The organism is Spirosoma aerophilum (genome assembly GCF_054782495.1).
Genome location: NZ_BAAGSJ010000017.1, coordinates 519044 through 634386, shown reverse-complemented (window position 1 = coordinate 634386; position 115343 = coordinate 519044). Strand labels below are relative to the sequence as shown.

The following is a 115343-nucleotide window of genomic DNA, read 5'->3' as shown; positions in this document are numbered from 1 at the left end:
TTTTTTTAAATGAAAGCAAAAATTCTACTTGTCGATGATGAGGTCGATTTGGAAGACCTCTTCAAACAGCTGTTTCGGCGGCAGATTCAGAGCGGACAGTACGAATTCAGTTATGCCCGGAGTGGCCAGCAGGCCCTCGACCTGCTGACGAAACAACCTGACTTCGATCTGGTGCTCAGCGACATTCAGATGCCGGGTATGGACGGGCTGACGCTGCTGACTAAGCTGTCGGAGATGAATCCGATCATTCGTACGGTGATCATTACCGCCTACGGGGATATGAATAATATCCGGACGGCCATGAACCGGGGCGCTTTCGACTTTCTGACCAAACCCATCCGTTTTCAGGATTTGCAGGCAACCATCGAAAAAACGCTTCGGTTCGTATACCAGTTGCGCGAAACGGCCGAACTCAAAGCCCTCGATGAGATGAAAACGCGTTTTTTTGCCAACATCACCCATGAACTCCGCACCCCACTCACGTTGATCGTGTCGCCGGTCGATAAGCTGCTGGAAACCCCTGACCTGCCCATGGTCTACCAGCAGCAACTGTCAACCGTTCGGCGCAATGCCCTTCAACTGCTCCGGCTCATTAACCAGCTGCTGGATATTAACAAACTGGAAGCCCGACAAATGGATCTGGTTCAGGAGATGGGTGATTTACCCCGCTTCATCGGGCAGATTGTGGAGTTGTTTCGTCCCTCTACCGATATCAAGCAACTGACGCTGACCTATCAATCGGCTATGCTTCCCGGCAATCACCTGTTCGATGCGGGCAAATGGGAAACGATTCTGTTCAACCTCCTCTCGAATGCCATCAAGTTCACCCACACCGGCCAGATCACCGTCGATTTAGCGCAGGTGGACAGTACGGCCCACATAACCATACGTGATACCGGTATTGGGATTTCGGCCGACAAGCTTCCCTATATTTTCAACCGCTTTTACCAGGCCGGGATGCCAGTACAGGGAAGGGCCCCTTCGGTGGATAACGCCCGGACACGCGCCTATGAGGGAACGGGCATTGGTCTGGCGCTGGTTTATGAATTAACGAACCGACTGGGCGGTACCATCCAGGTAGAAAGCCGGGAAGTCGGACTAACCGAGCCCTCAGGCACCTGTTTCCGGGTAGCCATACCGATTCAGTCTATGGACACCCAGCGGGTGGGCATCCCATCGGTGGCCGCGCCAACCAGCCAGATTGACCTGCCTTACCTGACCAACGAATCAGCACAGGGGAGCAACGCAGCCCTGACCGGTCAACCGCCGTTGATTCTGATCGTAGAAGACAATGCCGAACTGCGGGAGTTTATGGTCGCTGAACTGGCCACCACCTACCGGATGCTGTCGGCGGCTAATGGACACGACGGCTGGCTGCTGGCCAAAGAAGAATTGCCTGAGCTGATTATCTCCGACCTGATGATGCCCCGAATGGATGGTTACGAACTGATCGACCACCTGCACCAGGATCCGGCTACCGATCACATCGCCATTCTGCTGCTCACGGCGAGCAGCGAAGCCGACAGCCGCCGGAAAGGACTGGAACACGGAGCCGACGATTACCTGACCAAGCCTTTCAACATGCAGGAGTTACGTTTGCGGCTACGCAACTTACTGGGCCGTCAGCAGAAATTACGGGAGCAATACCGCCAGCAGTTTGCACAGCCCGACTCAGCGGGAACATTGGTCAGCGTGCCCGATCAATTTTTGCAGCGCGTGTATCGGTTGCTGGAGCAACACCTGGACGACTCTAACCTGAGTGTGGAGTGGCTGGCCGATCAACTGGCCATGAGCCGGAAAACGTTCTACCTGAAAATACAGTCGCTGGTACAGCTGTCCCCGGTTGAACTGATCCGGCAGTACCGGCTCCGCAAATCCATCGACCTGTTGAAAGCGGGGCATAATGCCTCCGAAACAGCGTACATGGTGGGCTTTGAGTCGCCCTCTTATTTTACTCGGGTCTTCCGCGAGTTTTACCATCAAACCCCCACCGAATACATGAACCGGTCACCCTCGAAACCAGCCTGATTATCCGGTCTGCCTCGCTTCCGCTTAATTTGCCGCTTTTGCAGGTTGAGCCGGAACCAGCCACAGGACACCGTTTTCGTGTTGTCAGGTACCGACCGCTTTTGTTCGCTCATTAACCTGAAAAGCAGTGGCAATTGCCTCATTGTACGCAGCCAAAGAAACATATTGGCGATTCGGAATAAATTAACCGGGCGTGCTTATGCGGTGGTCCATGAGCATCCGGACAATGGCAAAACGCCCACGCGCTCACTTGCCCAAACCCTGTCAATGGCGACTATTTCGCCCCGTACAGCTGCAAATCGGGTCTTAAGAATTTTATCGGTTGGCATGATTGATTTTCGTTCATGTTTTCTTTGCACATTTGTAAAATCACTATTAACATCAATACCCCTTATGACCAGTATCAAAAACTCCATATACGCTTTCAACGTGATTTTTTGGGGACTTGCAGGAATATTTATTACCGGTATTTCGCTAGGGCAAACGACAGGTACACCCATTACGCTGGGCGGTAAAGTAATTCATACCGTTGGTAAACTCCCAGCTCTGGGAACGCCGGTCAAAAATTTCACGCTGACCAGTGTGGATCTGACGGACAAGACGTTAGCCGATTACAAGGGCAAATATGTGATCATGAATATCTTCCCAAGTGTAAACACAGGTGTTTGTTCTAAATCGGTGCGAAAATTCAATGAGGATGCGGCTGGCCTATCCAACACAACCGTGCTTTGTATTTCCAAAGATCTGCCTTTTGCCCAAAAAGCGTTCTGTGGTGCGGAAGGCATTAAGAATGTAGTGATGCTTTCTGATTTCAGAACTGATTTTGGCTATACTTACGGCTTGCAAATTGCCGATGGTCCCATGAAAGGCCTGTTGAGTCGTGTGGTAATCGTGGTGGATCCCGAAGGAAAAATCGTCTACGAAGAGCAGGTGCCGGAAATTGGGAAAGAGCCGAATTACGCGGCCGCTATAGCTGCTATCAAATAGAGAGCAGGCTGAAGGAGCGGATCAGGAAAAAAGCGGATGGCTCCATACTGTCGACAGCCCGAGAGAACGGGCTGATGATTGCCTGCTCACTGCGCCATGAACTGCCGTTCGCTTTAGGAAACCCCAGGTGGGTGCTGAACCAGACTTGAAAGGGCAGAAAAGTATTACGAAGGTTGTGGGTCTACTGATACAGAGCTGTCAGTAGACCCACTTTGCTTTGTATCATTAACCATACAATCACCAACTCAAGCTTCTATGACCTTAGCGGCAACGAAACGCTGCGCCGGTTTCAGCGGTTGCGGTGGTCATTGTTACCTACTTATACGTAACCCCGTTGATAATCACGTTCAACGCCTGCTCTGACGCTCGATATGGTTTATTCATGCTTACTGGCCACCAGCCTTTTTCTTTACTCTCCCACCCTGCCGGAACAGGGTAGTTTGGCCGCCGACTCGTCCCGTCAGGCCATTGCCGAAACAACGGTCTTCCGGAATGGCGAAGGGGGGTACCTCTGCTACCGGATCCCGGCCATTGTTAAAACGCCCAACGGTACCCTGCTGGCGTTTGCCGAAGGGCGTCGAACCAATTGCGGTGACTTTGGCGATGTCGATATTGTGTTGCGTGCCAGTAAAGACAACGGGCAGTCGTGGGGACCTCTCCAGCTAGTTGTCGACCAGGGTTCCATGCAGGCGGGTAACCCCGCGCCGGTCTTCGACCTGAGCGATGCCCGTTTTCCCAATGGGAAGCTGTTTTTGCTTTACAATACAGGCACAGCCTCGGAGGACGACGTTCGAAAAGGGCTGGCGGTGCGCGAAGTCTGGTATAAAACCAGTACGGATGGCGGTCAAACCTGGTCAGAACCAGTCAATATCACCACGCAGGTATCGCGGCCCAACAAGCCTGGGATAAACCCGAATTATGCATTCCCGGAAGACTGGCGGTCGTATGCCAATACCCCCGGCCACGCGCTGCAACTTCGGAAAGGGCGTTACAAAGGGCGGATTTTTGTCGCAGCCAATCACTCCGAAGGCCAGCCTCAGCCGCAATTTCGGGATTACCGGGCGCATGGCTTTTACTCAGACGATCACGGGCAGCACTGGAAACTAACACCAACCATACCGTATCCCGGTGGCAATGAAAGCACAGCCGCCGAAACGGCAGATGGCGGGCTGCTGCTGAACGCCCGTAACCAGTCGGGCGATGTCAGGAACCGGCTTCTGGTCTTCTCGGCCAGTGCGGGCGAAAGCTGGGACCCCGTCGTTGTGGCCACCGATTTACCTGATCCGGTTTGCCAGGGAAGCATGATCACCTACCAGCCCCGTCGTGGTCAAAGCGTTCTTCTGTTCGCCAATGCCAACAGCCAGACCAGCCGTTCCAACTTAACGGTTCGTGTCAGCCGGGACAATGGCAAAAGCTGGTCGGCAGGCAAATCCATTTATGCCGGTTCATCGGCCTATTCAGACCTTGTTATCCAGCAGGACGGTACGATTGGCGTGCTCTATGAAAAAGACCAGTATACCAACATCACCTACGCCCGCTTCCGCTACGATTGGCTGGTCAGGTAAGCTTCGATCTATGCCCGCTTTCTGAGAAGGCTGCTCGCTGTGGGGTTTTATTCGGGATACGCCAGGAAAACGAATACTATACGGTTGACTCCCGCATGGATTGCGATCCACCCGCCGGCAGATGGCTCGAAAACTGGCGTTCAGAGGTTACCAGGGGTATGCTGACCTTGAAGGTGGTGCCCTGCCGCTCCTGACTCCACACCGTCAGCTGGCCCCCGTGGCACTCCACAAACTGACGGGCGATCACCAGACCCAGACCCGTCCCCTGAATGCCGTCTGTGTTGCTGGCCCGGAAGAAAGCCTCGAACAGAGACCCCTGCTCGCGGGCCGGAATGCCGATCCCCTTGTCGCTCACCTCCAGCACCAGGCAGGCGGCCTCAAAGCGAATCCGCAGCTGGGGCGGGGCCTGGACCGAAAACTTGAAGGCGTTCGACAGCAGGTTGAGCAGCACATGCCCCATCAGCTTGGCATCCAGATCGACCCGCCGGGGCGTGCCTTCGACCACCACCTGGACGGTGCGCTGGTCGGCCCGGCCGCTGAAGTGGGTCTCGATGAGGCTCTCGCAGAGGGCCAGCACATCCTCCGACTTGGGGGCGTAGGTGATCTTGCCCGCTTCGATCTGACCAATCGTCAGCACGTCTGTCAGCAAGGTTTTGAACTGGTCGACCTGTTTTTCGATAACGCCCAGGTGCTTCTGGATCGAGTGTCGCCCCCCTTCGGCGGGCACATCCATATACAGACGAATAAGCTCTACACTGGACTGGATAGTCGTTAGTGGCGTACGGAACTCATGAGAAGCCGTAGAAACAAACTGCGACTTGAGCTGGTTGAGCTCCTGCTCCCGCAGCAGCGACTGCTGGAGAACAGTCTCTTTTTCTTTCTGGCCCGTCACGTCGCTGGCAATGCCGATGTGGCGCAGCAGCTGGCCAGCCTCATCGCGAATGATGAAGGTGCGCACCAGCAGCCAGCGCACAGGACCGGCTTTGTCCTGCAGCCGGAAGTACAGCTCGCCCTCTACCCCCGCCTTGTACTGCTCGATAAAGGCCAGTACCATCGATCGATCTTCCGGCAGGACAGTCTTTATAAATGAGATAGGTTCTTTGAGTATCTGTTGAATGGACGTATTCCACATGCGTTCAAAGGCGGCATTGACATAGAGCAACTGAAAGGGCTGGGCCGAGTGGATCCAGAAGATCTCATCGACATTGTCGGCAATTTCCTGAAAGCGCTGTTCACTCTCCTGGAGCTGCTGCTGGGCGGCCTGCTGGTCCACTTTGGCCTGTAAGAGCTGCATATGCAGGGCCTGGTCCTGGAGTTCGAGCCGTTGCTGGAGCACCTCGCTGGTGCGGGCGCGTACCTGGTTCTGGAGGTATACCTGCCGGGCCTTGATACGCCTGATTCTCAACTGATAAACAACGTAAAGACTTCCTATCAACACCAGAGCCGCCAGACTTTTGAACCACCAGGTTAACCAGAAAGGGGGCGTAATGACGATCGTGAGCGACGTGCCCCGATTGTTCCAGACACCGTCATTGTTGGAGCCTTTCACGTTGAACACATACGTTCCGGGGTCCAGGTTGGTGTAGGTTACCGTTCGTTTCGTATCAATGTCATTCCACCCTTTGTCGAAACCGTCCAGCTTATAGGCATATTGATTTTTTTCCGGAACCGTGTAATTAAGTGCCGCGAATTCGATGGTGAATACCGATTGGTCATACGAGAGCGTGATGACGTTTGTTTCACTAATGTGCTTTTGCAGAATCTTGCTCTGATCGCCAACAGATACGGGCTTGTTGAAAACAAGGAAATCGGTGATATAAACCGGCGGAACGAAGGTGTTATCGATCAGGCTATCCGGATGAAACGTAGTAAACCCATTCACCCCGCCAAAAAACAGCCGTCCGTTTGCCGTCTGGAAACTGGAATTGTCCCGAAACTCATTACCCTGCAGCCCGTCGGAGAGGCCAAAATTACGGAAGGTTTCGGTTGTGGGATCGAAGCGGGTCAGGCCATTGTTTGTGCTGAGCCATAGCTTGTCGTTACAATCTTTCTGCATGGCAAACACAACGTTGCTGGCCAGACCGTCTTTTTCCGTATACACCTTGAAGGTCTGCTTACGAACGTCGAAATAATTCAGACCACCGCCAACTGTCCCGATCCACAGATTACCGTGATCCGCACCCCGAATGGTCTGTACGTTATTGTTCGACAGACTGTGCTTGTTCTGGTTATCGTGCTGGTACCGCGTAAACCGTTTTCGGGTACTATCGAGCCGGTTTAGTCCTTTGTAGGTCCCTACCCAGATCGTCCCTTTTTCGTCCTGAAAAACATTGGTGACAATATCGTCGCTCAGGCTGGTCTTGTCGGCCGGGTTGTTTCGATAGCGCGTATACCTGCCGCTGCGAACATCGTAAACATTAAGGCCACCTTTCCAGGTGCCAATCCAGAGGTTACCGTCCCGGTCTCTGAACATATTGTTGACATCGGAAATGGATAGACTCTGGCTGTCGTTTGGGTTGGATAAATGGTGGACAGCGGTTCCGGTTTTTACGTTGAACAAGTCGAATCCACCATTATGAAAACCAAGTCCCAGCACATCGGGTGCCACCCGAATCACCGACATCACATAATCATTGCTGATGGAGGTGGGCTGCCTGTCGGAATGGCGGTAGTGCGTAAAATTCTTTGTTTTCCAGTTAAACAGATTCAGCCCCCCGCCGTCGGTACCCAGCCACACCTCGCTTCCGGTAGGCTCGCCAAAAATAGACAGAACGAGGTTGTTGCTCAGGCTGTTGGGATTGTTGGCGATCTGCCGGTAAGAAACAAATTTCTCGCCAAACCTCGGCACAAAATTTATGCCTCCCGCATAGGTACCAACCCAGATATTATCGGCATTGTCCCGGTAGATACAATAAACCGAGTTATTGTTCAGCGTAGAATTATCGTCCGCGCTACGCTGGTAGGTAGTAAAGGTATCGGCAGCTTTGTTATAGAGGCTTATGCCGCCGTTTTCAGTGCCAATCCAGACAGTACCGTTTCGATCTTCCAGAATCGACAGAATGTCATTGTGGGCAATACTTTGGCTGTTCTTCGGATCATGCAGATAAGCCCGAAACCTTTTGCTTTTCCAGTCGTAGACCGACAGCCCACCCCCATGCGTACCGATCCATATGTTGCCCGCCCGGTCTTTGTACAGCTCTTTTATCCAGTCAGAATGAAGACTGTTTGGGGGGAGTGTCTGTTTAGAATAACCAACGACCTGTCTGGTGTTGCTATCGTACTGGTAAAGCCCATCTTCCGTTCCGACCCACAAGCGCCCTTCTGCATCTTCTGTAATCCGGGTAATGACGTTTGCCTGCTTACTTTTTCGTTTTTCGGTGATTTGTGGACAAGGCGTATAGGCCCGGTTTCGCGGATTGAACAGAAACAGACCGTGATCGGTACCGAGCCACAGTCTGTTTTTACTGTCCTGAAAAATATCGTTTATAGCGTAGGTTGCGTGGCCATCAGGATAGTGGACAAAACTGTCCGTTGCCCGGTCGAACCGGTCCAGACCATCCGAAGTAGCGATCCATAAATTTCCGGCTTTGTCTTCCAGTATGTCTAATACATAACTATCGCAGATACTGGTTTCATTCGCCTGCTCCTGCTTGTAATGCGTGAATTTATAGCCATCGTATTTGTTCAGACCATCTTCGGTACCAAACCACATAAACCCTTTACTGTCTTTAAGAATGGCGCCGATATGGCTTTGCGATAGTCCTTCGTTGGTTGTTATGTGGTTAAACTTAATACGCTGCGCCAGAACGATACAACTATTTATGCTGATGGCATACAACCAGAAGAGAATAGTAAGTGATCGTTTCATTTTATATGGAGGGATAAAAATAAGTTAGTCCGAAAATGGGGGACAAGTGTACCCAATAGACGGATAACTACACCAATAAACGGGACTGACGCCCACAGATAATGTATTATTTCTATATAATATAAACAAGATAGATATTCTTTTACCATTTAGTACATACTATTGGAAATATTTTTTACAAGTGTATTATTTACACTTCTTGATTCAGCCGTTTGATCAGCCTACCTGAGTATCAGGCAGAAAGTTGGGTAATACCGACTCAGAGGTTATCAGCGGCAGGCTTACCCGGAAGGTAGTGCCCTGTCGCTCCTGACTCCATACCGTCAGCTGACCCCCGTGGCACTCCACAAACTGACGGGCGATCACCAGACCCAGACCCGTCCCCTGAATGCCGTCTGTGTTGCTGGCCCGGAAGAAAGCCTCGAACAAAGACCCCTGCTCGCGGGCCGGAATGCCGATCCCCTTGTCGCTCACCTCCAGCACCAGGCAGGCGGCCTCAAAGCGAATCCGCAGCTGGGGCGGGGCCTGGACCGAAAACTTGAAGGCGTTCGACAGCAGGTTGAGCAGCACATGCCCCATCAGCTTGGCATCCAGGTCGACCCGCCGGGGCGTGCCTTCGACCACCACCTGGACGGTGCGCTGGTCGGCCCGGCCGCTGAAGTGGGTCTCGATGAGGCTCTCGCAGAGGGCCAGCACATCCTCCGACTTGGGAGCGTAGGTGATCTTGCCCGCTTCGATCTGACCAATCGTCAGCACGTCTGTCAGCAACGTGCTGAACTGCTCAATCTGCTTCTCAATGACGCCCAGGTGCTTCTGAACCGCTTTGCGGGCACTCGCCGTCGACATGTCGATGTAGAGCTTGATGAGTTCCACGCTGGACTGGATCGTGGCCAGTGGCGTACGGAACTCATGAGAAGCCGTGGAAACAAACTGCGACTTGAGCTGGTTGAGCTCCTGCTCCCGCAGCAGCGACTGCTGGAGAACGAACTCTTTTTCTTTCTGGCCTGTCACGTCGCTGGCAATGCCGATGTGGCGCAGCAGCTGGCCGGCCTCATCGCGAATGATGAAGGTGCGCACCAGCAGCCAGCGCACAGGACCGGCTTTGTCTTGGAGCCGGAAGTACAGCTCGCCCTCTACCCCCGTCTTGTACTGCTCGATAAAGGACAGTATGGTAGGTCGATCTTCGGGCAGTACCGTTTGAAAGAAGGAAAAAACATCCTTGTGAAAATCCTGAAAGGTGGTATTCAGGACCCGTTCAAAGGCGGCATTCACGTACATCAGGCGAAAGGGATGAGCTGAGTGGATCCAGAAGATCTCATCGACATTGTCGGCAATTTCCTGAAAGCGCTGTTCACTCTCCTGGAGCTGCTGCTGGGCGGCCTGCTGGTCGACTTTGGCTTGCAAGAGCTGCACGTGCAGGGCCTGGTCCTGGAGTTCTAGCCGTTGCTGGAGCACCTCGCTGGTACGGGCCCGTACCTGGTTCTGGAGGTATACCTGCTGGGCCCGAATTCGGTTGATCCGCAGAATATACGTGGCGTAGAACCCACCTAACAACAGCAGAACGACCAGCGTCTTGAACCACCAGGTTAGCCAGAAGGGGGGCATGATATGCAGGTTGATAAACGTCCCCTTTTCATTCCAGACACCATCGTTATTCGACGCTTTGACCCGAAACACATAGTCGCCCGGGTCCAGATTGGTGTAAGTTGCCGTCCGCTTGGTACCCGCCTGAATCCAGTCCTGATCGAACCCCTCCAGCTTGTAGGCATACTGATTATTGTCGGAGACCGTATAATTCAGCGCGGCAAAGGCGAGGGAAATAACCGATTGCCGGTAAGAAAGCGTAATGTCGCGGGTTTCACTGATGCTCTTTTTGAGGACGGACTGCTCATCCTGTACGTGTATTGACTGGTTGAACAGTTGAAAGTCGGTAATATAAACGGGGGGAATGAACGGATTGTCTCGCAGGCTGTCCGGATTAAAACTGTTTAGTCCGCTTAGTCCGCCAAAAAACAACTGGCCGCCCTGCCCTTTGTAGCAGGCCATCCGGTTAAAGGAGCTTTCCTGCAATCCATCGCTGACATCAAAATTTCGGATGGTGCGCGTAACGGGGTCAAAAGCGCTGAGGCCTTTATTGGTACTCAACCAGAGAATTCCCTGCTTATCCTCCAGTATGCCCTTGATCACTTCGTTGGCCAGCCCGTCTTCCTGTCGATAGGCCGTGAAGGTTTTCGTTCGGGCATCAAATTTATTTAATCCGGCGTTGGTTCCTACCCAAAGCTGACCCTTACGGCTTCGAAACAGGATATTGACCTGGTTGTTGCTGAGGCTTTTCGGATTCTGGTCCTGCTCGGTATACTGGATAAACTGGTTTTTAACGGGATCATACACGTTTACCCCGCCCCCATCCGTACCCACCCAGATGTTACCGGCCTCATCTTCCTGCAGGCTGGTAATGGTATGGTAGTTGAGTTGCCCGGGCTGATTTGGTTTGGCCGGGTAGCGAACAACCGATCCGGTACGTTTATCGTAGCGAATCAAGCCATCTTCGAATGTTCCCAGCCACATGATCCCATTCCGTGCCTCCAGAATAGCGCTGACACTTAGCGGTTTGAGGTTTGCTTTCGATTCAAACGTACCCGTTGCCCGATCAAATACGGTTAGGCCCCCTTTGTAGTTTCCCGTCCAGATACGCTTGTCCCGGTCTTCATAAATGGTCAGTACAAAATTACTGCTCACGGACGTGGCATACCGGCTTGTGTCCTGATAGGTTGTAAAAACAGACCGGCCTTTGGGCAGTACATTGATACCTCCGCCATCGGTACCCAGCCACAGATCGCCCCGCTGATCTTCCTGAATAGCCAGTATATTGTTATTGCTCAGCTTGCTGGTGTTACTCCGGGTGCGCTGGTAGAGCTTGAATTTGAGAGGGGTCGCATCGAGTTTATTAACGCCCCCCGAATAGGTACCAATCCACATGGACCCGATCGGGTCGCGATACATGGAGTAGATGGAGCCATTGTTGAGCCCCCGGCTGTTGTCAACCTGATAGGTATAATAAGAAAATGTACCATCCGGGTGCAGCAGGTTGATGCCCCCATTCTGCGTACCGATCCACAAATTATGGTTATTGTCCTCGGCCAGAGCCATCACATCATTATGAGTCAACTGGTTAGATCCGCCCTTGACCTGTTTGTAATGACTGAACGTTCCCGTCGATCGGTCCAGTTGGTTCAGCCCACCTCCTTCCGTACCCACCCAGAACCGACCCTTGGAATCTTCAAAACAGGTGGTGACCCGGTCATGGCTCAGGGATTGCTCTTTCTCAGGCTGATGCCGGTAATGAACGAATGCCTTCGTTGCCTGATCCAGCCGATTTAGTCCGCCCCCATCCGTACCCACCCAGATCATGCCGGCCCGGTCTATAAAAACGGAACTCACCCGATCGGAACTCAGGCTACCAGGATTTCCGGCCTGATGCATAAAGTGAGTGAAGGTTTTTTTCTGCGGATCAAAACGATCCAGTCCGCCCCCTTCCGTACCCACCCATAGATAGCCCTGAGCATCCTGCGCGATGGCCATGACTTTGTTGTGCGAGAGACTGTTTTTCTGTCCGGGCAGATGCTTGTAGTTGGTGAATGTTTCGGTGTTGGCATCAAACAAACTGAGGCCACCATGATCGGTGCCAACCCATAGTTGGCCGAGCTTGTCTTCAAAAAGCGCATGCACGTAACTATGGCCGAGACTGCCCGGTTTACGGGGATTATTTCGGTAGAGGGTGTAATTATAACCGTCGTATTTATTGAGACCGTCCTGCGTCCCGAACCACATAAAGCCTTTTCTATCCTGCAGGATAGCCGTTATATTGTTCTGAGAGAGTCCCTGATTTGTGGTAAGGTAGGTGAATCGGACGTTTTGCGGCTGGGCCTGAGTCGACAGCATTATCCAAAACCCGGCCAGGAAAAAGCAAAAGAAACGGACTAACATTGTCAATAAATCAGGGTAGCCTACGGTGGTATGTAATTGAACTTATAAAATTAACAACATATTATGTACATTTATATGATATGATATATAAAAAGAGAAATTATAGTCAATAAATTATAAAATAATGTCTATTTGTTACTTAAATAGTTATAATTGACACATATAAGCGCGTTAACTGGCTATCACACAAGTGGTTAATCCACTCATTGCGTCAGTTAACCGGTGGGCCTGTTGACCATGCGGGAAGAGATGTGAACGTTCGTCGTTAAGTCCCGGGCGGGTTTGTGGCGTATTAACCCGCATCATCCATGCCTTTCGGCAGATATATGCTAAAGGTAGCGCCCTGACCGGGTTTACTGCTGGCCCGGATGGCCCCCCCATGATTTGCCACTACTTTTTCGCAGATGGCCAGCCCAATACCCGTTCCGTCAAACTCATTTCGGCTATGAAGCCGCTGGAACACCTGAAAAATGCGATCCAGGTACTTCTCATCGAAACCGACGCCATTATCCGTTATGTCAATGCAGTAGTATTCGGCGGCCAGTCGGGTGGGCTTCACCCCGGTACCCAGCGCCTGGGCGGACAACACATCTGTCCGGATGTCAATTCGGGGTACTGCCGGAGCACCGGACCGATCGACCCGGCTAAACTTGAGGGCGTTGCTGATCAGGTTCTGAAAGAGTTGCTCCAGTTGGGAGGCATCCCCCAAAACACTCGGTAGCGGCTCGATCCGAATCTGCGCACCGGCCTCGGCAATGGTCAGGTCCAGCGTAGAGAGCACGTCAGCAACCACGTCATTCAGCGAGACAGCATCGCTCGTATCCCGCTGGGTGGAAATACGGGAATAATTAAGGAGGTCTTTTATGAGCGTCGACATTCGGCTGGCGGCCGACTGGATTCGGTCCAGATACAGCCCTTCTTCTTCCGATGTGGCCGCTCTGCGCATCCTTAGCAGATCGCCAAACTGCTGAATCTTGCGCAGGGGTTCCTGCAGGTCATGTGACGCTATATAAGCAAACGTTTGCAGATTATCGTTCGAGCGCATAAGCAGCCCGTTGGCCTCCGAGAGTTCTTCATTCAGTGCTGCGTATTCTCCGATATTTGCTTCCAGCTCCTCATTGGTGGCCTTTATTTCTTCATTGATGGCCGCTATTTCTTCCGTACGTTCCTGCACCTGCTCTTCCAGCGAGATGGAAAGGAATCGATAACGTTCTTCGCTGAGCTGAAGCTGCTGATGCGCCTGTATCTGATCAGTCACGTCATTAACTACCTGAAGCACGCCGGTAATACGCTGATCTTCGAAAAACGGGGTGTACGAAACGTTGAAGTAATGGGTTTGAAGCTGACCATTGTGCATCAGCAAAACAGGCTGCTGCCAGCCAAAATAAGGCTCCCCGCTTTGGTACACCTGCCGACAAGTCGCCAGTAAGGCCTGACCGCTCAGTTCAGGCAGGATCGTTTCCAGGGGTTTTCCAATACAGTCGATATTCCGCTCCATCAGGGTCAGCATAGCTGGATTGACCGTTTCCATCACCAGATCCTCTCCTTTCACCAGCAGGATGGCAACTGGAGCCTGCTCAACAGCCTGCCGAAATCGAGTTTCACTGGCTTTCAGCAACTGATCGGCCAGCTTTCGGTCGTGAATATCGAGTCCCGTCCCAACGATGCCCGTAAACCGCCCGTCGGCCTCATAGTAAGGCCCTCCCACAAATCGAAAATAGCGGTACTGGCCGTTGCCTCCTTTTACACGGGCTTCGAGGGAATAGGTGCTCCGGTTTGTTATGGCCGTGAGGTAACCCTGCAATAACCCGTCAAAATCATCCGGGTGAATAACGCCATCCCAGGCCCGGCCTAACGCCTGCTCGCGGGTCTGATTCGTATAGGCAAGCCAGCACTGGTTCCAGAACATGACATTAGCTTCCGTATCGGCCATAAAAATAATGGCCGGTATCTGATCGGCCAGGGCCTTAAATCGCTCGTCACGGGCTGGCGTCCGGTTATCTGGCGTGACGTCCTGAGCAATACCGGCCAGAGAAACGGGGTCGCCCTGGTGAGTAAACGTACACTGACCGGCCAATCGAACCCGACGCCACCCATGGTTATTTACGCCCGAAACCCGGCAGGTAACATCAAACTGACCACCCGACGCAGGATTCATCGCTCCCTGGATGGCCTGATCGACTCGCTGACGGTCTCCGGCCTGTATACACAGAAGGAGCTCACTGTAAGGGAGTTGATCCTGATCCGAAACCCCAAAAAATTGCTGACACGGGTCGTCCCAGTCAACGGAACGGGTGAGGGGGTCTAACACCCAGATACCGAGTTTAGCCGCCTGAAAAGCAAAGTCAACATCAAGTCGCTCGATGAGTTTCCTGCTGGTTTTGGAAGGCCGTTGGTCGCCGGTCATACACGTTGAGTTACTGGCTTGTCACACAGGTAAGGAGCGGAAGCCAATCCATCAGGTTAATCAATGGCCCGACTCCGGCGACAATTCATATAGTAATCCCAAACCAGAACACATTGTTTATCGCTCATATGTATTAGATCAACTAAACCCATACCCCGGCTCGTCTAAATCAGGCAACAGCCCGACGTTTCGGCGAGCCGATCAACGCACCGCAAGCGGGTTGGTTAGGGTCAGGTTGAGTAGCGCATGCCGACGCGATTAGCGGGAAGCCGTTAAAAACAGGACGTCCTTTCGTACCTGGGTTCGCCATGCTTTTCCATATTTCTTATCCAAATAGGCAAAGACGACCTCGCTATAGGCCCGTAAGCAACGATCCTCGGCAGGCCTTACACAGCCAAAATCGGCGTACGCGATGGAAAATTGCTTCTCAATGGCGGCATCGCCAGCCCGTATGACCGACACGATACCGCCCTGTAGCAGCAGTTTGGGTTTGCCATCGGCAATATCCCGCTCGGCAGCCTGCGCATTATAGCCTGAACACTGCTTTGCTTCCTGCCCAAATGCGCCCCAGCCGGTTGTTAGCAGGAGAACCAGACTTACGAATGTGGATTTAGTGACCATGATCGGACTGATTGAAGTGGATATGTAATCTGATCACATAACCTGCCTGCCTGTCAAAACATTGCGCCCGGCCACCGCTGCCTCATCAATTTAACATTTTGTAACAGTTAGCCGAAAAACAGGCGACCGATGCGGCACGCTGCGCCGGGTGCCGCCGGGCTTAGTTGAACGAATTCCGGAATTCCAGGGGCGATAGATGGGTCTTGTTCCGGAAGAGTTTACTAAACGACTGCGCATGTTCGAACCCCAGGTCATAGGCAATCTCATTCACGGTCAAATCGGTTGTCGACAGCTTCTCTTTGGCGGTTGCGATCAATTTGTCGTGGATGTGCTGCTGGGTACTCTGGCCTGTCAGCACCTTCAGAAGGGCACTCAGGTAATTGGGCGACACATTCAGGACATCGGCCACGTCCTGAACCGTCGGTAAGCCATTGGCGGCTAACGCTCCGCTGGTAAAGTAATCGGCCAGAACAGCTTCCAGCCGGTTGAGGAGTTTATGGTTGGTGATTTTTCGGGTGATGAACTGGCGATGGTAAAATCGGTCCGCATAGGTCAGCAGCAGATCCAGCTGGGCAATCAGCACATCCTGGCTGAAGGTGTCTATATTGGAGCGATACTCCTGATTCAGGTTCTCGATAATGCCCGTCACGATCGTTTCTTCTTTCTCCGACAGGTGCAGGGCTTCGTGTACCGCATAGCTGAAGTACTCATACTGCCTGATCTTGTTGGCCAGGGGCGTATTCCACAAAAAATCGGGGTGAATAAGAAGCAGCCAGCCCGTATGGGTCAGTTCAGTATTGGCCTCGATGGTAAACACCTGGCCGGGCGAAATGAAGATCATCAACCCTTCGTCGAAATCGTACTCCTGCTGACCATATTTCATCTTGCCGTTGAAATTTCGCTTCAGCGCGATGGTATAAAAGTCCTGGATGATACTGGTCGACTGGTCGCAGTCTAGTCGCTTGACATCATTGAAATTAACGACGCTGATCAACGGATGCTCCGGCTTTGGCAGATTGCGGAGCTGGTGGTAGTCCGTGATGGTTTTAATGCGGAGCGGCTGCAGGTTTTTCATGGCTAAGGAATAAACGGTGTAGGGGTGCGGAACCGTTCGCTGGTGTATCAAAAAGTGATCTTACGAAAACCCATAGAGTATTTTTAACCCGTCGTGGAGCAACGTCGGCTTTCGGCCGAGCAGGTTTTCCATATCGGGGCTTACCTCGTCTTCCTGCCCGTTTTTGATATCGGTCAGAAAGCCGATAACGCGCTGAACGATCAGATCGGGCACACCGCGCCCTTTCAGCTGCGATTCAAAAGTCGATGGCTCCGCCGGTGTATACGAAACGGTTTTGCCGGACAGATCACTCAATGCAGCGGCCACATCGGCGAAGGACCAGGCCTCGCTGCCGGTAAGCTGGTAAACTTTGCTACCCCTGCCGTTAGCGGCCAGTGCATTTGCCATCGCTTCGCCCAGTTCGACCCGTAAGGCAAAGGGTACTTTCCCCTGACCAGCGGGGAGGTGAATGCCCGTATCGAAAACGGCGGGGCCTGCGAACTGCGGAATGGCGTCCATATACAGCACATTCCGAAAGATGATGTAGGTCAACCCGCTGGCCATAATGTAGTCTTCCGTCTGGAAATGTCCTTCCATCAACGAGTTGGCCATCGTGCTTCGGTCTTTCAGCGTTCGGCTGGTGTAGGCAATCGCAGAGACGCCCGCCCTTTCGGCGGCATCCACTACGTTTTGGTGTTGCCGAAGCCGGTTGTCCTCATCCGTCCCGGCAATCAGCAGCACCTTGTCGACGCCCTGCATAGCCGCATCGAGGGAGGCTGTATCGTCGTAGGTACCTACCCGGATGCTGACCCCTCTTTCCTTCAGGGCAGCGGCTTTGTTCTCATCGCGCACAAAGGCGGCAACTTCAGAAGGAGGTCGCTGTTTCAGAAGCGACTGTATTGTGGCCGTACCGAGCTGGCCGGTGGCACCGGTTACAAGAATCATAGTTGGTTGGTTTGAGAAGGAACGCGCTCGTCGATAACGGGGCGGTTTCGTTGTGTGTAAAGTCAGTTATCCCTTATAGCAGGGCTCTCTTGTCAATAGAATTGAAATGCGGATTGAACGGATTTTAACGAATAAAACTGTCGGTCGTCTGATTTATCCGTTAAAATCCGTTCGATCAGCGTTCCGATTATTTTCATTAGTGGGTGAATCTATATTTTACCGGAAAGCCCTACCCTTTATAAACAGCCGCAAACTCCTGAACGAAATCTTCGAGCTTCACGGCACCCATCGTCTTGGGCGGATGCCGGTAATAGTCCGATGGCATGGCCCCGGTGCGGACGCTGGCAAACATCTCCACAAAACTGGTGGCCAGCTGTGGCGGTAAGCCGTTGGCTTCCATACCGGCTTGCATCTGCCCGTCCGAAATAACAGTCCAGGTCAGGTCGGGTTTACCGATGGCTTCGCCCAGCAGACGGGCAATTTCCGTTCCCGTTCGCTCATCACTGGCGATGTACCGCACGCCCGAGACCGGTTCGGGTGCCGTCAGCGCTTCAGCAGCGACAACGGCAATGTCGGCGGGGGCAACCATAACGAGTTTGTCATCGCCACCGTAGTTGGCCGCTATCATGCCCGCTCCTTTTATCATACCCACAAAGGCGTACAGATTGTAATAAAAGTAGGTCGGGCGCAGGTACGTAACGGCAACGTCCGGTAGCTGACCCAGCATACCCTCTACATCATGTGCCCCCAGAATAAGCCCGGTCCCTTCGTCCAGATCGGCGCCGTAGCTGCTCAGATATACCACGCGCTGAACGCCCGACTGCCCGATGGCCTGTACGTAGTTGCGCCCGATCCGCCCGTAATACGCCCGCACATCGGCGTCGGGGAAGTTGGGCGGCACCATCGCATACACGGCATCGGCCCCGGCAAAGGCCGTCGTCAGAAAATCAACGTCGGCCAGCGAGCCAATGGCGGCTGTTGCGCCCAGGGCTTCGATGGCGGGGCGTTTCCCGGGCTGGCTGCTGATAACCGTAACGCTATGCCCCTTTTGTACTAACTCCGTTGCCAGTGGCTGGCTGATGTGTCCTAACGAACCGGTGACGACAATTTTCATGTGTTTATTTTTTTGACAAAGGTCCGCAGTGCACAGCAACCCGATGGAATCAAATCTATTGTTGTTGTAGCCGAAACACCGATTGTGTTCTCCGTTTTTGAGTCACCGGGATACAGTAAGACTTTACAAATCTTCTCTTCTGGATAGAACACAGCCAACGGGTTGGTTGTGGGTTGATGTTGACTAAAAACGCATGAGAAAGATGACCGTATCGGCCATGCCCGGATACAGTTTGTTCGTGTTTCTGTTCCTCGCCTTCGGACTGGTCGTTGCCCAGAACAAGTCCCCAATGGCGACCGAATCCATAACTGCCCCGCTTGAACTCAGGAATGGCGACCGGGTGGTTTTCCTCGGCAATTCGCTGTTCGAAAACGATTTTCAGTACGGCTATCTGGAACTGGCCCTGACCACCCGCTGGCCCGACCGCGATGTTACGTACCGCAATCTTGGCTGGACCGGCGACAATGTATACGGTGTGGCCCGGAGCACGATCACCAACCCGCCCACGGGCTACGAGCTGCTGATGGAACACCTCACCAAAGCCCAGCCCACCCTCGTTTTTGTCGGCTATGGCGGCATCGAAGCGCAGGATGGCGAAGCGGGCCTGCCTGCCTTTAAAGAAGGATTAGCCAAACTCCTCGATAAAATTGATCAGCTGGGAGCCCGGGCGATATTGCTATCGCCCATCCCGATCCTGTCGGCCGATTCGGCGCAAAGCCTGGCCAAACGAAATGCCATGCTGGAGGTCTATGCCTCGGCCATTGCCAACATAGCTTCGGAACGCGGCAAGCGGTATATCGACCTGTTCAAACCCATTCAGGCCGTTGGGTCGCAAACACCCATCACGGACAACGGCATCCACCTGAATGAAACGGGCTATTACTACCTGACCACCATCCTCGAAAAAGCCCTCGGCATGGGACCCCGAACGACGCCCATCGCCATTTCCGCAACGAAACAGCCGGACATTTCGGGGCCTGCCAAACGGATATCGCCGGGCAATGCGACCGACAACCTGACCTTCACCATCGACGAGCGTTACCTGCCGCTCCCCCCGCCAGCCGACGGAAAGGCACTGCCCGATCAGGAACAGAGGCTGAAAATAACGGGCCTGAAAAAGGGGTTTTATACCCTCACCGCCGACAATGAGCATTTGATCACCGCATCAGCCAAACAATGGGCAGAAGGCGTCAGCCTAAAACAGGGCAGTTTATTTGAGCAAGCCCGCGAGCTGCGGCAGATGATCCTCAAAAAGAACGATCTGTTTTTCTTCCAGTACCGGCCCCTGAACACAACCTATATTCTCGGCTTCCGCTCCTATGAGCAGGGTCGGCATGCGAAGGGGCTGGAAGAGCAAAGTATTCTCATCAAGTGGCTGGAAGGACAGATTGCGGTGTATCGCAAACCCAAATCCAGCGTGTATCAACTTTCCCTTTTGAAGTAATATGAACGTAGTGAAACGTACCCGGCCCCTGAGGTTCTTCTACCGAGCGATGCTGTTTTCCGGCGTTCTGCTGATTACCTCAGCCACTTATCAGGACGATCGAAAAGACAATCCCGACCCCGACCCGCAACGGGAACTGGAGTCGTTTAAAGTCGCCGATGGCTTTGAGGTGACCCTGTTTGCCGCCGAGCCGCTGGTGGCCAAACCCATTCAGATGAACTGGGATGCCGACGGCCGCTTGTGGGTGGTGAGCAGCACGGCTTATCCGCACCTGAAAACGGGCGAACAGGCCAACGACAAGATTTTTGTGCTCGAAGATACCGACGGCGACGGCAAAGCGGATAAATCGACCATTTTCGCCGAAGGGCTGCTGACCCCCACGGGCATACTCCCCGGCGATGGCGGGGTATACGTGGCCAACTCCACCGAAATCCTGCATTTCATGGATACCGATGGGGATGGCAAAGCCGATAAAAAGCGCCGTATCCTGAACGGCTTCGGCACCGCCGACACCCACCACCTGATTCACACCTTTCGCTGGGGACCCGAGGGAATTCTGTATTTCAACCAGTCGATCTATATCTACAGCCACGTCGAAACGCCCTCCGGTATCAAACGGCTCGAAGGCGGTGGCGTCTGGCAGCTGAAACCCAAACACCTCGAACTGGACATTTATGCCAAAGGGCTGGTCAATCCGTGGGGGTTGCAGTTCGACCGGTGGGGGCAGTCGTTCCTGACCGACGGGGCCGGTTTCGAAGGGATCAACTATGCGTTTCCGGGGGCTACGTTCCTGACCTCGCCGGGTGCCGCCCGTATTCTGCGGGGCCTGAATCCGGGGCAGCCCAAACACAGCGGGCTCGAAGTTATTTCGGGACGGCACCTGCCGGAGTCCTGGCAGGGCAGTGTGATTACCAACGACTTCCGCGCCAACCGTATCAACCGGTTCAGGCTGGAAGAGCAGGGCAGCGGCTATGCCTCCAAGCAGGTCGAGGATCTGATGTGGACGGATAATGTCGCCTTTCGCCCGGTCGATATATCGGTAGGGCCGGATGGGGCCATTTACGTGGCCGACTGGTACAACCCCATTATTCAGCATGGCGAGGTCGATTTTCACGATCCGCGACGCGATCAGCAGCACGGCCGCATCTGGCGCATCGTTGCTAAAAACCGGCCGCTGGTCAAGAAACCCGCCCTCACGAAAGCCTCGGTCAATGAACTGCTGGACGCCCTCAAACTACCCGAAGACTGGACCCGCTCGCAGGCGAAGCAGCAGCTAAAGGCGCACGGAGCCAACGAAGTGATTCCGGCACTTCAGAAATGGGTGCAGGAGCTGGACAAAACGAACCCCGATTACGAACACCACCTGCTCGAAGCCCTGTGGGTTTATCAGACACTGGAGGTCGTCAATGAGCCACTGCTGCTGCGGCTGCTGAACGCCGACAATCACAAAGCCCGGGCGGCCGCCTTACGGGCACTGGAGCTGTGGTATCCCAACCTGACCAACGTTCCGGCGCTGCTGGCTAAAGCCGTAAGCGACAAACACCCGCAGGTGCGGATGGAAGCCGTTATTGCCCTGCGGAAAGTGAAAACGCCCGAAGCGGTGCGGACAGCGTTGTCGGTGCTGGACAATCCGATGGATGAATTTCTGGATTACGCCCTCTGGCAAACCGTTCGAGACGGAGAATCCCTGTGGGCGGGCCGACTAAAAGAAGACCCCGGCTTTCTGGGCGATGCGCGAAAAACCGTTTTTTCCCTGAAGGCCGTGAGCAGCCCGGAGGCCATTTTGCGGTTAAGACAACTGTATCAGCAGGGTAAAGTGCCGGAAGATTACCGAAAAGAAGCGCTCGCGTCGATTGCGAAGTTCGGCAGTGCGGCTGATCTGGGCGGTCTGTTTGGAAAAGAGATACAGGTTAAAGGCAGTTCGGCGAATGAGGTGGCTATGGTACTCGGTACGCTGGAAGAAGCCGCCCGCCGGGGTGTTAAACCAGCCGGACAACTGGACCGGATCACGGACTTTATCGACAGCGACGACGAAGCGGTGGCCACTACTGCCATTCGCCTGATCGGACTATGGCACCTGACCGACCTGAACAATACGCTGGTGAGTCTGGCTCAAAAAGGCGACAAATCCATCCAGAAAGCCGCACTGGGCGCATTGGCAACCCTCAACAACGACAACGCCCGAACCGCCCTCGTTGGCCTGACGACCGGAAAAAATCCGACCGATCTGCGGCTGGCAGCGGCTTCGCAGCTGGTAGCGGTCAACACTACCGATGCCGCCCGGATCAGTGCCGACCTATTGCGGACGTTACCGGACCAAACCGACATTACGGACCTTTTCAAGGCGTTTCTGGCCAGCAAGCCGGGGGCTCAGGCGCTCGCCGACGAGTTGACTGCCCGCCGGATACCCGAAAAAATGGCCCTCGCCAGTCGGCAGGCGTTACAGCGCAACGTGCCCTACAACCGGCGCAACAGCGACGACATCAAGCAACTGGCGAAGGCACTGGAAGCCTCGGGCGGGGTGCTGCCTGCCGAAAAAATGCCGCAGGAGCTTTCGGCGCAGGACATTACCAGTCTGGCCAAGGTGGTAAAAGAGACCGCCGACCCGGTGAAGGGCGAGATGGTGTTCCGAAAAAGCTCGCTGACCTGCCTGACCTGCCATGCCATTGGTGGAGCCGGGGGGCGCATTGGCCCCGACCTGAGCAGCCTCGGCACCAGCTCCCCGGTCGAGACCATTACACGCTCCATCCTCTACCCGAACCTGTCCATCAAGGAAGGCTACGAGCTGCAGCGCATCGCGAAGAAAGACGGCAGTGAACAGCTGGGCTATCTGGTAAGCAACGGCACCTCCGAACTGGTGATACGTGATGTGACAGGGCAGGAGATTTCCATTCCGAAAAGTCAGGTCAACGTCATTGAAAAAGTACCGGGGTCGCTGATGCCCGCCGGGTTAACGGCCAATCTCGACAAAGAGGAATTCATTAACCTGCTGGGTTTCCTGTCGAAAATGGGCGAATCGGGTAAGTTCCGGGTGCCTACCGCCCGCTTTGTGCGTCGCTGGAACACCCTGTCGACGACGAAGGAACTGGCCCGCAAGATCCGGGACGAAGGCGTTGGAACAGTGGTAAAGGACAACACAAAACTGGCCCTGCAGCCCGCCTACAGCAAAGTATCCGGCGAGTTGCCGATCGACGAGCTTCCCGTCATTGTGGCGAGCAAGCCTTACAGCATTGTTCGGTTCGACATTGAAGTGGTCAGCAAAGGCAACGTGAGCCTGGGTCTGAACAAAACGGATGGTCTGACCGCCTGGGTCGATCAAAAGCCAGTCAAACTAACGGGCAGCGCCCTCCTGGCCGACCTCCCGCAGGGCATTCACACCTTTACGCTAGCCATTGACCGAACCCTGTACAAGGACGGGCCACTCAGCATTCAGCTGCTGGATACCGACAATTCACCCGCGCAGACGAGACTGGTAATGGGTCGGTAAGCCGCCTGAGTAGTTGTCAGCATACCTCACAAATAAAACGTGACCGGAAAACCCGGTCACATTTTGTATTACCCCTCATCCAAAAAATCACTAATCCATCAGCCAACCTCACTGGCGACCAGCCGTCGGGTTTCGCGGGTTGTTTTCTGGTTATAGAACAGGCGGTAGATGATGGGGAAAACGAGCAGGGTCAATACCGTTGCCGTTATCAATCCACCAATCACGACAATGGCCAGCGGCTTTTGTGTTTCGGAGCCAATGCCCGTTGAGACGGCAGCCGGGAACAACCCGATGGCGGCCATCAGCGCCGTCATGACCACCGGCCGGATGCGCGACTGTACCCCCTCCCGAATGGCTACGTCGAGGGGCATACGTTCCTTTCGGTTGTTGTTAAAGACCGACACCAGAATAACGCCGTTCTGTATACAGATGCCGAATAGGGCAATGAAACCCACCCCGGCCGAGATGCCGAAATTCATGCCGGTAGCGTGCAGGGCCAGAATACCCCCAATCAGCGCAAACGGGACGTTCAGCAGCACCAGCCCGGCATCTTTGGCATTGCCGAACGTGATGAACAGGATCACGAAAATAGCTGCCAGACTAATGGGCACCACTTCCCCGAGCCGCCCGGTAGCCCGCACCTGATTTTCGAACTCACCCACCCAATCCACCGAGTAGCTTTTTTCAGGATGGAGTTTTTCGCGTACCCGCTGCTGGGCTTCGGCAATGGTGCTGCCCAGATCGCGGCCCCGGACGGAAAACTTCACGCCGATGAAGCGTTTGTTGAGATCCCGGTAGATGAAGGCCGGACCGGTGATCTGTTTGATGGTCGCGATTTCTTTCAGCGGAATTTTACCGCCCCCCATTGTGGGCACCATCAGTCGCATGATGTCGTCTTCACTCTGGCGGTACTCCGGCTGAAACCGAACCCGAATCTCGAATTTGCGTTCGCCTTCATAAAGAATAGACGCGGTTTTGCCCCCAATTGCCATCTCGATCACGGCTTGTGCATCGGCCGTCGAAACGCCGTAAAGCGCCATCTTGTGGTCGTGAAACAGCACACTCATTTCGGGCTGACCTACGTTTCGGATGATACCCAGATCCTTTATACCCTCCACATTCTTGATGGCGTCCATAGCCTGGTTGGCGTATTTCTCCAGCTCATAGACGTCCGGCCCGAAGATCTTGATGCCGTTGCTGGCTTTATACCCCGCTACAGCCTCCGCCACGTTGTCGATAATGGGTTGCGAATAATTGTACAGCACCCCGGCATAGTTTTTCAGCTTCGCGTCCATCTCATCGGTGAGCTGCTCGTTTGTTAGTGCGTGACCCTGCCGCCGGTCGGGCCACTCCCCTTTCGGCTTGAGGTCGACCTGAAACTGGCAGAAGTAGAAGCCGTTGGGGTCGGTGCCGTCGTTGGAGCGGCCCACCTGCGAGAGCACCTGTTTTACCTCGGGAAAGGTGTTCAGGTCCTGCCGGATGGTTTTGGCCATGTCCACGCTCTCGGGCAGCGACATGCTCATGGGCAGTTCGGCGGTAACCCACAAGGCCCCTTCGTTCAGCTGCGGCAGAAATTCGGTGCCCAGCATGGTGGAGGAGAAGAAGGTGGCGATCATGAAGCTGATGGCCCCGATCAGGCTCAGTCGGCGGTGGCGGAAACACCAGCCAAAGCCAGCCATAACGATTCGGTCGAAGAAGTTGACTAGCGGATTTTTCTTTTCCCGAACGTTCTTCTTCAGCAGAATGGAGCATAGCACCGGCACCAGCGTCAGGGTGAATAACAGAGCCCCCAGCAGCGCAAACCCCAGGGTCCAGGCCAGGGGCGAAAACATCTTTCCTTCAACTTTTTCGAAGGAGAAAATGGGCAGCAGCGCCGTGATGATGATCAGCTTCGAGAAGAAAACGGCTTTGCCCAGTTCACCCCCCGTTTTTCGGATCAGGCCGAGCTTGGCCATGCGGTTGTAGCGGGGCATCCCTACCCGGTGCGCCAGGTGATCGAGGGTCACGAAGATACCCTCGACCATGACCACGGCCCCGTCGATGATGATGCCGAAATCGACCGCGCCCATCGACAGCAAATTGGCCGACATACCCCGGAGCCGGAGGCACATGAACGCAAACAGCAGCGCCAGCGGAATGATGATCGACACGATGAAGGTTGTGCGCCAGTCGGCCATGAACAAAAACACAATCACCGTGACCAGAACAATGCCTTCGGTGAGGTTGTGCAGCACCGTCTGGGTACAAAACTCGATGAGGTTATCCCGGTCGTAGAAGGTCACCATCTTCACGTCGGAGGGCAGCACGCGGGTGTTCAGCTCCTCGATCTTATCCTTCACGCGGGTCAGTACCTCGCTGGGATTTTCGCCCTTGCGCATGACGATGATCCCTTCCACTACGTCGTCATTATTGTCCAGGCCGACCTGCCCTACTCGGGGCAGATTCGACTCAGCCACCTCTGCTACGTGTTTCACCAGCACCGGATTGCCGCCCGCTTCCTCGATCAGGATGTTTTCGATATCCGCAATGGACGTGAGCAGCCCGATGCCCCGCACCACATACGCCTGCCCGTTCCGCTCAATGACGTCGCCCCCGACGTTGATGTTGCTGCGGGTAACGGCCTGGTACACATCCAGGGGCGTTATGTCGTACTTGGCCAGTTGGGTTGGATTGACCCGTAGTTCATACATTTTGTCCCGACCGCCAAAGGCGACAATGTCGGCCACACCCGGTACACTCCGCAGCTGCCGGTCAACGACCCAGTTTTGCAGGGTGAGCAGCTCCTGGCTGTCGCGGTCCTTGCTTTCGAGGGTGTAGCGAAATATCTCGCCCGTAGGGCCGTAAGGCGGCTGAACGTCGGGCTCGACACCATCCGGCAGCGACACGTTGCGCAACAGGTTGTTGACCTGCTGCCGCGCGAAAAAATCCTCGACGCCATCGTCGAAGATGATCTTCATGACCGACAGCCCGAACATGGTGGTTGAGCGGACATTGCTTTTCCGCTGAACGGAGTTCATGGCTACCTCGATGGGCACGGTAACGAACCGCTCCACCTCTTCGGCCGAGCGGCCGTTCCACTCCGTAACGACAATGATTTGGGTGTTTGTGACGTCCGGGAAAGCCTCCAGGGGTGTTTTCAGGTAACTGAACACGCCCGCAATGACCAGCACCGCCGTCATGAAGAAGATAAAGAACCGGTTCTTCAGCGAAAAACCGACTACGCTGCTGATGAATTTGTTCATGAATTAATTGTTCAGCGCGTTGTAGACCAGCAGCTGATTTTTGGAGATGACTTTTTCGCCCGGCTTGATGCCCTGGCTGATGTAGGCGACATCGCCCAGCGATTTGAGGACACTTACCTCACGCGTTTCAATGTCGGTACGGCCCCGGAACACCATGACATACTGTTTCGAGCGGTCGAAAATCACAGCTTTCGAAGGCACCGTAGCCAGTTGACCGTCCTCCTCATAGCGCAGGGTAACGGTGGCATGCATTTCGGGCCGGAGTTTCATGCCCTGATTGTGCAGCCGGATACGCACGGTCATGGCTTTGGTCTGCGGGTCCAGCACCGTGTAGATCTTATCGACATGGCCGGTAAACCGGTCGTCGGGATAGCTCAGCGTCTGAACGGAGGCTTGCATACCCGTACGCACGCGCCGAATATCGCTTTCGTTGACGCTGGCCAGCACCCATACCTCGCTGATCTGCCCAATGGTGAACAGGTTATCGGCATTGTCGGAGCGGAGCTGCATGTCGCGGTTCACGTTCTTCTCGATCACGTAGCCGTCGATGGGCGCTTTCACGGTATACATCGGCCCGTTGGCGATTCCGTATATCTGCGACACTTCACTTACCCGGTTGGCTTCGGCCTGGGCTTTCTCCACCTCTTTCTGAGCCGCCACCACCTCGCGCTGGGAGGTGAGTTTGGTTTCCAGCAGGTCCTGGGCCACCCGCAAGTTCTTCTCGGCCACCAGCAGATCGGACTGAGCCTGTATGCGCTGCCGTTTCAGATCGGCCACCTCACCCGACCGGATGGCGGCCAACGTCTGCCCTTTCCGAACGTAATCGCCCAGTTCGACCTTCACATCTTCGACGTTGCCGCCCACGAGCGGAAACACCTTGACGACCCGATTTTCGTCGGCGACAATCTTGCCCACGAGGGTCAATTCACTACGCACGGGCTGGGTAAACGCGCTGTCGAGCCGGATGCGGTGCATCATCGTGTCGGACAGCATGAAGGCCTGCGCTTCTTCGGGCGCTGATTTGGGGGCACACGAGCTGACGAACGCCAGACAGCCGAGTGCAAACAAAACCGGAATTTTCATAAGAGTGAGCATCAGCCAGGCGGCTGCTTTTAGTTGAACAGGTCTTCTCCAAGGAGGTAATTCAATTCTTCGTAGGCACTGACGCGGTCGACTTTCAGGCGGTTGAGCTGGCTGACGCTGTCATTATAGGCTTCGACCAGATCGACAAATTCCAGCAGGGTGATGTTGCCTTTCTGAAAGCTGATGACAACCCCCTGATTGAGCTGGTCGAACTGGCTGGCGAACGACTGTTCGACGGTCTGCACGCGCTGTTCCACCTCCCGCACCTTTTGCAGGGCCGTAGCCACCTCGTTCAACACCTGATTGGCTTTTTGCCGCTGCAGCTGCGCCTGATAACCGATCTGGCTGCGGGCCGCCCGAATGGCTCCCTGATTGCGGTTGAACAGCGGAATATCCGTCGAGACCGACAGCCCGACATAGTTCTGAATGTAGCTGCCCGCCTGGTCGTAGGCCGCGCCCAGGCGCATGTCGGGCACGGCCAAAGCGCGTTGCAGATTGTGGTTTAGTTCGGCCTGCCGCGTAAGCGACGCGGCAGCTTTCAGGTCGGGTCGATTGCGCAGGGCCACTTGCTGGAGGGTATCGTCGGGCTGGTTAGGTAAGCGATACAGGGCCAGCGTTTCGTCGGCAACGACGGGCCGGATGGGCTGCTCCACGGCCAGCATCGTCCGAAGTGCCCGCTGGTCGTCGGCGAGCTGAAACACAATGGCCGTCCGGTCGTTGCTCAGTTGAAACAGCAGGGCTTTTAACCGAAGCAGCTCCCGCAGCGACACGTTCTGGCGGGTGTACTGCACGTCATAAGCCGCCACCGTCGTTTGCAGTGTAGCCAGTTGCTGATCGAACCGAGCCAGCGTTTTCTGCTGAAAATAGATGGAATAGAACCGGCTGCGCAGGTCGAATCGAAGGCCGCGCAGGAGATCTAGTAATTCGAACTGGGTCAGCCGGGCGGTTTCCGTGGCCAGTGCAATGCGTTTGTTGCGTTTGCCGGCCGTGTAGAGGAGTTGCTCGATGGCCAGCGTTTTCTGTCCCTGTCGCCCTACATCCAGCACCCGCCGAGCCTCGTTATTGTAGGCACTTAGCTCCAGCGTAACCGTCGGGTTATCGTATAAACTGGCCTGTAGGACCTGCGCCTGGCTGGCGTCGATGCGGAACCGCTCGGCCAGCAATAAAAGGTTATTTTTAACGAACAGGCTGTCGGCCTGGCGAAGCGTTACGGTCAGCGAATCCTGGCCGACCAACGTCTGCGCCCATCCGAAACCGGTACTCAGAAAAACAAAAGTCAGTGAAAGAAGCAGCCGCATGCGTGAGTTGATGTACGGCTACAAAGGTCAGGCGGCCCTATTACAACAGGCTTACAGCCCGATTAGAAGTCTTATAGAAAATGATTAGAAAAAACTTAGAACCCGAAATGGGTAAATGCGAGCCTGCCACTGGTATTCGTCCACAGTAGAAACTTGAACAAAAGCTGGCAATTATGTCTGGGTCAAGCTCCGGCTTGGCCGTCGAACTATAAAATGAAAGGCCAAGCCGGAGCTTGGCCCAGACATTGCGTGATGTCAGATGCTTACATCTGACGAGCGAGGTTTCTTAAAACCTCGTTTTTGTTCGATTTTAAGGAACCGACGTCACAGCAAGCGGGTCGCTCCCGCATCATCTGCACGATAAAAACTGATTAGTAGCCAGTTGGTGAATTTTAAAACGGCGTTAGGGCTAATCATCTTTCAGCACATACCCCATTCCGGATCTTGTATGAATCAGCTTGGGTTCGAAGTCGCGGTCGATCTTTTTACGCAGGTAGTTGATATACACCTCTACGACATTGGTACTGGGATCGAAATTCAGGTTCCAGACGCGTTCGGCAATGTCTATTTTCGACAGCACCCGCCCCCGATTCCGAATCAGGTATTCCAGAAGGGAAAACTCACGAGCTGTCAGGTCAATCAGGGTATCGTCCCGCCGAACTTCGCGGGTGTCAGCGTTTACGGTTAAGTTGGCTATTTGCCAGATCGACTCCGGCGTTGTGGCCGTTTGCAGGAGCAGCGCTGACCGGCGCAGGCAGGTTTCGACACGGGCCACCAACTCCCGAAAATCGAACGGTTTCACCACGTAATCATCTGCCCCCAGCCCCAGCCCTTCTATTTTATCTTCTATTTCACCCAGTGCGGTGAGCATAATAATCGGCAGATGCGGCTTCACGGCCCGAACGCTGCGGCACACCTCAAAGCCATTGATGCCCGGCAGGTTAATATCCAGGATCACCAGATCGACGTCGGACTGTATCACCATCTGCCGCCCATTATCGCCTTCATACACCACTTCGGTGGCATATCCTTCCTCCCGAAGCCCCCGGCTTATGTTCTGGGCAATTCGGCGGTCGTCTTCAATAATTACTACTTTATTCATTTCCTAACGTTGTCAAAACAGCCTGCATTGGCAGCGAGTCCGTAGCGCACTCGCTGCCAATGCAGGCTTTCCAATGCTTTAAATTGGCTGCTAGTTAGTGAATGATTTGGTGTTGAGTAAGTTGATTAGTGATTTCTAATGTAATTCTAAGTACTTTCTAAGCCGGCGGGAAGCGGAAAAAGATCGACGTTGGATTCGTGAAGTACTTTCCATTCGCTTTTGGAAAACTCAGGCAGGAACCTCATCAAGAGAGACAAAATAGCAAGAGGCCGAAGAATAAGTATACCCGTCCCCAATGCTTTGACGAGCGCTGTTAGGCATTGCATAAATAGTAGAAAAGTGCAAAATTAGGCTATATCCAGTGTGTAGTTGGTTTTGAATTATTTTTAGAGATGTTTTATACATTACGTGGCTGTTGCAAAAGTTGATAGCCTTGCGAATGGGTTCCTTCTAAAAGAATTTTAGCCATTGCTTTTAGGCTATTCAGGGACAATTACTGACGGCCAACCGATTCCCTGTTGACCCGTGCCAGTTGGGTTACTTTGTTTAAGTTTCTGGATGAGGGAATAATAAACTACTCATGAACAACTTCCTCAAGCTGGCTCAGCCTTCAAAAGGGTCAACTATAAATTTATAAGCAGACAATGTGAAGCAGTATTTTACCTTTAAATAAAGCACTATTGCTTTTAGAATCAATACCTTGTACAATGACTAAATTGGCAGGCAGTTTAGTCATTGCAGGCCTAAGCGCCTATTCCCCATCATAGTTTAAAATAGTCTACACCATGAAAATAATTTCCCTAAAAAAAGCGCTGTTCGGTCTTTTGTACCTTGCTTTGGCCGCGCTGCCCTGGTCTTGCGCTGATCATCGAATTGAGCCTTCTGTACTTGTAACCTGTAGTTGCCGCTATCTTTTTAATGATCCGGGAGATCATGGCTCGGAAACAAGAACGATGGAGTGCCCTGGCGGACGTTACACCTGTATATGTGGCGATCTAGCCTACAGAGGTGGAATTCGTGAATTTAAATGCAACTAAGGGAGCTTGTCTTACCTCAAAGGTTGCTCCTGATTGGCCATTATATCGGGCGTATGCCCAGGGCTTAGGGTAGCCAATGGCTAAGAATTTGTGCGTAGCTATAGTACAACTGCACTCCAACTAGGCTGTACTCACTACCTGATTGATTTTATTACATACTCATCTACTTTTGCAGCGGCCACGCCACTTATACAACAGGTTAAATGAGCAATGACCGGCATTCTTGTCAAGCTCCTTTCTGCTAACCCGTCACGGCCCAACGGACTGTATGTGTACAGAGTTGTTGAAAGCTAAAATTGGTGGCATTCTTTCAAAAGTTCATGGTCGTTTTAGGGTAACTAACGCTCAGTCATATAGCCAGTATTATTATGTATTCGCTTTATTTAATTGTATTATTTTGTGTTGATTAGCATAGCATTGATTATACAACAGCTTTAGACTATGAAATGACAGTTAGTTTGGAAACGGTTCTACAAACGTATGAGTCTCTATTGGGCAAGCGACTTACTTTTGACCAAGCTGATCGATGGGCTTGGAACATGATGCAATTACAAGACGCTGGAGAACTCATCTATGAACCATCAGCTAATGAGGAGTTAATTTGGGAGCTAATCATCTACTTATACGCCATTGATATGCCCAGTATCAGTGATAGAACTCATTTTGGCAGAGCAGATGTAGATGTAATTAACTTCCTTAAAGAGAAAGGGGTTTATAGGCTATAGACTAATACAATGCCACTTATACAACAGTTCCAGCTTTTCAATGAAGGCCTTTATTAAAGAATATTTCTCGCACTTCGAGAATGATTCAGCAACTGTAGAATCAGCAATTGTAGAAGAAGTTGGCAAACTGGAAAAAAGATTACAAATAGATCTGCCTTCTGACTACAAAGATTTTCTGATACACTTAAACGGATTTGAAGGCGAAGTGGGTAGCAGCTATACTGTATTCGAACCTGTCAGCAAAATTTATGAATTGACCCAAAATTTTTGTGCAGAATTCTTTCCTTGGGCTATCTATATTGGTTCAAATGGCAACTTAGAGATGTTTGTAATTGATAAGCGTACCTACCCACGCAAATTTGGACTTTTATCTTTCGTCGCTGATGATGAAGATTTCATTATCTTGGGTGAGACTTTTGAACAATTTCTATATAGACTGAGAAAAGGTATATCTTTTGAAAATTAGAAAATTCGTATAACATAAAGTAAGTGGCTGGTGCAAAAGCGGGATCCGTATCCGCATGGAACAGCTTTAACAAACGGTATTTTTGGCTGGATAAAGGTCTGGACCTGATCGACCCACCAAGCTTTGCTAACCGATTCCACCCCTCTACAAGATAAAATTACTTAGCTGGCAGCGGACTTCGTCGCTCTGTTTACTGATGCAACAACTACGAGCATTTTGTGAGACGGCTAATCAATAAGTAGTCAGCCTCAAATTTCATACTTCGGTAAACTTATAAGAGATTTTAAAACAAAAAGGGGATTGATATACTTCATTTGATTCTGTTACTAAATAGCTAAAGACAACGAGTGGTCTTTAGTGTGAAATTGTGGGAGAAGTATCTATCCAGCCATCCCGTTTTGATTCCTCCATATAAGTACTAGTCATGCCTATCGTCAGGAAAGCTATTGTAACACTAAAATATCCGCTGGCTCTGCTAACTGGTACGATTCTATCTGCTTGTTTTCCTAAACTACCGGGTCCTTGTTATGACTGCCAGATTATAGAGACCATTCAACTTACCAACCAGTCGTTAAGCAAAAGAAGTACTGCCTACACAGAAGTATGCGATTCATTGGAAGCTGTGAAGTTTATCAACCGGAATACACTTGCCAAAACGACTCCAATCGGCATAATCGATCAGCAAGAGGTTTATAGTATTCGTATTCGTTCGGCAACCTGTGCTAAAAAGTAAAGCGTAAATCTGATTATCCTGGCTTTACATAAGTGCCGTGGCGGTTGCAAAAGGCTGAAAAGGAGCTTGGATGCTAAGGCTTACTACCGAAGTTGAACAGCTACGAACTGACTACCCCATTTGATAGCACAGTTGTTGCTGAACAGCATCCCTCACCCAGGTATAGGGCAGGTCGGCACAGGGATGGCCATAATCATTTAGAATAGTGATGCCTTCACCACGCTTGTAACGCCCGGAGTAGGGCATATAGTCAACAAAATCGTAAAGCTGACCCAGCAAAATTATCCCGTTTGTGCCAACAGCATTAGCCATATGAGCCGGGCCACTGTCGATACCAATGAACAAAACGGCATTTCGGATTACTTCGGCCGTTTCCAGTAAGCTGAGCTGTCCACACAAACTACGGAATTTCGGATTTCTTTCTGTTATCACAGACGCAAGACCAACCTCAACAACTGAGTAGGGATACGTTTCCAGAAGCCACTTCACTAACTGATTCCACTTATCGGCTGGCCAGTCACGGGCAACATGACTGGATTGACAGTGAATAACAATAGGCGGTCCGGAAAAGGCAAGCGAAGCAACTCGTTGTCGAATCGGGTCAGGGATATACATGTGAGGATCGGCTGTCATCGCTGGCAAGCCGGCCGCCTGCGAGAATATATACAACAGATCGCCCCTGTGGTAATAATTATCAAACGTAAGATCTATGCTATCGGCCGTTGGATTTATTGGATCGTCTGGACAGTACTTACATTTCCGGTGCGAAATATGCATGTTGTAGACTTCGTCGAAAATGCCCGAACGTAACAGGTATATACGTTCGCCGGGACACTTCTCGGTCAGGAAGTTGTCCAGAGAAGGGTGATGAGCAACCAGATCAAGATACTGTTTACGGACAACCCAAATAATGTACCCATTCGGATGGAGTCGGCGCACCTCACGAGCCATCGGCTCACAGGCGATAATATCCCCCATTTGTTCCGATAAAACGATAGCAACCAAAGGGCGATCTCTTATCCGTAATTTTATCCAGCGCAGATAAACGTATTTATAAGAAAAAGACCACAATTTGCCCAGGATGTGCATGTACTTGAAATAATGATGCGTCCAAATCGCTCTTCTGACCGACCACGAAACCATAATGTTAAATGTCAAATGCCGCAGTTATTTCATTATAAGGATACTCGGGTTTGCATGGCTATGTCTGCCAGCGAATAAGATCAGCCTGTGTTTTGCAGCTCACAAAACGATATAAGCCATGATCTTCTTTTTGTTATACAATCTCAGTTATGCCGGGCAACAACACGTAACCCAGTTAAATATCAACTTGTATCCAATAAACTTAATATACAATTTTACATTTATTGTCGCTAAAAATAATACGAATTTTCTAAATATTGATACTAATTTCTCTTTTCGGCAACCCTGAACGCACGGCTATGTTCGGGCATTCCGGGTTAGCAGAAAGAAGCGCGATGAAAGGCGGGAAAGGCTAAAACTACCGCCAAGCTTAAATTTGGTAGTAGTTGAGTAGCAAACAGTAGCCGGTCGATTGATTTTCCATAAGCAAATAATTGATTATCACCTTTTTTGGCACATCAACCATTGACCTATTTACGACTGCACAACTACTTAATGCCTGGATTACGCACCAGGCCAGCCGTATCATGGGCATTTCCCTTATTTTTGTAAACAGACCTCTCGCTCAGCGCATCGTTCCCAGGGCTTCAGGCAGAAAACAGACGTGGTCGCCAGGATCGACTACACGGTTTGTTTATGTCCGGTCAGGCAGCGCCGTGAAAGGAGAGCAGAGACGCAAGAACTAACAGCCTGTTAAATCGCAACACATGACGACAGAATTACCGGTACCAACAGCCACCAGCAGCGCATTTATGGAGCTGGAATCACAATATGGTGCGCATAATTACCACCCTATTCCGGTCGTACTGTCGCGCGGGCAGGGCGTTTATGTCTGGGATGTCGACGACAAACGCTACCTCGATTTTCTGTCGGCCTACAGCGCCGTTAGCCAGGGGCACTGCCATCCGCGCATCATCGACGCGCTTATGCAGCAGGCGCAGCGCCTGACACTCACCTCCCGGGCGTTTTACAACGACCAGCTGGGCGTTTGCGAAAAGCACCTGTGCGACTATTTCGGCTACGATAAAGCATTAATGATGAACTCGGGGGTGGAAGCCGGTGAAACGGCCCTCAAGCTCACCCGAAAGTGGGCCTACACCGTCAAAGGGATTGCGCCCAACCAGGCCAAAGTGGTCTTTGCAACCGGTAACTTCTGGGGGCGCACGCTGGCGGCTATCTCATCGTCCACCGATCCCAGCAGCACCAATGATTTCGGTCCGCTGCTGCCGGGTTATCAGCTTATTCCCTACAATGACCTGGCCGCGCTGGAGCAATGTCTGCAAAGCGACCCGACCATTGCCGGTTTTATGGTCGAGCCGATTCAGGGTGAAGCGGGCGTTGTGGTGCCCGATGCGGGCTACCTGCGCGGGGTTCGCGATCTGTGTACACAATACAACGTGCTCTTCATTGCCGACGAAGTCCAGACGGGCATTGGCCGGACGGGCAAACGGCTGGCCTGCGATCACGAGAACGTAAAACCCGACCTGCTGGTGTTGGGCAAGGCGCTGTCGGGCGGGGTGCTGCCGGTTTCGGCGGTGTTGACGAGCGATGCCGTGATGCTGACCATTAAACCGGGCGAACACGGGTCCACCTACGGCGGCAATCCGCTGGCCTGTGCCGTCACGATGGCAGCGCTCCAAGTGGTTCAGGATGAACAACTGGCGGAGAATGCCACGAAAATGGGGGAGCTGTTTCGGGCCCGGATGCTAGCCCTCAGCGAGAAGACCGACCTGATCAAAACCGTGCGCGGCAAGGGACTGCTCAACGCAATCGTCATTGCCGAACGCCCGGAACTGGGGGCAGAAACCGCCTGGGAGCTATGCATCCGCTTCAAAGATAACGGTCTGCTGGCCAAGCCCACACACGGCGACATCATCCGGTTTGCTCCTCCCCTGGTCATCACCGAAGCACAAATCGACGAAGCCTGCACCATCATCGAGCAGACCATTCTTCGTTTTTAGCAAGCTGGCTTAGGCTGGCGCGAGCATGGGCTCGTGCCTGTTTATATTGCAAGCATTCGCTTGCGTCAGTAAATACTGACTCTATAAACAGGCACGAGCCCATGCTCGCACCAGCCTAATTCGATACAGCGGGCGTAGCTGCCAGCACCCGAACGGGGCCCATCAGACCCGACGGCAACAGGGGCGAGTTGGCGCGGTAGAACGGGATGGTCGTAAACGTAATTTTGTTCGTTACGCCCGGCTGCGCGTCGCCCACCAGCCGATTCACCCAAAGGTTCGTCACCTTGATCTGCACGGTATTAGCACCGGCTTTCAGCGCATCGGTGATGGACAGGCGGAAGGGCTTTTTCCAGACGATACCCATGTTTTTTCCATTTACAACCACTTCGGCCAGGTTCTTCACATCGCCCAGATCGAGGATGAACGAAGCGTCTTTAGTAACCGTCGGCAGCGTAAACGAATTTTCATACGTGGCCGTCCCCGAGAAGTATTTGATCCCGGCATCGGCGTTGTCGGTCCACGATGCCAGCTTGTCGAAGGTAACACCCTGCGGAGCGCCCCGGCCTTCCTGAAAGCTTACTTTCCAGGCCCCATCCACCCGCGCCACCGCCGACTCTGTAACGGCGGGTTTGGTGTAAGCCGCAACGGGCGTTTTTTCGCCAAACACGATAAAGTAGGCATCCCACGACTCGAACCGCAGCGGGATAATCGTGCGGCCGTCCTTGATTTGATACGAAACCGATTCCGTTTTGCCCGTCTGCGGATTCCACAACTGAGGCACCTTGCCCGCTACCCGGAAGCTGATTCGGGCTTCGTTAGGGCTGTCGCTGCGGTTATCGAGCCAGTAGATGTCCTGACCGGCCGTTTGGCGGTGTACGTAGAGAATCTCGGCAGCGGCACCGGAGATGTCCACATCTTTGGCAACGCCCATCTCGCTCAACACCGCATCGATCGGTTTGGTCGATACCGTTGGCTGGCTCCAGATTTGGTTCACCAGGGCCGCGAACTCGGCGGGATTATCGCTCAGGCTCGGCGACTGCTCGGGTTTGGTGCCCGTTACGTGCATACCGGCCTTCACCAGTTCGCCCAGTTTTTTCAGTGTCGGCAACGTCATGTACCGGGCCGACGGGTCGAGCACCAGCAGGCGATAGGGCTGTCCGCTCTTTGCCACAATTTTCCCACCCTCAACGCGCAGGGCCGTTTTGAGGGCCGTTGCATTCACAAAATCATATTCGTAGCCCGCCGGAAAATCCGGCAATTTGGTAGCACAAAGCTGGGTGATGTTGTTATTTTCGCCATAGTAATACAACACGTCAATAACGGGTTTACCCTGCTGAAGCAGGTAACAGCTCCGGCCCAGGTAGCCGGTCCAGGCTTTGGCGGGCTCGGCCCAGGTTTCGTGGCGGGTAAAATACTGACCGAAGGGCCCCAGCGAAAAACCGGGCATTTTATCGTCCAGCGGCTGGTGAACCGACGTGTGTACGACAAAGCGGTTCAGGCCGGACGCCATTTCCAGATCGGCGGTGCGCTTTAACTTTTCGGGGTGATAACTGAACGCGTTGCCCACCGACGTCATCGACTCAGCCGCCACCAGATTCTGCCCGTAAATATGCGCCACCGACGCTGACTCGCGAATATCGGCCTGACTACGGGGCTCTTCGTTGCTGCCTTGCCCCAGGCTACCGGGCGTCCACATGGCCGACATTGGAATATCGGCGTTGCGCTTCACGTCCATCCCATCGGCCAAATAAATTCGCTTGTTCTCGTGCGATTCGGTATAACGTTTCATGCCCCGCTGGTGAAGGGCATCGCCAATCACGTCGTAGTGGTTATCGGAGATCAGTTCGCCAATGGTTTTGCGGTAATCCCACAGGAATTTTTCACTGGCGTCAACGCTTTTCACGACCCGCCCCGTCAGCACCGGAAGCCAGGGAATGAGGCTGTAGCCACGCCGTTTGGCAAATTCCTCGGGCATGGCTTTGGTCCAGGTCATGTGGCCCGCTTCGTAGCTGTCCAGCACCATGTATTCGAGTCCCTGCTTGCCCATCTGGCCACCCGTAGCGTCTTTATACATGTCGAGGTAGGTGTCGATGTACTTGCGGACGGCCACGTTATCGAGCTTGTCGACTTCAAGCCCCGTTGCTTCGGGCGATGCGGGGTGATTTTGCCGACCGGTGAGCGAATAACCCATCCGCACCACCACCCAGTCCCCAGTGGGAGCGGTCCAGTTTAAACTCCCGTCGGCGTTCATCTTCGCCGTCAAATCCACCACATCTTCGGTCGGGATGGTGTCGGCGGATACCGATGCAGCCGGTAGCTTATCCTCCCACCAGGGGCTGAAACCCGCTTTTTCTTCAAATTTGTCGATACGTCCGGTGGTGTGCAGAACCAGCTCGGCCACACTGACACCCTCCGGCTTACCCGGCTTATCCTCTCCGCCCATCAGAGCCGCAAACCGGTTTCTGGGCGGGGGCAGTGTTTTGAACGTTACCCGAAAATACGTAGCCGTTGTAGGCGGAATGCTGAGCGTACTCTGGGCTACCGTGCTGCCCGGAATGGCGCGGACCTCCCGGAAGTTTACCCCGTCGTCGCTCACTTTCAGCGTCCGGTTACTGGGGGCGCCCTCAAACTCAGCCAGTGGCCCTCCGCTACTGGCGCCCACAATAGTCAAGGCCCTGAACGTTTGCGGCTGGTCGAACTCGTACTGAATCCACATGTCCTGCCCTACTTCCATGGGCGCTATGGGACGGGCATTGGTCAGGTCACCGTCGGTCAGGTCGCTCAGGGAAAACGTGCCACCGCTGGATGTCACTTTGGGGTTAAGCGCCGACATGAGTTTATCGCTTTTCGGCAGACGATAGGCAACAACAAGCGCATCCTGATAAAAAGTGGGCAGTGTGCCGACTGCTCCGCCGAAGCCTCCTCCGCCTAGGGGAAGGGGTACCTGCTGAAAATTGCCCGTTGTGGCGACTGGCTGGGGCAGTTTGCCGGTATAAGCGGTCCCACCCGTTATCCGGGTTTCGGTCCAGACGTACTTTTTCATGGCATCGCTGGGGGGTACCCACGGCCCACCCGTCACGCTCCAGCCCGGCGAACCGGCAATGGCCATTTCGAGCTGTAGTGTCCGGGCCAGATCGGTGGTAAACTTAAAGGCGTCTTTCCATTCGGGAGTCATGAACGCCAGTTTTTTGGGCACGACGGAGGGCGTCATCAGGCTGGCGTCGAAGTTCTGGAAGCCGCCAATGCCTACGCGCTTCATCCATTCGAGGTCTTTCTGAATGCCTGCTTTGGTGATGTTGCCGTTCATCCAGTGCCACCATACACGCGGTTTGGCGGCATCGGGGGGTGTCACGAACTGCTGCCGGAGCGCAGCCTCCCCACCCGTTGCCGGTGAATTTTGTTTTTTGGTCTGACCAAAACTGGTCTGAATAATGAGCGGTACGGTTAGGCAAAGAGCGGCCAGGTGCTTCATGGTCATTACAGGTAGGTGATTGTTGCCGGATAATAGTACAATTCTATGTAAAACTAGGGCGATAATAATAGTAAACTGTCCTGTACCTACCCAGTTCATGAAGAGATGGCAAGTCCTCAAGTCGCTCTTTTTTATCGGCCAGCTAGCCAGCCGGTTGCTGACGCCATTTGCGGGCGGCATGGAGGTAGGCGCTGGAGGCTGAGTAGCCCAGCAGATAGGCAATGTCCTGGGTACCCAGCGTTCGGCCCCGCTCCAAATGGGTTGCCAGTTGCCGTTTGATATCGTCGGCCAGCGACCGGAAGGACGTACCTTCTTCGGTTAGCTTGCGCTGAAAGGTTCGGTGGCTCACGGCAAACTGGCTCACGACCTCATCCAGACATGGCAACTCGGGCGAACAGAGGTTGAGGATCATGGTGCGGACCTGATCCGCAAACGGGGCATGTTGAACCGGCGACTGATTCAGCAGCTGCAGAAAAGCAGGCAGCAGTACGTCCAAGTTCTTCAACCGCCGGCGATTGATAGGCTCCGCAACCAAACGCAGATCGACCACCAGCCGGTGTGCCTCGGCAGAAGTGATGGGACTGGAACAGAGCCGCCGGTACGCGTCCAACTGGCCATAAGGCAGTTGAACCCCGGCTATGTCGCCTTCGATCATCAACCCAATTTCCCGATGCATGAGAAACAGCACCGAGTCGAGCACCTGATTTTTTACCGGATGGTGAAGCAGGGGACTTTGCAGTTCGATGACCAGGTGGTCCTGCGTCTGGGTCGTTTGCAGATTTACCACTGGAAAGGTGCTCGCCAGATAATCGGCCAGCAAGCCAAGGGCCTGCTCCATGCTGGAGGCCGCCAGCGAGATTTGATAGACCAACCCCAGCGCCCGTAAATTTAGATAATAGCCGTAGTGCAGACCCAACTGCGGGTCCTGGCTAAGATCGAGCATTTTCTCCCAGACCTTCGAGTAGTCGGACAGACTCACCCAGCCCTGTTCATCCGTCACCTCTGCTTCGGGCGTGTCCAGCTGACTTAGCAAGTGTTGCCTGGCCATTCCTTTGCAGTCGGCATAGTCCAGCAGGTTAATCAGGTGCTGATTGGAGAGGGTCGTTTGCATGAGGGCGGGTTAGTTGAGCTGACGCAAAATAACCAAAAATTGGCGCAAATTATCAATCCACCCTCAGGCGGGCGGGTGACTTTTGTAGCGTCCGGTGCGGACAATCTAGTTTCACCAAAAATCAGTTTAGTCATGAAAACGTTACAAACTGTTTTGACCATCAATGCCCTTAGTTCGGGCGCAACAGGGCTTTTACTGCTCGTATTGGCCAATCCGATCGCCCAACTTTTCGGGCAATCCTCAACGGGTGCTTTCACCGAGGTGGGCCTTTTTCTGGTCGCCTTTGCCGGGTTTGTGCTCTACCAGAGCCGACGGACTCCCGTTTCTGCCGGGGCTATTCGCGTCATCATTGCGCTGGATTGCCTTTGGGTGATCGGCAGCGTCATTCTGCTGGCATGGCCCTCGGTGCAGCTGACGGGCATAGGGCAGGTCGCCATTGCCGCCGTAGCCCTCTGGGTAGCCCTCATGGCGTATCTCCAAGCCAGCGGACTACGGAAAGTAACAGCCTAAAGAACTTGTATTCCCGAGCGTCGGGCCGACGCTCGGGAATACCTCAACAAACCTATCCTATTTACGATGAAGACTTACACGCATCTTCTCTTCTTATTCTTACTGTTTCTCCTGGCGTTGGGCACAACCCGGGCCGACATTCCCCATACGAAGCACATCACCAATCCGGGCGATACGGCTGCGGCTCAACTGATCCGCCAGTTTCTAACGGCCGTGCAGCAGGGCGACCATACCGTTCCCAGGCAGTTGCTGCACCCGCAGGTAACCTGGCATCAGCCGGGCAACCACCGGTTTGCCGGTCTCAAACAATCGAGTAAGGCCGTTTTTCAGATGGTGCACGACATGAACGAAGCCGCATCCAGAACCCTGCGGCTGGCCGAGGTCAAGGTTATTGCCGTCAACGGGAATCAGGTGGCCTGTCTGGTCAACTGGAAAGCCGTCATGGAAGGGGGTGGTGTGCTTGATGTCGACAACATCGACCTGTACACCCTGCAGGATGGAAAAATTGTGAACGTTGTTGTCTATTCGGCCAATCTGGCTCAGGAAGATTGGTTCTGGGGAAAATAAGCCTCTGGCGGGTGTTGGTATCCTCAAAGAAAGCGGGTGTTGGAACTGAACGAAACCGGCTGGAATTAAGGGTACAGGGGTGGCGATGCGCACGATGGCAAATCACCGCCCCTGTACTAACGAACGAACACTATGGAAGTTGGCATTGATAGTTTTGCGTCGCACCTGCTGCAACGCAATGAGGGAACGACACTAACCGGAGCCGAGGCCATGGGCCAGCTGCTGGACCGTATTCAATACGCCGATCAGGTTGGGCTGGATGTGTTCGGTATCGGGGAGCATCACCGCATCGAATACCTCGACTCGGCTCCGGCGGTGATTCTGGCGGCTGCGGCTGCCCGTACGAAGCGCATTCGGCTGACCAGCGCCGTTACCGTACTCAGCGCGGCCGATCCGGTACGCGTTTTTCAGGAATACGCCACCCTCGATCTGATTTCGCAGGGACGGGCGGAGATGGTCGTAGGGCGGGGCTCGTCGGTGGAAGCGTTTCCGCTGTTCGGGTTCGACCTCAACGATTACGATGAGCTGTTTACCGAGAAACTCGACTTACTGCTCACCATCCGGGAGCAGGAAAAAGTACACTGGTCGGGTCAGTTCCGACCGGCGCTGACTGGTCAGGGTATTTACCCCCGGCCCCTGCAAAATCCGTTGCCGATCTGGCTGGGTGTGGGCGGCACACCCCAGTCGTTTGCGCGGGCAGGGGCGCTGGGTCTGCCGCTGATGGTGGCGATCATTGGCGGAGAAACGCGCCGGTTCCGGCCCCTGATCGACTTATACCGCGAATCGGGTCGCCGGGCCGGTTACTCCCCCGACCAGCTAAAAGTGGGTCTGCACTCGCTGGGCTACGTGGCCCCAACCACTGAGGAAGCGATGGAAGAGTTTTTCCCCGGATACGCTGACACCTTCAGCAAGCGTGCCCTTGAGCGGGGCGGCCTGCCCGTGACGCGGGCGCAGTTCGATGCGCAGGCGGGTCCACTGGGGGCGCTGCTGGTGGGTAGTCCCGAAGATGTAGCGGCCAAGATCATCCGTCATGGGGATGCCCTGGGCGGCATCTCGCGGGTAACGTTCCAGATGGACGTAGCCACCCAAACGCACGAGAAAATCCTGCGGGCTATCGAACTGATCGGCAGTCAGGTAGCTCCGCATTTGCGTGGTTGATTAGTGGAGTGGTGGAGTAGTGGAGTGGTGGAGTAGTTAATTGGTGTAGTTTTTTGTCATCCCGAGGCACGAGGGATCTTCGGTCGAGACTGAGCTTCCCATTTTACCGAAGATCCCTCCCGCGTCGGGATGACAAAAAACACTCCACCACTCCACTACTCCACTGCTCCACAACCTTACTTGGTAAGAATAACGCCCTCGCGGGGTTCGCGCAGGAGAATACTTTTCTCGTTGATCAGCGCTTTCAGCGATTCGTTGGCCAGGGTGTCCAGCAAGCGGTATTTCAATTGAAAGGTCTTGATCTGGTTATTCGGCCGTGTCCATTTCATGATCTTGCAGTGACAGTTGGCGTTCTCCGGTGTATTGGTGATCTCTTCCAGCGAACCGCCTTTGCCCTGTTTGATAAACACATTCCGGATACCGATCATGTCGTTACCATCGCCCAGGTCGAAGCTCCAGGTGGTGGCAATGCTGGTGAGGTAGCCTTTGCCTTTATCCATTCGCAACAGGGCATGAATGGGCGATTCTACAGCACCACTCTTGTTCTTCACCCGCGAATAGATGGACACCAGCGCCGGGGCTTCAAACTGCATATAGCCGATATGATCGATGTTGGCCCCGTGCCGGTTAAAGATGAAATACCCGTCTTTATACGTGATTTCCACAAGGTTATTGGCCACCTGATGGAACCGATTGGGGTCGTTGGCGCGGGCCTGGGGCGCTCCCGTATAATATAGCCAGATGCCCGACAAACTGTCGATTTCGGCCGGCGTGGGCTGATAGGGCAGAATATTCAGGTCTTTGCGAAGGGTAGCCCACTCGTTTCGGTCGGCGACCCAGCGAGTGGTAACCAGCCCGAGTAAGGCCAGGCAAACGACCAGAGTAACCAGCCAGCCCCTATTCTTTCGCCGGAGTGCCGCCTTTAGTTGGGCCGTCGCCACGTCTTTTTCCTGCTGGCAGGTGGCCAACTGCTGCCGAAGGGCTTCCTCTTCATCCAACCGCAACGCCACAGCGGCATCGACCCCTTCGATCAGGTGGGCATCCTGTGGCTGCTCGGCAAACCCCTTTCGGCCAACGCCGTACAGGTAAATGTAGCTGGCATCGACCAGGAACGACCGGGGATTAGCTACCAGTTTATGGTAAGCATCTTTCACCTGAACACCCGTTATATCGTATTTTCGGTGGGGGTAGCCGACCTGCTTCGGATTAGGGTCGGGCGAATACGGGTCGTGGTTGAGTTGTTGAGCCGTGGTTGGCAATTCGTTACTGATCGAACTGAGCAGCCGGGCGATATCCTCGTAATTTTTCGGGTTGGTATTTCGTACAATGCGCTGGCCCGTTGTGCGCTCGTACGTGTCAATGACTTTCTCAAGTAAGTACCCGATCTCCTCCTTACCTGTCTTTATTTTCATTATCCTCTTCGTTTTCAGCCGTTTATGAAAATTCCGTAGCCTTACTAAAATTTCCTAAAGATACACTTTCATTTAGTAAGCCTGATACGGTCATATCTATATCCTCAAGAAGCTGATTCTATCGAACACTCATCTATATTTGGCAGACTCTTCTTTTTATACAAAATAATAGCAAATAAAGCTTACTAAGGTTGATGCCAGTTCGTAACTGGTATCAACGTCAACCCACTATGCTTAAATCCAAAACCTCCCTCCGCCCATTACTATTCCTGTTCGGTTTTCTGCTCACCCTTCCGCTCCATGCCGCTAAAGTCGATTCGCTGGATGTGCCCAGCGCGGTGATGAACAGGAACCTGCGGGCGGTGGTTGTTTTGCCCGACGCCTATGCCGCTTCGGGGAAAAACAAAACGACCTACCCGGTGCTCTATCTGCTCCACGGTGGGTTTGGTCACTTCAACGACTGGATCACTAAAACGCCCGACAAAACTCTCATCCAACGGCTCGCCGACCAGTATAATCTCATTATTGTGATGCCCGAAGGCGAAGTCTTCAGCTACTACCTGGATAGCCCGGTCATCAAAGACAGCCAGTTCGAGACGTATCTAACGAAAGAGGTTATCGACAAAATTGACAAGACCTACCGCACCATTCGCACCCCTAAAGGCCGGGTCATTACGGGTCTGTCGATGGGTGGCTACGGTGCCCTATTCCTGGCGACGCGCCACCCCGACCTCTACTGCGCGGCTGGCAGTATGAGCGGAGCCCTGAATCTGGACATGAACGCCTGGAAACTCCCGCCCGATGCCACCGCCAGTATTAAAGCAGCGTTCGAAAAGATTCTGGGGCCGTTCAGCCAGTCGCCCGATGGCTGGGCCTCTTATTCCGTAGTGGGCATGGCCGATAAAATGAAAACCAACGGACTCAAACTCGTGATCGACTGCGGGGTGGATGATTTCCTGATCGAACCCAACCGGGAATTGCATCGTCGGCTGGTGTTCAACCAGACACCCCACGATTACAGCGAACGGCCCGGCGGACACACCTGGGATTTTTGGCAGGATGCCCTTCCCTATCAGGTGCTGTTTTTCAGTAAAGCCCTGAACGGAAAGTAAGCCATAAACCAGTCGACAACCTCTCCCAAATCCTGAATTTTTCGACATACACATTAACTAATTACCAACCATGAAAATCAAAACAACCCTTGCCTCCCTGCTTGTGCTCGTGCTGCCGCTGCTGGCCGCCGGACAGGCTAAAACCGAAACGACCGACCCTATTGTGGCCGGGAAAGGCATTGCGACCGTACCCACCGGCTCCGGTTCGGTTCGGGGCTATATCCACAACGGCACCTTTACGTTCAAAGGCATTCCCTACGCCAAAGCCGAACGCTTCATGGCCCCTACGAAACCCGATTCGTGGACGGGCGTTCGCTCGTCGATGACATACGGCCCCGTTTGCCCGATGGACGTCACCACGAGCACCTATGATGAGATCGAGTTTCCGTTCCATCACAACTGGGGTTACACCAACGAAAACTGCCTGAGCCTGAACGTCTGGACGCCCGAGATCAACAGCAAGAAAGGACGTCCCGTTATGGTCTGGTTGCACGGGGGTGGTTTTACGGCTGGCTCGTCGGTTGAACTTCCGTCATACGATGGCGAAAACCTGACCAAAAAAGGAGATGTGGTGGTCGTAACGGTCAATCACCGCTTAAACGTGCTGGGTTATCTGGATTTGTCGGCTTATGGCGATAAATACAAAAACTCCGCCAATGCGGGTCTGATGGATTTGGTATCTGCCTTGCAGTGGGTGCAGCAGAACATCGCCCAGTTCGGGGGCGACCCCGGCAACGTAACCATCTTCGGCCAGTCGGGCGGGGGCGGTAAAGTGACCAGCCTGATGAATGCCCCTTCGGCGAAAGGCCTGTTTCACAAAGCCATTGTGCAGAGTGGCAGCTACATCACCAGCTTCGCCGAAACCGATCTGACCCGGAAAGTAGGTGCCGCCCTGCTCGCCGAACTGAAGCTACAGCCGAATCAGATTGACTCCCTGCAAAAAATATCCTATGAACGGCTGAATGCGGCCAGCAAAAAGGCCATTCGCACCGTAGCCGACCAGTTGAAAGCCGAAGGAAAACCGGCTGCCGGACTGGGCTGGGGACCCGTTCATGACGGGAGCTTTTTGCCCTACCAGCCTAATGAACCAGCCGCAATAGCCCTGTCGAAATCGGTTCCATTGCTCGTTGGCTCGACCAAGAATGAGTTCACCGCCTTCGATCCGAGTACCCGCAACCTGACGATGGAGGGCGCCAAAGCTAACCTGCAGAAGAAGTACGGCGATAAAGCCGACGCCTATATGGCAGCCGTGAAGAAAGCCTATCCCGAAACGGTCAATCCGTCTGATTACGCGACCATCGACGTCAATTTTCGGCCGCTCACCGTTCAGCAGGCTAATGCAAAAGCCATTCCGGGGGCGGCTCCGGTATACATGTACCTGTTTACCTGGCAGTCGCCGGTGATGGATGGCATTTACAGATCCATGCACTGCATGGAAATCCCCTTCGTGTTCGACAACATCAGCTTGTGCGAAGAAATGACGGGCGGTGGCAAAGCCGCTCATACGCTGGCCGACAAAATGAGCCGGGCCTGGATTGCGTTTGCCCGAACGGGTAACCCAAACCACAAAGGTTTACCAAACTGGCCTGCCTACACGCCCGCCAATGGCGCGACCATGATTCTCGACAATACCAATCAGGTGAAAAGCCATCCCGATAAAGACCTGTTGCAGATCGCTTCGGGAAAAACGATGTAAAGTTTACGACAGGGTTTTTGTCATGGCACCGGCTACCCGGCCCGACAAAAACCCTGTTAAAAATAACCTTACCCACCTAAACTCACCCCCATGCTTTCGTTACTTGGCTTTGCCACCATTGCCGTTTTTCTGGTGCTGATTATCACCAAGCGATTATCGGTCATTACGGCGCTGGTGCTGGTGCCGGTTATCATGGGGTTTCTGGCGGGATTTACGCCGAAAGAGTTGGGGGAGATGATTCTGGCGGGTATCAAGCAGGTGGCCCCGACGGGAATTCTGCTCATGTTTGCCGTCCTGTATTTCGGGACCATGCTCGATGTCGGCCTGTTCGACCCCATCATTGCCGCCATCATCCGGTTTGTGAAAGGCGACCCGCTGAAGGTTATTCTGGGAACGGCCGTACTAACGATGATCGTCCACCTCGACGGCGATGGAACGGCAACGTTCATGATCGTGATGTCGGCTTTCCTGCCCATCTACAAACAGTTGGGCATCAACCGGCTGATCCTGACGGGCATCGTCGCGCTGAGCGTGGGGCCTATGCACCTGGTGCCCTGGTCCGGCACCTCGGCGCGGGCGATCTCGACGCTGAAAACCGATGCCACGCAGTTGTTCAATCCTAATATCCCGGCCATTGTGGCCGGCCTTATCTGGGTGCTTTTTGTGGCCTATTGGTTCGGGGTGAAGGAACGGAAACGCCTAGGCATCAGCGACCTGAACTACGTGCATCGGGACAGTCTCACCGACGAGCAGCGGCAGTTTCGCCGTCCGCGCCTGTTCTGGGTCAATGCCGCGCTGACCATTGGCCTGATTACGACGCTGATGAAAGGCTGGGTTCCGGCCCCGGCTCTGTTCATTTCGGCAGCTATTGTCGCGCTGTTGATCAATTACCCGCGCCTGCCCGATCAGCAGAAAGTGCTCCGCAGTCACGGTAACAACATTTTTATGGTGTCGAGCATGATCTTTGCGGCCGGTGTGTTTTCGGGTATCCTGACCGGTGGCAAGATGATCGACGCGATGGCCACATCGGTCGTTTCGCTGATTCCACAGCAGCACGCGGCCTGGCTCCCCACGCTGACGGCCATCACCAGCATGCCCGCCAGCCTGCTCTTCACGCCCGATGCCTATTATTTCGGCGTTGTGCCCATCCTGAGCCAGACCGCCACGCAGTTCGGCATCGACCCGCTGGAGATTGGCCGGGCCGCGTTGCTGGGCCAGATGACGGTCGGTTTTCCGGTAAGTCCGCTCACGGCCTCCACCTTCCTGCTGGTGGGTCTGGCCGACGTGGATTTGGGCGATCATCAGAAGTTTATTCTCAAATGGGCCTTCGGCACCACCCTCGTCATGACGCTGGCGGCTCTCTTAACCGGCTCCATTCATTTATGAAACCATCGATCCGAATCGGGTGCGGGGCTGGCTTCTCCGGCGACCGGCTCGAACCCGCGCTAATCCTGGTTCAGCAGGGCAAGCTGGATTATTTGGTGCTGGAATGCCTGGCCGAACGCACCATTGCGCTGGCGCAGAAACGAAAACGGCAAGATGCCACAATGGGTTACGACCCGCTGCTGGAACGCCGAATTGAAAGCCTGTTGCCGCATTTGCTGGAAAAGAAGGTACGCCTGATCACCAACATGGGCGCGGCTAATCCGCTGGCGGCTGCCCAAAAAATCATCGACATCGCCCAACGGCTATCGCTCCCGGTAACGGTGGCGGCTGTTACCGGCGACGATGTGCTCAGTCTGCTTTCGGGCAGCGAAACAGCCCTGGAAACCGGCAAACCCCTGTCCGATTCGGGGCCTTTGGTGTCGGCCAATGCCTACATGGGTGTCGATGCCATTTTACCGGCGCTGGCAACCGATGCCAATATTATCATTACGGGCCGCGTGGCCGATCCGTCGCTGTTCCTGAGCCCGCTGGTGCATGAATTCGGCTGGGCGCTGGACGATGCCAACCAGTTGGGGCAAGGCACCGTAATTGGGCATTTGCTGGAGTGCGCCGGTCAGCTGACGGGCGGCTATTTCGCCGATCCCGGTACATCCATACCGGGTATGGATGTACCCGGTATGGATGTACCCGGCCGCAAAGACGTACCTGACATGGCGCATCTGGGCCACCCTTTTGCCGATGTGTCGGCGGACGGCACGGCCGTTTTCGGTAAAGTAGCCGGTACAGGTGGCGTGTTGAGTCTGGCCACCGCCAAAGAGCAGCTCCTCTATGAAGTGATGGACCCCAGCCGCTACATCACCCCCGACGTAATCGCCGATTTTACGCAGGTACGGCTAACCGAAACAGGACCCGATCAGGTACGGGCTTCGGGTGGTCGCGGACAAGCTCGTCCCGGTACCCTGAAAGTCAGTGTGGGCTACGAAGCTGGTTTTCTTGGTGAAGGCGAGATTTCCTATGCCGGTTCAAACGCACTGGGCCGGGCCAAACTGGCCGGAGCCATTATTCAGGAGCGGCTTCAGGACCGGTTTAGGGATTTGCGGGTGGATTACATCGGCAGCACGTCGGTGCACCGAACCCGCTTCGGCCATTTCCCGGACCCGTACGAAATTCGGCTTCGGGTGGCGGGGAAGGCGGCCACGGCACAACAGGCCGCGCTGGTGGGCGAAGAAGTGGAAGCCCTCTACACCAACGGTCCGGCCGGGGGCGGTGGTGCCCGCAAGTATGTGCATGAACTGATGGGCATCGTCTCGACGCTCATCGCCCGCAACCAATTAACGCCACAGGTAACGCTGTTTCAATCATGACCATCAAGCTGTACGACATTGCCCACAGCCGGGCGGGCGACAAGGGCAATACGCTGACCCTCTCGCTCATTCCCTATAAAGCCGAGGATTATCCGTTGCTATGCGCTCAGGTTACGGCGGAGGCCGTCAAGCAGCACCTGGCCGACATTGTGGCGGGCGATATTACACGCTACGAATTGCCCAACCTGCCCGCCCTTCATTTCGTTTGCCAGCAGGCGTTGACTGGTGGCGTAACGACCTCGCTCACGATGGATACCCACGGTAAAAGCCTGAGTTATGCCCTGCTGGAAATGTTAATAGACGGCTAGTTGCCTTTTTCCACAACTGTTACACCTGGTCGCGGGCCCTGCTGATTTACCTGCCAACCGAACTACCGCAGACACAATACCCCGCAGCACCTCACGGAACCATTGGTTTTTTGTCTAATTTTCATAACTCTTAGACAACCGACCATGATCATAGACCAAACGACGCTGACGCTTTACGGAGCCGACTGGTGTGAAGACAGCCAACGCGTAAAAGCCTACCTGGAAGCCAACCACCTCGATTTCACCTATCATAACGTCGACCTCGATAAGGAGTCGGTGATGCAGGTGCAGGAACTTCAGGCGGGGAAACGCCTGACCCCTACGCTGATCATTAACGAAACGTCGTTTGTTAACCCCTCCACTGAACAGATCGCGTCCCTGCTCGGTCTCAACGAAGGTCGACCACGCATTCGCCTGTTTGGTGCCGACTGGTGTCCCGACTGCCACCGGGCCAAAGCCTATCTGGCCGATAACGGCATTCATTACCAGTACATAAACATCGATGTTCACACCTGGGCGATACCCATTCTGGAAACAGTCAACAACGGCAAGCGAATTATTCCCACCATTTTTATTGACGAGCAGGTCTTCGCCAATCCCGACAACCGCGTCCTGAGAGAACAAATCGGTATTGTTGAAGAGGCTGAGTCGCACCTGTACGATGTTGCCATTATTGGCGGTGGAGCCGCCGGGCTGACAACGGCTATTTACGCGCAACGAGATAGATATTCATCCATTATTCTGGAAAAACGGCAGATTGGCGGCAATGCGGCCATCACCGATAAGATCGAGAACTATCCGGGCTTTATCGACATCAGCGGCCGGGAACTGACCGAAAAAATGGCCGAGCAGGCCCGCGTGTACGGCGCGGTCATCAAGCTGGGGGCCGACGTTCGGAAAATCAGTCAGGAAAACGAGATTTTCCACCTCGAAACCAATGTGGGTGACATTATAGCCCGCTCGGTGGTGCTGGCGGTGGGGTCTACCTACAAACGACTGCATATTCCGGGCGAGACGGAGTTGATTGGGGCGGGTATCCACTTCTGCGCCACCTGCGACGGAGCCTTCTACCGCGACCGGCATGTGATCGTTGTCGGCGGGGGCAATAGTGCGCTGGAAGAAGGCATGTTTCTGGCGCGTTTCTGCCGGAAAGTGTCCTTCATCCACTACAAACCCGCCTTTAGCGCTACGGCAACCTACACCGACAAGCTGGCCGAGTTTACCAATACAGCGATTCATTTAAACCGGACGCCCACAGCTTTTCTGAGTAATGAGCAGGGTACGTTTCGGGCCGTGCAGGTAACGAATAACGAAACCGGGGAAACCGAGGACATTGAGGCTGATGGCGTTTTTCTGTTTATCGGACTCGTTCCCAACACGAAGTTCCTGGCTAAAACGGTTCAGCTCAACGAGCATGGGTTCATCTGCACCCGACCCGGCTCCGTCGAAACATCAGTACCGGGTATTCTGGCCGCTGGCGACTGTCGGCAGGGGGCCATTGCTCAGGTGGCAGCCGCAACGGGTGAAGGCGTCGTGGCGAGTTTTGGGGTGAAGGCTTACCTCAGCCAGAAAACCGTTTGAGTAGTAGTTGATTGGTAAACAGGTAATTAGGCAATTGATTTTCAATATACAAACTATTGACCATCAACATTTTAACCAATTTTTCATTTACCGGATTAATGTAAATAATGGGTTGACCTGATCAAAATTTAGCCTATATGTATAGCTAGTGGACCATCTCTGTGGTTAAAAAAATGCATTAAACCTGTTTGAATCGGGCCTTAAATGCCTCGCTGGCTCGCTGCCGGATAGGGCCGCCGTGCCCGAAAACCGCTTTATCAAAGTCCAGCTCACTGACCGCCAACAGGCTTTTTAACGCCAGGGCCCTGTCTTCGTAGACCGTACTCCAGTCCAGCCCCGTAATATTCGCGCAGGTATCTCCGGCGATCAGGACACCCTCGTTTTTTAGCCACAATGCCAGATGGCCCACACTGTGCCCCGGTGTATGAACGACGTGCAGCCCACCGGCAACAGGAAGAACGTCGCCATGCGTCAGGGGTTCATCAACCTTAACGGGATCAATAGTGCCCGACCCTCTTTTTATGAGCAGCTGGTAGATGAGCCAATTGACTACCCCCGGCGAACAATGGATAGGTGAGCGCCCGCTAATGCCCTCCGCCAGCAGGGGCGCTTCCAGTTGATGCGCCAGCACCGGAATGCCCAGCGTATCTTTTATGGCTGCGGCACTGCCGGCATGGTCCGGGTGGGCATGGGTCAGTATCACCTGTTTTATGTTCCCAGGGTCTTCGCCCGCCTTCTCAAGCAGCGAAAATATCCTGGTCAGGCTGTCTTTATAGCCCGTGTCGATGAGCGTCAGGCCGTTATCTTTAATGACGAATACATTGACCCCGCCAAGGCCGATCTGATACAGAGAAGGCGTAATCTGTGTGAAACTTGACATACGTTCGGGCCTCGGTTACGAACAGACCAGCCAGCGAATGGCTAGGCTAATGGCAGATAAACGGTAAAGGTAGCCCCTGCTCCCGGCTGGCTGTGGGCGGTGATAAAGCCACGGTGATTTTCGACCACCTTTTTAACGACGGCCAGCCCGATACCCGTTCCGGTGTACTGACTGCGGCCATGCAGCCGGTGGAAAAGCTCAAAAATACGCTCCCGATGCGACTCATCGAAACCAATGCCCTTATCCTCCACGGTCAGGGCTATCCACCGGTTTCCGGGCGTCGTAAAGCCGGGCTGCGGCAGCTGGTCGGTTCGCAGGTAGGCCACCGCCAGCAACACCTGAGGAGGCTGGCCGGGTTGGGCAAACTTCAGGGCATTGGCAATCAAGTTTTGCAGAAGCTGCCTGAGTTGGGTGGCGTTGCCGGGTATGGTCGGCAGTTCATCCATCCGAATACGGGCACCCGTATGGCGGATGGTTGTTTCCAGATCGTTTAGTACACCCTGAACGATACCCTGTAATGAAACTGGCTCGAAAGGGAGCTGAAGGGTCGTTAGCCGGGAATAGCTCAACAGGTCTTTCACCAGTGTTTGCATGCGCTGGGCAGCATTCTGCTGCCGCCTTAACAGATCCTGGCCAAGGCTGTCGAGCTTTTCGGCATGTTGGGTCAGCAACAGATCGCTGAACGCCTGAATTTTACGCAGCGGTTCCTGCAAATCGTGCGACGCCACGTAGGCAAACTGCTGTAGATACTCATTCGAGCGAATCAGCGCGACGTTATTATCTTCCAGCTGCTGTTGATACACCCGAAGGGGCGTTATATCGGTGGTGATCATCAGAATCCCGTTGCGAAACGAGCTGATATCGTATTCATATGTCAGACCAAACTGCGGGTAATCGACGGGGCCTTTGATCGGCTTCCCATCCCGCATAACAGCGGTCAGGGCCGCAAAAAGGGCCCGTTCTTTAGCCGCCGGAAAAAGTGTCAGCAACGAATGTCCCAACAGATCATCGAGCGTACATTCAACATCGAGAAAATGAGAGAACAACCGGAGCGTCGCCGGGTTGGCCAGATTAAGTCGAAAGTCCCGGATCTGGTCCGAGTCGTCCAGTACCGGATCGAGCACTACAATACTGCTGGTCGAACTGTTCAGGACGCCCTGAAGCAGATCGGCCTGGCGCTGCAGATCCAGTTCAGCCAGTTTGATGGCCGAAATGTCCATGTAGGTCACGATGAGCCCGTCCTCAACAGCCACCGCCGATATGTCGTACCAGACCGTACCCACGTCATTTGGCCAGACAAAACGCTGGCTCTCGGTGGTCTGCGCAACGGCCGCATACCGGTCGAAGAGGCCATTGGTCATCTGGTGCGGCATCAACTCCGACAAACGACTCCCTTCCACTGCCTCGGGCGACTGCCGGAGCGTCTGGGCCAGGGTGCTATTTAACTTGTTCAGGACAAAATCAACAATCTGTCCCGATGCATCCCGTACGGATTTAAACCAGGCCATGCCCGTCTGGGAGTTATCCAGAACGGTTTGTAGAATGGCGGCCTGCCGTTGCTGCGTCAGCTGAGTCTCCTTCTGTTCGGTAATGTCCAGCGTTGTCAGTACAAATCCCGTCCCGTGCGGAACCGCCCGGCAGTCGAACCAGACCAACTTGTTCTCCATCGGGTAAGCTACCTCAAACTGATCGCTTTGCCCTGATTCTACCACGGCTACGTAGCGATCAAAAAGCCCGTTAGTCTTCAGATAAGGGTAAAGCACAAGCATCCGCCAACCCGTTGTCGACTCGACAGGCCGATAAGGACGGTAGGCCGACAGTTCATTGCCCATACCCGTCAAAAAGTCGATAATGCTTCCATTATCGTCGCGAATCGATTCATAATACCGAACCGAAGCGGGCGAACTGCTCATGACACTCTTCAGCAGGGCAGCCGTTGCCTGGCTCTGGGTCACGTCCTGAAACGAAACCAGCAGCCCATCGCCATATTTGACCACCGATAACTCCAGCCATATGTTCTGAGGTGGCAGAAACAGGAGCTGCTGATGGGGCTGCCCCGTCGTAACCACCTTGATATACTGTTGGAACAGTTCATAGGCATGCAAACTTCCGTAGCGCTCACTGATAGGACGGGTCAGAATATCCTCACGGCTTTGGTGCGTGATACCAGCCCCCATCTGATTGCAGAGGATCGCCTGAAAATCAACAATTTCGTGTTTGGCATCGCGAACAGCCTCGAACAGGGCCAAACCAATGGGCATGGCTTCGATGACCGGCTCCAGTGGATGCTTGTGTTTCGGCAGGGGTTCGTTTATTATCAGCGAGAGCACCAGAAGCCGGTCGTCAATGGGTAGAATCTGGCAATCGTATTCATGACTCGAACGTGCTCCTTCAAGCCAGAAGCGAACCCCCGTCCCCTGCCGTCTGCAGTCCTGCACCTGTTGCCCTAACTCAGGGGAGTTGAACGGCGTCGGCAGCTGGTTCAGCGGGGCCCCGAGCACAGGAAAAGACAAAGGGCCTATCAGTTCCAGAGCGTCTTCATTAGCTTGCTTAACCCTTATATCGGCCGGAGCCAATTCAAGCACCAGCATAGCACTTCGGAGGGAGCCGGGGCGGCCCGCCGAAGGAGTTGTAGGGTTTAGCGGGTCAAAGACGTTCACGGATGTAAGCTCGTAGCGGGCTACGCTAGCGCGATTTTACGATAAAGATAAGCGCCCCCTGGTTCAATAAAAAAACCAACATATACTGAAGGCTCATTATTTCTATAACCAGAAACTGCCCGGTCCCGTCGAGCCTGGCTACATAGGCAGCCAGGCTCTGTATGACAGCGTTTTCCCGTTAATTCAGTCAACCTCAGCGGCTCCGATTCAGGCAGGTATGTGCCCCCCACTCAACACGGCAGGCCGGATGGTGGCGGGAACAGAGCCTGGCCATACGCTTTTATTGAGCCGCCTGTGTGATAACGCCAACGTTGTTATTACCGGTCTGCCCCACCGAAGCTGTGTTATAGTACTGAGTTTGCGTGATGTTCAGCCTATTACCGATCCCGCTTTGCAAAGCCGACGTACCCGCTCCGCCAAGTCCCTGGATGACGTTCCCATTTCCCTGTTGAATCAGATAGGTTTCGTTGGCAATGCCCTCCTGCTTTAACCGGGCCTGGTTATCTTCGCCCGTCTGCGTCACTACGACAATATCTCCCTGGGAGTAGTTGGCGGTATTTGTCTGGGTTAGATAAGCTTCATTATTGATACCCGTCTGTTTGACCGACGCGGCCACAAATGTTTTGGACGTACCGGTCTGATTGGATTCGAACTGATTACCAAACCCAACCTGAAGCAGGTCGATTTGCGTGCTGGCACCAACCTGATTCAGGACCGCCCCATTCGACCCCGTTTGTTTGGCCGTGATACGGTGGTTATCACTGCTCGTTGACCCACCGCCAACCTGGGCGATTTCGATATAGTTGCCGCCTATCTCATCTTTATTCTCCTGGGTAACTCCCGCCTGGTTATACGCACCGGTCTGGGTTATGTAAGCCTGTTGATAGTCGCCCGACTGTTGAAGAGACGCCTTGTTGTAAGCATAGGGGTTTTGGGCAAACGATGTGGTCATGGAACCGACAGCGATCAGAGAGAAAAGTACGTTTTTCATGATGTTTAGAAGAGAGAAAATTAAAAGAAACGTTTGTTAACCGGGAATGGCCTCCTGTAAGGCAGTTCGGGTGCGTGGCTGGCTTCTGGCCAGTGAGCATTGCCACTATAGCACCAGGAGGAACTTGTTTTTGACAATCTGGAATCGCTAACGGGAAGCGGGGTCAGGGAAGACTCCCTGACCCCGCTTCCCGTTAGCGTATGCGATTAGCAGATAATGGTTAAAAAAGAGAAAAATGGTGCGGATAGAAAAAATAATGTTTTGATGGGTCAAAGATCGTTGCCTGACTACGCAGGCGCTACCAAATTTGGGACATTTTCTATCAATTTCGGGACATGCCCCCCTTCTTAAATAAATAAATGATTATCTGGTCTTTTAATATATTCTGCGATCATGGATTTCGCCGTTTCCATCCATTTATTACAACCCGGTCAGCAGGGTATCATCTTCCGGAAATTAATTGTCAGCATGCGCCTGTTAACCGGGGAATCGCCGGGACAAGGCCCTGTTTTTCAGCAATAAGCGTAGCCGTACCACGGGAGTGAATGAGCCTGTTGACGTATGACCGCCCGGCGACGGCTTACCCATACGCCATGAAGTAACATAACGTGAATAATGGGTTGATTAGCTTAAAATCTGGCTTATACGCAGTTATCACCCACGTTATACAGCGATTAGATCAAAAAGAGTAAATCTTTTTGATCTAGCCTGGATTCTGATCTTCAGTTAAACTAACCTGCATATAGCCATTATTCACGTTAACATATGTATTCAGTGAATGGCAGTCAGCCAGCAGCATGGGTGAGCACGTGCTTTACTGTCGACATCGAGGTTAGTCGAACCAGTCCTCGTAATAGCCGCCAAGTTCGAGAAGTGTATATAGTGTTGCCCGCAACAGAGTAGTTTCCGTACCTTCGTTCAGGAGCAGCAGGCTGCTTTCGCCCTCCTGGTACAGACTGATTACATCGTTAGGGTCGACTGGGTTGGCGAGTAGCCATTTACTGGACAGGTATTGAGCCTCGATACCCGTCCGCTCACGAACACGTTCAATAATTACCGGGATGGAAGGGGGAGGACCTTCAAAGCACACTTCGCGACTGTATACCATCCTGTCTGTCCATTTAGTTATTTGGCCGCAAAATTCGGCAGTAGAGGCTATATAACAAAGTCTAGTGAACTGAATGGCTTATAATCGGTGGCGAATGCCCGTATTTTTCGTGCGAAGGCTAAGGATTTCTCCGCTTTTTACCGGGCAAGGGTACTTTCTGATTAATTCCTGTATGTGTCGAGCTTCCTTATGGATGTTCTTCCTGCTAAAACGTAATAGTAGTGGGCTTCACACCAACAAAGCCTGCTCAGTACAATTACTCATACCGACTCAACGATGACGTTAATCAACTGGCATACAATCGACCACCTGCAATCAGGCAGCGTTCAGCAACGCGCTGTTTATTCTGTACTGCTCCAACATTGTCTACTTGACCACCTGGCCGCCTTCGATCCTGTGCTGGTTGGCACCTACCCGATTGATATTGCGGTACCAGGCAGTGATCTGGATATCATCTGCGAAGTGCCTGACGCCAATCATTTTCTAGACATAACTCATACTCACTTCGGCCATTACAGCCCGTACGTCAGCTACCAGACAAATATCGGAAACGTGCCCTCCAGCCTTGCCCGTTTTGTGGTTGATGGGTATGAGGTTGAAGTATTTGGACAGCCAATACCTACCCGACAGCAGAATGGCTACCGGCATATGATACAGGAAGCCCGTTTACTGGCATTACTGGGGCCCGACTTCAGGGAAAAGGTCATTGGGTCCAAGCGGGCAGGCCTCAAGACAGAACCTGCCTTTGCCAAGCTGCTGCACCTGCCGGGCGATCCTTATCAGGCGTTGTTGACCCTGGAAGACAGGACCGATGACGCCATCCGGGCGTTGTACGACCCGAACTGACCTCGCCAGGCTACCGGTATATAGAGCGTAAGAAATACCAGTCGTACCAACGGTTTCACGTTCGACAGGGTCTATACCCAAATTCCTAAAGAATGAACATAAGAACCATTTTATACCTTCTACCGATCGGCCTGGTTTTCTTCGGGCATGAACCCTCACTTGCTCAACACGCCTATTCGACAAGAACGGACAGTTTGCTGGCTGATGGAGCCATCCGGAAGCAGACACAATCCTTTTACATCAAACCCATTTTTGAGCAGTATCAGAGCCTGGTTTCAGTTCAAGGCGACGGGTTCAGTGCTCCCCAGAGCGATCTGGCCCGTAAAAGAGACTGGGGTATTCGGATTGGGTATCAATGGGGTCCTTATGAACTGGAAACCGGTGTATCGTTTATTCGCCCATTGGCGGGTTATCGGTATCTGGTACCCGGCTCTTTTGGATACAGTACGCAGACTATAAGCACTGACTACCACCAGTTTCCACTGGTTTTCCGGTACCGGTTCTGGCAGCCCGCAAAGCAGTTGTCGCTCCATGCGGGCGCAGGTGCCGCTTATAATGTTAACCTCGATCGATCTATTCGGCCTCCCGGCGATCGTTTTGAAGAAGGAACTGTTGACGCCGATGGCAATAAGGTGATTCTGGCTCGCTTCTCGCGTCAGTACGACCAGATAAAATCATTTTTCTCGGCTGAAGTGAATGCGTCAGCGCGTTGGACGTTTTCATCCCGTTTCAGTGCCAGCCTGGAGTTCAAGCGGTTAATTAGCGCCAATAATGTCATCAACCTGACCGCCACCCAGGAAACGTTTAATCCGCCAGCCCTCAAAACTGTTCAGGCACATGGCGGGGCAAATAGTTATAACGTCAACCTGGGAATCAAGTACCAGTTTGGCTTTCGTAACCGCTATTCACTCATGCCCAAAGGCGACTGATCAGCTCCCCAAAAAATGGCCTAAAAGGTTGGCGATAAATCTAGTACAACTAAAGTAGCCCGGGAAGGCCATTCCTTTCCGGGCTACTTTAGTTGTGGCATTTGATAGCTGCGTAGCGGCCTGATGTCCGGAGCCAGCGTGCTCCACCAGCCTCCCGTTTATTTAGCGACCCGTTCGTAGTTGAACAGTTTACTGGCCCAGGGAATGACGTATTGAAAATTAGGCGCATCGGTATGGCCGCCGTTGTGCTGTCGCCAGGCCAGTTCGCCGTTCGTGAGGCCGGTCAGTACATCCGGCATTTTTTCGGTGTTGTAATCATTGCTCACACCCAGATCACGGGCACCTAACAGCTTGAATACCGGCCCGGCGGCTATGGTAGCCTTGTAACTGCCCATTTGGTCGAGCCATTTGGCGTCGCCTTTTTCGGGAATCCCGTAACTGACGAACGTAGGCCGCGGGGCACAAAGGGCTAGTAACTCATGCGAATCGATGGGCAGATCGCAGCCGGTTTTAGGACCGGATGATGCCTCAGCAGCCGCGTATCTTAAATAATTACCCGCCATCCAGTGGTACTCTCCGCTGCCAGCGAGGCTCTCCACCGCTTCCCCGAAGATACGCCGTTGTAAAGTAGTGCCGCCCTTGCCCGATGAGCCGATGAGTCCCATGGCGAACCGCTGGTCGAAGGCCATGGCCACCAGCGCGGCTTTTCCATAGCGCGACACCCCTTCCACACCCACCTGTTTGGCGTTGACCTGCGGTTCGGTTTCGAGATAGTCCAGCGCCCGCGAAGCTCCCCAGGCCCAGGCCCGTAAGGCACCCCAATCGTCGGGTTTGCGGGGTTGGCCTTTGTTAACCAGGCCAATGATGCCACGGGTCATCCCCGCGCCGTTATCGGCCTGAATGCTGCCGGGCTCAATGGTGCAATACCCCCAGCCTGCCGCCAGCAGCTGCTCGGTCGGCGGTGAATCGCCATTCGGTGGCGGGGCGAAGAAGTTGGCCCCGGGCAGGCGCGTTATGGGTGCATAGGCCGGATAGCGGTCAAAAATGGCTTTCATCTCCGGGTTACTTTTTATCATCATCTCCTTAAACGCGACGTTGATCTTTTCCAGATCAGCGGGCGACGGCTGAGCGGGGGCGGGTAAAGTCGGGAAGCCAAGCATCATCATGACCGGCACCGGGCCTTTTACGTTTTGAGGTACCACCAGCACCATGTTGATATTTACGTTGATCAGCGGGTAGGCGCTGTTGTCGACCCGGCCAATCAGCTGTTTGGCGATCACGGGAATTCGACCAACGAATTCGTTATCGGTGACTTTAACGATCCAGTTGACTTTGGGAAGGTTGGCGGGCACTTTGCCATACATCTCCCGTTCAAAATCCTCGATCAGTTCCGGTCGACGCTGCTTCCACCATTGATCGGCGGTGGTTACTTTCCTGCCGTTCCGGGTGGTGAGCACGTCGGGCAGCTGCGGGCAGGGCTCGGCTTTGGCTTCGTCGTAATTGGCGTGGTTCGGATCAGCCTCGTTGCCACTTGGGCCGGGTCTTAATTTTTTGATGCCCAGCTGCTGCATCATTTCCGCCTGATCCTGAACAGCCGTAAACGTTTTAAGTCGGGGGTACTTGCTGCTGTCGATGGCCGTTTGCTGGGCCACAGCCCCGCCCGAAAGGCCCATCAGCAGCCCGAAGGCCAGGTATTTGTACATTTGATTGAGGGTTTAGGAGTTTAGCGTTTGATAGCTGAGTAGTATAATTTCTTGGGGATTCTACCCCACCCCAACCCCTCCCCTTGAAAAAAGGGGAGGGGCTAGAAGAGGGCAACCCGTTACTGAGCCCCTCCCCTTTTTTCAAGGGGAGGGGTTGGGGTGGGGTAACTTACTTATCCGTTCGAAATGGCGAGGCTGGTAAGCCTTCTTTGTTGTACAGGTTGGGATTGACCGGGTTGTCGGCCCAGGCGTAACGCACGTACATGGGGTTAGGCACCTCATCGCTCTGCACGACCACCTTGCCGTGTTCAATTGTCGCTTTAGCCCACACGAATTTTTTGTCGCTGCCCGCAATGGCAAATTCGCCGAGGTCTTCCCCATCGTTGGTGATCAATCCACCGCCGGTATTGGTAAAGCTGATCACGATCTTGTTGCCGTCAATGGCTGCCGACTGGAAAATGGGTCCGGACGATACGATATTTTCCTTATAGGCCGTTTTCAGAGCGGTCAGGGCCAGCCGTTCGCCCACATCTTTTTTATTGTCGGGGTGGATGTCGTTCCATTCGCCCAGATCAATGGCCACCACCATACCCGTATTGGGAATTTTCAGGGCGTTGAGCTGCGCTTCCCGCAGCACCGCCCAGCCGCTTTCGGCAGGCTGGTAGTTGTACTCCATAAAGCCGGGTAGCTGGATGTACAGAAACGGAAGAGGGCCTTGCTTCCATTTGTTTCGCCAGTCAGTAATCAGGGCAGGCAGCAGGGTTTCGTACTCTTCCGGCTTACCGGCATTGCTTTCGCCCTGGTACCAGCAAAACCCTTTGATGGCATAGTCGATTTCCGGGGCAACCATGGCATTATATAGCGCCGTTGGCTGATTCTGGGCGTTGATTCCGCCACCAAAGCTACCAGACATGGGCCGGTAGGCCGTACCTACTTTATACTGCCAGGTTCCTTTCAGGTCGAGAGTATCGGTACCCGCGAAAAGGCAATACGGCTTGTCGGGAACAAAGCCGCCTTTCCCCCCCATGTTGGTTACCCGGACAACAAACACGTTTTTGCCCGCTTTCAGCAGATCGGCGGGGACTGTGTACCGGCGTTGCGGGTACTGGTAGGTCGTTCGGCCAACCTGTTTTCCATTAATGTACAGTTCATCGGCATCTACGATCCGACCCAGGAAGACCTTCGCGGGTTTGCCCGTCATGGACGCCGGCACGTCGATTTCACGCCGGTACCAGACGACGCCGTTCAGATCTTTTACGCCCTGATCTTCCCAATAACCGGGAATATTGATCGGTCGCCAACCTTTGGGCATGTACGAAACATCGAACCATTTTGTCGTGCCCGCCGTCCCCAGGTCGACGGGTGGGCCCGGTCTGTTGGCCGTGCTGGTGGCTGGTCGGCGGTTAAGGCTGTTTATATAGGTCGTGTCTTTATTCTTCCCGATGGTGGTTTTAAGAGCCGGAAACTCAGCCAGTCCTGCCTCGCTGGTCCAGGCTTCGATGGGCGTGCCGCCTACACTGGCGTTGATGATGCCCACCGGTATGTTATATTTTTGATGAATTTTTTTGGCAAAGAAGTAAGCCACCGCCGAAAACGGCCTCACATCATCACCCACGGCGGCTTTCCATTGCCCATTGGGGATATCGGCTTGCGGCCCTTGCAGGCTCGTCAGGGTAGGTACCCAGAACTGCCGAATCTGGGGAAAATTGGCCTCCTTGATCTCTTTGGCATAGGTCACGTCATGGATATTGAGCTGGTGGACCATGTTACTCTGTCCGCTGCAAAACCACACATCGCCAATCAGGATATCGTTCAGCGTGAGTTTGGAACTTCCCGTAATGTCCATGCTGAAGGGCCCACCGGCGGGCATTGGCGGCAGCGTTACCTGCCACTTCCCGCTGGCATCGGTCGCGGTTTTATAGGTCTTGTTTTTAAAGCGAACGGCAATTTTTTCGCCCGGCCTGGCCCATCCCCACACCTTTAGACTGGCATCGCGCTGGAGCACCATGCCATCGCTGATCAATTTAGGCAAACGGATTTGAGCCTGTACGACCAGATGGGCGGCCAACAGCAGGCACAGTACGAGAAATCGTTTCATGGGTAATTCGTTAGGAGACGGTTTTGTGAGGGGTTGGTTAAGTAGGTAGTAATAAGTCCTGTGGTGATTCACTTAAGCACCGATTGTCCATACGTTTCTTCGGGGCCGAGGTAGCGGGGGGCCAGATCGCCGAAATCCAGCACCAGCTTTTGCAGCACCACAGCAGGGTTCACCATCCAGAACTTCACGGTATGTTTTCCGGGTGTGGCCATTTTGTGTTTGGTTGATTTGATAATGATGTTCTCTGCCGCCCATTTATTCCAGATGCCTTTGTCGCTTGTTTTATCCTCCTTGTTCAGACTGACGATTTGCGGAGTTTCCCCATCGACCGATACCGCGTATTGCAGCCCGTTCTCCGACGCAAAGACGTTCAGTGTAGGTGAAAAGTAGGCATGGATCGAAAACTCCCCGTCGCTGTTCGTCTGAATGTCGTATTCGAGGTGCGGTGAATTACCCCCGGGTTTCTGCGCTCCGGCCGTCACCGGAAACGGCGTGACCGCCGAACCCGTCCGACCATGATCGGGAAGTACTTTCCAGGTGATCCCGTTGGTGTTGACAGCTCTCGTAAAATGGTCGGCGTCCATCGAAACGCCCTTTTTCGCCACCTGGTGAAAGCCGGAGCCCGCTGCCGATTTTAGGCCGCTCACCGGCAGCGCATCAACCGCTTTGGGAGCAACCGCCGAATCAGCGGGCAGGTAGTTGACCGACGGCATTTTCTGACGCTCCGGCTGTTGCCAGTAGGTATACCCAATATGGGTCTGGCTCATCAAATGATTCCATTTGCCGTTGTTGAGTTGATGGTACTGCCGGGTGATCAATGAGTCGTTGGCATACAGTTGCTTTACCTTGTCGGCAAACCCGTTGGTTGTATTCCATTTGTTGCGATAGGCCTGTTTGTTCAGGGCGACGTTGTAGTACATGTCGTTCAGGTTGGCGCAGGCCTTTATGGGGTGTAGCACCAGCTGAAAGTAGGCGTCCTGGCAGGCGGCAGGGAGTTCATTGTTGATCTGCTCGGCTTTTGTCAGGAGTGCGGTGTACTCACCAACCACGGTTTGCCACTCGTCGAGGCTGGGATAGGTGTTGGCATCGAGCAGTTCGGGTTTCCGGCGGGCGTTGTATTTAGCGTACCGGGCCAGCAAATAGGCGATGTCTTTGGCATGGGCTTTTCCAAACTGAGCAGCTGCCCAGTTTTCCGTGTACGCCGTGAGGTCACTGGCATCTATCTTTTCGGGGTTCCAGGCATAATCCAGAAAGAAGGAGATCGGAAACTCCATGGGCTTAAGATCGCCCACGTTCACAATCCAGATGTCGCGCACGTTATGCTGCCACGCCAGGTTCATTTGCTCCCAGATGCGCGGCAGTGGATTGGTATTGAGCCACTTGTAGTTGCGCGGACCACCCACATAGTCGAAATGGTAGTAGATACCGTAGCCTCCTTTACGCGGTTTTTCGTCGGGCCGGGGCAGTTTTCGCAGGTTGCCCCAGTTATCGTCGCAAAGCAGGAGGGTCACATCGTCGGGCACGCGCATGCCTTTGTCGTAATACTCCTGAACCTCTTTGTACAAGGCCCAGAGCTGCGGGGTTTCGGAAGCCGGTTTGCCTGTTACCTCCCCGATAATCGTTCGCTGGTCGGTCACGATGCGTTCGAGCAGGGCGGTGGCCGTCTCCCGCGACATGGGCGCGTCGCCATCACCCCGCATGCCCACGCTTACAATTTTTTCGTTGGTGGCCCGCTTCATCCCGTCGCGCCAAAACTGCCGCAGCTTGTCGGGGTTGGTTTCGTAGTTCCAGGGGCCACCCCCTGCCCGTCGCCATTCGTCGTGCGCCCGCATCAGGGGTTCGTGGTGCGAGGTGCCAATGACAATGCCGTATTTGTCGGCCATGGCTATGTTCAGCGAATCATCGGCATAAAAGGCGTTACCCCACATGGCCGGCCAGATGTAGTTGCCTTTCAGGCGCAGAATCAGCTCAAAAACCTTTTCGTAGAACCGGTGATTGAAGCCGCCGAATTTCTCTTTGGTCCAGCCCGAGAGCGCCGGAGCTTCGTCATTCAGGAAAATGCCCCGGTATTTTACGCCGGGGGCATCGGTCAGGGTGACGTTGCGCTTAAAGTAGATCTCCTTCCGCTTTTCGACCGGCACATCGGCCCACCAGTACCAGGGCGACACACCCATTTGTCGGGACAGTTCGAAAACACCATAGGCGGCACCCCGACGGTCGTTACCGGCAATGATGAGCGCGTTCGGGATGCCTTTAGCCGGATTCGTCAGGGTTTGCACCAGCGAGGCTTCCCATTTTCCGCTGATCCTTGTCGGGTTTATTTTCCCTTGGGCAATCAGTTGTTTCAAAAAGGGCGATTGCTGAATTGTACCGATGGCAATGACGTTTTTAGAGAGCTGGCTGATAGCCGTAACGATGGGCAGTTTGGCCCCTGTGACCAGCTCAATATCCTTCTGGAGCAGCGTAGCGGCTGTTTTCACAAGTTCTGTTTCGCCGTTATCGACGTAGATCACCGCCGTTGTGACGGCAAACGGCGATTTGTCGGCCATGATGCTTTGCCCCCGGCTGGTGATAGAAAAGAGGAGGAAAACGGCCAGGATCAGATTTAGTTTCGAGTCTCTGGTGAGCACAGGTAAGCGTTTTGAGTACGTGATGATTTAGTCTGTTCGCAGCAAGCGGGAGTCCGTTAATGCAATCGGTTGCATAAGTAACACAAAAAAGAAAGCCAAACCATACATTTATGAAAATAAAGACATTGTTTACCGTTTTACCAGGATTTATACTCCTGCCATCCCTTCGGGATTATACCTTAACAGCCCTGCCTTTAAACCGCATTCGATTGACCAGAATTGGCGGGAAGATCAGTTTGTGAGAATTTCCAGTTGGGTTGTTTGTAGACCGGCGGCTTTAATGGTCAACATCATTTTGCCAGGGGTGCCTTTTTTGGCGCGAAGGATGGCCAGCACCCTGCCGTTATAGGCCTGCCGTTCCCGAGAAGCGAAGGAGACCAGATTCGCCGGGTCACCATTGTCGGTGGCTACGATTTCGCCGGCGCCCTGTATGCTAAAGTTTACGGCATGAGCGGCATCGGGAACCATCAGGCCGTTTTTGTCAACGATTTTAACCGTCACAAACGCCAGGTCTTCCCCGTTGGCCTGTATGGCAGAACGGTCTGCCTTCGCCATCAGTCATTAGCCCTCCCCGGACACGTATGCCGTTGGCAGGCAACTGTAAATCTATGCTTTTATCCCCAACCGGAGCGTGTTTTTATACGTGGCGAACGCCCCTTACCCGGCATATGCCTTGCGCAGAACGCTGCCGATCAGGCTCCCGGCAAAGGTCAGGCCAACGGAACCGTACAAACTGAACACCTCCACCTCCCGATGCGTACTCAGCGGGTCTGGCCCGACAACAACATAATACCCAAAGAGAATGACAAAGACCCGCAGCAACGCCAGCACCCACCCTTTTCGGGGCTCCAGGAATCCAATACCGACGGCCGAGGCAGCCGCCCACAAATAGGGCCAGTGAATCACCGAACTCTTTTTGATGATGTAGAGCAGAATCAGGGCGCTGATGATCGTTAAGCCGGCATTTTGAAAGAACTGCCGATCAAAGAATCTGGGCTTACCCACCGGCAGAACGGACGATGCTTTGATACGCTGCTGCTGCTCAAGCTGCTTCGCTTTAGCCAGGTCCTGCTCGGCCTCGGTGGCTTGCTGAAGGTACTGACGGGTCAGGCCCCGCCAGCGGTACGGCTCGGCGGCATCGCCATGCGCATGAAAAATGGCTTTGTCGAAATCCTGGAAAGCCGTTGTGTATTCCTTTGCTTCGAAGTGGATCTGCCCGCTTTCGAGGTGTAGATCGGCCAGCGAGTCGTCGAAGCTTTTGGCACGGGTCAGGTCGGCAAGTGCCGCCTGTGCATCGCCCAGCGCCCGATAGATCCGCGCCCGGTAGAGGAGCGCCACCGTCGACGTAGGCCGTGTTTTGAGGGCGTCGCCAAAGTAGTTGAGCGCTTTGGCGTATTGATCGGTTTCGTACAGGTCAATCCCGTCGCGCAGTCGCTCGGCCTCGATTTCGGCTTTCGACCGTTGATCGGCATAGTAGCGCAGGTAGACAATATAGCCGATAAAAACAGTCAGAGCCGTCAGTTCAAGCATAGCGGGTTGGGCAGAAGATGGATAAAGATGGTACAAACTTCGGTAGTAAATACCGCTTTTATAACGTTTGATTCAGCGATTGTGTGCCGGTTTTACCGCCAATATTTCACTTGTAGTTCATGGAGCCTCCCCCTTATGGACTATGGCCAGCCAACCGACTGCGTTGTACTCGAATGACTCATTTCCAGCTAATTAAAAAACTCGTTGTTTTCAAAAAAGCCGTTCCCTAACTATAGCGTGAAACGCTTGCAAATTAAGCAGGCAAGCGTTTACCTTGGAGCATTTTTTACCACCTCATAGTGGTCTGATGGTTGGCAAATACATCCTCAAAACGACACAACTCAGCTTAAGATATAGCGGCTCTAGCCCGGTGGTCCTACTTACCTAAGTACCTAAACAGAAATTTACGAACGTTTTAGTAAGCAATCGATACGAATGTCGGATAACGATACCTCATACAAGGGCTTTGACGGCGAACGAAAGGCCTTTGAGCGTTCGCTGGCACTTTATAAAGGCCGGGTTTATGAAACGTTTTATCAGGGCGAAGCGGATAGCAACTCTGTGGCAGGTACGCCAGATTTGCCAAAGCCGGTCATTCTGGTCGTTGAGGATAACCCAGACGAGTGGTTTCTGATACGCTGGACCTTGCTTCAGTTGTTTCCAGCTATACAACCGGTCTGGTTATCGGAAGCGCGTGAGGTCATACCCTATCTGGACAGCTGCCGCCAGCGGAAAATGGACATGCCCCGGCTTATTCTGGTTGACTTATACTTGCCGGTTGCCCAGGTAGGTCTGTCGGTTATACAGGATCTCAAATCGAATCCGGCCTATCAGCGTATACCAGCCATTACGCTGAGTCGATCCAATCATGCCGATGATGTCGTGAGCGCCTTCACCTGTTGTGCCAATTCGTACATCGTTAAGCCAACAACCTATGCCGAATGGCGCCAGGGTTTCAATATGCTTCGTTCCTACTGGAATGAGTCGGTTGGGTCATGACATCTAGTCTTCAGAAAGATTCAGCCCGTCCAGCGCCATCTGATGCAGCAGCTTCGCTTTAATGAGCCGAACCGTGCAGCGCTCAATCAGGTCATTATAATGGAGCTGAACGGAAGAAAGCGCTGATTCGTCGGGCTTGTTATGCTGCGACCGCTGCCGGATGTTCAGAAGCCGGTCGAGTGTCCGTTTTAGTATGGTAACCCGAGCGTCGTAGCGTCGGACTCGCTGGTGCTGCCACTGACTGAGTGAAGCAGACAGCCTGGAGGCAGTCTGGACAGGTTCACTTAAAATAAACTGCCATTCTCGCTGAAGCTCCTGCACTGCCGTTAAGAAATGCGTGCCATCGAACGCTTCGAGTGGCAGAGATGTCGATTTCTGTTCATCCACAATGTAGGCGCTTACCAACGCATCGCCCCGTGCAACGATGTCATTTAATAAGTCAAATCCTACTTCCAACTGGTTAATTGGACAGGCAAACTCCCGAAGCTGAAAGTCTGCATCAATAGCCGCCAATATGAGTATCATACGCCAAAAGTCGAACATAAGAGCAGACAATAGACTAAGCTACTCAGGCACATGTTGGTTAGAGAATTGGCTTCTGAATGAGGTAATGGGGTCACCTTCCGGCATTATATTATAAGAAGATTTGAAACCGGTGCGATACGACCCGTGGACTGGCGACGAACTCGATATACCTTAAAACCCGTAGTTATTGTATCATTTTTTCCGAAAACCAATACCCGTCAGTACATAACCGGTCGTTTGAACAGTATTCTATATTGGTATTTAGACATGAAGAATAAGCTGTATTCCCGCCAACCAACTGATTATTAATCAACGCCTGCTGGTTACTACTCCCCTCGCTCCGGATGAGGCCCTGCGACTTGAGTTGATCCATTTCTGTCGCCTGCCGGATACAACTACTGAATTGGACTATAACTACATGTTGCCCCTCACCATGGTTAGTCTGACCGATCGGGAGCTGCCCTCTTTAGCGACCCTGTTTATTTCGGCCTCCACTACCGACTGTATGGCGATAGCGGGCTCGGCCTGATTATTACCCGCCAACTACTGGAATTGATTAATTATGAACCGGAGGTAGAAAATCAGGGAGGAAACGGATCAACCTTCGGGTTTCGGCTAACGTTCCCGATTGCAGAGGCCACGCCAGCCCGCACAACGGTTCGGCTTAACCCGGATGCGTTGTTCCTGGCCGTTGATGACAACCCGATCAACACCCGCATCCTGTCGCATTTTATTAAAAAGAACGGCGGACGAGTGGCTATTTTTCCATCGCCCCGGCAGACCCCTTATAAGGCTATGCGCCTGGATCTGTACATGCCCGAACTGGATGGCTACGAACTGTCGAAGAAACTACAGGAGCTTCAGCCGGGTGTACCGCTGGTTGCCTTGTCGGCCGATGATCGTTCGGAGACGGTCGATCGGGTAAAGTCGTCGGGATTCAGTTTTTTTCTCCGCAAGCCCTTTCTCCCCCACGAACTGATGCATATTCTGACGAAGCTCACCTGAGTATCCGTCGATTATTCTTTACCCTAATTTGCTTTGACGCCAATCTGGCGCATAAAAAAGGTTAATGCTTCCTGATGAACATCAATATCGTTCGGATAGTCGTGTTTCCCGCCAATCACTTTCAGAAGAACTACCTCCGGCTTGCCCTTAGCCTTGTAGGTGTAGCGTTCGATGCGCTTTCCATCGTTGGGGTCGGCATCGGGTACGGCTTCTTCCGTTGGTTTGCCCTGGTAGCGGGCCAGCGTCGCCCAGTAAGCCAGCGTCTGGTCTGTGGAGCGAACGCCCCCCATTGTCATGTTATTACCCAGGTTAACGATTCCGCCGTTGTAAGGGTTGGTGGTATCGTCGGTGCCATTCACGATCATGATGGGCATGGGTTTTCCCGATGGTGTACAATCCATATTGTCGGCGTCGGGCAGGTTGGCAATAATGGCTGTGATGGCTTTGAAAGCATCGGGCATGGTAAGACCAAGTTTATAGGCCATATGCCCTCCGCCTGATGTACCAACCACGAACACGTGCTTCTTCTGCACCTGGTAGTGCTGGCTGAAGTACCCGATCATTCCGCTAAAGAAAGCCTGCTCGTTAACATCCTCCTTATTTGCCTGAGCCGGTGAGGCTTTCCGGCATTCATTCCAGTAGCGCAGATAGGCATCCGGATAAACGACCAGCGCATTCCGGGCAGCCGCCTGTTTGTCCATATTCACGGTGGCTTTCATCATACCCTTACCGTTCCCACCAGAGCCATGCAGCACAAAGATCAAGCTGGGGTTTTGAAGGGGTTGGGCAGGTTTGTTAAAATGAAACACCCGGTAATGATTCTCAACCAGAATGGAATCGGTGATCAGTTGAGCCCGGATGGGAAAAATGAGAAACAGGAAAAGGCCGACGGACAGGCTGGCTTTTATATACGTCATCAGGGCGGTTGGTTTAGTCGGTAGTACTTACAACGGTAAAAGAATAACCCCGGCGGTTTTACTACCCTACCCTTGCCACGAGAGCGCTTTTTGTCGAAGGGGCGCACGCCGTTGAGAAGACAAAAAAAAGCCCCACGGGTAGACCGGTGGGGCAAAAGACGCATAACACCATTAAAACGTCTATCGGGACTCTTTATTGTGCAGTCTGCAACGATTTGCGTTTATTTTTCATATTTTTTTCGTCTTCCATCGCTAACCGGCTAACTGGGTAATCAGCCACTCCGTACTTGACCGGGTGGACACCATCCGTTTTGGCCGTTACGATTCACGTTCCCTGACAATTAAAAATTCCACATGGCTGCCATCTGCCTCCAGGGAGCGTTGATGAATAACTGCCTGTTCGCCATAATGCGCCAATACCCCTTCGATTAGTCCATAGGCCAGATCAGCCATTTTCCGCTTCGACTGATAGATCATGAGCAGCCGTTGCTCATTGAGCCGGGTTGTAGTGAACTGGGGCATCTCCACTTCGGGGTAAAGCTTTTTTACTTCCACATGAATGTAGTCGTTCACGGACTCCAGAAACGAAAAGGCATCGGGAGCCACATGAATAAACGGCTGGTAATGGAGCAGGAAGCTCTGAAACAAATGCCGCCCAAACAGGCGAAGAACATCAGGTACTGACTGGTTCAACCGTTGACTTAAATTGCCAATCAGCAGCGTCATTTCCTGCGAAGGGTAAAAACCGGCTGCCGTATAACTGCCACCCGATGGCAGGTCGGTGGTTAGTAAAAGAGAATCGACTAACTCATAGCCGAATTGCACCTCCACCATATTGAGCAATTCTGTAAAAAAGAAGCCTTTCACGCCAGTAAGGGTTGATTCACACGCATTGTAGGTTTAAATATATGTTTATTTAAGGAATCTACGACCTCATTTTTATAGTTTAAAACAACTAAGTACTTTTAACTACTGACTAAAAACGTATGCCTATAATTGTAGTCCACTAGTAGTTAGAAAGATATATAAATCCCTTTTCGTGCTTTATATAGTCATATCCTACTATCCACCCATTCGACTGGTTAACTCTGGGCAATAGAAGCGCCTGCTGCGGCAAACGGTTTTCAGGCTTAGCGGCTTGAAGAAGTTAAGGCTGACCAGTCGCTTCACCACAAACTACCCTTCTTTTCCCTGAAATCAGGATGCTTTGCCAACATAAACCCCGCTGTTCACTACCCGTCCGGTTGGCCCTTTGGTGTACTTACTTCCGGGTAAAAAAAGAATTTAGAACAGAGCCCCTTTTTTAATGTTAATCTGATAGCTAAAATAAAATGAATCGATGGTCGGTGAGCGTAACGCTTTTGATCAGGATAGGGTCGCCCAGTTAGAAAAACTGCAGCTTGTTCTTCAGGCAGCGGGCATTGGCGTTTGGGAAATAGACCCGACCAACCTAACCGTTCAGGCAGATGACCGTTGCCGGGAGCTTTATGCCTTGCCCGCCACGGGCCTGGTCAACTACGCCCAGTTGCTGACCCATGTGCATCCCGCCGATCGGGAACGGGTACAAAGCGCCGGGCAGCAGGCACTCGCAGGCTCCTCCGGCGGGGCATTCGACATTCGGTTTCGGATAAATGGGCTCAACGGTGAGCCCGTGCGCTGGGTTCGCAGCCAGGGTAAAGTCCACTTTAACGAGCAGGGCCAGGCTTACCGCTTTCTGGGTATGGCCGAAGACGTGACGAAAGCCGTTGAAACTCAGCTGCAAACTCAGCAACTGGCCACCATCATTGAAAAGACGCCGTATTACGTAGCCATCACGAATCTGGATGGCCACATTCGGTATGTCAATCCTTTTGGCCGACAGCTCCTGGGGCTCGATACGGAAGAGGTGACGAGAAAACAAATCAGCGATTTTTTCAAACCTGACGATTTTCAGAAAGTGGTCGGTGAAGTTCTCCCGGCCGTGCTCGCAGCCAGTCAGTGGGAAGGTCATCTGGCCATGTCTCACCTAAAAACCGGCGAATCCATTCCCGTCGAAACCATCGCTTTTTCCCTGACCGATTCGATTACCGGCCAGCCCAGCGCACTGGTTGCTCTAAATCGCGATCTTCGGCCCGAGCTGGCCGCCCGGCAACAGCGGCAACTGGGGTTGCAGCAGCTACAGGCCAGCGAAGCCCGGTTTCGTTCATTGATTGAAGAAGCGCCGGTGGCGACCTGCCTGTTTGTAGGACGGGACCTGATCATTGAGGTTGCCAATAAACGGATACTGGACATCTGGGGCAAAGGCGACGGTGCCCTGGGGAAACCACTGGCGGAGGTTCTTCCCGAATTAACCGGTCAGCCTTTTCTGCAGATCCTGGATGACGCCTATACCAGCGGCCAACTGTATCAGGCTACGGCCGATCGCTGTGATCTGGTGATAGACGGCGAATTGCAAACGTTCTACTTCAATTTCACCTACAAACCCCTACTCGACAAGCAGGGGCAGGTATACGCCATTATGAACATGGCCGTCGACGTAACCGAGCAGGTTACGATTCAACATAAATTACGCGCCAGTGAAGCCAGTGTGCGCTCCGTTATCAAAGCGGCCCCCGCAGCTATGGGCCTGTTCGTCGGGCGGAATCTGGTTATTGAAATGCCCAATCAGGCTTTCATCGACATTGTCGGGAAAGGGCCTGATATTGAAGGTAAGCCCTTAGCCGAGGTGATGCCCGAACTGGAAAACCAGCCCTTCCTGCAAATTCTCGATGATGTCTATACATCGGGCAAGATGTACCAGAGTTACGGAGCACCGGTCGACATCGTACAGCAGGGCGTGATGACGCACAACTTTTATAACATCACCTACACCCCGCTTTTTGATTCGGATGGCAACGTATATGCCATTCTGGACATCGCCATCGACGTAACTGAACGCATCGTGGCGATGCAGAAAATTGAAGCCAGCCAGTTGCAGCTGCTCGCCTTGTTCGAACAGTCGCCGGTGGCCATTGCCATCATCCGGGAACCTGATCTGACCTTCTGGATGGTCAACCCGTTTTATGCTGAACTGACGGGTCGCACACCGGACGAACTGGTGGGCAGGCCCCTTCTGGAAGCCCTGCCCGAACTTCGGGGACAGGGCTTCGATATACTGCTAAAGGAGGTAGTGGCAACCGGTGTGCCGTACATTGCTGAAGAAGTCCCCGTAAACATTGTCCGGCATAACCAGCTGGAAACGATCTATGTGAACCTGACCTACCAGCCACAGCAGGAAACGGATCGCCATACGGGGCTGAAACGCATTATAGGTATACTGGTCGTGGCTACCGATGTGACGCAGCAGGTGCTGGCCCGGCAAAAAGTGGAAGAGAGCAAAGAACAGCTGACCATGGCGGCCCGGCAGCAGCAAAGGCTTATCAACATCATGGAGGCAAGCCACGAGTTCATTGGCCTTACCGATCTGGACGGGCGTGTTCAATACGCCAACCCGGCGGCCAAGGCCATGCTAGGCTGGGATACGGTTGACGGGAAAACCATTCTGGACTGTGTACATCCCGACGACCGGGCCACGGCCCGAACGGTGCTGGCTAACCTGATAAAGGACGGCTACGCATCGCACGACATTCGTTTCATGAACACCCAAACGGGTAAGCCGTTCTGGCTCCAGTGGAATAATGTAGCCGTTCGGGACACTGTATCCAATGACATTGTGAGTCTGGCCATGGTCAGTCCCAACATTACCGAACGCCGGGAGAGCCAGCAGGCCCTGCGTGAGAGTGAAGAACGCTACCGAACGCTATCTGCCGACCTGGAGGAGCAGGTGGCCCATCGAACCAGGGAACTGGTAGCCCGGAATGCGGAGTACGTAAGCATCAACGAAGAGCTGGAAGAGACCAACAAGCTGCTGGTCCGGTCCAACGACAACCTGCAGCAGTTTGCCTACGTAGCCAGCCACGACCTGCAGGAGCCGCTCCGCAAGATCCAGCAGTTTGGCGATCTGCTGAAGAACCAGTTCAGCGATCAGGTGGGCGACGGGCTCATGTATCTGGAGCGAATGCAGGTAGCCGCCAACCGCATGTCGACGCTGATCCGCGACCTGCTTAGCTTCTCCCGCATATCTACCCAGCGGAAAAATACCGATTTCATTCCACTCAACCAGGTCGTGAACACGATTCTGACAGACCTGGAACTGCTTATTCAGGAAACGGAGGCCGTTGTTGCGGTCGATCCGCTGCCAACTATCCAGGGCGATCAATCGCAGTTGGAACAGCTCTTCCAGAATTTGCTCAGTAACGCGCTGAAGTTTCAACAGGCCGACAGTATCCCGAACATTCATGTGAGCAGTCAGCAACTACCCGCAGCCGAATTACCTTCCTTTATACAGCCTTCCCGGAGTGCCCGCCACTATCACCGGATTGACATAAGGGACAATGGCATTGGCTTCGACGAGAAATACCTCGACCGGATTTTTCAGGTGTTTCAGCGGCTGCACGGCAAGAGCGAATTTGCCGGTACGGGCGTCGGGCTGGCCATTTGCGAAAAGGTCGTTGCAAACCACGACGGGGCGATTACGGCCACCAGCCAGCCCGGTCGCGGGAGCACGTTCAGCATCTACTTCCCGGCCTAACGCATAAACTAACGATGTTCAGGCTACCACCATTTCCCGTGTAATAAATTTTAAAATCCAGCCACTGCTCTCCGGAGTATGAACCCTATTTTTCGCATCAACTCCATTCAACCATGCCCCTCCGTCCCGACCAACATTGTGAAGTCGTTTTAATTGATGACGACGACGACGATTTTTATTTGCTTCAGCACGCTTTTCACGTTTATTCCAAACAGATCACGCTCCATCATTTAACCGATGGCAGCCGTTTGCTGTCTCCTTTTCAGACGGCAACAACGCTCCCCAGCCTGGTGTTGCTGGATATGCACATGCCCGGAGTAGACGGCTATGAGGTGCTGCGATCGTTGAAGAGCGATGTGAACTTAAAGAATATTCCGGTGGTGGTCTGGTCGGGCCTGTTGTCTGACACGCAGGTGAATGCCTGCTACGAAGCCGGGGCCAGTTCCGTCGTGTTCAAATCGGGGGATCAGGCGGGCCTCGATCTGGTGGTGAAGCAGCTTTGCGAGTACTGGTTCTCGGCCGTCCGGTTGCCGTTTTATCCAAAACTATCGGATTGTTAACGGGATTAGTGATAAATTTCCTGACCGACTTTTCTCACACCCGTGTCAATGACCTACCGGTTTTGGTTGCTGCTGCTTTTTCTAATCCCCGGCAAACTACCTGCCCAGCCTGCCATCAGCGGCCTGGGGCCCTATGCACTTGGCAGCACCACGCCCGACTCACTGACAAATACAGCTTTCCGGGAAGAAGGCCAGTCGCTGGTAAAAGGAACAATTGCCTTACCCTGCGCCCATATCCGTACGTTCCGGGCCAGCAGCGTCACCATCTTGGGCCTGGTGCTCGCTGACGTTTACCTGTTTTTCTACGACAATACGTTATTCAAAATTTCCTGTCCCTACCCCGAGGCTCTCGAAAAAGCGTTCGTCGCCAGGCACGGGAAAGGCAGCCCCACCCCACCCATCAGCCGGTCGCTTTGCCCGAACAGTCCCGACAAGCCCATGACCATCCGGCGCGAGGTCTGGCCGAACGGCGACATCATGGCGGTAGCTGTTCAGGCCAGTGGTTACACAGCCGGCTGCCAACCGGCTACCGAAGCAAGGCTTACCGTTGTCAGCCAGCGTTTTTCGGCCCTCTCCTCCGACTGCGACCTGACGAACCCCTATCGGTTTATTGGGGATATGGTGCCCCCGGAACGGTAAGGAAATTCACCTCTTGTGATCCCAGCGCCAGCCATACACACGTATCGGAGATCTGCGACCTTGGTCACAGACCTCCGATAGACAAGAGAACGACTAGCTTACCAGCTGATTGACCGGACTATTTAACGGGTGCCTTCAGCGTAATGAAATACACCCGGTTTCTGTCGATCGTATTGGTAGCGGGCAAACGTTTAGCCGTGTAGGTACCGGTGCCGGTCACCCCAAAATCATCATCGTTGGAGATGGCCACCAGCGTTGGGCTGATCAGCGCAAGACCTTCTGCTTTATCATGCGGATAGACCGGGTTCGTTTCGGTTGCCAGATCCAGCACGAGCGTTTTCGAAACGGGCACAATACCATTTGTTTGCAAGGCCGCTGCGGTTTTCAGTTCTTCAACGGTTTTACCGCTATACAGTTTACCGTTGGCCCCATTGGCCGGGTCCGATATATCCGTGGCACCCGTCAGATCAATTTTATAGACCCGCTTGAACAGGGTACTTTTGTTGGCATCGGTTCCGTATTCGCCATCGCGTTCGAGGACTAAAAAGGTGGTGTTAGTGATGGCCGCTATTTCGCTGATTGCCTGCAGGTTCGATTTCTCGATCAGGTACACGAACTGTCTGGTAGCCCCGGTGGCGATGTCGAACGTCAGTATACGCGTCACCAGTGACCCTGAAATAGCCGCTGAGGAGGGGTTGTACAAGGGAAACTGCATGATACCCACCAGCGTTTTCCCGTCGGGCGTAAGCGTCAGCCCTTCCATACCCCGGTTAGCCCGGCGCATGGCGAAGACGAGGGGAATGGTACGCCCGCCGGTACCCGTCCCAAACGGGTTAATGCGTTCGATGGTTTTGCCGCTGGCATCGAAATGAACAAGGTGAGGGCCGTATTCATCACTCACCCAGAAGGTCCCGTCGGAGGCAACCGCCAGACCTTCGGAGTCAATACCGTCGACGCTGGTGCCGAGGTTGTTGCCCGTCACATCCAGGGCCGTTTCGCCGGTGCCGCCCTGGTTGGCCGGGTTTGGCAAGCCATTCAGTTTGCCCCCCGTACTGTTTTTGAGCTCAATGATCGTCTCCAGTACCATCAGGCCGTCTTTGAGCCGAAACTTACCGATCTGAGGAGCAAAACCGGGCACGGCAAAGACCTTCGAATTGGCCGCCGTACCGTCGATGTTGGGGCCCCGGTCGGTCAGCATAAAGAAAGCGCCGGGGTCGTTCGGATCAGCAGCGATCGCCGAGCCAAATCCGCCGTTATACACCGTCACGCCATTCACATCAGTCAAAACCGCTGGCAGAAACGTGCCGGGGTTGGTAGCATCGACAGCAGCGGGAAAATTAGGAACGGAAACAAGCCGGTGATCCTCACAGGCGCTGGTCAGCAGGGCAAGGGTTGTCATCACGCCAAGGGTGGCGCGCAGGGAAACGTGGGTCATTGTAGCGAGGAGCGATTAGCGGGTAAATGCCCGCAAAAGTCGTCGGCATCCATTACCTGAATATGACCGATCCGCCTGCGTTTGTCAACAGATTGTTAAGCCGATTGACTGTCTTACACTGAAATAGGTTGTCAGATTTTCACCAAAAATCGACAACCATGCAAGACCACATTCGAGACCTTTTGAGCCGTTTCCAGTATAGCGAACAGCTAAGAGAAACCGCCGTTTTCCGCATCCTCTTCGGCGGAGAAGATGTAAACCAAGTGATGACGGATTTGGGTATTCACAGTGGATACACGATTCGTAGTTGGGTGCAACTCTACCGTCAGAAGATGCAGACGGGCCTGCTAACTTTACCCGCCATGAAGCAAGCACAAAAGCGCGACATGGCCGCCCTCAAGCAGCGCAACCAAGAGCTGGAACAGACTCTACAGCAAGCCAACTTGTTGATCCTGGCACTCAATACCATGATTGAGACCGCTGAAAAAGAACTCAATGTGCCGATCCGAAAAAAGTCTGGCACCAAACGGTCTTAAAACTTCGTGAGAACGAGATAGCAAAGGCAAGCGTCGGAAGCCTTTGCCGACTGTTTGGTGTGAGCCGACAAGCTTTTCACGCTAAAAAAAGTCGCTCCCAGCGATCGGTGAGCCATGCGATGTTAGTATTGGATCTGGTAACGGCCCTTAGGCGAGACGTGCCTGGTTTAGGTACTCGGAAATTACACCTTCTGCTGGCAGAACCGTTAGCTAAAAGTGGCATCAAATTAGGAAGGGACAAGTTGCATAAGATCCTACAGACTCACGCAATGGTCATCCGTCAGGGTCGACAGCCACCCCAGACCACCGATTCGAATCACCGCTTACAAAGATACCCTAACCTACTGATTGATAGAGAAATATCGGCTCCTCGGCAGGTTTGGGTTAGTGATATTACGTACTTGTATATTGGGTTGGGATTTGGCTATCTTTCGTTAATTACGGACGCTTATTCAAAGCTAATTGTGGGTTATTGTCTTCACCCATTTTTAACAGCGGAAGGTAGTATTAAGGCCTTGGATATGGCCTTATCAACCCATTTGGAAAGGGTAGAAGAACTGATCCATCATTCCGATCGAGGGAGCCAATATTGTAGCTTTGACTATGTTCACAAGCTGAAAGGTGCTAATATTTTGATTAGCATGACTCAGCAAGGTGACCCTTACGAAAATGCCATCGCCGAACGGGTGAATGGAATATTAAAGACAGACTTTCGGCTGAACCGGGTGTTCGTTACTTTCGAGGAGGCCGAAAAAGCGGTTGAAAAAAGTATTTACAATTACAATCATCTTCGTCCCCATATGAGCTGTGGTTACCTGACTCCGGTGTTAGCCCATCAGAGCGAACAACCGCTCAAAAAGCATTGGAAACCGAAGATCTACAAGCGCTCAAAAGTTGTTCGGGACCAAGGTCAATTTGGGTAATTCAATCCGTTTCATCTACTTTGACAACACTTTATCAGTATTAAGATTACTCACTAATTTCTCATCTCAAAACTGACAACTTATTTTCAGGATCGGACAACGGTCAACACTTTTCCGGACGGGTCAACCCAAAACCGTTCACGAAAAGGTTGCCTTTCATGAACCTACACTATGAAAAGTACAAAAAATTGAAGAGAAGAGAGGAAAACGTTCTAGCTGCACATTAACGGTATAATACCATTCTCAAAATGAATCTCACCCGTGTGTTAGCTGGTCACTAGCCATTCTGATCGCACGTCGATGGAGGGTTATATAAGGGCTGTTAGGCTGTCCTGTTTGAGCGGGTTTCGGCGATATTCTAACTGTTTACAAACTGTTGAACTTAATCCGTCACTTACGCTTGAGACGTAGCGGAGCAAACGCGTCAAAAAGATAAATCGAGGAAAAGTAAAAAATTACGTAATTAGCTCTTCTGAAACTACTTGGCTATCACAAATTGTCGACTCAACTCGTATCATAGACTACGAGTTGAGTTGGACAGATCATAAAACCTGCCTTTTTACAAGACGGTTACTTTTGATAGGTGTCCATTTCAGTCCATAGCCTAGTGCGATAGACCAGGAAATACAGTAACGCCCTATTGCTTATACTTTACGTCAACCAGTGGCTGTAACGTATAACCTGTGCCGTAATCATCCAGACGGGGCTAATACGGTTGTTTATAACGTGTACAGCACTAGTAGTCCCGTCTGTTTTGACATCCTGGGTGAATTTTTTATTCCGTTTGCCCAACGCCTATCCCTGGTCGTAGACCAGGCCCAGGAGCCAGTAAGCGCTCCGGCAACGCGATTAAGGAAGCTGCTGACTGATCGATAGAACGAAAACTTTTTTAGTTAGTCATTCAATAACTTTGTTCCACACCTCCGGTGCTATGAAAACCTGGCCTGCCTTAAAAAATAAGTTGCTCCTCTATCCAATCATTTTATTACCATTTTTTCCTGGTATTTATTCCTGCTCCAACCTGCAGCAGCAGGGGCAAACCAATCCAATTGCGGATCAGGCTAAACGGACTGTGGTAGCTGACACGTTGTTAACTTCAGCCTCCATGGTGAGCGACCACAGAACGGGTATACCTGAGTCGGTCAGAGCCAAGATCTTTCCGCCTTTCTTTACCACTAAGTCCAGGGGTGAAGGTACCGGCTTGGGCTTGTCCTTGAGTTATGATATTGTCACCAAAGGGCACGGAGAAAAGTTGGAGGTAGAAGCAACAGGGGATAAGGGTACAACCTTTTTAATGACGATCTAGACCAGACCCCTTAACCATGAAACTAATTTTCTTCCTGTTAGGGCTTCAATTCAGTGTGTCAATCTGCGTTGCTCAAGTTTTTCAAATCGATTCGCTTTCTAGCGATGGACTACTACTCAATAAAGGCTGGAAATGGCAGGTCGGGGATAATCCTGCCTTCGCTAAAGGTGATTTTAATGATTCAGCCTGGCAGGCGATTGATCCGACAAAGGATATTATGGAGTTGAGGCAACTCCAGGATGGTAGAATTGGTTGGATACGATTGAAGATAAGAATGAACCCCTCCCTGGTGCCCATCCCACTCGTGCTCCTTGTGGGTCAACGAATAGCCTCTGAAATCTACATTAATGGTGAATTGATGGAACGGTTCGGTACGCTTACCCCCACCCCCAAAGCGGCAGTGGTCTATTGGAATACGGTACCTCTCCCAAAAGATAGACCGGACGTGCTCATTGCTGTTCGGTATGGCTGTCAAAAAAATGTATATTATAATCGATTTGCTAGTATCCGGAATCCTTTTTTTTCGACCCGGCTGATGCCCGTAAAATTTATACCTTTTTTAGTACAGTCAATAAATACACTTATAGCCTTCCCCTTTATTAAATTTGGTGCATTTATCATTCTCTTTGTTTTACACCTATTCATTTTTATTTTATACCCTCAACAAAAAGCAAACCTTTTTATTTCCGGTATGGCTTTTTGTTATGCCGGCCATTCCTTAATTATCGGGGTAGTGTACTATTCTGTACCCATCCAGGAAATGGCTTTATATATGTCTGTCGGAGCAGTTCGAGTCTTCCTGTTCTCGTTAGCTTATTTGTTTTTAATCATGGCTCTTTATGACATATTTAGTTTTAGCGTTGATCTACTTTTTCGCCTGGTGATCGTAATGACTATAAGTTTATTAGTTGGCTACTTTGCCAGTTACAATCAAGGGGTACTCATTTCAGAAATTGGTACCGGCATATTCTTTTCCTTAACGTCTATTTATTTAATCGCAAAGGCCCTTAAAGCAAAAAAGCCAAACGCTGGTATCATGCTGATTGGTTTATGTATTTCTGTACTGTGTTTAACTTTTCGCTATTTGAATTTCTTCGGTTTTCATACCTATTCGTTAGTGGGGAATACTCTAGGGGATAGTATTGACCTAATTGGCGTTCTAAGTATTCCCATCAGTATATCTTATTATTTAGGAAGCGATTTTGCGTATATCAATAAGACATTAACCCGAAAATTAAACGAAGTTCAGGAGCTCTCCCAAGAAAAACAGTTGATTTTAGCCAGCCAAAATGAACGCCTGGAACAACTGGTAGAAGCCCGCACAAACGAGCTCCGCGCGTCTCAGGTCCAGCTCATCCAAAAAGAGAAACTGGCCAGTCTGGGGGAATTAACGGCGGGCATCGCCCATGAGATTCAGAACCCCTTGAACTTCGTTAACAACTTTGCCGAAGTCAGTACCGAACTGGTCAGCGAGTTGGCCGAGGAACAGCAGCGGGCAGATCGGGATATCCAACTGGAAACCGAATTGCTGGGGGACCTGAAACAGAACCTGCAAAAGATCAGTCATCACGGCGGTCGGGCTTCAGCCATTGTGAAGGGCATGCTGGAGCATTCGCGGGCCTCCACTGGCGAAAAACAACCCACCGACCTCAACGGCCTGGCCGAGGAGTATCTGCGGCTGGCTTATCACGGGTACCGGGCCAAGCATAAACACTTCAACGCCCAACTTATTACGGATTTCGACACCAGTATAAGGCCAACCAGTGTGGTCGCTCAGGATATGGGTCGAGTGCTGCTGAACCTCTGCAACAACGCTTTGTATGCGCTTGTCGAGCGTCAATTGCGGGCTGAAGTGGACTATGATCCCACCGTTTGGCTGCGTACACGCCTGGCTGAGAACCAAATTCAGATTTGGGTAGGTGACAACGGAACGGGTATCCCGTCGGAAACTATTGGCAAAATCTTCCAGCCCTTTTTCACCACCAAACCCACGGGAGAAGGTACGGGCCTGGGCTTGTCGCTAAGTTATGACATTGTCACCAAAGGACACGGCGGAAGCCTAACGGTGGAGAGTCAGCCAGGCGAAGGCACCACGTTTTTGATTCAACTACCAGCCTAAAACGATACTTTATGGGCCAACTTGAGAATACGTTTCTATGTCACACGATTCCGTTCTCTTCCATCTTGACCCCTGAGGAACAAAGAAACCTTACTGATTAGGCTATTGGGCGTCAGTAAGTGTCTTGGAAATAGACAATTTAGTAGACTGATTGAATCGATGTCTCTTCAATACGGATCATTAATTTAGTGCAAGTAGTAGATTAACTTTAAACGTTCACGAAAAGGCTCAATTAACACGTCAAGTCAGATTTGCCAACGACATGACTCAATAACTACTTTTTCTAATCCAGGTTGGAGTATTGGTACTGGGTGGCGAAAAACTTGGGGAGGATGTTGCCACCCGTTTTTGCTACACCACCCGCAATTCCTGCACGGCCAGCCAGCTCATCAGGCCCGCGCCTGTTTCCAGGGATGATTCGTCGATGTCGAACGTGGGGGTGTGCACACCCGACACAATACCCCGCGCTTCGTTGCGGGTGCCGAGCCGGTAGAAACACGAGTCGACAACCTGCGAGTAGAACGCGAAGTCTTCACCCGCCATCCATAAATCGAGGTCAACGACGTTGTCGGCTCCCATGTACTCGACCGCCTGCGAGCGTACCCGCCGGGTTAGCTCGGGGTGATTTTTGAGGAACGGGTAGCCGTGAACGATGGTAAATTCACAGGAACCGCCCATGGCTTCGGCCATACCTTCGGCAAGCTTCACCATCCGTTTCTTGCCCTCGGCGCGCCATTCTTCATTCATGCACCGGAAGGTACCCTGAATGGTCACTTCGTTTGGAATAACGTTGGTAACACCGTCGGCAATGAAGCGGCCAAACGACAACACCGACGGGCTGGCGGGTGGCCGGTTGCGGCTGATGATCTGCTGCAGGGCGACAATAATGTGCGAGGCAATTAAAACCGGGTCGACCAGATTATCCGGCATGGCGGCATGCCCCCCTTTGCCCCGAACGGTCAGGTACAGCTCGTCGGTACTGGCCATGTACATGCCTTCGCGGAAGCCGATTTTACCCACCGGGATATTGGGTGCTACGTGCTGGCCGATCATGCTGATGGGAGCCGGATTTTGCAGAACCCCCTCTTTGATCATCAGCGAAGCCCCGCCCGGTGCTTTCTCTTCGCCCGGCTGAAAAACGAGCTTCACCGTTCCGTCGAACTGGTCGCGCAGCACGTGTAGAATGCGGGCAACGCCCAGCAGGCTGGCCGTGTGCGCATCGTGACCGCAGGCATGCATGACGCCCTCAACGGTCGATTTATAGGGAACATCATTGGCCTCGTGAATGGGCAGCGCGTCCATATCGGCCCGCAAAGCCACTACCCTCGAACCGGGGTTACGGCCTTCCACAATGGCGACCAGGCCCGTATCAGCCACGCCTTCCTGGGGCGTTATCCCGATGGCTTTCAGCTGATCGGCCACGAAGCGGGCCGTATCTCGCTCCTGAAACGACAATTCGGGATGGGCGTGCAGATGCCGGCGGGTTTGAACAATATCGGCTGCGTATTGCCGGGCAAGAGATTTGATGGAATCGAGCATAGTGGCTGGGCCAGGCGCTGTTTGGCCCTTTTAAATGATTAAACGAACCCGCCAGAGCGGTCCGACACGGCGGCCTTCCGGCCGCGTTACTGCATCGTTATAAACTGATAATCGGTGATAACCGTTTCCAGAAAGGACAGATTTGGCAAATCCGTCTGAATTCCCGTGACCTGTTTGATCTTATCGGCCGTCCGCTCGATCAGCCTGTCGTCGCCCAGGCGCAGGGCCTGACGCACAATGCCCATGTCGCGGTCCGACAGCAGCCGGACATCCGGAAACTGCAACACGTAGGTTGGCGATATCGGCTGCATGAGTATATCGTCCAGCGAAACGGGAGGCTTTAGTTTCACGACCGTAGTACCGGCAGCAATGTCGCCCAAACGCTGGCCTTTGCCGTTGGCCGCCACGGTAATGATAGGAACAACACCCCCCAGAAAACCCACCGATTCGATGATGCGCAGCAGCCAGCGCAGCAGGTAAGCCCCCAGTCCCGGCTGCGACCCATCGAGCATGACCACCCGGATACCCACGGCAATCTTGCCAAGGCTTCGGCCATTCAGCAGCCACTCAGACAGCAGGTCATACAGGGCAATGGGCAGCACCACGATAAAAGTGTAGAACGTTCCCGGTGTTAGATTCAGCCGGGCGGGAATACCAAAGACAAGCAGCAGCCAGCCAAAAATGACCAGATAATCCAGTAGAGCCGCCAGAATGCGGTCGCCGATGCTGGCCGGTTCATACTCAACTAAAACATTCTGGGATGTGCGGATCGTAACAGACATGCGTAATCAACTAAAAACGGCCCGCACCTGCGGTCAACAGCCAAAAGTCGGAAGTCTGGCTGTGTGGTCAAAATATTTCCGACAAAAGTGACAGCAGTCTTTCTTAAAACAGATTTTTAATCCAACTTAACACTCTTTACAACGACCTGCCGATTCACGTCGGCTTACTGTATGCGCGAAGCTCTTTTCGTTAAACGTAATTCCGACAAGTGGCGCGACATGGAGCAGAATCCAACACGCGACCCCGACGAACTGACGGCCCGCTTCGTAGAACTGACCGACGACCTGTCGTATGCCCGGACGTTCTACCCCGACTCGACGGTAACCCGCTACCTCAACGGGCTGACGGCGCAGATGCACCGTGGACTGATGCAAAACCGGCGCGAAGACCGCAGTCGGTTTGTTACCTTCTGGAAATACGAGCTACCCCTGCTCTTCAGGCAGTCGCATCCACTCCTGGCCCTCTCGGCGGGCATTTTTCTGGCGGCCTGTATACTGGGCTGGCTATCGGCCGCGCACGACAACACCTTCGTGCGGCTTATTCTGGGCGACAGCTACGTGAACATGACCATCGAAAACATCAAAAAAGGCGACCCGCTGGGCGTATACAACAGCAGCGACCAGTCGACGATGTTTATCCAGATTACGCTCAACAATATTTTCGTCGCCTTCCGCACGTTCATCTTCGGCCTGTTTGCGTCTTTCGGCAGTATGGCCATGCTCTTTTACAACGGCGTTATGCTGGGAGCCTTTCAGTATTTCTTCTACGAACGCGGCTTGCTCCTCGACTCGGTCCTTAAGATCTGGATTCACGGAACGCTCGAAATATCGGCCATTGTCATTGCCGGTTGCGCCGGCCTGACCGTCGGCAACAGCCTGTTGTTTCCGGGGACCTACTCGCGGCTTGAGTCTTTCAAACGAGGCATGAAACAAGGCATAAAAATTGCCATTGGATTAGTGCCTATCTTTATCATGGCAGGTTTTCTCGAAAGCTTCATCACCCGACTGACCCTCCCTCCTCTGGTTAGCGGAAGTATCATTCTGACATCGGCCGCTTTTATCGTCTGGTATTTCATTCTGTATCCTATACACCTCAACCGTACCCTGAGCCATGATTCAACTCTTTGAACAACGCGATTTCGGCACCAAAATAAATGTCACCTTTCAGTACATTATCCAGAACATGCGCAGCCTGGGGATGGCTCTGCTTTACATTGTTGGGCCGGTAGCCCTGGTAGCGGGTATCATAACGGGCATTATGCAGTCGGATATGCTCCAGCTGGTGAGCGATTCGTCGCCATCAGACCCCAAAGACCCGATGGCGACCCTTCAGCTGATGAGCAAATTTATATCCCCCAACTTCTGGCTGGCCATCGTGTTCGGCATTCTGGCCAACGTCGCGGTCGTTCTCACCACCTACGCGCACATGCGGGTGTACGACCGCACCGGGAGCAGCGACATCAGCGTGAGCGACGTTTGGCTGGAAATGCAGCCCATGATCGGACGCGCTGTACTGATTACCATTCTTAATTCGATCATCACGGCGATTGCCTTCATTTTTTTCCTGATTCCCGGCATTTATGTGGCCGTTGTGCTCTCCCTGTCGCTGGCGGTGATGGCGTTTGAAGGTACCGATTTCGGCGCTACCTGGACCCGTTGTTTCCAGCTCATTCGGGACAAATGGTGGTCTACCCTGGGGTTGATTTTCGTTATGGGCCTCATCGTCAGCCTTATCGGACTTCTATTCGCGGTACCCACAACGGTCATTGCGTTTCTGACGGGTGCCAAACTGCTCCCCAACGTTTCGGTTGTCTGGCTTATTTTAGGGAATGTGATCAATCTGGTGGGCCGAACGCTGCTGAATGTTGTTTTATACACAGCTATCGGTTTCCAATACACCAATCTGGTGGAACGGCAGGAAGGCCGGGGCCTGATGTCGGCGATTGATTCTATTGGCACATCGACGACGCAACCACGCGCAGCGGATGAAGGAACGTATTAAGTCAGTAGCGCGTGCGTGGTTCATTCCCCGTTGGGGCGTACGGTCTGGTGCCCGTTTGCTGGCGCTGGCTCTTTGGTGTGGGTGCCTGCCAGGGGTTTCTCCCGTGGCTTTGGCGCAGATCAAGCCCAACACGCCCCCCGTTGTTGCCCGCGACGACCGGGCGCCCGTGTCGGTGCGTTACCCCAAACAGGATCATTGGCGGGATCTTCAAACGGATCGTGACTACCAATATAGCCGGGACGCCCCCCCGCCCGAAAATCCACTGGCGCGGCTCTGGCAGTGGCTCCTCCGTAAGATCGGCGAGTTTCTGGCGAGTGAATCGTACCAGAACGTCTGGCAGTATGTGCTGCTGGTCGCTATTGCCGGTGTTGCCATTTACCTGCTCATGAAAGCGGAAGTGCTGGATTTCCTTTTCCCGAAAAAGGCCGAGTCGGCTGGTCTGGCCTATGAAAATCTGGACGAAAACATTCACGAACTGGATTTCCAGACGGCCATTGACGAAGCTGTCGGCCTGCGCAATTTCCGGCTGGCCGTTCGGTTGTTGTATTTGCAAACGCTCAAGCACCTGACCGACACCGGCCGTATTCAGTACAAACCCGAGAAAACGAACCGGCAATATGTCAGCGAACTGGCTAACTCATCGCTACGGCCCGATTTTGAGCGCCTGACAAGCCAGTTTGAATTTGTCTGGTACGGTGATTTCCCCGTCGACGACGCTCAGTTTGCCAACTTGCAAACGGCGTTTGCCCGGTTTAACAAAGCGGACCGACAACAACCAACAACCTAAAATTACGGCCAGGACGGCACCTTACACGTTGCGAAAACCGAATAAATACCTGTTCATCCTGCTTGCCACGATCACGGCCTACGTACTCTTTGAGTATTACCGACCGAAGCCCATCGACTGGAAAGCAACGTATGAGAATGACGACAAAATTCCGTTTGGCACGCAGGCGCTGTTCGAGCTGCTGCCCGATGTGATGTCCCCTCCGGCGATTAAGACGGTGCGTTTACCGATCTATAATTTCCTGACGGAAACCTCATTGCCGGCCCGCAGCAACTACGTACTCATCTGTCAGGAGCTTGACGCCGACAAAAACGACCTCAAACACCTTTTCGCCTTTGTGCAGCGGGGCAACAACGTCTTCATTTCAGCCTATGACCTCCCCGACTCGCTGGGCATTACCCTCGGCTTCAAGGCACTGGTGAAAGATCCGTCGAAAGCCGATTCGACCCTTCGGCAAAACTTTGTCAACCCGTTGTTCCGAAAGGCCGGCGGCTACAATTTCGTTCACGATGACGGGCGCAATTTCCTGAGAGTTAACAAGCCCGAGAACATTACGGTGCTGGGTCGCAATGCCCGACAGGAACCTACTTTTATTCGGATTCAGTACGGAAAGGGCCAGTTCTTCGTTCATAACCTACCCCTGGCGTTTACCAACTATTATGTGCTGAGTCAGAAAACGTCGGATTATGCGTTTAAGGCTTTCTCTTACCTGCCCGCCCGGCCTACATACTGGGACGAGTATCAGAAACAGGGTCGGTTCAATGAAGACGAGCAGTCTATTTTCCGGTATATCCGTTCGCAGCCGGCGCTGAACTGGGCGTATTACCTGATTGCTTTTGGCCTGATCGTTTACGCCATTTTCGCCGGCAAGCGAACCCAGCGTATCATTCCGGTAGTAGAGCCGCTCAAAAATACGTCGCTGGATTTTGTGCAGACGATTGGCCGTATGTATTTCCAGCAGGGTGACCATGAAAACCTGGCCCGTAAAAAGATCCAGTATTTTCTGGCCGACATTCGCGAACGGTACGGACTGAACACCACCATGCTGGACAAGGACTTTGCCGAAGCACTCGCCCGGAAAAGTGGTGCCCCGCTGGACGAAACCGATCAGCTGGTGAGGCTCCTGCGCGATGCTCAGAAAAGCATCTCCCTGTCGGAATACAATTTGATTACGATAAATCAGGCAATGGAAAATTTTAAACAAACTATCTGAACCGGGATTCTTATGATTTTTCTGACTGACTATGCTTTTTGCTTTCATAGAAAGCTCCTTACAGAAATCATGGTCAGTCAGAAAATCATAAAAATCCCGGTTTTGACACCCTATGGACTCCTTTCAAACGCGTATCGACCTTACTTCCCTGACTGCCTCCATCCATGCCATCCGTGCCGAAATTGGCAAGGTGATTGTTGGGCAGCACCAGACCATCGACCTGCTCCTGACGGCCCTGCTCGCCGATGGACACGTACTCATTGAAGGCGTGCCCGGCGTGGCCAAAACGCTGACGGCGAAATTGCTGGCCAAAACTATGTCGGTGGGCTTTAGCCGGATTCAGTTCACGCCCGACCTGATGCCGTCGGATGTGCTGGGAAACTCGGTTTTTGTCCCCAAAACCGGCGATTTCACCTTTCGGCAGGGACCCATCTTCTCAAATCTGGTGCTGATTGATGAGATCAACCGGGCACCCGCCAAGACGCAGGCCGCTCTTTTTGAGGTCATGGAAGAGCGACAGGTAACGAATGACGGCACAACCTACCCGCTCGAAGAACCATTTATGGTGCTGGCGACCCAGAACCCCATTGAGCAGGAAGGTACCTACCGGCTGCCCGAAGCTCAACTGGACCGGTTTCTGTTCAAGATCGTTGTTGGCTACCCGGTTGGCAATGAAGAAACCGACATTTTACGGGGGCATCACCAGCGACAGAGCGCCGGTCGGCGTAACCTGAACGACGCACTGGATACCGTTCAGGCCGTGTTGACCGCTGAGCAGCTGGCCACATTGCGCGGACAGGTGCACCAGGTGCATGTAGAAGATAAACTGTTCGATTACATCGCGCAGATCGTGCAGTCGACCCGAACCAACAAGTCGCTCTATCTGGGGGCCTCGCCACGGGCGTCTGTTGCCTTGCTCAACAGCGCCAAAGCGCTGGCTACGCTACGGGGACGCGACTTTATTACGCCCGAAGACGTTCAGGAACTGGCCCCATCGGTATTGCGTCACCGCGTGCTGCTAACCCCCGAACGGGAAATGGAAGGCGGCACCGCCGATGAAGTCATTACCCAGCTCGTCCAGAAAATTGACGTGCCCCGATGAACATCTTCGACACGTACCCTAAACGTCCTTTACTCCTGATACAAACCAACCCTGAAAGGGTTGACTATTGATAACCCCGGATGCAATCCAGGGCAGACGTAGACCCCGATGAAAAGTAGGCGACATACCCTCTACCCTATCCTGCCAGCCCGTTGGTTGAGCGCAGGCCGATGGTGTCTGACCGGCCTGTCGGTTTTACTGTTCATTCTTCATTCGTCACTGACAAAAGGGCAAACTCGGGAACAGCTTACCGGCACCTGGATTGGCGTTCATACGAAGCTGGACGCCGATTTTACCTCCCCGCTCCCGACCTACATGCGGCTATCGGCCGACAGCACCTATCAATTGGGGCTGGTCGATGGCTCAGCGGATACCAGGAAATCGACCTGGGCCATTGAGGGCGATCGGGTGCGGCTCGACACCATTCATTTTGCTCCCCGGCTGGTGAATGTACAAGACGATCTACTGCGCATCGGAACGATGTTCCCCATGGTTTTTCGTAGATTTTCGGACATTCCTATGGACTCCGCCAGTACCTATAAGCAGTTGAGCGGACGAGTCTGGCAATCGAACAACCTGACTGTTTCTCTGTATGCCAATGGGCAGGTTAGCCTGGAAAACCCCGCAACCAGACAGCGTACAGTACATTTCTGGCGGCTGGCCACATTTGGCAACTCCGTATTTCTGGTCATTTTTGGTAATCAGCAGAATCGCGAGGGGGGTTATAAACCATTGTGGCAAATAACGGATGTGCTCCCGAAGCAGATGCAGGCCATTGGCTGGAACGGCTGCGCGGTGGCAACGGAAACGTTCCGGCTCATACGCAATCTCGCCCCCGCTGAAACCTGTCAGCCTACGGAATTCCAAACGTGCTCCAACTGTTTTCAGGCCGCGCTTCATGAAGTTCGACTGAGTCATAACGCCAGGCAATATGAACTCAACCAACTACTGGCCAGGCATTACCAACCTGTCAGCCAAAAGGAGCAGTCCGGTCTGCTGACGATAAAGTTTGTGGTGAACTGCGCTGGTCAAAGCGGTTTGTTCGACGTAAAGGGGTTTGGAGAGGACTATTGTCCGAAGGCGTTCGATAGCCAGCTCACCAGCCAGCTACTCGCCCTGTGCCGGAACCACATTGCCGTCACTTCGTTTCTGCATCCCGGACAAGACCCCGCCGAACAAACCTATGACACGGCCGTTTCGCTCACCCTCCGACTCAGGGACGGACAAATAACCGATATTCTACCATGAAACAACTGGTATTTTTATGTCTCTTATCGACCACGGTATTCGCTCAGGACGGCGAGTATCAGGTAAGATGGACGTCGGTTATGCTGGCCAATAACCGGCAACCGATGGGCTTGCCATTTTTTATATCCGGACGGCGGGGCCCGCAAATGGACAAACCCGATATGTCCGAAAACTCGGTCCAGACCTATCGCGGCCGGGTATTTAATTATCTGGCAGAACGAAACTATGAGGAGGCAACGGCATGGATGGAGAAAATGGCCAGCCGTTTTCCGAAAGAACACGGGTTCATCGGCGAGAACTATCTCTCCCGGCTTCACGATTACCCCCGTGCGCTGCACCACCTGCAAGCCTACGATGCGCGAACCACCAACTTCGACGATATGATTGGGAACAATCCCGTCAGCTACCTGCTGGGGCTGACCCATCGCGGCCTTGGCGATCATCCGAAAGCGATCTATCACTTTAGCGTCGGCATCGACTCGCTGGCGATAAAACACGGAGCCGAATGGGTCAATTACCGGCATTTTGTGAGCCGTGCCGTTAGTTATATCGCCACCAGTCAGGCCGAAAAAGCACTCGCCGATCTGGAGAAAGCGACTAAGAATTACCCCAAAAGTGCACTGGCGGTTTACCACAAAGGACGGGCCTATTTACAACTCAACCGGTTCACCGAAGCCCGAACAGCCTTTCAGGATGCTTCTTTCTTCTACAAAGCTTTACGAGCCGAACGTACCGGCGATTACCAGGAAGACAATGACAACCCGCTCTACGAAGAAGAAATTGACGAGGCCTTAAGTAAACTTAAACAGATAAAACCGTAACTTATGCACTCAACTGTACTACCTGATGAAAACCTTTTACGAAAACATTCGGACTGTTCTGGACGGTGCCCGCCAAAATGCGTATAGAGCCGTTAATTTCGCCATGGTTGACGCCTATTGGCAGATCGGCCAATTGATTGTCGAAGAAGAACAGCAGGGTAACAACCGAGCCGAATATGGCAGCGGCCTGCTCAAATACCTCGCCCAACGATTAACCACCGATTTTGGAAAGGGATTCAACGAAACAAGTTTAAAATATATGCGACTTGTTTATCTGACTTTTCCAATTCGTCACACACTGCGTGACGAATTAAGCTGGAGCCATTACCGCTTGTTGACGAAAGTCGACAAGCCTGATGCCCGGGCCTGGTACATGGCCGAAACGGCCCAGCAGCAGTGGAGTAGCCGGGCGCTGGAGCGGCAGATCAATTCGTTCTATTACGAACGTTTATTAGCCACGCGTGAGGCCGACCGACCTGATATCAAACGGGAAGCTGATGAAAAAACCCGCCCCCTAAAGCTGGAGCCCAAAGACATTTTAAAAGATCCCTACATTCTGGAATTTCTGGACCTGAAGCCCAACTGGAAGGTTTATGAAAAAGACCTGGAGCAGGCTTTATTAGATAACCTGCAAACGTTTATGCTGGAACTGGGAAAAGGCTTTGCGTTTGTAGCCAGACAACAGCGCATGGTTGAGGGCGACGATAGTTTTCGGGTCGATCTGGTTTTCTATAATTACATGCTCCGATGCTTCGTACTAGTTGACCTTAAAATGGGAAAACTGACCCACCAGGACGTTGGCCAGATGGATATGTACGTTCGGATGTACGAGGATCAATACAAACAACCTGATGATAACCCGACCATTGGCCTGATTCTGTGTACGGAGAAGAATGAAACCGTGGCAAAATATTCTGTCCTGAATGGAAGTCAGCAGTTGTTCGCATCGAAGTACAGGCTGTACCTGCCTACTGAAGAAGAGTTAATGGCCGAAATTGAACGCGATAAGCGGCTGCTGGCCCAAAACCGCCAAACCGAATGAAATTACTCCGCCCCCTTTTCATTGCTGCGCGCTTGTGGTTCGTGCTTATAGCCCTAATCCTGCTGTTTGTGGCCGCCTACGCGTTTCCCGCTCTGTTTCCGCTGGTACAGCTGGCCTTTTTCATGTTTGTCATTCTGGTCGGTATAGATGCGTGGCTGCTATTCCGACCCACGGTCCGCACGAGCATTTTCGCCCGTCGGGAAGTGCCGGATCGGCTGTCGAATGGCGACGAGAACCCCATTATGATCTACCTCGAAAATCAATATACATTTCCGGTGCATCTGGAGGTCATCGACGAGATTCCGTTCCAGTTTCAACGGCGCGACGTGCTATTTCACGCTCATCTAAAGCCCCGCGAAACCAGAGCCATCCGCTACGAGTTACGGCCAACACGCCGGGGAGAATACAGTTTCGGGGCCGTTAACGTATTCGCGCTGTCGCCGTTGGGTTTGTTAAAGCGACGCTACCAGTTTGAACAGGGGAAACTCGTAGCCGTGTACCCTTCTTACCTGCAAATGCGGCAGTATGAACTGCTGGCGGCTACCAACCGGCTCAATGAAGTGGGCGTAAAACGAATTCGGCGCATTGGACACAGCATGGAATTTGAACAGGTCCGCCCTTATTCGACCGGCGACGATGTTCGGACGATTAACTGGAAAGCCACTTCCCGCCGGAGTGATTCGCAGGGGACGTCCCTGATGATCAACGCCTACCAGGACGAACGTTCACAACCCATTTACTGCCTGATCGACAAGGGCCGCGTGATGCAGTCGCCGTTCGACGGCCTCACCCTGCTCGATTACGCCATCAACGCCAGTCTGGTGCTGAGCAATATCGCGCTTGTGAAGCAGGACCGGGCCGGTATTTTAACCTTTTCCAACCACGTTGGTCAGCTCCTCCCTGCCGACCGTCGGACGGGGCACATGCTCAGGATTCTGGAATTACTGTATCGGCAGAAAACGCGCTTTCTGGAAACGGATTATGAGAGCCTGTACGCCAGTGTCCGGGCCAATATTCGCCAGAGGAGCTTGTTGTTACTGTTCACTAATTTTGAAACGGTAAGTGCCATGCATCGGCAGTTGCCATACCTGCGCCGGTTAGCCAAAGACCACCTGCTGCTGGTGATCTTCTTCGAAAATACCGAACTCCGCACCCTCCTCGACCAGCCCGCAGCGGATACCGAGCAGATTTACCTGAAAACGATTGGCGAGAAATTTACCTTCGAGAAGAAACAGATTGTGAAGGAATTGGCTCAATATGGCATTCAAACCATCCTGACGGCCCCGCAAAACCTGACAGCCAATACCGTAAACAAATACCTGGAGCTAAAAGCGCGAGGCATGATTTAGGTCGCGTGGTGGACTAGTGGCCGTTTGTAGAACAACCATTACACGACTCCACTACAACCTAATTATCCCCAATATTCCCTTTGACCGACTCATAGTTGGACTTTAATCGGCCCATTTCTTTCGCGAGGAACGTTTGTAGCTGACTATTGAAGTCGTCCTTTTCCTCGTCGGGCAATGAGTTATACAAATCTTTCAGTTCCTGATTGATAGCCGCCCGTTCGGCATCGGTAGCCGCGTTGATGGAGCGGTAATGGTATTTTTTAAAATCGTACTGTGGCATTGTTCACTACTTTTTACGCTGGCAGATCGGCAAAAACGGCCAGTAATGGAAGTTGAAACCCGTCTATGTTTACTGGGTTAGCGGTTAGTTTCCCTATTGGTAAATATACGCTCCCCGTCAGGAAAGAAAAAGGCCCTTCCGATGAGAAAGGGCCTCCTGTCTTATACGTCATCCTTATGAGGCTCTTTCCAATTCTTGCTGCGCTTTTAGCCGCGCCTTTTCGATACGTCCCGACACGATTATACTGACTTCATACAACAAGGTTAATGGCAGGGCTACCAGCACCTGGCTGTAAATATCCGGCGATGGGGTTATGATACCCGCTACGACCAGAATCACGATCCAGGCGTGTTTACGGTACTCACGCATGTATTTCGGCGTTAGTACGCCCACTTTCGATAACACATAGGCGATCATCGGCATCTGGAAGATCAGGGCGCAACCCAGCGAAAGAGTGACGAGTATACCAATGTACGACGTAATGTCGAACTGGTTCTTGATCTCGGGTGTGATCTGGAAATTCGCCAGGAAGTTGATCGCTAAGGGCGATACGATGAAGTATCCAAACAGCAGGCCCATTGTAAACAGCAGGGAAACAAAAAATACCGCACCCCGGGCAGCGTCCCGTTCGACGTTACGAAGCCCCGGCTTGATAAACCGCCATAACTCCCAGAAAGCATAGGGAAAGGCAAAGCAAAGGCCAATGATCGCCGAGGACGTCATGGCCATCGTAAACTGATCTGATACCCCCAGCGACTGCAACTCGAAGTTGAGCTTCGTCACGCATAAGTCGGTGTAACCCGTTGTGTCGGCCAGTCTGCACATCATTCGATACGTCCAGAAATCCGGGTTTTTGGGGCCCAGAATAACAACTCTGAAAATATCGTCGATAAAGACGAAGGCAATAATGGCAAATACAAAGATGGAGCCGACCGCACGGATAATGTGCCAGCGTAGTTCTTCCAGATGATCGAGGAAGGACATTTCCTTACCTTCGGAGTCGATTTCTTCGTCAGTCAGTTGATCGAGAGGCATGTGCTTAATGAACGAAAGAGTGAAAGAGCGAAAGAGTGAACGTAAAAAGTGATGCGAGTGCTGGTACGTTCAGTAGGCCAGTTTTCGCTCTTTCGCTCTTTAAACCTTAGTAATTAACTTTTATAGAGCGGAAATGCTTTCATCCACTCGTTGATTTCTTCTTTAACGGTTGCTAGGGTTGCTGCGTCGTCGTGGTTCATCAACACCTTGTCGATATATACGACAATTTGCTCCATGTCCGATTCTTTCAACCCACGCGTGGTCATCGCTGCGGTACCAACCCGCATGCCCGACGTTACCATCGGCGACTTATCATCGAACGGCACCATGTTCTTGTTGATGGTGATATCCGCTTTGATCAGCGTATTTTCGGCCAGTTTACCCGTCAGGCCTTTCGACCGCAGGTCGATCAGCATCAGGTGGTTATCTGTACCACCCGAAATAATTTCGTAGCCCCGGCTCAGGAAAGCATTGGCCATGGCCTGCGCGTTGGCTTTCACCTGAACGGCATAATCGTAAAAATCATCGCTCAGCGCTTCGCCAAAGGCAACGGCTTTGGCGGCAATAATATGTTCTAACGGTCCGCCCTGCGTGCCCGGAAATACACCCGAATCCAGCAACGACGACATCAGACGGGTTTCGCCCTTAATGGTTTTGATACCAAACGGGTTCTCGAAGTCGTTCCGCATCATGATGATGCCACCCCGTGTGCCGCGCAGTGTTTTGTGCGTGGTGGTGGTCACAATGTGCGCGTGGGCCAGCGGATCATTCAGCAGGCCTTTCGCGATCAGACCCGCCGGGTGAGATACGTCGGCCAGCAGCAGGGCCCCAATTTCGTCGGCAATGGCGCGCAGACGGGCGTAATCCCAATCGCGGCTATAAGCCGAAGCACCACAGATAAGCAGTTTCGGGCGCTCGCGCTTGGCGGTTTCTTCAACCACGTCGTAGTTGATAACGCCGGTTTCTTTTTCTACGCCGTAGAACGTCGGACGAAAGTATTTACCCGAAATATTAACCGACGAACCGTGCGTTAAGTGACCGCCGTGCGAGAGGTCGAATCCCAGGATGGTATCGCCGGGATGCAGGCAGGCCAGAAACACGGCGGTGTTGGCGTTGGCCCCGGAGTGTGGCTGTACGTTTACCCAGGTAGCACCGAACAGTTCTTTAGCACGGTCGATGGCAATCTGCTCAACCTGATCGACCACTTCGCAACCGCCATAATAGCGTTTGCCGGGCAGGCCTTCCGCGTATTTGTTGGTCAGAACACTCCCGGCCGCTTCCATAACGGCGGGCGACACGAAGTTTTCGGAAGCTATTAATTCAATGCCCGACTCCTGCCGGTGTTGTTCTTTAGCAATTAGGTCAAATACCTGCGTATCGCGGGTGGTGGTGGCGGTCGTCATGCTACGAGCGTTTTTTGTATTCGGTTCTTTGTGATTCCGGACGGCTGCCCCGGCGAACCGGCAAACAACCAACTTAGTAGGCTACAAAGGTACGGTAGAAAATGGAAGAATTTGCGGGAAATCCAACGAGTAAATTATCCTTTTCCTTTTGCCAGCGCCTGATACTGAAAAGGCGTTACGCGGGTATGCAGCTTAAACTGCCGGTGAAAATGAGAACTGTTGTTGTAGCCACAGTCCAAACTTACCTGGCTGATGCTAAGATCACTCGTCGTGAGTAGCTTACGGGCGTGCCCAATGCGCAGTTCGTTCAGGTACTCGACAAATGTCTTTCGGGTACGATTTTTAAAATACCGGCAGAAAGCCGCCGGAGCCATGCCCGCCACCGACGCAATCGTTTCGATACGAATCTCTTCCCGAAAATGCAGCAGAACAAATTCCAGCACCCGCTTCATTCGTTCTGTTTCGGCCGCGCCGGGAGCCAGTTGATAGCCGTCGCTGGCGAGTAAGTAGGCCGCCTGATCGGTGGCGAGTTCGTTCAGTATCGTTAGTAAACTCAGTAGCTGGGGCAGGCCCGTCTGCTGGGGCAACTGTTCCAGCAGTGCACTGACGGATTGGCTCATATCCTGGCTAAAGCACAAACCATAGCGCGACCGTTCGAGTAGTTTGCGCACCGGCTCCGCTTCGGGTACCATCGCCAGCCCCCGCTCGGGAAACGTAGCCGGAAACTGCACGACTATGGATACCGCTTTTTGGTCGGAATCAGGCTGGTAATAGTCATCATCGTTTCGCCAGAAGTGCGGCAGATCGGGTCCAAGCAACACCAGATCGCCCGCCTGAAACGACTCGACATGATCGCCCACAAATCGACGGCCGTGGCTTTTGACAATATAGGTTAACTCATATTCAGGATGATAATGCCAGGGCGCATCGAAATAAGGTATCTGAAACCCACGAACAAGCAATGAACTTTGCTCGTTAAACATTAACTTTTCGAAGAGAGCTTTCACAAACCGTGCTATTTTAACCTTATCTCGAACTTGAGAATATGAATGTCGTCAAAATTAAGCGTAAATCCGCAAACCTGCTGCTCTAATGTTATAAAAAGACGCTCTACTTTTGTTATATATTATTCTTTAAACGATGCTATATGGAAGCGACAGTTGACAAAGAGACATTACTGAAGGAACTGGATGTCCATTATCCTGTTAGTCAGGACGCCATTGCGTTCTATCGGGAAAAAGGATATGTGAAGTTAAAAGATGTATTGAGCCCGGCGGTACTCGATTATTACGGCACGATTATAACCGATCTGGTCTTTAAACTGAACACGCTCATCAAACCGATGGAAGAACGCACCACCTACGAGCGGGCTTTCCTCCAGATCATGAATCTGTGGCGCGAAGATGAGCAGGCGAAGGAATTCGTATTCTCGAAACGTCTGGCTCAGATTGCCGCCGATCTGATGGGCGTTCAGGGCGTTCGTATCTACCACGATCAGGCACTCTATAAAGAACCATCGGGCGGCATTACGCCTTGGCATGCCGACCAGTTTTACTGGCCGCTGGCATCGCCCAAAACGGTTACCGTCTGGATTCCGTTGCAGGCAACTCCCATGGAAATGGGACCGCTGGCCTTTGCCGAAGGCAGCCAGACCGTTGAAATTGGCCGCAACATAGAAATAAGCGATACCAGCGAGAAAATTCTGGCCGACGAGCTACAGAAGCAGAACTTTGCCATGAACGATACCCCGTTCGACCTCGGCGAAGTAAGCTATCACGCAGGCTGGACCTTCCACCGCGCGGGACCGAATGTTTCTGATCGACCGCGCAAGGTGATGACCATGATCTATATGGATAAAGATCAGGTTATTATGCAGCCACGCAACAATTTTCAGGTGGCCGATCATGCCAAATGGCTTGATAATGTTCCCGTTGGCAGCCATCCGCAGGACGAACTAAATCCGGTGCTATTCAGCTATTGAGTATAAATTTTTCTGCTTTCTCCCGAAAACCCCGGCCTGCGTTGGGGTTTTCTTGTGTAGTTACGCGTGAAATGGAAATATTTTCGTTCAATTGCTGTTCACTCACCAAAACCATCACTTACCCAAAGCGGTATGAAATCATTAAGTACGCTTGTTGTGTGGCTGCTGCTACCCCTGGCCACATTTGCCCAAATTCTTAAACCAGTAAGCTGGTCCTACAAGCCAGCGAAAACGTCGGCAACAGTTGGGGAGGTCATTGAACTTCGTTTTACGGCTGATATAAAGACAGGTTATCACATTTATTCCTCGGAAGTAAATCCTAAAATTGATGGCCCGCTGCCAACGGTCATTAAATTCACGCCCAATAAAACCTACGAGTTGGTTGGCAAGCTGAAGCCAGTTAGTAAGGTCGAGACCAAATACGAAGAAGCCTTTGAAGGCGATACGTACTTAATGCATAGCCCGGCTTTGTTTTCGCAACGGGTTAAAATCCTGGCGGCCAACCCAGTCATTGAAGGGAACATTGATTTTCAGACCTGTACGGATAGTGACGGGTCATGCATTCCGGGTAATGAAGATTTTACCATTACCGGTTTAGTCGTTGCCGCTCCATCATCTGCATCGGGCACGGCAACCTCAGCACCAACTACAGCATCCGTGGTTACGCCACCCGTTTCCGAAACGGCTGTTGCGGCTACCACACCTACCGAAACTGACACGAATGCAGCCTCCTTAACGGATGCTCAGATCGACTCAAGCGTGTCAAAAGCGCTCACTCAACCGGAAGCAAGCGTCGAAGACGGTACTCCGGCCGCCAATGGCTCTTTATGGAGTTTTATGCTGGCCGCGTTTCTGTCGGGTTTGGTGGCGTTGCTTACGCCCTGTGTGTTCCCGATCATTCCGGCTACGGTTAGTTTCTTTACCAACCAGCAAGGCGGTCAGTGGAAAGCGTTGCTGTATGGGGCGTTCATCATTGGTATTTATGTGCTGATCGGCACCGTAGTGTCGCGGTTCAACGGCCCGGCGTTCGCCAATTTCGTGAGTACGCACTGGCTGCCGAACATCCTGTTCTTTGCCATCTTCTTCATCTTCGGCCTTTCTTTCCTGGGTCTGTTCGAGATCGTGTTGCCCAACTCGCTCATCAACAAGGCCGATGCGAAATCGGAGCAGGGCGGTATTGCCGGTATTTTCTTTATGGCATTTACGTTGGTGCTGGTGTCGTTTTCCTGCACAGGCCCTATTGTCGGCAGTTTGCTGGTCGCTTCGGCGGGTGGCGAAGTCATCAAGCCTATTCTGGGCATGGCCGCTTTCTCGTCAGCTTTTGCCATTCCGTTCACCCTGTTTGCGGCTTTCCCGCAATGGTTGAAAAACCTGCCCCGCTCGGGTGGTTGGCTCAACTCGGTGAAAGTGGTGCTTGGTTTTCTGGAACTGGCCCTGGCGCTGAAGTTCCTGAGCATTGCCGATCAGGTGTACCATTGGGGTCTGCTCGATCGCGAGGTGTTCCTGTCGCTCTGGATCGTCATTTTCGCCCTGATTGGCTTCTACTTCCTCGGCAAACTCCGGTTACCCCACGACAGCGAAACCAAGTACATCAGCGTTCAGAAACTGCTGATGGCGATTGTAACGCTTTCGTTTGTGGTATATATGATTCCCGGCCTCTGGGGTGCCCCGTTGAAAGCCCTGTCCGGTTATCTGCCTCCCGAAACGTCGCAGGACTTTAATCTGACGAATCGGCAAATAGCGGCAAATCCGGCCAATGCCCTGACCGAGACGCCCAAATATGCCAACCTGTTTCACCTGCCCCACGGCTTGCAGGGATTTTTTGATTACAAACAGGCGCTGGCTTATTCCAAAAAAGTTAATAAGCCTATCTTCATCGACTTCACTGGCCACGGCTGCGTAAACTGCCGCGAAATGGAATCCCGCGTCTGGTCAGACCCGGCGGTGATGTCGCGCTTACAAAACGACTTTGTAATTCTGGCGCTGTATGTAGACGACAAAACCGAACTACCCGAAGCCGATTGGTACACGTCGACCTACGACCAGAAAGTAAAGAAGACGATTGGTGCCCAGAACGCCGATCTGCAAATCACGAAGTTCAACAATAACGCCCAGCCGCACTATTGCCTGGTCAACAGCGAGGGTAAACTGCTGGTATCGCCCAAAAACTACGATCGCGACATTTCGCATTTCGTAGCGTTCCTGGACTCAGGGAAAGCGAAGTTCTGATCAAAGAATTATTAATTCGTGGAGTCGGGTCCTCAGACCCGACAAGCGAGGTTTCTCAAAACCTATTGTAGTGTTTTAATAGGCTTTGAGAAACCTCGCTTGTCAGTTTTAAGAAGCTGACATAACGGTATCCGTATGAGAAAAACAGGTGAAATGACACCCTAGATCTCAATAACGACAAACGCCATTTCTCTGAGAAATGGCGTTTGTCGTTATTGAGATACTACTGCATCGTTGTGAACAACGTGTATGTACCGGCCAGCCAATCGGGAATCGTTTGAACGTGCGTCTTGCCGACGCTGGTGAATAATTGGACAGTTTTACCCGCTCCCCGCGCCTGCATGGCATCGTAGGCAATTTTAGAGTTTAGGTAATACACCTGCGGATCGGCATCTCCATGGTAAAGGTGCAGGGTGGTCAGCGGCTTCCAGTCGTAGATGTTATTGTCGGCGACAGCGTTGAGGAAGGCCGTATCGGTCCCATTCAGAATTCCCGCTTTGAACGAATCGGTCAGTACCTGATCAAAGCTTACGTCCAGCGTAGCCAGTTGGCGGTTCTTCTGAATATCGGCCAAATAAGGCTCTTTGAAGTAGAAAGACAGAGGCCGATTAAGTTTGTAAATCTGATCGTAGGTCAGTAGTACCCACAAAAATGCCCGATTCCATTGCGCTACGCCTGCCGACTTCTGCGTCAGCAGAGCCTTCATAAAACTGGTCTTGTCATAGGCTCCCGCACCACAGGAAACGGCCCGCAGGTTAAACTCCGTGGGCACTTCGTCCTGCATTTTTTTATACAACGCCATAGTTGCATAGCCCCCTTCCGAATAGCCCGCCATATACAACCGGGAATCCCATTTGATCTCAGAACGGCTGGCTATATACTCCCGGGCAGCTCTCAGCATGTCGAGACTAGCCTGGGCCAGCCCTACCCGACTCTCATAGGTGTGGGGCAGATTTTTGGACTCACCAAAGCCAATGTAATCCGGGCAGACCATGATATAACCGATGGACGCAAAAATGGTAGCGAATTGATACGCTTCACTGTTCGGCCCGAAGTTGGAGGGCGCATCTGCATTGTCGAAAATAGTCCCGTGCTGCTGGCTGATCATCGGGACGGCGGTGGTTGTGTTCGGCACAATCAGCAGTCCCGATGCCTGGATGGCTGTACCATCCCAGTTCTTAGTCTTATAAACCAGTTTCGTCACGGTGATACCCTGCTTCAGTAAGAGCGCATACAGGGGGCTGATTGCTGATGCCTGAGTCACCAGTTGCTCTTTGGTAATAGTAGCGACGCTGCTGCTGCTTACCAGATATTGATCCACAGCGGGTTGCGGATCGGTGGTTTTCGATGTACAACCAATCAGGTAAAGAGCAATAAAAAATGCTCCGCTGAACGAGCGGCCAATCTTGAGAAAGTACCGTAAACTCATGAAATTCATCGCTGGAAAGCTGTTTTAAGGTTGGCGTATTCGGCTAATTGACCTACACGACAAAGTAAGAAAATACAACCTGCTAATGGCTGTATATCTATCTATTGGTAGTTTGTGGAACTGCCAACCGGCAACGTAACGGCATAGGTTTTCCCTTTGGGGGACTTATGCCGTTACGTTGTAGCTTATCCAGGCAATCACTTAAGCGTCAATTCGGCGACTACGGGCAGATGGTCGGACGCATATTGCTCATCAATAACGTTGGTCGATACACTTTTCAGGGAGCCATCCTGCTTGTACATGACAAAGTCAATGGCACGATTGGGATTTTTGACCGGAATGGTGGGCGCGCACGGCTGGCAGCTTCGCACGAAGGTCTGGTCAAAGAGCTGGATAACTTTACTGTCGGCCTGGGCATTGAAATCGCCCCCCAGAATAACGGGCAGAGCAGTACCGCCAAAATGTTTAATCAGTAACTCCGCCTGTGTAAGCCGGTTGGGTTCTTTCAAATCCAGATGGGTACTGGCAAAAATGATCCGTTTTCCTTTTGTCGGCTCTACCGTTACGGCCGCTACTGTTCGGGTTTCGCCCCCAATGGCCGGGTCGATGGGCAGGATAAACCGGGTGGAGTCGAGGATGGGGAACCGGGACAGAACAGCCACGCCATAATCGCCCCCCTGGTGGTCGATGGCCTTGGAAAAGAAGAAATACATGCCCGTCAACCGGGCCAGTTCTTTCGCCTGATTCACTCCCTTCCCCGACCGTTCGGTGTTCACATCGACCTCCTGCAAGGCAACAAAATCAGGTTTTTCGGCTGTAATGACGCGCCCGATCGCTTCTACATCTATCTTACTCCCGGCCGATGGTGGATTGCAGTGATGAATATTGTACGTCATCACCTTGAGACGTTTTACTTTCCGTACCACATCCGATGGGCCTTCGTAGGCATAGGAAGCAAGGGAAAGAAGGAGGAACAGCAGACAGTTGACGAGCTTCATAAACAATGGATTGAGGTAATTTCCTTCGTCTTACGACCGATTCTTTCTGGAGATAGCGTACTTCCCGACCACTTCGCCATCATCCCGAATCATTTTCAGATTCAGTTCTTTGCTGGTAGCGTGCAGCTTTATCAGCGTTCGGTTTCCTTCCAGCGGCCCTCCGCCAATTACGATGGGGTAATTATGGTCGGCGTTGGCATCGTGGGTGCCATACCGGTGTGTGTGCCCCGAAAGCTGAAGGTCAATTTTAGCCTTGTTTAGCAACGGCCCAAAGACCTGTCGGCAATGCATCGTTCCATGCCAATCGCCGGAGTGGTATGGGGATATGTGAATCAGCACAACCCGGAAAGCCGCTTTTTTGAACTCATTACTTTCAATCTCTTTTTCCAGCCACTTCGCCTGCGTTTCCCGGTATCGGTCAAAGGCCGACAGGCCACCGTACTCAACACTATCGTCGGTCTTATCCTCGCCCGAATCCAGAATGACAAACCGCACCGGACCACGGGTGAAAGCATAATAGTATTTGTCGTCGGGATAGGCATAATAGGCCGGAATATGTCTCGAAAAACTGCCCCGGCATTCATGATTGCCCTGTGTGAGAATAAACGGCATCTCCGACGCGAAAATATCGACCGACGGTTTGATCAGGTGCTCGACCATCTGGCTTTCTTCGGTCACCCAGTCGAAGCAGTCGCCGTTGAAAACGACAAAATCGTAGTCGCGTTTATTACCGGTATAGCCGTGCCTGTATAGCAACTGAGGAATGATCTGGGGTCGGTCGTGAATGTCGTTGAAGATGACAAGCTTAAACTCCTCCTCATTGTCGGCCGGGGTTTTAAAGCCGTACATCGGGCTGGTAATGGTTTCGCCAAACTCAACTTTTGACCCTTTATAGCCCAGTATTTCGGTCGAAACGATTCGGTATTTATGGTCAGCCCCCGGAGCCAGCCCCGTCAGGGTTATTTTATTGATTCGCTTATTGGCTTCGATCAGCCCGTTGTTGTAGCCAAACTCCCGCTTACTGGTGTATGTTCCGGCTCCGTATTCGACCCAACTAAAACAGTTTTTGTGCGTAATCCACATAACTGTCACGCCGTGGGTACTCATGTTTTGCAAATACGGCCCGGCCACAAAATGGTTCTTTTCTTCTGCCAAACCGGTTGACGCGGCAGCCAGTGCCGGAGCTACGGGCAACAAACCCAGTGCCCCAACCTGCGCCATTTTTTCAAGAAACGATCGTCTGTCAGAAAGCATATTGGTGTATAAGAGGTTAGGGGTTTAGGATGTCTGCGTGGTGTCGGGTTCTCAAACCCGACAATAAGGCGGTGGCTACCCCACCCCAACCCCTCCCCTTAAAAAAAAGGGGAGGAGCTATGCCAAAGGGCACTCTTTATTTCCTTTGAAAAAAGAGATGGGTGAAGTAAGGGGTTACCCTTCTTCTAGCCCCTCCCCTTTTTTCAAGGGGAGGGGTTGGGGTGGGGTAATGTTTCTCACCCCTACTCCCAGTTAGGGTTCTGCGTCAGCTTAGTGTTTAGCAGTCGCTCCTGCGTAGGAATGGGGTACAGGTAGTCGCGGGCTTCGTTAAATTTCTTGTTGATATGCCCGTTCACCACAATGTTGCCGCCTTTATTGCCATTCTCCAGCAGGATTTCGCTGCCCAGCTTGAGGAGTTGCGCGCCCGGCACAGATGGCTTGGTGCCCTCGTAAATAACCAGGTCCACTTTCCCGTTCTTGTCCAGATCATAGCTGCCCGGACCCGGAAAATACATCCCCTTGAATGTTTTGGTAAGCAGTTGCCCCTCTTTCCAACGAATGATATCGTCCCAGCGGAAGAAGTTTTCCATGACCAGCTCTATACGCCGTTCGCGCCGTATTTCCAGAATGACACCCGTATTGGGGCCTTTTAGCTGCGTGTATTGCTGTGCCTGGTACGGGTCGGGGTTGGCGTTGGCAGCGGCCAGGCTGATATTAGGCATACCCACCCGGTCGCGGGTGAGTTTGGTGGATAGATCGAGGTCGGCCTGGGTAAGCGTGCCCCGCTCGGCTTTAGCTTCGGCGAAATTGAGCAGCACCTCGGCGTACCGGAATATAGGCATGTCGGTAATATCCTTGGTGAACGTATCCCATTTGGGGGCCGAAACGAACTTGATCAGCTGGTAACCGGTAACTGTAGCGCCGAATTCCGGCACCAGTGGCGTCGTTTCGCCAATGCGGGTGTAGCCGGGCGTCCGGATCGTTTGCGCCAGACGGGGGTCGCGGTTCTGGACCTCTTCCGTAAACTGCACGGTTTCGTAGCCTTTAATGTCCGTAAAGCGGGTGCCATCGGCCATCAGGTAGCTGTTCACCAGCTTCTTCTCCAGACCGGGTTTTCCGTAAGACGCCGTCATGGTGTAATAGTTCAGGTTATGATAGACCTGCAGCTCATCGCTGAAATCACGAGCCAGAATTACCTCATCGGGAATGGCATTATCCGACGAAAATAACTTGCCATAGGCCGTGGCGGGTGTGGCTTTGTAAATCGTGTACCCGCTGTTCTTCATCAACTCCTCGGAGGCCGCAATGCTTTCGTCCAGAAATTTATCGGCACCGGGCAGACCAAATTCGGTGTGGTATTTTCGGAATGTCCCCTCGTACAGCCCCATTCTGGATTTCAGGGCCAGCGCTGTCCATTTCGTAACGGTGGTTACCTGCCGCGATGCGTCCAGATTAGCAATCGCATAATTGATATCGGCCATCACCGAATCCATCACCATTGCTCTGGAGTCGCGTGATTTTGTCAACATTTCCTGATCCATCACCTCAATGGGTTTCGAATACCAGGGAACATCACCAAAACGTTTTACCATGCCGAAATAGAAGTAAGCGCGGAAAAACCGGGCCAGCCCGTTGTATTTGGCTACGGCTTTGGGATCCGGGCATTTGCCCGAGTTAGCCAGAAAATAGTTGATGTTGCGCAGGGTTCCCCAGCTCCAGCCGCCCCCACTGGTGGGCACGATCCGCGTACCCTGCAACTCATCGCGCAGGCTGTTCTTGACCACATTGTCGACGTCTTCATTATACACATCCTCGGCCGATGGCAGAGCGTTATAAAAGGAATTCGTATACAGCAGCAGGTCGTTTTCGGTATTGAAAAAGGTATTGGGCGAAATGGCGTCCTGAGGCAGCATGTTCAGGTCGCAGGCCGACAAACCAAGGGCTACAGCCAGGATACTTAGTATTTTTTTCATTTGAGTACGAAGAGTTGGGTTGACCTAGAACGTGAGATTCAGACCGGCAGAAATTGTTTTTGACAGTGGGTACGTTCTGCCGTTTGTGGCATCACCGTCGAGTTGCTCAGGGTCAATGTATTTGGAACGCAGGGACGTATAGGTGAGCAGATTTTCACCACTTACATAAATCCGGGCGCGGGCTATGCTGATTTTTTTGCTGAGGCTTTCGGGCAATGTGTAGCCAATGACTACATTTTTCAGCCGGAGGTAACCGATGTTCTGGATGTAGCGATCATTGGCAGCGTTCAGATCACCCCCACCGTTCAGGGCTGTGTAGCCTCTCAGCACCGGAAAATACGCATCCGTATTGGTCGGTGTCCAGACGTCAGCCTCGAAATTCTCCGGAATGAACGAATAATACGGCCGCGAATAAGGCCCCCAGAATTTATCGGCGTTGTTGCCCGGATACCAGTTTTTTCGGAGGATACCCTGCGCCAGCACCGACATATCGAAGCCGTTCCAGCTTGCCCCGAGATTGAGCCCGTACCGGTAGCGCGCCCGGTCATTGCCAATTATCTTCAGATCGCCGTGGTTCGCCAGCGTATTGGCTCCCTGATCAATTTTCCCGTTCCCATCGGTATCAATGAATTTCAGGTCACCGGCCTGTAGCTTGCTCCAGTCGCCGGGGGCGCTCAGGCGCTGTTTGTTGACCAGCGTTTGATCGACGGTATAGGCCTGCGCTTCCTCGTTGGTCTTGAAGTATCCGTCGATGGAATAGCCCCAGATATCGCCAATGGTTTGCCCCTCGTAGCGGCTCGACAGGATCTTGTTGGGATTATCATATTTGGTAATGGTCGATTTGGAATCGGACAGCACAAACGACGCATTATACACGAATGGCTTGCCACCCATTTTAACCTGGTCGCGCCAGCCGATGGACAGTTCGAAGCCCTTTGTCTGCAAATCACCGGCATTTTGGGTGGGTACGGTAGCTCCGTAAACCGCTGGCAGCACCTGCCCCGGCACCAGCATACCCGTTGTGTTTCGGACGTAAACGTCAGCGGATAAATTGAGTCGGTTCTTAAACAAACCCGCATCCAGCCCCAGGTTGGAGGTGGTCGCTTTTTCCCAGGTAAGGTCCGGCGAAATAGGGTTCGGGCTGTTCACGTACGACAGCTTTTGTCCGTTGGTTATCCAGCTCGACTGCGCCGTTGGCATGATGGAAATGTAGGGGTAGAAACTGGCCGAGTTCGTGTTCGACGGCAACTGATTGCCCAGCGTACCGTACGAAGCCCTGATTTTGAAATTATCGACAATGCCCTTCAACGGATCGAAGAAACGCTCTTCGCTCAATCGCCAGCCCGCCGAAACCGACGGGAAGAAACCGTACCGCCGACCTTCGCCAAAGCGCGAGGTTCCGTCATAACGTCCATTCACTTCCAGCAGGTATTTACCGGCATAGTCGTAATTCAACCGATAAAATGCTCCGAACAGCGAATACTGATACGAGTCACCAGCCGAAAGCTGTTCGCCGGTGCCCAGGTTGAGATCATTTAGGCTTTCGGAAAGCAGGTTCTTACGAGCCCCGAACAGACGCTGGTGTTTTTTAGATTCGTAGTTGATCCCGGCGGTGGCGGCAACGTAATGTTTCCCGAACGTATGGTTGTAGGACGAATACACATTGGTCACGTTCATCGGGTCGAACCAGAACGTTTTTCGGTACTGATCGGTGTTGTAGTTGGGCACGGTCGTCAAAATACCCGGCTGGATGGAGTACTGCGCCACAGCCGACCGGTACCAGTCGTCGGCGATGTAAAACGAGTATGAGTAGTTGGCGACGAGGTTCCAGGTTTTGGTAAAGTCGATGGTTACGGAGTTGATTGCCGTTAGTTCATGCACGCGTTTCTCGCCCCCGGCAACACCTTTCAGTAGGTTCGCGTACAACCCATCGCCGATGGAATAGTTGTTTTTCAGGGTGTTATAGGTAGCGGTGCCATCGGGGTTTATCGGGGCATAAGCGGGTAAGGCATGGACGGTGATACCCACAAAGTTCGCGTTGGCGCCCCCTTCCAGACCCGGATATTTATACTTCGAATCGAAATACTGGATATTGCTGCCCACTTTGAGCCAGGGCGTTAGCTGCGCGTTGATCTTGCTGCGCAGGGTGTAGGACGTGAACTTATCGGTGTTGATCTTCATGATCCCGTCCTTCTCGAAAATCGACCCCGACAGAAAATAGTTAACCTTGTCGGTACCTCCCGACAAATTGATGTTGTGCTGTTTGGAGGGCTCCGTCGTGTTAAAGAGCGTATTCCACCAGTCGTAATTCCCGTAGTAGTTGTAAATATCTTTTCCGTTTACGTTTTTAATGACGGTCCAGGGGCGCGACGGGTCTTCAACTTTGTCGTACCGGCGGGCTTCCAGTTCCTTGTAATCTTCTTCCGAATAGCGGGTGTAGCTGTTGCCGGTAGCCCGCGTAAACGCTTCGTCGTTCAGCCGCACATGCTCGTAGCCATTCGTCAGAAATTTAGTGCTGACCGTTGGGGCCGACCAGCCAAAGTTGTTGCTGTACGATATGGTTGTCTTGCCATTCTTGGCGGTTTTGGTCGTCACCAGAATAACCCCGAACGCACCCCGCGCCCCGTAAATCGCCGAAGCAGCCGCATCTTTCAGCACCGATACCGACTCCACGTCGGCCGGGTTGATCCGGTTGATGTCGCCGGGAATACCATCGATCAGCACCAGGGGCCCTCCCCCATTGATCGACGTTTCGCCACGCACGTTCAGGTTGCCGCCCTGCCCCGGCTGGCCGGTGCTGAAGGTGATATTCAGGTTGGGCACCATGCCCTGAAGAATCTGCGACATGTTGTTCAACGGCCGGTTTTCAAGCTCTTTGGCCAGCACCTGCGATACGGCTCCCGTTAGGTTCACTTTCTTCTGGGTTCCGTAACCGACCACCACCACTTCGCTCAGCGCGTTCTGTGTTTCTTTGAGAGTTACGTTGAGCGTCGACTGACCGCCATTGACCGGCACTTCCAGCGTTTCGTAGCCAATGAAGGAAAAAGACAGAACCAAATTGCCACCCGCGTCGGGGATGTTCAGCGAAAAGCCACCATCGGCATTGGTCGATGTGCCGCGGGTGGTTCCTTTCACCACAATACTCACACCGGGCAGCGGCTGATTGCTGGCGTTATCGCGCACCACCCCCGACAGAAGGCGCCGGGGCTGGTCGAACGTGACGACCCGGTTGATCTGAAAAGCCGGGACCGACAGCAGACTGCTTTGCCCATCCATTTTTTTCAGAATGATCTGTCCGTTGATAACCTCCCAGGCTATATTCTGGGGCGTAAATAACCGCTGGAGTACACTCGCCAACCGTTCATTGCGGGCGCTGATCGAAATCCGCTTTTCGGCACCAATCACGCGCGGGCTATACACGAAGCGCACATCGACAGCCTTTTCCAGATGCTGCAACACTGTTCGTACCGTCTCGCCTTCTACCGTTATGGAAACGGGGCGATTCATCAATTCCTGGGCCGATAAGGGCACAGCCTGGACCAGACTACTACTCAGCAGAACGCTGACCAATAGCGAAAGAAAACGTTTCATAAAGTATAAGTAGTTGTAAGTAAGCTGGTTTTGTTTTTAAGGGCAGCCCCGACCGCTGACTTGAATATGCGTGCCGTTGGTTTGATAGGTAGCCCCGATGGACAGACAAATCATGTTCAATTGGTCGGGCAATGACTGGTGAGCGAGATTGGCAGTTAGCGTACAGTTCACAAGGGCGTCCGCGTCGAAGGCGATGGTTACGCCATACACCTCGTCTAATTCCTTAAACACACGGGCAACGGGTGTATTGTCGAATACAAAATGGGTTCTGATGGCTTGAGGCCGAATAACGACCGGATGGTCGGCCAGCGACTTTACGATCCGGCTCTCCGCCCGAAAAAAAGTAGCTTTCTCGTTAGGAATCAGCACCATGTCGGATGCTCTTTCCGGCTGATCCGCTTGTCGGTAAACCGCCACCCGACCCGTTCGAACGACGACCTCGGCTGTGGGCTTTCCGGCATGGGCTACAATGGTAAAGCTGGTGCCCAGCACTTTCGTAACCAGCCCGTTGGCATAGACCAGAAAGGGACGTTCCGGGTTTTTAGTGACCTCGAAAAAACCCTCGCCTGCCAACCGGACCTCCCGCTGATTTTCGGCAAATTTTTGGGGGTACTGTATCTGACCACCCGGTTGTAGGGTAATGGCACTACCATCCGGCAATGCAATCCGAAGCGGCTTAGCTGACTCGTTTGTTTTATCGACCAGTGTCGACTGACTCGTTTGGGCAGCTACCTGATGGGGGTCCGTTTCCGCCGAACGGTTCATCAGAAAATACCAGCCCAGCCCGATACCCAGCACGACCACAGCGGCAGCAGCCAGCCGGTAAACCCAGGTTGGTGTGCGTTGGTGGGTTGGCGTTTGCCTGATCTGGCCGGCCATGTGTTGCCAATGCTGATTGACGAACGCCTGTTTTTCCGAAGCCGACAAAGTGGGTTCGGCTTCACCATCCAGCGCATCGTACCAGGCTTCGACCTGCGCCCGTTCCTCGTCGGTTGCATCGCCGTTTCGGTACTTGGTCAGTAAGGCTTGTAGCGCTTTGGGGTCCATATCATCTGACAACAGCAACGTATCCGTTTATGCCGTATTCAGAGGGTAAGACGAACAACTCGAAAAATACCCTAAGACCCGTATGTTACGAATTTATTAAGCGGTGATTGTGTAGGTAGGGGTGGGGTCAAGTCCCCATACATATACTTAAGCGGCAAATAACGTAGTCAGCACCACAGCCGTGGCATAATCGTGCAGGTTGGCGCGGAGGTAAGCAACCGAACGGGACAAGTGGTATTCGATGGCTTTTTCGGAGAGGCCAAGCCGGGTGGAGATTTCGCGGATGGTAAGTTGCTCGAATCGATTCAGGACAAACACCTCGCGGGTTTTGTCGGGCAGTTGCTCCAGTGCCTGATTAAGCGATTCGGTCAATTGGCTGAACTGCACCGAGTGGAGCGTATTGAGGGTATCCGTTGGCGGGGTATAAACGAAGTGACTGGCATATTTTTCCCCCTGCAACTGCGTGCGTACGTGATCGACAATAAGGTGTTTGAGGGAGGTAGTCAGGTACGCCCCCACATTGTTGATGAGCAGCGTTCTGCGTTTTTGCCAGAGCCGCAGAAACAGTTCCTGCGCCATGTCGGAAGCCATCGCTTCGTCGCGAAGTTTGCGCTTTGCCAGCACAAAAAGGTCGTACCAGTGGCGTTCGTACAACGCGCGAAATGCCTCCTCGCTATCTTTACGAAGCAGGACTACTAATTCGGTATCGGTTAGCTCTTGCTCAGACATAGCCACAAAGTTGACATAGACAGCTCACTCGGCAACCAAACATAAATTAAGTTTCTATGAATTCTCGAAAGAATAGTTATTCTAAGGAACATAGATAGTTATTTCTACTCTCTCAGCCGCCCTACCCCCAAACCGTCGGACAACAAAAAGCCCCATCACTTTCGTAATGGGGCTTTTTGTAATAATTGTATGTCTATCCTGCCAATTTTCCTGGCTGTTAAGCAGCCGTTTCAACGGACACCGCCTGTGCCTGCACCAGTTCCAGATCGGGTCTCGATTGATCCGAAACAGGAACACGACCCCGCTCTTTGCGAACAATGCGTGAGTAAAGCGATATCTCCTGATCGAACAGGAAAAGGAAGAACAGCTTTATGAAAGACGTATGGTACTTGAGTGATTCATAGTACTCAGGTGCCGACTTCTTGATTTCGGGCAGCTTGTTCCAGGGAATGGACGGAAAATCGTGGTGCTCGTTGTGGAAACCTACATTCAGGTTTGGGCCGTTTAATGGGCCGTAATAGCTGTATGTTTCCTGCTGCGGGTCGAGGGTCAGGAAGTGCTCCTGCGCCCAGCGGGCACCCAGTGGATGCAGGCCAACCGAGAAGAAGAGGCACAACACCATAAACGCCAGCGCTTTCCAACCAAAAAACGTTACGATCAGGACATCAAAGGTGATCTGAATGATAAAGTTGGCAATGACCCACTTATCAAAAACGGCCAGTTCTTTCATGCGCAGGGTGCGAATACCCTGAAAAATGGGGTAGAACAGCAGCCAGATGGCCTTGCCAATGGAGTAGTTTTTAATCAGCTTAGCCTCGTACCAGTCCGGCAAATCGGCGTCCAGTTCATGAACACCCTGAAAGGCGTGGTGCTTGATGTGAAAGTTCTTAAAGGTTAATGCCGTTGGGAATACCGTTGGCAGGTTCGCAAAAATAGCCGCCCATGCATTGGCCGATGGTTTGCGAAAAATCAGGTTATGGGCCGCTTCGTGAATACAAACGAACAGCGTGTGGGCCGGAAAAGCACCAATAAACCAGGCGGCTGCCACGATAACCCACCACGATTGATCACGAACCAGGTACGCCATACCCGTCATCAGAATCACACAGCCGAGGGCTACCCAAATTGTAGTTGGGTTCTTTTGCCCAATCAACTTTTTAATTTCGGGGTGCGATTTTAAAATTTGCCGGGTCCGAATACGGTGGGGTTCGGGAGCCGTTGAATGAACAAAATCAGATACCATTGCCATAAGTTAAGTGTCGCAAGTACAACGGGGACGCCCGTGCGGTTTGATGATTAACAAGAAGTAAAATTAATACAATTCAACCGTGAAATTTCATTGATGCAACCAAATTTCCGGGATTTTAACTATATTCTCATCATAAACAAGAAAGGCGGAGTCAACAGACCCCGCCTTTACTAATTCAGGTTGATTCAATAGAAAAATGAGTGAATGATGGGATTGGTAGAGTAGTGAAGTGGTGGGGTAAGTGGAGTGGTGGAATAGTTAATGGGTGGAGTAGTAGAATAGGGGGTAAGTGGAGTGGCCATTAACTTACTTCACTCCTTCCACGACTCCACCCATTAACTAATAACCAATTGGGAATGAGTAACCCAGTGATACCGCTACGCCCCGATTCCGAACGTTGACATTAACAACTGGCACCTGCACCTGACGGGTGAATCCGTGTGTGTAGCGGCCTTCCACAAAGAACTTACCGGCACCGGCATCCATGGCCAGCCCCAATCCACCGACAGCACCAAAATCCCAGGGGGTGAGCATACCGCCATAGTTAACATCTACATCGAACGGCCTGGTCGTTACCAGCGCCGACGCACGGGTACGGATACGGCCGTCGAAGGCATAACTTACTGCCGGACCGGCGATAAAGTAGGGCTGCACAGGACCATCGCTCAGGTTAAATTTAAACAACAGGGGTACCTCAATCTGTTGTGACTGATAGGCGATAGTGGCCCCGATTGGCAGCGAAAACCCGCCCAGATTCACATCAAAGCCTTCTTTTATAGCAACACCTTTTTGTATGTACGATACCTCCGGACGGAACGATACGCGATTACTCAGGGGAATGTCCAGAAAAAGAGCACCGGTTGGTCCGATGGATGAATGAAAGTCGGGGGTTAGACTACCCAGGTATTCGGGCTTCGACGCGAAGCCGAAGTTAGCACCGCCCCGGATGCCGACCTGAACCTGAGCAAAGGTGCTTTGAGCAGCGAATAGACCCAACAAAGCAATGACACCGGCAAGCACAATTCGTTTCATGGTTGTAAATGGAAAAACAGTTTGAAAAAGGGAAACCTGAACTTGATTGTGTAAACTGTCGGGCTATAGGCAAATTGGTTATTGTTGCGAATTTGATGGTTAGAGGATGTATTCAGATAAAGGATTAATCAGGTTTAAAAAAAAGTTTGTGTTTCTTTTTGGGGGATTGCAGAAGCGACGAGTCATTGAATCATATTTCATGTATAAATCAGCCTTTTGCACTTTTTCTTTAAAACATTGTAGCATACTTGTAACTTTACCCCTTACCGGTGATTTTAACCCAGACAATGAAGTACGTAAAGCCAA

The 115343-nt window shown here is 52.8% G+C and carries 83 protein-coding genes and 1 pseudogene (1 of these 84 cut by a window edge); 41 read left to right on the top strand and 43 right to left on the bottom strand.

The features are described from left to right. Nucleotides 1-9: 9 nt before the first annotated feature. The 3 genes from ACYVK4_RS24920 (at nt 10) to ACYVK4_RS24910 (ending at nt 4580) form a co-directional block, all read left to right on the top strand. Entirely contained in the window at nt 10-2028 is a 2019-nt protein-coding gene (locus tag ACYVK4_RS24920; RefSeq protein WP_461130282.1) for a response regulator, read from the top strand. 393 nt (nt 2029-2421) lie between these two features. Next, entirely contained in the window at nt 2422-3015 is a 594-nt protein-coding gene (tpx, locus tag ACYVK4_RS24915; protein WP_461130281.1) for a thiol peroxidase, read from the top strand. A gap of 371 nt (nt 3016-3386) precedes the next feature. Then, nucleotides 3387-4580, top strand: coding sequence for a sialidase family protein (locus tag ACYVK4_RS24910; RefSeq protein WP_461130280.1), 1194 nt, complete (start codon nt 3387-3389; stop codon nt 4578-4580). A 76-nt stretch (nt 4581-4656) separates the two neighbouring features. On the opposite strand, the gene ACYVK4_RS24905 is transcribed toward ACYVK4_RS24910, so the two are convergent. From ACYVK4_RS24905 to ACYVK4_RS24875, 7 genes are all read right to left on the bottom strand, one after another. Then, nucleotides 4657-8448, bottom strand: a complete 3792-nt coding sequence (locus tag ACYVK4_RS24905) for a sensor histidine kinase (RefSeq protein WP_461130279.1) — start codon at nt 8446-8448, stop codon at nt 4657-4659. A gap of 216 nt (nt 8449-8664) precedes the next feature. After that, entirely contained in the window at nt 8665-12390 is a 3726-nt protein-coding gene (locus ACYVK4_RS24900) for a sensor histidine kinase (RefSeq protein ID WP_461130278.1), read from the bottom strand. Between the two features lie 337 nt (nt 12391-12727). Next, nucleotides 12728-14842, bottom strand: a complete 2115-nt coding sequence (locus ACYVK4_RS24895) for a PAS domain-containing sensor histidine kinase (RefSeq protein WP_461130277.1) — start codon at nt 14840-14842, stop codon at nt 12728-12730. A gap of 258 nt (nt 14843-15100) precedes the next feature. Further along, complete coding sequence (locus ACYVK4_RS24890) at nt 15101-15463, bottom strand: FEKKY domain-containing protein (protein WP_461130276.1); 363 nt, start codon at nt 15461-15463, stop codon at nt 15101-15103. Between the two features lie 160 nt (nt 15464-15623). Beyond that, nucleotides 15624-16538: a helix-turn-helix domain-containing protein gene (locus tag ACYVK4_RS24885; protein WP_461130275.1), complete on the bottom strand. Its 915-nt coding sequence runs from the start codon at nt 16536-16538 to the stop codon at nt 15624-15626. Nucleotides 16539-16598: 60 nt separating this feature from the next. Beyond that, entirely contained in the window at nt 16599-17462 is an 864-nt protein-coding gene (locus ACYVK4_RS24880; RefSeq protein WP_461130274.1) for an SDR family oxidoreductase, read from the bottom strand. Between the two features lie 229 nt (nt 17463-17691). Further along, nucleotides 17692-18576, bottom strand: a complete 885-nt coding sequence (locus ACYVK4_RS24875; RefSeq protein ID WP_461130273.1) for an NmrA family NAD(P)-binding protein — start codon at nt 18574-18576, stop codon at nt 17692-17694. Nucleotides 18577-18769: 193 nt separating this feature from the next. Between ACYVK4_RS24875 and ACYVK4_RS24870 the strand changes: the two genes are divergently transcribed. Together ACYVK4_RS24870 and ACYVK4_RS24865 are read left to right on the top strand one after the other, a co-directional pair. Continuing rightward, nucleotides 18770-20020, top strand: coding sequence for a GDSL-type esterase/lipase family protein (locus ACYVK4_RS24870; protein ID WP_461130272.1), 1251 nt, complete (start codon nt 18770-18772; stop codon nt 20018-20020). Between the two features lies 1 nt (nt 20021). Further along, entirely contained in the window at nt 20022-23507 is a 3486-nt protein-coding gene (locus ACYVK4_RS24865) for a PVC-type heme-binding CxxCH protein (RefSeq protein ID WP_461130271.1), read from the top strand. Between the two features lie 98 nt (nt 23508-23605). Here ACYVK4_RS24865 and ACYVK4_RS24860 read toward each other — a convergent pair whose 3' ends face one another. The 4 genes from ACYVK4_RS24860 to ACYVK4_RS24845 all read right to left on the bottom strand — a co-directional run bounded on the left by ACYVK4_RS24860 (nt 23606) and on the right by ACYVK4_RS24845 (nt 30232). Next, nucleotides 23606-26749, bottom strand: coding sequence for an efflux RND transporter permease subunit (locus ACYVK4_RS24860; RefSeq protein WP_461130270.1), 3144 nt, complete (start codon nt 26747-26749; stop codon nt 23606-23608). A 3-nt stretch (nt 26750-26752) separates the two neighbouring features. Further along, complete coding sequence (locus ACYVK4_RS24855) at nt 26753-27832, bottom strand: efflux RND transporter periplasmic adaptor subunit (protein WP_461130269.1); 1080 nt, start codon at nt 27830-27832, stop codon at nt 26753-26755. Between the two features lie 29 nt (nt 27833-27861). Further along, entirely contained in the window at nt 27862-29130 is a 1269-nt protein-coding gene (locus tag ACYVK4_RS24850) for a TolC family protein (RefSeq protein WP_461130268.1), read from the bottom strand. A gap of 409 nt (nt 29131-29539) precedes the next feature. Further along, entirely contained in the window at nt 29540-30232 is a 693-nt protein-coding gene (locus tag ACYVK4_RS24845) for a response regulator transcription factor (RefSeq protein ID WP_461130267.1), read from the bottom strand. 1802 nt (nt 30233-32034) lie between these two features. On the opposite strand from ACYVK4_RS24845, the gene ACYVK4_RS24840 reads away from it, so the two are divergent. Continuing rightward, on the top strand, nt 32035-32460 hold the full coding sequence (locus ACYVK4_RS24840) for an SMI1/KNR4 family protein (RefSeq protein ID WP_461130266.1): 426 nt from the start codon (nt 32035-32037) through the stop codon (nt 32458-32460). Between the two features lie 844 nt (nt 32461-33304). Here the strand turns inward: ACYVK4_RS24840 and ACYVK4_RS24835 are convergent. Continuing rightward, nucleotides 33305-34336, bottom strand: coding sequence for a glycosyltransferase family 9 protein (locus tag ACYVK4_RS24835; RefSeq protein ID WP_461130265.1), 1032 nt, complete (start codon nt 34334-34336; stop codon nt 33305-33307). 707 nt (nt 34337-35043) lie between these two features. Between ACYVK4_RS24835 and rocD the strand changes: the two genes are divergently transcribed. After that, nucleotides 35044-36297: an ornithine--oxo-acid transaminase gene (gene rocD / locus ACYVK4_RS24830; RefSeq protein WP_461130264.1), complete on the top strand. Its 1254-nt coding sequence runs from the start codon at nt 35044-35046 to the stop codon at nt 36295-36297. Nucleotides 36298-36412: 115 nt separating this feature from the next. On the opposite strand, the gene ACYVK4_RS24825 is transcribed toward rocD, so the two are convergent. Together ACYVK4_RS24825 and ACYVK4_RS24820 are read right to left on the bottom strand one after the other, a co-directional pair. After that, complete coding sequence (locus tag ACYVK4_RS24825) at nt 36413-39769, bottom strand: glycosyl hydrolase (protein WP_461130362.1); 3357 nt, start codon at nt 39767-39769, stop codon at nt 36413-36415. Nucleotides 39770-39911: 142 nt separating this feature from the next. Next, nucleotides 39912-40880 (bottom strand): AraC family transcriptional regulator, encoded by a 969-nt coding sequence (locus ACYVK4_RS24820; RefSeq protein ID WP_461130263.1) that lies wholly within the window; start codon nt 40878-40880, stop codon nt 39912-39914. A gap of 132 nt (nt 40881-41012) precedes the next feature. Here ACYVK4_RS24820 and ACYVK4_RS24815 point away from each other — a divergent pair, with 132 nt between their 5' ends. The 3 genes from ACYVK4_RS24815 to ACYVK4_RS24805 all read left to right on the top strand — a co-directional run bounded on the left by ACYVK4_RS24815 (nt 41013) and on the right by ACYVK4_RS24805 (nt 43115). Beyond that, a complete protein-coding gene (locus ACYVK4_RS24815; RefSeq protein WP_461130262.1) occupies nt 41013-41390 on the top strand; it encodes a hypothetical protein in 378 nt (125 codons plus the stop codon). A gap of 66 nt (nt 41391-41456) precedes the next feature. After that, nucleotides 41457-41957 (top strand): nuclear transport factor 2 family protein, encoded by a 501-nt coding sequence (locus ACYVK4_RS24810; RefSeq protein ID WP_461130261.1) that lies wholly within the window; start codon nt 41457-41459, stop codon nt 41955-41957. Between the two features lie 132 nt (nt 41958-42089). Then, entirely contained in the window at nt 42090-43115 is a 1026-nt protein-coding gene (locus tag ACYVK4_RS24805; RefSeq protein WP_461130260.1) for an LLM class flavin-dependent oxidoreductase, read from the top strand. Between the two features lie 176 nt (nt 43116-43291). Here ACYVK4_RS24805 and ACYVK4_RS24800 read toward each other — a convergent pair whose 3' ends face one another. Further along, nucleotides 43292-44527: a hypothetical protein gene (locus tag ACYVK4_RS24800; protein WP_461130259.1), complete on the bottom strand. Its 1236-nt coding sequence runs from the start codon at nt 44525-44527 to the stop codon at nt 43292-43294. Between the two features lie 230 nt (nt 44528-44757). On the opposite strand from ACYVK4_RS24800, the gene ACYVK4_RS24795 reads away from it, so the two are divergent. From ACYVK4_RS24795 to ACYVK4_RS24770, 6 genes are all read left to right on the top strand, one after another. Further along, nucleotides 44758-45639 (top strand): alpha/beta hydrolase, encoded by an 882-nt coding sequence (locus ACYVK4_RS24795; protein WP_461130258.1) that lies wholly within the window; start codon nt 44758-44760, stop codon nt 45637-45639. Nucleotides 45640-45709: 70 nt separating this feature from the next. Then, a complete protein-coding gene (locus ACYVK4_RS24790) occupies nt 45710-47335 on the top strand; it encodes a carboxylesterase/lipase family protein (protein ID WP_461130257.1) in 1626 nt (541 codons plus the stop codon). 90 nt (nt 47336-47425) lie between these two features. Next, nucleotides 47426-48721 carry a CitMHS family transporter gene (locus tag ACYVK4_RS24785; RefSeq protein WP_461130256.1) on the top strand — a complete coding sequence of 432 codons (1296 nt, stop codon included), beginning with the start codon at nt 47426-47428 and terminating at the stop codon, nt 48719-48721. Next, complete coding sequence (locus ACYVK4_RS24780; protein WP_461130255.1) at nt 48718-50085, top strand: acyclic terpene utilization AtuA family protein; 1368 nt, start codon at nt 48718-48720, stop codon at nt 50083-50085. The genes ACYVK4_RS24785 and ACYVK4_RS24780 overlap by 4 nt, the downstream gene beginning before the upstream one ends. Continuing rightward, nucleotides 50082-50393: an AtuA-related protein gene (locus ACYVK4_RS24775; protein WP_461130254.1), complete on the top strand. Its 312-nt coding sequence runs from the start codon at nt 50082-50084 to the stop codon at nt 50391-50393. The genes ACYVK4_RS24780 and ACYVK4_RS24775 overlap by 4 nt, the downstream gene beginning before the upstream one ends. A gap of 144 nt (nt 50394-50537) precedes the next feature. Continuing rightward, on the top strand, nt 50538-51974 hold the full coding sequence (locus tag ACYVK4_RS24770; RefSeq protein WP_461130253.1) for an FAD-dependent oxidoreductase: 1437 nt from the start codon (nt 50538-50540) through the stop codon (nt 51972-51974). Between the two features lie 178 nt (nt 51975-52152). Here ACYVK4_RS24770 and ACYVK4_RS24765 read toward each other — a convergent pair whose 3' ends face one another. The 3 genes from ACYVK4_RS24765 to ACYVK4_RS24755 all read right to left on the bottom strand — a co-directional run bounded on the left by ACYVK4_RS24765 (nt 52153) and on the right by ACYVK4_RS24755 (nt 56505). Next, complete coding sequence (locus ACYVK4_RS24765; RefSeq protein ID WP_461130252.1) at nt 52153-52854, bottom strand: MBL fold metallo-hydrolase; 702 nt, start codon at nt 52852-52854, stop codon at nt 52153-52155. 41 nt (nt 52855-52895) lie between these two features. Then, nucleotides 52896-55514 carry a PAS domain-containing sensor histidine kinase gene (locus ACYVK4_RS24760; protein WP_461130251.1) on the bottom strand — a complete coding sequence of 873 codons (2619 nt, stop codon included), beginning with the start codon at nt 55512-55514 and terminating at the stop codon, nt 52896-52898. A 280-nt stretch (nt 55515-55794) separates the two neighbouring features. After that, nucleotides 55795-56505, bottom strand: a complete 711-nt coding sequence (locus ACYVK4_RS24755; RefSeq protein WP_461130250.1) for a hypothetical protein — start codon at nt 56503-56505, stop codon at nt 55795-55797. Nucleotides 56506-56898: 393 nt separating this feature from the next. On the opposite strand from ACYVK4_RS24755, the gene ACYVK4_RS24750 reads away from it, so the two are divergent. Then, nucleotides 56899-57027 carry a hypothetical protein gene (locus tag ACYVK4_RS24750; RefSeq protein ID WP_461130249.1) on the top strand — a complete coding sequence of 43 codons (129 nt, stop codon included), beginning with the start codon at nt 56899-56901 and terminating at the stop codon, nt 57025-57027. A 310-nt stretch (nt 57028-57337) separates the two neighbouring features. Here ACYVK4_RS24750 and ACYVK4_RS24745 read toward each other — a convergent pair whose 3' ends face one another. Then, nucleotides 57338-57613: a hypothetical protein gene (locus ACYVK4_RS24745; protein WP_461130248.1), complete on the bottom strand. Its 276-nt coding sequence runs from the start codon at nt 57611-57613 to the stop codon at nt 57338-57340. A gap of 276 nt (nt 57614-57889) precedes the next feature. Here ACYVK4_RS24745 and ACYVK4_RS24740 point away from each other — a divergent pair, with 276 nt between their 5' ends. Together ACYVK4_RS24740 and ACYVK4_RS24735 are read left to right on the top strand one after the other, a co-directional pair. Further along, complete coding sequence (locus ACYVK4_RS24740; RefSeq protein WP_461130247.1) at nt 57890-58459, top strand: DUF4269 domain-containing protein; 570 nt, start codon at nt 57890-57892, stop codon at nt 58457-58459. Between the two features lie 92 nt (nt 58460-58551). Next, nucleotides 58552-59388, top strand: a complete 837-nt coding sequence (locus ACYVK4_RS24735; protein ID WP_461130246.1) for a hypothetical protein — start codon at nt 58552-58554, stop codon at nt 59386-59388. Nucleotides 59389-59546: 158 nt separating this feature from the next. Here ACYVK4_RS24735 and ACYVK4_RS24730 read toward each other — a convergent pair whose 3' ends face one another. The 5 genes from ACYVK4_RS24730 to ACYVK4_RS24710 form a co-directional block, all read right to left on the bottom strand. After that, a complete protein-coding gene (locus ACYVK4_RS24730) occupies nt 59547-61091 on the bottom strand; it encodes a glucuronyl esterase domain-containing protein (RefSeq protein ID WP_461130245.1) in 1545 nt (514 codons plus the stop codon). A 169-nt stretch (nt 61092-61260) separates the two neighbouring features. Continuing rightward, entirely contained in the window at nt 61261-63189 is a 1929-nt protein-coding gene (locus tag ACYVK4_RS24725; protein ID WP_461130244.1) for a sialate O-acetylesterase, read from the bottom strand. 68 nt (nt 63190-63257) lie between these two features. Then, nucleotides 63258-65819, bottom strand: coding sequence for a glycosyl hydrolase 115 family protein (locus tag ACYVK4_RS24720; protein ID WP_461130243.1), 2562 nt, complete (start codon nt 65817-65819; stop codon nt 63258-63260). A 231-nt stretch (nt 65820-66050) separates the two neighbouring features. Then, nucleotides 66051-66374 carry a hypothetical protein gene (locus ACYVK4_RS24715; RefSeq protein ID WP_461130242.1) on the bottom strand — a complete coding sequence of 108 codons (324 nt, stop codon included), beginning with the start codon at nt 66372-66374 and terminating at the stop codon, nt 66051-66053. Between the two features lie 102 nt (nt 66375-66476). Beyond that, nucleotides 66477-67349 carry a tetratricopeptide repeat protein gene (locus ACYVK4_RS24710; RefSeq protein ID WP_461130241.1) on the bottom strand — a complete coding sequence of 291 codons (873 nt, stop codon included), beginning with the start codon at nt 67347-67349 and terminating at the stop codon, nt 66477-66479. A 435-nt stretch (nt 67350-67784) separates the two neighbouring features. Between ACYVK4_RS24710 and ACYVK4_RS24705 the strand changes: the two genes are divergently transcribed. Further along, nucleotides 67785-68348 carry a response regulator gene (locus ACYVK4_RS24705; RefSeq protein ID WP_461130240.1) on the top strand — a complete coding sequence of 188 codons (564 nt, stop codon included), beginning with the start codon at nt 67785-67787 and terminating at the stop codon, nt 68346-68348. A 3-nt stretch (nt 68349-68351) separates the two neighbouring features. Here the strand turns inward: ACYVK4_RS24705 and ACYVK4_RS24700 are convergent, their stop codons facing one another. Beyond that, nucleotides 68352-68873: a hypothetical protein gene (locus tag ACYVK4_RS24700; RefSeq protein WP_461130239.1), complete on the bottom strand. Its 522-nt coding sequence runs from the start codon at nt 68871-68873 to the stop codon at nt 68352-68354. A 403-nt stretch (nt 68874-69276) separates the two neighbouring features. Here ACYVK4_RS24700 and ACYVK4_RS24695 point away from each other — a divergent pair, with 403 nt between their 5' ends. Together ACYVK4_RS24695 and ACYVK4_RS24690 are read left to right on the top strand one after the other, a co-directional pair. After that, nucleotides 69277-69402, top strand: a complete 126-nt coding sequence (locus tag ACYVK4_RS24695; RefSeq protein ID WP_461130238.1) for a hypothetical protein — start codon at nt 69277-69279, stop codon at nt 69400-69402. Between the two features lie 23 nt (nt 69403-69425). Next, nucleotides 69426-69878, top strand: a complete 453-nt coding sequence (locus ACYVK4_RS24690; protein ID WP_461130237.1) for a response regulator — start codon at nt 69426-69428, stop codon at nt 69876-69878. Nucleotides 69879-69901: 23 nt separating this feature from the next. Here the strand turns inward: ACYVK4_RS24690 and ACYVK4_RS24685 are convergent, their stop codons facing one another. Next, nucleotides 69902-70795 carry a CE1 family esterase gene (locus ACYVK4_RS24685; protein WP_461130236.1) on the bottom strand — a complete coding sequence of 298 codons (894 nt, stop codon included), beginning with the start codon at nt 70793-70795 and terminating at the stop codon, nt 69902-69904. A gap of 318 nt (nt 70796-71113) precedes the next feature. After that, nucleotides 71114-71662: a heme NO-binding domain-containing protein gene (locus ACYVK4_RS24680; protein ID WP_461130235.1), complete on the bottom strand. Its 549-nt coding sequence runs from the start codon at nt 71660-71662 to the stop codon at nt 71114-71116. Nucleotides 71663-72134: 472 nt separating this feature from the next. Here ACYVK4_RS24680 and ACYVK4_RS24675 point away from each other — a divergent pair, with 472 nt between their 5' ends. The 3 genes from ACYVK4_RS24675 (at nt 72135) to ACYVK4_RS24665 (ending at nt 76603) form a co-directional block, all read left to right on the top strand. Continuing rightward, a complete protein-coding gene (locus ACYVK4_RS24675; RefSeq protein WP_461130234.1) occupies nt 72135-75404 on the top strand; it encodes a PAS domain-containing sensor histidine kinase in 3270 nt (1089 codons plus the stop codon). Between the two features lie 113 nt (nt 75405-75517). After that, nucleotides 75518-75964 (top strand): response regulator, encoded by a 447-nt coding sequence (locus ACYVK4_RS24670; protein WP_461130233.1) that lies wholly within the window; start codon nt 75518-75520, stop codon nt 75962-75964. Nucleotides 75965-76012: 48 nt separating this feature from the next. Further along, nucleotides 76013-76603 carry a hypothetical protein gene (locus tag ACYVK4_RS24665; RefSeq protein WP_461130232.1) on the top strand — a complete coding sequence of 197 codons (591 nt, stop codon included), beginning with the start codon at nt 76013-76015 and terminating at the stop codon, nt 76601-76603. 118 nt (nt 76604-76721) lie between these two features. Here ACYVK4_RS24665 and ACYVK4_RS24660 read toward each other — a convergent pair whose 3' ends face one another. Further along, the gene (locus ACYVK4_RS24660; protein ID WP_461130231.1) at nt 76722-78038 is read right to left on the bottom strand and encodes an esterase-like activity of phytase family protein; all 1317 of its coding nucleotides are present in this window, start codon (nt 78036-78038) and stop codon (nt 76722-76724) included. A gap of 158 nt (nt 78039-78196) precedes the next feature. Between ACYVK4_RS24660 and ACYVK4_RS24655 the strand changes: the two genes are divergently transcribed. The 4 genes and pseudogenes from ACYVK4_RS24655 to ACYVK4_RS24640 all read left to right on the top strand — a co-directional run bounded on the left by ACYVK4_RS24655 (nt 78197) and on the right by ACYVK4_RS24640 (nt 82922). Then, nucleotides 78197-78574, top strand: coding sequence for a transposase (locus ACYVK4_RS24655; RefSeq protein ID WP_461130230.1), 378 nt, complete (start codon nt 78197-78199; stop codon nt 78572-78574). Nucleotides 78575-78585: 11 nt separating this feature from the next. Continuing rightward, nucleotides 78586-79497, top strand: a pseudogene (locus ACYVK4_RS24650) (IS3 family transposase); the annotation flags it as partial. Nucleotides 79498-80428: 931 nt separating this feature from the next. Then, the gene (locus ACYVK4_RS24645) at nt 80429-80803 is read left to right on the top strand and encodes an ATP-binding protein (protein ID WP_461130229.1); all 375 of its coding nucleotides are present in this window, start codon (nt 80429-80431) and stop codon (nt 80801-80803) included. Nucleotides 80804-82073: 1270 nt separating this feature from the next. After that, entirely contained in the window at nt 82074-82922 is an 849-nt protein-coding gene (locus tag ACYVK4_RS24640) for a sensor histidine kinase (RefSeq protein ID WP_461130228.1), read from the top strand. Nucleotides 82923-83273: 351 nt separating this feature from the next. Here the strand turns inward: ACYVK4_RS24640 and ACYVK4_RS24635 are convergent, their stop codons facing one another. After that, on the bottom strand, nt 83274-84461 hold the full coding sequence (locus ACYVK4_RS24635) for a M20 metallopeptidase family protein (protein ID WP_461130227.1): 1188 nt from the start codon (nt 84459-84461) through the stop codon (nt 83274-83276). Between the two features lie 86 nt (nt 84462-84547). Beyond that, the gene (locus ACYVK4_RS24630) at nt 84548-85243 is read right to left on the bottom strand and encodes an RDD family protein (protein ID WP_461130226.1); all 696 of its coding nucleotides are present in this window, start codon (nt 85241-85243) and stop codon (nt 84548-84550) included. Nucleotides 85244-85414: 171 nt separating this feature from the next. On the opposite strand from ACYVK4_RS24630, the gene ACYVK4_RS24625 reads away from it, so the two are divergent. From ACYVK4_RS24625 to ACYVK4_RS24585, 9 genes are all read left to right on the top strand, one after another. Next, the gene (locus ACYVK4_RS24625; RefSeq protein ID WP_461130225.1) at nt 85415-86371 is read left to right on the top strand and encodes a stage II sporulation protein M; all 957 of its coding nucleotides are present in this window, start codon (nt 85415-85417) and stop codon (nt 86369-86371) included. Continuing rightward, on the top strand, nt 86355-87245 hold the full coding sequence (locus tag ACYVK4_RS24620) for a hypothetical protein (protein WP_461130224.1): 891 nt from the start codon (nt 86355-86357) through the stop codon (nt 87243-87245). Before ACYVK4_RS24625 ends, ACYVK4_RS24620 begins: the two co-directional genes overlap by 17 nt. Next, nucleotides 87229-88032, top strand: a complete 804-nt coding sequence (locus ACYVK4_RS24615; RefSeq protein WP_461130223.1) for a DUF4129 domain-containing protein — start codon at nt 87229-87231, stop codon at nt 88030-88032. Before ACYVK4_RS24620 ends, ACYVK4_RS24615 begins: the two co-directional genes overlap by 17 nt. Before the next feature lie 28 nt (nt 88033-88060). Further along, complete coding sequence (locus ACYVK4_RS24610) at nt 88061-89245, top strand: DUF4350 domain-containing protein (RefSeq protein WP_461130361.1); 1185 nt, start codon at nt 88061-88063, stop codon at nt 89243-89245. A 112-nt stretch (nt 89246-89357) separates the two neighbouring features. Further along, a complete protein-coding gene (locus ACYVK4_RS24605; protein ID WP_461130222.1) occupies nt 89358-90347 on the top strand; it encodes an AAA family ATPase in 990 nt (329 codons plus the stop codon). A 108-nt stretch (nt 90348-90455) separates the two neighbouring features. Beyond that, the gene (locus ACYVK4_RS24600) at nt 90456-91595 is read left to right on the top strand and encodes a hypothetical protein (protein ID WP_461130221.1); all 1140 of its coding nucleotides are present in this window, start codon (nt 90456-90458) and stop codon (nt 91593-91595) included. Next, nucleotides 91592-92416: a tetratricopeptide repeat protein gene (locus ACYVK4_RS24595; protein WP_461130220.1), complete on the top strand. Its 825-nt coding sequence runs from the start codon at nt 91592-91594 to the stop codon at nt 92414-92416. Before ACYVK4_RS24600 ends, ACYVK4_RS24595 begins: the two co-directional genes overlap by 4 nt. Nucleotides 92417-92441: 25 nt before the next feature. Further along, nucleotides 92442-93458, top strand: coding sequence for a PDDEXK nuclease domain-containing protein (locus ACYVK4_RS24590; RefSeq protein WP_461130219.1), 1017 nt, complete (start codon nt 92442-92444; stop codon nt 93456-93458). After that, nucleotides 93455-94807: a DUF58 domain-containing protein gene (locus ACYVK4_RS24585; RefSeq protein ID WP_461130218.1), complete on the top strand. Its 1353-nt coding sequence runs from the start codon at nt 93455-93457 to the stop codon at nt 94805-94807. Before ACYVK4_RS24590 ends, ACYVK4_RS24585 begins: the two co-directional genes overlap by 4 nt. A 58-nt stretch (nt 94808-94865) precedes the next feature. Here ACYVK4_RS24585 and ACYVK4_RS24580 read toward each other — a convergent pair whose 3' ends face one another. The 4 genes from ACYVK4_RS24580 to ACYVK4_RS24565 all read right to left on the bottom strand — a co-directional run bounded on the left by ACYVK4_RS24580 (nt 94866) and on the right by ACYVK4_RS24565 (nt 98532). Further along, nucleotides 94866-95087: a hypothetical protein gene (locus ACYVK4_RS24580; RefSeq protein WP_461130217.1), complete on the bottom strand. Its 222-nt coding sequence runs from the start codon at nt 95085-95087 to the stop codon at nt 94866-94868. A gap of 174 nt (nt 95088-95261) precedes the next feature. Beyond that, on the bottom strand, nt 95262-96122 hold the full coding sequence (gene tatC / locus ACYVK4_RS24575) for a twin-arginine translocase subunit TatC (protein WP_461130216.1): 861 nt from the start codon (nt 96120-96122) through the stop codon (nt 95262-95264). A gap of 113 nt (nt 96123-96235) precedes the next feature. After that, nucleotides 96236-97525: a serine hydroxymethyltransferase gene (locus ACYVK4_RS24570; protein WP_461130215.1), complete on the bottom strand. Its 1290-nt coding sequence runs from the start codon at nt 97523-97525 to the stop codon at nt 96236-96238. A gap of 134 nt (nt 97526-97659) precedes the next feature. Next, the gene (locus ACYVK4_RS24565) at nt 97660-98532 is read right to left on the bottom strand and encodes a cupin domain-containing protein (protein WP_461130214.1); all 873 of its coding nucleotides are present in this window, start codon (nt 98530-98532) and stop codon (nt 97660-97662) included. Nucleotides 98533-98672: 140 nt separating this feature from the next. On the opposite strand from ACYVK4_RS24565, the gene ACYVK4_RS24560 reads away from it, so the two are divergent. Both ACYVK4_RS24560 and ACYVK4_RS24555 read left to right on the top strand, forming a co-directional pair. After that, nucleotides 98673-99506, top strand: a complete 834-nt coding sequence (locus ACYVK4_RS24560; protein ID WP_461130213.1) for a phytanoyl-CoA dioxygenase family protein — start codon at nt 98673-98675, stop codon at nt 99504-99506. A gap of 132 nt (nt 99507-99638) precedes the next feature. Beyond that, nucleotides 99639-101735 (top strand): protein-disulfide reductase DsbD family protein, encoded by a 2097-nt coding sequence (locus ACYVK4_RS24555; RefSeq protein WP_461130212.1) that lies wholly within the window; start codon nt 99639-99641, stop codon nt 101733-101735. A 223-nt stretch (nt 101736-101958) separates the two neighbouring features. Here ACYVK4_RS24555 and ACYVK4_RS24550 read toward each other — a convergent pair whose 3' ends face one another. The 9 genes from ACYVK4_RS24550 to ACYVK4_RS24510 all read right to left on the bottom strand — a co-directional run bounded on the left by ACYVK4_RS24550 (nt 101959) and on the right by ACYVK4_RS24510 (nt 115037). Further along, entirely contained in the window at nt 101959-103164 is a 1206-nt protein-coding gene (locus ACYVK4_RS24550) for a lipase family protein (protein WP_461130211.1), read from the bottom strand. A 197-nt stretch (nt 103165-103361) separates the two neighbouring features. Then, on the bottom strand, nt 103362-104162 hold the full coding sequence (locus tag ACYVK4_RS24545) for an endonuclease/exonuclease/phosphatase family protein (protein WP_461130210.1): 801 nt from the start codon (nt 104160-104162) through the stop codon (nt 103362-103364). Between the two features lie 30 nt (nt 104163-104192). Then, a complete protein-coding gene (locus ACYVK4_RS24540) occupies nt 104193-105416 on the bottom strand; it encodes a metallophosphoesterase family protein (RefSeq protein ID WP_461130209.1) in 1224 nt (407 codons plus the stop codon). 242 nt (nt 105417-105658) lie between these two features. Then, nucleotides 105659-107389 (bottom strand): RagB/SusD family nutrient uptake outer membrane protein, encoded by a 1731-nt coding sequence (locus ACYVK4_RS24535; protein WP_461130208.1) that lies wholly within the window; start codon nt 107387-107389, stop codon nt 105659-105661. A 24-nt stretch (nt 107390-107413) separates the two neighbouring features. Further along, complete coding sequence (locus ACYVK4_RS24530) at nt 107414-110980, bottom strand: TonB-dependent receptor (RefSeq protein ID WP_461130207.1); 3567 nt, start codon at nt 110978-110980, stop codon at nt 107414-107416. Between the two features lie 36 nt (nt 110981-111016). Continuing rightward, a complete protein-coding gene (locus ACYVK4_RS24525; RefSeq protein ID WP_461130206.1) occupies nt 111017-112045 on the bottom strand; it encodes a FecR family protein in 1029 nt (342 codons plus the stop codon). Between the two features lie 129 nt (nt 112046-112174). After that, a complete protein-coding gene (locus tag ACYVK4_RS24520; protein WP_461130205.1) occupies nt 112175-112756 on the bottom strand; it encodes an RNA polymerase sigma factor in 582 nt (193 codons plus the stop codon). A 217-nt stretch (nt 112757-112973) separates the two neighbouring features. Then, complete coding sequence (locus ACYVK4_RS24515; RefSeq protein ID WP_461130204.1) at nt 112974-114005, bottom strand: fatty acid desaturase; 1032 nt, start codon at nt 114003-114005, stop codon at nt 112974-112976. A gap of 339 nt (nt 114006-114344) precedes the next feature. After that, nucleotides 114345-115037, bottom strand: coding sequence for a porin family protein (locus tag ACYVK4_RS24510; protein ID WP_461130203.1), 693 nt, complete (start codon nt 115035-115037; stop codon nt 114345-114347). Nucleotides 115038-115324: 287 nt separating this feature from the next. Here ACYVK4_RS24510 and ACYVK4_RS24505 point away from each other — a divergent pair, with 287 nt between their 5' ends. Continuing rightward, nucleotides 115325-115343, top strand: partial view of a lysophospholipid acyltransferase family protein gene (locus ACYVK4_RS24505; protein WP_461130202.1) — the 5' portion only. 785 nt of this gene lie beyond the right edge of the window; the window shows 19 of its 804 coding nt (coding positions 1-19); it begins with the start codon at nt 115325-115327; its stop codon lies beyond the right edge, outside the window.

What these genes read in the sequence shown, in the direction of transcription:
- ACYVK4_RS24920 (WP_461130282.1), top strand. Translation starts at nt 10, where the DNA reads ATGAAAGCAAAAATTCTACTTGTCGATGATGAGGTCGATTTGGAAGAC.
- tpx (WP_461130281.1), top strand. Translation starts at nt 2,422, where the DNA reads ATGACCAGTATCAAAAACTCCATATACGCTTTCAACGTGATTTTTTGG.
- ACYVK4_RS24910 (WP_461130280.1), top strand. Translation starts at nt 3,387, where the DNA reads ATGGTTTATTCATGCTTACTGGCCACCAGCCTTTTTCTTTACTCTCCC.
- ACYVK4_RS24905 (WP_461130279.1), bottom strand. Translation starts at nt 8,448, where the DNA reads ATGAAACGATCACTTACTATTCTCTTCTGGTTGTATGCCATCAGCATA.
- ACYVK4_RS24900 (WP_461130278.1), bottom strand. Translation starts at nt 12,390, where the DNA reads ATGCTGTCGACTCAGGCCCAGCCGCAAAACGTCCGATTCACCTACCTT.
- ACYVK4_RS24895 (WP_461130277.1), bottom strand. Translation starts at nt 14,842, where the DNA reads ATGACCGGCGACCAACGGCCTTCCAAAACCAGCAGGAAACTCATCGAG.
- ACYVK4_RS24890 (WP_461130276.1), bottom strand. Translation starts at nt 15,463, where the DNA reads ATGGTCACTAAATCCACATTCGTAAGTCTGGTTCTCCTGCTAACAACC.
- ACYVK4_RS24885 (WP_461130275.1), bottom strand. Translation starts at nt 16,538, where the DNA reads ATGAAAAACCTGCAGCCGCTCCGCATTAAAACCATCACGGACTACCAC.
- ACYVK4_RS24880 (WP_461130274.1), bottom strand. Translation starts at nt 17,462, where the DNA reads ATGATTCTTGTAACCGGTGCCACCGGCCAGCTCGGTACGGCCACAATA.
- ACYVK4_RS24875 (WP_461130273.1), bottom strand. Translation starts at nt 18,576, where the DNA reads ATGAAAATTGTCGTCACCGGTTCGTTAGGACACATCAGCCAGCCACTG.
- ACYVK4_RS24870 (WP_461130272.1), top strand. Translation starts at nt 18,770, where the DNA reads ATGAGAAAGATGACCGTATCGGCCATGCCCGGATACAGTTTGTTCGTG.
- ACYVK4_RS24865 (WP_461130271.1), top strand. Translation starts at nt 20,022, where the DNA reads ATGAACGTAGTGAAACGTACCCGGCCCCTGAGGTTCTTCTACCGAGCG.
- ACYVK4_RS24860 (WP_461130270.1), bottom strand. Translation starts at nt 26,749, where the DNA reads ATGAACAAATTCATCAGCAGCGTAGTCGGTTTTTCGCTGAAGAACCGG.
- ACYVK4_RS24855 (WP_461130269.1), bottom strand. Translation starts at nt 27,832, where the DNA reads ATGAAAATTCCGGTTTTGTTTGCACTCGGCTGTCTGGCGTTCGTCAGC.
- ACYVK4_RS24850 (WP_461130268.1), bottom strand. Translation starts at nt 29,130, where the DNA reads ATGCGGCTGCTTCTTTCACTGACTTTTGTTTTTCTGAGTACCGGTTTC.
- ACYVK4_RS24845 (WP_461130267.1), bottom strand. Translation starts at nt 30,232, where the DNA reads ATGAATAAAGTAGTAATTATTGAAGACGACCGCCGAATTGCCCAGAAC.
- ACYVK4_RS24840 (WP_461130266.1), top strand. Translation starts at nt 32,035, where the DNA reads ATGAAGGCCTTTATTAAAGAATATTTCTCGCACTTCGAGAATGATTCA.
- ACYVK4_RS24835 (WP_461130265.1), bottom strand. Translation starts at nt 34,336, where the DNA reads ATGGTTTCGTGGTCGGTCAGAAGAGCGATTTGGACGCATCATTATTTC.
- rocD (WP_461130264.1), top strand. Translation starts at nt 35,044, where the DNA reads ATGACGACAGAATTACCGGTACCAACAGCCACCAGCAGCGCATTTATG.
- ACYVK4_RS24825 (WP_461130362.1), bottom strand. Translation starts at nt 39,769, where the DNA reads ATGAAGCACCTGGCCGCTCTTTGCCTAACCGTACCGCTCATTATTCAG.
- ACYVK4_RS24820 (WP_461130263.1), bottom strand. Translation starts at nt 40,880, where the DNA reads ATGCAAACGACCCTCTCCAATCAGCACCTGATTAACCTGCTGGACTAT.
- ACYVK4_RS24815 (WP_461130262.1), top strand. Translation starts at nt 41,013, where the DNA reads ATGAAAACGTTACAAACTGTTTTGACCATCAATGCCCTTAGTTCGGGC.
- ACYVK4_RS24810 (WP_461130261.1), top strand. Translation starts at nt 41,457, where the DNA reads ATGAAGACTTACACGCATCTTCTCTTCTTATTCTTACTGTTTCTCCTG.
- ACYVK4_RS24805 (WP_461130260.1), top strand. Translation starts at nt 42,090, where the DNA reads ATGGAAGTTGGCATTGATAGTTTTGCGTCGCACCTGCTGCAACGCAAT.
- ACYVK4_RS24800 (WP_461130259.1), bottom strand. Translation starts at nt 44,527, where the DNA reads ATGAAAATAAAGACAGGTAAGGAGGAGATCGGGTACTTACTTGAGAAA.
- ACYVK4_RS24795 (WP_461130258.1), top strand. Translation starts at nt 44,758, where the DNA reads ATGCTTAAATCCAAAACCTCCCTCCGCCCATTACTATTCCTGTTCGGT.
- ACYVK4_RS24790 (WP_461130257.1), top strand. Translation starts at nt 45,710, where the DNA reads ATGAAAATCAAAACAACCCTTGCCTCCCTGCTTGTGCTCGTGCTGCCG.
- ACYVK4_RS24785 (WP_461130256.1), top strand. Translation starts at nt 47,426, where the DNA reads ATGCTTTCGTTACTTGGCTTTGCCACCATTGCCGTTTTTCTGGTGCTG.
- ACYVK4_RS24780 (WP_461130255.1), top strand. Translation starts at nt 48,718, where the DNA reads ATGAAACCATCGATCCGAATCGGGTGCGGGGCTGGCTTCTCCGGCGAC.
- ACYVK4_RS24775 (WP_461130254.1), top strand. Translation starts at nt 50,082, where the DNA reads ATGACCATCAAGCTGTACGACATTGCCCACAGCCGGGCGGGCGACAAG.
- ACYVK4_RS24770 (WP_461130253.1), top strand. Translation starts at nt 50,538, where the DNA reads ATGATCATAGACCAAACGACGCTGACGCTTTACGGAGCCGACTGGTGT.
- ACYVK4_RS24765 (WP_461130252.1), bottom strand. Translation starts at nt 52,854, where the DNA reads ATGTCAAGTTTCACACAGATTACGCCTTCTCTGTATCAGATCGGCCTT.
- ACYVK4_RS24755 (WP_461130250.1), bottom strand. Translation starts at nt 56,505, where the DNA reads ATGAAAAACGTACTTTTCTCTCTGATCGCTGTCGGTTCCATGACCACA.
- ACYVK4_RS24750 (WP_461130249.1), top strand. Translation starts at nt 56,899, where the DNA reads ATGGATTTCGCCGTTTCCATCCATTTATTACAACCCGGTCAGCAGGGT.
- ACYVK4_RS24745 (WP_461130248.1), bottom strand. Translation starts at nt 57,613, where the DNA reads ATGGTATACAGTCGCGAAGTGTGCTTTGAAGGTCCTCCCCCTTCCATC.
- ACYVK4_RS24740 (WP_461130247.1), top strand. Translation starts at nt 57,890, where the DNA reads ATGACGTTAATCAACTGGCATACAATCGACCACCTGCAATCAGGCAGC.
- ACYVK4_RS24735 (WP_461130246.1), top strand. Translation starts at nt 58,552, where the DNA reads ATGAACATAAGAACCATTTTATACCTTCTACCGATCGGCCTGGTTTTC.
- ACYVK4_RS24730 (WP_461130245.1), bottom strand. Translation starts at nt 61,091, where the DNA reads ATGTACAAATACCTGGCCTTCGGGCTGCTGATGGGCCTTTCGGGCGGG.
- ACYVK4_RS24725 (WP_461130244.1), bottom strand. Translation starts at nt 63,189, where the DNA reads ATGAAACGATTTCTCGTACTGTGCCTGCTGTTGGCCGCCCATCTGGTC.
- ACYVK4_RS24715 (WP_461130242.1), bottom strand. Translation starts at nt 66,374, where the DNA reads ATGGCGAAGGCAGACCGTTCTGCCATACAGGCCAACGGGGAAGACCTG.
- ACYVK4_RS24710 (WP_461130241.1), bottom strand. Translation starts at nt 67,349, where the DNA reads ATGCTTGAACTGACGGCTCTGACTGTTTTTATCGGCTATATTGTCTAC.
- ACYVK4_RS24705 (WP_461130240.1), top strand. Translation starts at nt 67,785, where the DNA reads ATGTCGGATAACGATACCTCATACAAGGGCTTTGACGGCGAACGAAAG.
- ACYVK4_RS24700 (WP_461130239.1), bottom strand. Translation starts at nt 68,873, where the DNA reads ATGATACTCATATTGGCGGCTATTGATGCAGACTTTCAGCTTCGGGAG.
- ACYVK4_RS24685 (WP_461130236.1), bottom strand. Translation starts at nt 70,795, where the DNA reads ATGACGTATATAAAAGCCAGCCTGTCCGTCGGCCTTTTCCTGTTTCTC.
- ACYVK4_RS24675 (WP_461130234.1), top strand. Translation starts at nt 72,135, where the DNA reads ATGGTCGGTGAGCGTAACGCTTTTGATCAGGATAGGGTCGCCCAGTTA.
- ACYVK4_RS24670 (WP_461130233.1), top strand. Translation starts at nt 75,518, where the DNA reads ATGCCCCTCCGTCCCGACCAACATTGTGAAGTCGTTTTAATTGATGAC.
- ACYVK4_RS24665 (WP_461130232.1), top strand. Translation starts at nt 76,013, where the DNA reads ATGACCTACCGGTTTTGGTTGCTGCTGCTTTTTCTAATCCCCGGCAAA.
- ACYVK4_RS24660 (WP_461130231.1), bottom strand. Translation starts at nt 78,038, where the DNA reads ATGACCCACGTTTCCCTGCGCGCCACCCTTGGCGTGATGACAACCCTT.
- ACYVK4_RS24655 (WP_461130230.1), top strand. Translation starts at nt 78,197, where the DNA reads ATGCAAGACCACATTCGAGACCTTTTGAGCCGTTTCCAGTATAGCGAA.
- ACYVK4_RS24645 (WP_461130229.1), top strand. Translation starts at nt 80,429, where the DNA reads ATGAAAACCTGGCCTGCCTTAAAAAATAAGTTGCTCCTCTATCCAATC.
- ACYVK4_RS24635 (WP_461130227.1), bottom strand. Translation starts at nt 84,461, where the DNA reads ATGCTCGATTCCATCAAATCTCTTGCCCGGCAATACGCAGCCGATATT.
- ACYVK4_RS24630 (WP_461130226.1), bottom strand. Translation starts at nt 85,243, where the DNA reads ATGTCTGTTACGATCCGCACATCCCAGAATGTTTTAGTTGAGTATGAA.
- ACYVK4_RS24625 (WP_461130225.1), top strand. Translation starts at nt 85,415, where the DNA reads ATGCGCGAAGCTCTTTTCGTTAAACGTAATTCCGACAAGTGGCGCGAC.
- ACYVK4_RS24620 (WP_461130224.1), top strand. Translation starts at nt 86,355, where the DNA reads ATGATTCAACTCTTTGAACAACGCGATTTCGGCACCAAAATAAATGTC.
- ACYVK4_RS24615 (WP_461130223.1), top strand. Translation starts at nt 87,229, where the DNA reads ATGAAGGAACGTATTAAGTCAGTAGCGCGTGCGTGGTTCATTCCCCGT.
- ACYVK4_RS24605 (WP_461130222.1), top strand. Translation starts at nt 89,358, where the DNA reads ATGGACTCCTTTCAAACGCGTATCGACCTTACTTCCCTGACTGCCTCC.
- ACYVK4_RS24600 (WP_461130221.1), top strand. Translation starts at nt 90,456, where the DNA reads ATGAAAAGTAGGCGACATACCCTCTACCCTATCCTGCCAGCCCGTTGG.
- ACYVK4_RS24595 (WP_461130220.1), top strand. Translation starts at nt 91,592, where the DNA reads ATGAAACAACTGGTATTTTTATGTCTCTTATCGACCACGGTATTCGCT.
- ACYVK4_RS24590 (WP_461130219.1), top strand. Translation starts at nt 92,442, where the DNA reads ATGAAAACCTTTTACGAAAACATTCGGACTGTTCTGGACGGTGCCCGC.
- ACYVK4_RS24585 (WP_461130218.1), top strand. Translation starts at nt 93,455, where the DNA reads ATGAAATTACTCCGCCCCCTTTTCATTGCTGCGCGCTTGTGGTTCGTG.
- ACYVK4_RS24580 (WP_461130217.1), bottom strand. Translation starts at nt 95,087, where the DNA reads ATGCCACAGTACGATTTTAAAAAATACCATTACCGCTCCATCAACGCG.
- tatC (WP_461130216.1), bottom strand. Translation starts at nt 96,122, where the DNA reads ATGCCTCTCGATCAACTGACTGACGAAGAAATCGACTCCGAAGGTAAG.
- ACYVK4_RS24570 (WP_461130215.1), bottom strand. Translation starts at nt 97,525, where the DNA reads ATGACGACCGCCACCACCACCCGCGATACGCAGGTATTTGACCTAATT.
- ACYVK4_RS24560 (WP_461130213.1), top strand. Translation starts at nt 98,673, where the DNA reads ATGGAAGCGACAGTTGACAAAGAGACATTACTGAAGGAACTGGATGTC.
- ACYVK4_RS24555 (WP_461130212.1), top strand. Translation starts at nt 99,639, where the DNA reads ATGAAATCATTAAGTACGCTTGTTGTGTGGCTGCTGCTACCCCTGGCC.
- ACYVK4_RS24550 (WP_461130211.1), bottom strand. Translation starts at nt 103,164, where the DNA reads ATGAGTTTACGGTACTTTCTCAAGATTGGCCGCTCGTTCAGCGGAGCA.
- ACYVK4_RS24545 (WP_461130210.1), bottom strand. Translation starts at nt 104,162, where the DNA reads ATGAAGCTCGTCAACTGTCTGCTGTTCCTCCTTCTTTCCCTTGCTTCC.
- ACYVK4_RS24540 (WP_461130209.1), bottom strand. Translation starts at nt 105,416, where the DNA reads ATGCTTTCTGACAGACGATCGTTTCTTGAAAAAATGGCGCAGGTTGGG.
- ACYVK4_RS24535 (WP_461130208.1), bottom strand. Translation starts at nt 107,389, where the DNA reads ATGAAAAAAATACTAAGTATCCTGGCTGTAGCCCTTGGTTTGTCGGCC.
- ACYVK4_RS24530 (WP_461130207.1), bottom strand. Translation starts at nt 110,980, where the DNA reads ATGAAACGTTTTCTTTCGCTATTGGTCAGCGTTCTGCTGAGTAGTAGT.
- ACYVK4_RS24520 (WP_461130205.1), bottom strand. Translation starts at nt 112,756, where the DNA reads ATGTCTGAGCAAGAGCTAACCGATACCGAATTAGTAGTCCTGCTTCGT.
- ACYVK4_RS24515 (WP_461130204.1), bottom strand. Translation starts at nt 114,005, where the DNA reads ATGGCAATGGTATCTGATTTTGTTCATTCAACGGCTCCCGAACCCCAC.
- ACYVK4_RS24510 (WP_461130203.1), bottom strand. Translation starts at nt 115,037, where the DNA reads ATGAAACGAATTGTGCTTGCCGGTGTCATTGCTTTGTTGGGTCTATTC.